99 protein-coding genes, 1 tRNA gene and 1 riboswitch (1 of these 101 cut by a window edge) are annotated in these 114894 nt (G+C 66.5%); of the genes, 61 read left to right on the top strand and 39 right to left on the bottom strand.

Annotation, left to right across the window (positions count from 1 at the left end; all coding sequences use genetic code 11):
- Together DVT68_RS06125 and DVT68_RS06120 are read right to left on the bottom strand one after the other, a co-directional pair.
- Nucleotides 1-335, bottom strand: partial view of a cytochrome b gene (locus DVT68_RS06125; protein ID WP_114824101.1) — the 5' portion only. Its footprint begins 244 nt before the window's first position; the window shows 335 of its 579 coding nt (coding positions 1-335); the start codon lies at nt 333-335; its stop codon lies beyond the left edge, outside the window.
- Nucleotides 332-901 carry a YceI family protein gene (locus DVT68_RS06120; protein WP_233523358.1) on the bottom strand — a complete coding sequence of 190 codons (570 nt, stop codon included), beginning with the start codon at nt 899-901 and terminating at the stop codon, nt 332-334. The genes DVT68_RS06125 and DVT68_RS06120 overlap by 4 nt, the downstream gene beginning before the upstream one ends.
- Nucleotides 902-1105: 204 nt before the next feature.
- Between DVT68_RS06120 and DVT68_RS06115 the strand changes: the two genes are divergently transcribed.
- Nucleotides 1106-4672: a hybrid sensor histidine kinase/response regulator gene (locus DVT68_RS06115; RefSeq protein ID WP_114824099.1), complete on the top strand. Its 3567-nt coding sequence runs from the start codon at nt 1106-1108 to the stop codon at nt 4670-4672.
- Between the two features lie 131 nt (nt 4673-4803).
- On the opposite strand, the gene DVT68_RS06110 is transcribed toward DVT68_RS06115, so the two are convergent.
- A complete protein-coding gene (locus DVT68_RS06110; protein ID WP_114824098.1) occupies nt 4804-5226 on the bottom strand; it encodes a DNA polymerase III subunit chi in 423 nt (140 codons plus the stop codon).
- An 80-nt stretch (nt 5227-5306) separates the two neighbouring features.
- Nucleotides 5307-6797, bottom strand: coding sequence for a leucyl aminopeptidase (locus DVT68_RS06105; RefSeq protein ID WP_114824097.1), 1491 nt, complete (start codon nt 6795-6797; stop codon nt 5307-5309).
- Nucleotides 6798-7012: 215 nt separating this feature from the next.
- Between DVT68_RS06105 and lptF the strand changes: the two genes are divergently transcribed.
- Together lptF and lptG are read left to right on the top strand one after the other, a co-directional pair.
- On the top strand, nt 7013-8110 hold the full coding sequence (lptF, locus tag DVT68_RS06100; RefSeq protein WP_233523389.1) for an LPS export ABC transporter permease LptF: 1098 nt from the start codon (nt 7013-7015) through the stop codon (nt 8108-8110).
- Entirely contained in the window at nt 8110-9210 is a 1101-nt protein-coding gene (lptG, locus tag DVT68_RS06095) for an LPS export ABC transporter permease LptG (protein ID WP_114824095.1), read from the top strand. The genes lptF and lptG overlap by 1 nt, the downstream gene beginning before the upstream one ends.
- A gap of 718 nt (nt 9211-9928) precedes the next feature.
- On the opposite strand, the gene DVT68_RS06090 is transcribed toward lptG, so the two are convergent.
- Entirely contained in the window at nt 9929-11677 is a 1749-nt protein-coding gene (locus DVT68_RS06090; RefSeq protein WP_114824094.1) for a glucan ABC transporter ATP-binding protein/ permease, read from the bottom strand.
- Nucleotides 11678-11761: 84 nt separating this feature from the next.
- A complete protein-coding gene (locus DVT68_RS06085) occupies nt 11762-12040 on the bottom strand; it encodes an HU family DNA-binding protein (protein WP_114824093.1) in 279 nt (92 codons plus the stop codon).
- 133 nt (nt 12041-12173) lie between these two features.
- Here DVT68_RS06085 and ltaE point away from each other — a divergent pair, with 133 nt between their 5' ends.
- Nucleotides 12174-13193: a low-specificity L-threonine aldolase gene (ltaE, locus tag DVT68_RS06080; RefSeq protein ID WP_114824092.1), complete on the top strand. Its 1020-nt coding sequence runs from the start codon at nt 12174-12176 to the stop codon at nt 13191-13193.
- 53 nt (nt 13194-13246) lie between these two features.
- On the opposite strand, the gene DVT68_RS06075 is transcribed toward ltaE, so the two are convergent.
- From DVT68_RS06075 to DVT68_RS06065, 3 genes are all read right to left on the bottom strand, one after another.
- A complete protein-coding gene (locus DVT68_RS06075) occupies nt 13247-14500 on the bottom strand; it encodes a polyhydroxyalkanoate depolymerase (RefSeq protein WP_114824091.1) in 1254 nt (417 codons plus the stop codon).
- 95 nt (nt 14501-14595) lie between these two features.
- The gene (locus DVT68_RS06070; protein ID WP_114824090.1) at nt 14596-15339 is read right to left on the bottom strand and encodes a class I SAM-dependent methyltransferase; all 744 of its coding nucleotides are present in this window, start codon (nt 15337-15339) and stop codon (nt 14596-14598) included.
- 42 nt (nt 15340-15381) lie between these two features.
- Complete coding sequence (locus DVT68_RS06065) at nt 15382-15882, bottom strand: RDD family protein (protein ID WP_114824089.1); 501 nt, start codon at nt 15880-15882, stop codon at nt 15382-15384.
- 68 nt (nt 15883-15950) lie between these two features.
- Between DVT68_RS06065 and xerD the strand changes: the two genes are divergently transcribed.
- Together xerD and DVT68_RS06055 are read left to right on the top strand one after the other, a co-directional pair.
- Nucleotides 15951-16862 (top strand): site-specific tyrosine recombinase XerD, encoded by a 912-nt coding sequence (xerD, locus tag DVT68_RS06060; protein ID WP_114824088.1) that lies wholly within the window; start codon nt 15951-15953, stop codon nt 16860-16862.
- Nucleotides 16863-16957: 95 nt separating this feature from the next.
- A complete protein-coding gene (locus DVT68_RS06055; RefSeq protein WP_114824087.1) occupies nt 16958-17761 on the top strand; it encodes a DsbC family protein in 804 nt (267 codons plus the stop codon).
- A 54-nt stretch (nt 17762-17815) separates the two neighbouring features.
- Here the strand turns inward: DVT68_RS06055 and DVT68_RS06050 are convergent, their stop codons facing one another.
- Nucleotides 17816-19222, bottom strand: a complete 1407-nt coding sequence (locus tag DVT68_RS06050) for a sigma-54-dependent transcriptional regulator (RefSeq protein ID WP_114824086.1) — start codon at nt 19220-19222, stop codon at nt 17816-17818.
- 120 nt (nt 19223-19342) lie between these two features.
- Complete coding sequence (locus DVT68_RS06045; protein WP_199535962.1) at nt 19343-20989, bottom strand: sensor histidine kinase; 1647 nt, start codon at nt 20987-20989, stop codon at nt 19343-19345.
- A gap of 297 nt (nt 20990-21286) precedes the next feature.
- Here DVT68_RS06045 and sucC point away from each other — a divergent pair, with 297 nt between their 5' ends.
- Together sucC and sucD are read left to right on the top strand one after the other, a co-directional pair.
- Nucleotides 21287-22450, top strand: coding sequence for an ADP-forming succinate--CoA ligase subunit beta (gene sucC, locus DVT68_RS06040; RefSeq protein WP_114824085.1), 1164 nt, complete (start codon nt 21287-21289; stop codon nt 22448-22450).
- 14 nt (nt 22451-22464) lie between these two features.
- On the top strand, nt 22465-23340 hold the full coding sequence (gene sucD / locus DVT68_RS06035; RefSeq protein WP_114824084.1) for a succinate--CoA ligase subunit alpha: 876 nt from the start codon (nt 22465-22467) through the stop codon (nt 23338-23340).
- A gap of 89 nt (nt 23341-23429) precedes the next feature.
- Here sucD and DVT68_RS20255 read toward each other — a convergent pair whose 3' ends face one another.
- Both DVT68_RS20255 and DVT68_RS06025 read right to left on the bottom strand, forming a co-directional pair.
- Nucleotides 23430-24164, bottom strand: coding sequence for a hypothetical protein (locus DVT68_RS20255; RefSeq protein WP_147281673.1), 735 nt, complete (start codon nt 24162-24164; stop codon nt 23430-23432).
- Nucleotides 24165-24809: 645 nt separating this feature from the next.
- Nucleotides 24810-25709, bottom strand: a complete 900-nt coding sequence (locus DVT68_RS06025) for a LysR family transcriptional regulator ArgP (protein WP_114824082.1) — start codon at nt 25707-25709, stop codon at nt 24810-24812.
- A gap of 123 nt (nt 25710-25832) precedes the next feature.
- Between DVT68_RS06025 and DVT68_RS06020 the strand changes: the two genes are divergently transcribed.
- Nucleotides 25833-26450, top strand: a complete 618-nt coding sequence (locus DVT68_RS06020; RefSeq protein ID WP_114824081.1) for a LysE/ArgO family amino acid transporter — start codon at nt 25833-25835, stop codon at nt 26448-26450.
- A gap of 63 nt (nt 26451-26513) precedes the next feature.
- Entirely contained in the window at nt 26514-28145 is a 1632-nt protein-coding gene (locus tag DVT68_RS06015; RefSeq protein ID WP_114824080.1) for an NAD+ synthase, read from the top strand.
- Nucleotides 28146-28239: 94 nt separating this feature from the next.
- Here DVT68_RS06015 and DVT68_RS06010 read toward each other — a convergent pair whose 3' ends face one another.
- On the bottom strand, nt 28240-29079 hold the full coding sequence (locus DVT68_RS06010) for an outer membrane protein assembly factor BamD (RefSeq protein ID WP_114824079.1): 840 nt from the start codon (nt 29077-29079) through the stop codon (nt 28240-28242).
- Between the two features lie 70 nt (nt 29080-29149).
- Here DVT68_RS06010 and rluD point away from each other — a divergent pair, with 70 nt between their 5' ends.
- The 4 genes from rluD (at nt 29150) to DVT68_RS05990 (ending at nt 33120) form a co-directional block, all read left to right on the top strand.
- Nucleotides 29150-30127 (top strand): 23S rRNA pseudouridine(1911/1915/1917) synthase RluD, encoded by a 978-nt coding sequence (rluD, locus tag DVT68_RS06005; protein ID WP_114824078.1) that lies wholly within the window; start codon nt 29150-29152, stop codon nt 30125-30127.
- A 202-nt stretch (nt 30128-30329) separates the two neighbouring features.
- Nucleotides 30330-31679, top strand: coding sequence for a hypothetical protein (locus DVT68_RS06000; protein ID WP_147281672.1), 1350 nt, complete (start codon nt 30330-30332; stop codon nt 31677-31679).
- Complete coding sequence (gene pgeF / locus DVT68_RS05995) at nt 31672-32418, top strand: peptidoglycan editing factor PgeF (RefSeq protein WP_114824076.1); 747 nt, start codon at nt 31672-31674, stop codon at nt 32416-32418. Before DVT68_RS06000 ends, pgeF begins: the two co-directional genes overlap by 8 nt.
- Nucleotides 32419-32553: 135 nt before the next feature.
- The gene (locus DVT68_RS05990; protein ID WP_114824075.1) at nt 32554-33120 is read left to right on the top strand and encodes a hypothetical protein; all 567 of its coding nucleotides are present in this window, start codon (nt 32554-32556) and stop codon (nt 33118-33120) included.
- 62 nt (nt 33121-33182) lie between these two features.
- On the opposite strand, the gene otsA is transcribed toward DVT68_RS05990, so the two are convergent.
- The 3 genes from otsA to otsB are packed head-to-tail and all read right to left on the bottom strand — an operon-like array spanning nt 33183 to nt 37115.
- The gene (gene otsA, locus DVT68_RS05985) at nt 33183-34571 is read right to left on the bottom strand and encodes an alpha,alpha-trehalose-phosphate synthase (UDP-forming) (RefSeq protein ID WP_114824074.1); all 1389 of its coding nucleotides are present in this window, start codon (nt 34569-34571) and stop codon (nt 33183-33185) included.
- Nucleotides 34571-36382, bottom strand: coding sequence for a glycoside hydrolase family 15 protein (locus tag DVT68_RS05980; RefSeq protein WP_114824073.1), 1812 nt, complete (start codon nt 36380-36382; stop codon nt 34571-34573). The genes otsA and DVT68_RS05980 overlap by 1 nt, the downstream gene beginning before the upstream one ends.
- The gene (otsB, locus tag DVT68_RS05975) at nt 36354-37115 is read right to left on the bottom strand and encodes a trehalose-phosphatase (RefSeq protein WP_158543457.1); all 762 of its coding nucleotides are present in this window, start codon (nt 37113-37115) and stop codon (nt 36354-36356) included. The genes DVT68_RS05980 and otsB overlap by 29 nt, the downstream gene beginning before the upstream one ends.
- Nucleotides 37116-37367: 252 nt before the next feature.
- Here otsB and clpB point away from each other — a divergent pair, with 252 nt between their 5' ends.
- The 31 genes from clpB (at nt 37368) to DVT68_RS05820 (ending at nt 68632) form a co-directional block, all read left to right on the top strand.
- Nucleotides 37368-39950, top strand: a complete 2583-nt coding sequence (gene clpB, locus DVT68_RS05970) for an ATP-dependent chaperone ClpB (RefSeq protein WP_114824071.1) — start codon at nt 37368-37370, stop codon at nt 39948-39950.
- 682 nt (nt 39951-40632) lie between these two features.
- A riboswitch (cobalamin riboswitch) is annotated at nt 40633-40870 on the top strand.
- A gap of 132 nt (nt 40871-41002) precedes the next feature.
- Entirely contained in the window at nt 41003-42871 is a 1869-nt protein-coding gene (gene btuB / locus DVT68_RS05965; protein WP_199535994.1) for a TonB-dependent vitamin B12 receptor, read from the top strand.
- 58 nt (nt 42872-42929) lie between these two features.
- Complete coding sequence (locus DVT68_RS05960; RefSeq protein WP_114824069.1) at nt 42930-43511, top strand: hypothetical protein; 582 nt, start codon at nt 42930-42932, stop codon at nt 43509-43511.
- Nucleotides 43512-43543: 32 nt separating this feature from the next.
- On the top strand, nt 43544-44143 hold the full coding sequence (gene cobO, locus DVT68_RS05955) for a cob(I)yrinic acid a,c-diamide adenosyltransferase (RefSeq protein WP_114824418.1): 600 nt from the start codon (nt 43544-43546) through the stop codon (nt 44141-44143).
- Between the two features lie 126 nt (nt 44144-44269).
- Entirely contained in the window at nt 44270-45535 is a 1266-nt protein-coding gene (locus DVT68_RS05950) for a cobyrinic acid a,c-diamide synthase CobB (RefSeq protein WP_233523357.1), read from the top strand.
- A complete protein-coding gene (cbiB, locus tag DVT68_RS05945; protein WP_114824067.1) occupies nt 45532-46458 on the top strand; it encodes an adenosylcobinamide-phosphate synthase CbiB in 927 nt (308 codons plus the stop codon). Before DVT68_RS05950 ends, cbiB begins: the two co-directional genes overlap by 4 nt.
- The gene (gene cobD / locus DVT68_RS05940; RefSeq protein WP_114824066.1) at nt 46451-47449 is read left to right on the top strand and encodes a threonine-phosphate decarboxylase CobD; all 999 of its coding nucleotides are present in this window, start codon (nt 46451-46453) and stop codon (nt 47447-47449) included. Before cbiB ends, cobD begins: the two co-directional genes overlap by 8 nt.
- A complete protein-coding gene (locus tag DVT68_RS05935; RefSeq protein ID WP_114824065.1) occupies nt 47446-48924 on the top strand; it encodes a cobyric acid synthase in 1479 nt (492 codons plus the stop codon). The genes cobD and DVT68_RS05935 overlap by 4 nt, the downstream gene beginning before the upstream one ends.
- Nucleotides 48912-49433 (top strand): bifunctional adenosylcobinamide kinase/adenosylcobinamide-phosphate guanylyltransferase, encoded by a 522-nt coding sequence (cobU, locus tag DVT68_RS05930; protein ID WP_114824064.1) that lies wholly within the window; start codon nt 48912-48914, stop codon nt 49431-49433. Before DVT68_RS05935 ends, cobU begins: the two co-directional genes overlap by 13 nt.
- Nucleotides 49430-50476 (top strand): nicotinate-nucleotide--dimethylbenzimidazole phosphoribosyltransferase, encoded by a 1047-nt coding sequence (cobT, locus tag DVT68_RS05925; RefSeq protein WP_114824063.1) that lies wholly within the window; start codon nt 49430-49432, stop codon nt 50474-50476. Before cobU ends, cobT begins: the two co-directional genes overlap by 4 nt.
- The gene (locus DVT68_RS05920) at nt 50473-51045 is read left to right on the top strand and encodes a histidine phosphatase family protein (protein ID WP_114824062.1); all 573 of its coding nucleotides are present in this window, start codon (nt 50473-50475) and stop codon (nt 51043-51045) included. Before cobT ends, DVT68_RS05920 begins: the two co-directional genes overlap by 4 nt.
- Entirely contained in the window at nt 51042-51770 is a 729-nt protein-coding gene (locus tag DVT68_RS05915) for an adenosylcobinamide-GDP ribazoletransferase (RefSeq protein WP_114824417.1), read from the top strand. The genes DVT68_RS05920 and DVT68_RS05915 overlap by 4 nt, the downstream gene beginning before the upstream one ends.
- Nucleotides 51771-51909: 139 nt before the next feature.
- Nucleotides 51910-52182 (top strand): FmdB family zinc ribbon protein, encoded by a 273-nt coding sequence (locus tag DVT68_RS05910; protein WP_114824416.1) that lies wholly within the window; start codon nt 51910-51912, stop codon nt 52180-52182.
- Between the two features lie 174 nt (nt 52183-52356).
- A complete protein-coding gene (locus DVT68_RS05905; protein WP_233523356.1) occupies nt 52357-52878 on the top strand; it encodes a DUF3011 domain-containing protein in 522 nt (173 codons plus the stop codon).
- A gap of 119 nt (nt 52879-52997) precedes the next feature.
- On the top strand, nt 52998-54770 hold the full coding sequence (gene aspS / locus DVT68_RS05900) for an aspartate--tRNA ligase (protein WP_114824060.1): 1773 nt from the start codon (nt 52998-53000) through the stop codon (nt 54768-54770).
- 232 nt (nt 54771-55002) lie between these two features.
- Nucleotides 55003-55641, top strand: a complete 639-nt coding sequence (locus DVT68_RS05895) for an esterase/lipase family protein (protein ID WP_114824059.1) — start codon at nt 55003-55005, stop codon at nt 55639-55641.
- Between the two features lie 95 nt (nt 55642-55736).
- Complete coding sequence (locus DVT68_RS05890; RefSeq protein ID WP_114824058.1) at nt 55737-56471, top strand: YebC/PmpR family DNA-binding transcriptional regulator; 735 nt, start codon at nt 55737-55739, stop codon at nt 56469-56471.
- A 29-nt stretch (nt 56472-56500) separates the two neighbouring features.
- On the top strand, nt 56501-57019 hold the full coding sequence (gene ruvC / locus DVT68_RS05885; protein WP_114824057.1) for a crossover junction endodeoxyribonuclease RuvC: 519 nt from the start codon (nt 56501-56503) through the stop codon (nt 57017-57019).
- Complete coding sequence (gene ruvA / locus DVT68_RS05880; protein ID WP_114824056.1) at nt 57019-57618, top strand: Holliday junction branch migration protein RuvA; 600 nt, start codon at nt 57019-57021, stop codon at nt 57616-57618. The genes ruvC and ruvA overlap by 1 nt, the downstream gene beginning before the upstream one ends.
- 3 nt (nt 57619-57621) lie before the next feature.
- The gene (locus tag DVT68_RS05875) at nt 57622-59523 is read left to right on the top strand and encodes a potassium transporter Kup (RefSeq protein ID WP_114824055.1); all 1902 of its coding nucleotides are present in this window, start codon (nt 57622-57624) and stop codon (nt 59521-59523) included.
- A 701-nt stretch (nt 59524-60224) separates the two neighbouring features.
- Nucleotides 60225-61271: a Holliday junction branch migration DNA helicase RuvB gene (gene ruvB, locus DVT68_RS05870; protein WP_114824054.1), complete on the top strand. Its 1047-nt coding sequence runs from the start codon at nt 60225-60227 to the stop codon at nt 61269-61271.
- A 141-nt stretch (nt 61272-61412) separates the two neighbouring features.
- Complete coding sequence (gene ybgC, locus DVT68_RS05865; RefSeq protein ID WP_114824053.1) at nt 61413-61823, top strand: tol-pal system-associated acyl-CoA thioesterase; 411 nt, start codon at nt 61413-61415, stop codon at nt 61821-61823.
- A gap of 34 nt (nt 61824-61857) precedes the next feature.
- The gene (gene tolQ / locus DVT68_RS05860) at nt 61858-62544 is read left to right on the top strand and encodes a protein TolQ (RefSeq protein ID WP_114824052.1); all 687 of its coding nucleotides are present in this window, start codon (nt 61858-61860) and stop codon (nt 62542-62544) included.
- 12 nt (nt 62545-62556) lie between these two features.
- Complete coding sequence (gene tolR, locus DVT68_RS05855) at nt 62557-62994, top strand: protein TolR (RefSeq protein ID WP_114824051.1); 438 nt, start codon at nt 62557-62559, stop codon at nt 62992-62994.
- A complete protein-coding gene (locus DVT68_RS05850) occupies nt 62991-63935 on the top strand; it encodes a cell envelope integrity TolA family protein (RefSeq protein WP_114824050.1) in 945 nt (314 codons plus the stop codon). Before tolR ends, DVT68_RS05850 begins: the two co-directional genes overlap by 4 nt.
- 11 nt (nt 63936-63946) lie before the next feature.
- The gene (tolB, locus tag DVT68_RS05845; RefSeq protein WP_114824049.1) at nt 63947-65269 is read left to right on the top strand and encodes a Tol-Pal system beta propeller repeat protein TolB; all 1323 of its coding nucleotides are present in this window, start codon (nt 63947-63949) and stop codon (nt 65267-65269) included.
- Between the two features lie 249 nt (nt 65270-65518).
- Nucleotides 65519-66025 (top strand): peptidoglycan-associated lipoprotein Pal, encoded by a 507-nt coding sequence (pal, locus tag DVT68_RS05840; protein ID WP_114824048.1) that lies wholly within the window; start codon nt 65519-65521, stop codon nt 66023-66025.
- Nucleotides 66025-66930 (top strand): tol-pal system protein YbgF, encoded by a 906-nt coding sequence (gene ybgF, locus DVT68_RS05835; protein ID WP_199535961.1) that lies wholly within the window; start codon nt 66025-66027, stop codon nt 66928-66930. Before pal ends, ybgF begins: the two co-directional genes overlap by 1 nt.
- A gap of 7 nt (nt 66931-66937) precedes the next feature.
- On the top strand, nt 66938-67630 hold the full coding sequence (gene queE / locus DVT68_RS05830; RefSeq protein WP_114824047.1) for a 7-carboxy-7-deazaguanine synthase QueE: 693 nt from the start codon (nt 66938-66940) through the stop codon (nt 67628-67630).
- A gap of 179 nt (nt 67631-67809) precedes the next feature.
- Nucleotides 67810-68496 carry a 7-cyano-7-deazaguanine synthase QueC gene (gene queC / locus DVT68_RS05825; RefSeq protein WP_114824046.1) on the top strand — a complete coding sequence of 229 codons (687 nt, stop codon included), beginning with the start codon at nt 67810-67812 and terminating at the stop codon, nt 68494-68496.
- A gap of 60 nt (nt 68497-68556) precedes the next feature.
- Nucleotides 68557-68632 (top strand) — tRNA-Lys (locus tag DVT68_RS05820).
- Nucleotides 68633-68739: 107 nt separating this feature from the next.
- Here DVT68_RS05820 and DVT68_RS05815 read toward each other — a convergent pair.
- Both DVT68_RS05815 and DVT68_RS05810 read right to left on the bottom strand, forming a co-directional pair.
- Nucleotides 68740-68919: a hypothetical protein gene (locus DVT68_RS05815; protein ID WP_114824045.1), complete on the bottom strand. Its 180-nt coding sequence runs from the start codon at nt 68917-68919 to the stop codon at nt 68740-68742.
- A 105-nt stretch (nt 68920-69024) separates the two neighbouring features.
- A complete protein-coding gene (locus DVT68_RS05810; protein WP_114824044.1) occupies nt 69025-70467 on the bottom strand; it encodes a sensor histidine kinase in 1443 nt (480 codons plus the stop codon).
- Between the two features lie 356 nt (nt 70468-70823).
- Here DVT68_RS05810 and DVT68_RS05805 point away from each other — a divergent pair, with 356 nt between their 5' ends.
- Complete coding sequence (locus DVT68_RS05805; protein WP_158543456.1) at nt 70824-71345, top strand: DUF3617 domain-containing protein; 522 nt, start codon at nt 70824-70826, stop codon at nt 71343-71345.
- Nucleotides 71346-71358: 13 nt separating this feature from the next.
- Here the strand turns inward: DVT68_RS05805 and phnD are convergent, their stop codons facing one another.
- Together phnD and DVT68_RS05795 are read right to left on the bottom strand one after the other, a co-directional pair.
- On the bottom strand, nt 71359-72360 hold the full coding sequence (gene phnD, locus DVT68_RS05800) for a phosphate/phosphite/phosphonate ABC transporter substrate-binding protein (protein WP_233523355.1): 1002 nt from the start codon (nt 72358-72360) through the stop codon (nt 71359-71361).
- A 188-nt stretch (nt 72361-72548) separates the two neighbouring features.
- Nucleotides 72549-73229: a LuxR C-terminal-related transcriptional regulator gene (locus DVT68_RS05795; protein WP_114824413.1), complete on the bottom strand. Its 681-nt coding sequence runs from the start codon at nt 73227-73229 to the stop codon at nt 72549-72551.
- A gap of 257 nt (nt 73230-73486) precedes the next feature.
- Here DVT68_RS05795 and DVT68_RS05790 point away from each other — a divergent pair, with 257 nt between their 5' ends.
- Entirely contained in the window at nt 73487-75328 is a 1842-nt protein-coding gene (locus DVT68_RS05790; RefSeq protein WP_114824042.1) for a type VI secretion protein IcmF/TssM N-terminal domain-containing protein, read from the top strand.
- A 905-nt stretch (nt 75329-76233) separates the two neighbouring features.
- Here the strand turns inward: DVT68_RS05790 and DVT68_RS05785 are convergent.
- The 4 genes from DVT68_RS05785 to DVT68_RS05770 form a co-directional block, all read right to left on the bottom strand.
- On the bottom strand, nt 76234-78102 hold the full coding sequence (locus tag DVT68_RS05785; protein WP_114824041.1) for an ATP-binding response regulator: 1869 nt from the start codon (nt 78100-78102) through the stop codon (nt 76234-76236).
- Between the two features lie 157 nt (nt 78103-78259).
- Nucleotides 78260-78997 carry a TVP38/TMEM64 family protein gene (locus DVT68_RS05780; protein ID WP_114824040.1) on the bottom strand — a complete coding sequence of 246 codons (738 nt, stop codon included), beginning with the start codon at nt 78995-78997 and terminating at the stop codon, nt 78260-78262.
- Nucleotides 78994-79551, bottom strand: coding sequence for a nucleoside deaminase (locus DVT68_RS05775; RefSeq protein WP_114824039.1), 558 nt, complete (start codon nt 79549-79551; stop codon nt 78994-78996). Before DVT68_RS05775 ends, DVT68_RS05780 begins: the two co-directional genes overlap by 4 nt.
- Nucleotides 79552-79575: 24 nt before the next feature.
- Nucleotides 79576-81345: a glutamine--tRNA ligase/YqeY domain fusion protein gene (locus DVT68_RS05770; RefSeq protein ID WP_114824038.1), complete on the bottom strand. Its 1770-nt coding sequence runs from the start codon at nt 81343-81345 to the stop codon at nt 79576-79578.
- A 185-nt stretch (nt 81346-81530) separates the two neighbouring features.
- On the opposite strand from DVT68_RS05770, the gene DVT68_RS05765 reads away from it, so the two are divergent.
- The 3 genes from DVT68_RS05765 (at nt 81531) to msrA (ending at nt 83165) form a co-directional block, all read left to right on the top strand.
- Nucleotides 81531-81809, top strand: a complete 279-nt coding sequence (locus tag DVT68_RS05765) for a putative signal transducing protein (protein ID WP_114824037.1) — start codon at nt 81531-81533, stop codon at nt 81807-81809.
- 90 nt (nt 81810-81899) lie between these two features.
- Nucleotides 81900-82430, top strand: a complete 531-nt coding sequence (locus DVT68_RS05760; RefSeq protein WP_425477435.1) for an adenine phosphoribosyltransferase — start codon at nt 81900-81902, stop codon at nt 82428-82430.
- Between the two features lie 78 nt (nt 82431-82508).
- Nucleotides 82509-83165, top strand: coding sequence for a peptide-methionine (S)-S-oxide reductase MsrA (msrA, locus tag DVT68_RS05755; RefSeq protein WP_114824036.1), 657 nt, complete (start codon nt 82509-82511; stop codon nt 83163-83165).
- A 10-nt stretch (nt 83166-83175) separates the two neighbouring features.
- Here msrA and DVT68_RS05750 read toward each other — a convergent pair whose 3' ends face one another.
- Nucleotides 83176-83778 carry a hypothetical protein gene (locus DVT68_RS05750; RefSeq protein ID WP_114824035.1) on the bottom strand — a complete coding sequence of 201 codons (603 nt, stop codon included), beginning with the start codon at nt 83776-83778 and terminating at the stop codon, nt 83176-83178.
- A 7-nt stretch (nt 83779-83785) separates the two neighbouring features.
- Nucleotides 83786-84730, bottom strand: a complete 945-nt coding sequence (gene oxyR / locus DVT68_RS05745) for a DNA-binding transcriptional regulator OxyR (RefSeq protein WP_114824034.1) — start codon at nt 84728-84730, stop codon at nt 83786-83788.
- Nucleotides 84731-84965: 235 nt separating this feature from the next.
- On the opposite strand from oxyR, the gene DVT68_RS05740 reads away from it, so the two are divergent.
- Complete coding sequence (locus tag DVT68_RS05740; protein WP_114824033.1) at nt 84966-87650, top strand: M1 family metallopeptidase; 2685 nt, start codon at nt 84966-84968, stop codon at nt 87648-87650.
- A gap of 104 nt (nt 87651-87754) precedes the next feature.
- Here DVT68_RS05740 and DVT68_RS05735 read toward each other — a convergent pair whose 3' ends face one another.
- From DVT68_RS05735 to DVT68_RS05710, 6 genes are all read right to left on the bottom strand, one after another.
- Complete coding sequence (locus DVT68_RS05735) at nt 87755-88771, bottom strand: NADP-dependent oxidoreductase (RefSeq protein ID WP_114824032.1); 1017 nt, start codon at nt 88769-88771, stop codon at nt 87755-87757.
- 14 nt (nt 88772-88785) lie between these two features.
- Complete coding sequence (locus tag DVT68_RS05730; RefSeq protein WP_114824031.1) at nt 88786-89574, bottom strand: SDR family oxidoreductase; 789 nt, start codon at nt 89572-89574, stop codon at nt 88786-88788.
- A gap of 16 nt (nt 89575-89590) precedes the next feature.
- Nucleotides 89591-90361 carry an SDR family oxidoreductase gene (locus tag DVT68_RS05725; RefSeq protein ID WP_114824030.1) on the bottom strand — a complete coding sequence of 257 codons (771 nt, stop codon included), beginning with the start codon at nt 90359-90361 and terminating at the stop codon, nt 89591-89593.
- Between the two features lie 212 nt (nt 90362-90573).
- Nucleotides 90574-91263 carry a histidine phosphatase family protein gene (locus tag DVT68_RS05720; protein WP_114824029.1) on the bottom strand — a complete coding sequence of 230 codons (690 nt, stop codon included), beginning with the start codon at nt 91261-91263 and terminating at the stop codon, nt 90574-90576.
- 3 nt (nt 91264-91266) lie between these two features.
- The gene (locus DVT68_RS05715) at nt 91267-92334 is read right to left on the bottom strand and encodes a phosphotransferase family protein (RefSeq protein WP_114824028.1); all 1068 of its coding nucleotides are present in this window, start codon (nt 92332-92334) and stop codon (nt 91267-91269) included.
- Nucleotides 92331-93560, bottom strand: coding sequence for an acyl-CoA dehydrogenase family protein (locus DVT68_RS05710; RefSeq protein WP_114824027.1), 1230 nt, complete (start codon nt 93558-93560; stop codon nt 92331-92333). Before DVT68_RS05710 ends, DVT68_RS05715 begins: the two co-directional genes overlap by 4 nt.
- A 242-nt stretch (nt 93561-93802) precedes the next feature.
- Here DVT68_RS05710 and DVT68_RS05705 point away from each other — a divergent pair, with 242 nt between their 5' ends.
- From DVT68_RS05705 to DVT68_RS05690, 4 genes are all read left to right on the top strand, one after another.
- The gene (locus tag DVT68_RS05705; protein WP_114824026.1) at nt 93803-94723 is read left to right on the top strand and encodes a LysR family transcriptional regulator; all 921 of its coding nucleotides are present in this window, start codon (nt 93803-93805) and stop codon (nt 94721-94723) included.
- 128 nt (nt 94724-94851) lie between these two features.
- Nucleotides 94852-96525: an FAD-dependent oxidoreductase gene (locus DVT68_RS05700; RefSeq protein ID WP_114824025.1), complete on the top strand. Its 1674-nt coding sequence runs from the start codon at nt 94852-94854 to the stop codon at nt 96523-96525.
- Between the two features lie 108 nt (nt 96526-96633).
- Nucleotides 96634-97458, top strand: coding sequence for a peptide chain release factor N(5)-glutamine methyltransferase (prmC, locus tag DVT68_RS05695; protein ID WP_114824024.1), 825 nt, complete (start codon nt 96634-96636; stop codon nt 97456-97458).
- Nucleotides 97459-97619: 161 nt separating this feature from the next.
- The gene (locus DVT68_RS05690) at nt 97620-99959 is read left to right on the top strand and encodes a TonB-dependent receptor (protein ID WP_114824023.1); all 2340 of its coding nucleotides are present in this window, start codon (nt 97620-97622) and stop codon (nt 99957-99959) included.
- A 39-nt stretch (nt 99960-99998) separates the two neighbouring features.
- Here DVT68_RS05690 and dxs read toward each other — a convergent pair whose 3' ends face one another.
- Both dxs and DVT68_RS05680 read right to left on the bottom strand, forming a co-directional pair.
- A complete protein-coding gene (gene dxs, locus DVT68_RS05685) occupies nt 99999-101888 on the bottom strand; it encodes a 1-deoxy-D-xylulose-5-phosphate synthase (RefSeq protein ID WP_114824022.1) in 1890 nt (629 codons plus the stop codon).
- Nucleotides 101889-102023: 135 nt separating this feature from the next.
- Nucleotides 102024-102629 carry an HNH endonuclease gene (locus DVT68_RS05680; protein ID WP_114824021.1) on the bottom strand — a complete coding sequence of 202 codons (606 nt, stop codon included), beginning with the start codon at nt 102627-102629 and terminating at the stop codon, nt 102024-102026.
- Nucleotides 102630-102884: 255 nt separating this feature from the next.
- Between DVT68_RS05680 and DVT68_RS05675 the strand changes: the two genes are divergently transcribed.
- Both DVT68_RS05675 and DVT68_RS05670 read left to right on the top strand, forming a co-directional pair.
- Nucleotides 102885-103652, top strand: a complete 768-nt coding sequence (locus tag DVT68_RS05675) for a SapC family protein (protein WP_114824020.1) — start codon at nt 102885-102887, stop codon at nt 103650-103652.
- Nucleotides 103653-103854: 202 nt separating this feature from the next.
- On the top strand, nt 103855-104280 hold the full coding sequence (locus DVT68_RS05670; protein WP_199535959.1) for an ester cyclase: 426 nt from the start codon (nt 103855-103857) through the stop codon (nt 104278-104280).
- Here the strand turns inward: DVT68_RS05670 and DVT68_RS05665 are convergent.
- Nucleotides 104253-104975: a DUF899 family protein gene (locus DVT68_RS05665; protein ID WP_114824018.1), complete on the bottom strand. Its 723-nt coding sequence runs from the start codon at nt 104973-104975 to the stop codon at nt 104253-104255. The two genes, DVT68_RS05670 and DVT68_RS05665, sit on opposite strands and share 28 nt — an antisense overlap.
- A gap of 67 nt (nt 104976-105042) precedes the next feature.
- Entirely contained in the window at nt 105043-105516 is a 474-nt protein-coding gene (locus tag DVT68_RS05660) for a GNAT family N-acetyltransferase (RefSeq protein WP_114824017.1), read from the bottom strand.
- A 338-nt stretch (nt 105517-105854) separates the two neighbouring features.
- Here DVT68_RS05660 and DVT68_RS05655 point away from each other — a divergent pair, with 338 nt between their 5' ends.
- From DVT68_RS05655 to DVT68_RS05640, 4 genes are all read left to right on the top strand, one after another.
- A complete protein-coding gene (locus DVT68_RS05655) occupies nt 105855-107852 on the top strand; it encodes an OPT family oligopeptide transporter (RefSeq protein ID WP_114824016.1) in 1998 nt (665 codons plus the stop codon).
- A 210-nt stretch (nt 107853-108062) separates the two neighbouring features.
- Nucleotides 108063-110606 (top strand): bifunctional lysylphosphatidylglycerol flippase/synthetase MprF, encoded by a 2544-nt coding sequence (gene mprF / locus DVT68_RS05650; RefSeq protein ID WP_114824015.1) that lies wholly within the window; start codon nt 108063-108065, stop codon nt 110604-110606.
- Nucleotides 110607-110623: 17 nt separating this feature from the next.
- The gene (locus DVT68_RS05645; protein ID WP_233523388.1) at nt 110624-111400 is read left to right on the top strand and encodes an AcvB/VirJ family lysyl-phosphatidylglycerol hydrolase; all 777 of its coding nucleotides are present in this window, start codon (nt 110624-110626) and stop codon (nt 111398-111400) included.
- Nucleotides 111401-111427: 27 nt separating this feature from the next.
- The gene (locus DVT68_RS05640) at nt 111428-112618 is read left to right on the top strand and encodes an acyltransferase family protein (protein ID WP_233523354.1); all 1191 of its coding nucleotides are present in this window, start codon (nt 111428-111430) and stop codon (nt 112616-112618) included.
- Here the strand turns inward: DVT68_RS05640 and DVT68_RS05635 are convergent.
- Complete coding sequence (locus DVT68_RS05635; RefSeq protein ID WP_425477433.1) at nt 112600-113925, bottom strand: NCS2 family permease; 1326 nt, start codon at nt 113923-113925, stop codon at nt 112600-112602. The genes DVT68_RS05640 and DVT68_RS05635 overlap by 19 nt on opposite strands.
- A 99-nt stretch (nt 113926-114024) precedes the next feature.
- Nucleotides 114025-114837 (bottom strand): orotidine-5'-phosphate decarboxylase, encoded by an 813-nt coding sequence (pyrF, locus tag DVT68_RS05630; RefSeq protein ID WP_114824012.1) that lies wholly within the window; start codon nt 114835-114837, stop codon nt 114025-114027.
- Nucleotides 114838-114894 lie beyond the last annotated feature (57 nt).

The following is a 114894-nucleotide window of genomic DNA, read 5'->3' as shown; positions in this document are numbered from 1 at the left end:
ACCGAGTTGAACCACCAGCCGCTGAGCGGAATGGCGGCGATCAGCACATACAGGATCCCGTGCACGGCGTGCGCGGCGAGCTGCTGCCAGCGCGGCGCCGGTTCTTCGGCGGGACGGCGGTCAGCCATGCGCCAGAGCACGCGCAGCAGCAGCAGGGCGAGCACGGTGAGTCCGAGCGACTTGTGCAGCGCCAGCCAGTTGATCTTCTGCATCGGCGAACTGGCCAGATCCATCATCAGGCCGAAGATGCCGTTGCCGATGATCAGCAGGGCCGTGGTCCAGTGAATGAACTTCGCGACCGAGCCCCATTGGCGGTCGTTGCTGCGCAGGCTCATGGCGTCTCCTTATGGGTTTGAACCTTGTTGTCCTGGATGGCTTCCAGCTCCAGCCATACGCTGACGCCGTGGCCGATCGAGTTGGCATTGGCGGTGATGCCGAAGTCGTCGCGATTGAGCGTGGTGGTGGCCGAGAAGCCCACGGCGTTGTGCATTCCGAAGATAGTGCCGCCCATTCGATTGAAGGTGAATGACAGGGCCACGGGGCGCGTGACGCCGCGCAAGGTCAGGTTGCCGTGCAGCACGCCGTGGCTGGCATCCTTGCGCTCCACTGACGTGCTGGTGAAGTGCGCGTAGCGCGATGCGCCTGCGTCGAGGAAGGCCGGCTTGAGCACCGCGGCGTTCCAGTCCGCGTCGCCCATGTCCAGGCTCTGCAGGTCGATGTCCAGCTCAGTGGCCGAGTGGCTCCAATCGTCCGGGTCGAACCGCAGCCAGCCCTGGGCGATATGCAGCCGGCCGAACGGGCGCGAAAAGCCGTTGTGGTCGATGCTGAAAAGAATCTGGCTGTGCTGGGTGTCGTAACGGAAGGTGGACGGCGCGGCGAACGCGGCCAGCGGCAGCGCCATGCTCGCGAGGGTGAACAGAAGCCTGCATGTGACGCGTGGGCTGGGCATGCCGGAAAGTCTGGACGATCCCTCTCGTGTGCGCCAGCCGCCGATGCGGAACGGATTGTTTCCCGGGCAGGGTGCGTGCACGCGGCGTGACGGAGGCCACACCCCGCTCGTTCTGGTCACGTGGCTCTGGCATGATTGATTGTCTTGGGGGAGACCATGCTGCCGTCATTGCTGCTCAGCGCCTTCCTGTTTACCGGCATGCCCGTGGCCTCGGGTGCTGCCGCGCCGGCCGCGCAGACGGCGGCCGCGGCGTTGCCGACGCCCCAGTTCCGGCGCTATGGCACGGCGGAAGGCCTGCCCAGCAGCAGCGTGTATACGGTGGTGCAATCGCCCGACGGCACCATGTGGTTCGGCACCAAGGGTGGCATCGCCCGCTACGACGGCGTGGGCTTCACGGTGTTCCGCCACGTGGTGGGCGATCCGCAATCGCTGTTCAACAACGGCATCTCCGCGCTGATGTTCGATCGCGGCGGCCGGTTGTGGGCGGCCGGGCTGGAAGCGGGCCTCAATCGTTATGACGAGCGGTCCAACACCTTCCTTCATTGGGCACACGATCCCAACGACCCGGCGAGCCTGAGCAGTGACAAGGCCTGGTCGATCGCGCAGACCAGCGACGGCTCGATCTGGGTGGGTACTGCCGCGGGCCTGGACCGCCTGCGCATGGATGGACGTGGTTTCGACCACATGGACGTGACCGGGGGCGATCCCTCGGCCCTGGGCACCGTCGGCGCACTGTTCGTCGATGCGCGCGGGCAGCTGTGGGTCGGCAGCGACAATGGCATCTTCCGCCGTGACGACGCCGGCGAGTTCCACCCGATCAAGGCCGAGATCCCCGGGTTGACCCTGGATGCCTGGCGCATCGAAGGGAATGGTGACCAGGTTCGACTTGCCTCCTCGCACGGCCTGTTCACCATCGGGGCCGACGATGTGGCGCGGCAGCTGGGCCGCGGAGAGATACCCGAAGCCAACGTGCTGAGCAGCGCGAGGGATGGGGCGGGGCGGCTTTGGGTGGGCACCCAGCGCGGCCTGTTCCTGCAAAGTGGCCCCGGCAAGCCGATCCTGGCCGTGACCGATCAGCCGGTGCTGCATGGCAACCTGCCGGGCACGTGGGTGTGGCAGATCCAGCCGGACAACGAGGGCGGCCTGTGGATCGCGCTCTTCGACGGCGGCGTCGCCTATCTGGCGCCGGGATGGAGCAGCGTCAGCCGCTTCACCCACATCCCCGACGATGACGACAGCCTGCGCGACTCGGTGGCCTATGCCGTGGCGCGCGGCAGCGACGGCGCGATCTGGGTCGGCGAGCGCAAGGGTCGCGTGGACCGCCTGTGGCCCTCCAGCGGACAGGTAGAGCACGTCTTGTCGGGGCTGCGCGGCGACGTGCTGGGCATGACGGAAGACGCGCAGGGTCGCCTGTGGATCACCGTGCAGGGTGGCCTGTACCGATATGACCACGGCCAGCTCGACCTGGTGCAGGGCAACGCGCAGGGCATGAAGCATCCGCTGGAGGTGGAGCCGGGACCCGACGGCAAGCTGTACGCGCGCACCTTCGGCGAGGGCCTGTTCCGCGTGGACCAGGAGAGTCTGGCGGTGACCCCGGTGCCGTTCGTGCCGGCGCAGGAAAAGGTGCGCTGGGGCAGCCAGATCACGCTGAAGCACGGCACGTTCTGGTACGCGAGCGACGGCGGCCTGATGCGGCTGGCGCGCAACTACGAGCATTTCGAACCGGCACCCGGGGTGAACCAGGACGAGGCGGTTGACGCCTTCGACTTCAGCGCCGATGGCCTCTGGTTGGCGCGGCCCGACGGCCTGGAGCACTACCACTACGCGGGCGACGCCTTGGCGCTGGACCGCAAGGTCGACGCGGCGCGCGGCTGGCCGTCGATCAACGTGGTGGACATTGCGGTGGACCAGCATGGCCGGGTCTGGATCCTGGGGCGCGACGGCCTGTGGCGCTTCGATCCGGCAAGCGGACAATTCCGCCAGCTGGGACTGCAGGATGGCCTGAGCAACGGTGAATTCCTGCGCGGCTTCGCACGCATGCCCGACGGCACGATCTACGCGCCGACCTTGGGTGGCGTGATGGGCTTCAATCCCGACCGCGTCGACGAACACGCCACGCCGCCGCCGGTGTCGGTCACGCGCATCACCGTGTCGCGCGACGGCGTGCTGCAGCACCTGCCGGTGCCGGCTTCCGGCCAACTGTTCCTCGGATGGAAGGACCGCGGTCTCAACGTCGAGGCCCGCGTGTTCTCCTACATCGACCCGGCCGCCAATCACTACCGCTTCCGACTGGAAGGCGTGGACAGCGCCTGGGTCGACACCGCCAGCCGTGGCGAGCGCGATTTCGCCGGCCTGGGCGCCGGCGACTACACGCTTGCCGTGACGGCCGCGGGCGCGGGCGGCGTGTGGGGCAGCCTGACCCAACCGCTGCACATCCATGTGCAGTCGCCGCCGTGGTCCCGCTGGTGGGCGTGGTGCGGCTACGTGCTGATCGTCGTGCTGCTGATGTGGCTGGCGCTGCAGGCATGGCGACGCCGCCTGGCGCAGCGCCATCAGATCCAGCTGGTTGAACAGCGCAGTCGACTGGCCGAGCAGGCCAGCGCGGCCAAGACGCAATTCCTCGCCACCCTCAGCCATGAGATCCGCACGCCGATGACCGGCGTGATGGGCATGGCCGAACTGCTGCTCAGCACCTCGCTGAGTGACACCCAGCGCGGCTATGCCGAGGCCATGCAGCGTTCGGGCGGCATGCTGCTGAAGCTGCTCAACGATGCGCTCGACCTGGCGCGCATTGAAGCGGGCAAGCTGGAGCTGGAAAGCGCGCCGTTCGATCCGCTCGCGCTGGTCAACGACGTGGCGCAGCTCGAGCTGGGCCAGGCGCGCGCCAAGGGCCTGCGCTTCAACGTCGAGGTCATCGGCGAGCTGCCGCACCGCATGGTGGGCGATGCGGTGCGCATCAAGCAGGTGCTGCTCAATCTTGCGAACAACGCGCTGAAGTTCACCGAGCGCGGCAGCGTCACCCTGCGCGCGCAGCGTACCGACGACGGCCTGCGTTTCAGCATCATCGACACCGGTCCCGGTATTCCGGAGGCGAGCCAGGCTCGCCTGTTCCAGCGTTTCGAGCAGGTCACCGGCCCGCAGCGCCGCGCCGGCAGCGGACTGGGCCTGGCCATCTGCCGCGAGCTGGTGGCGATGATGGGCGGCAGCATCGAGCTGGAATCGAAGGTCGCCTTCGGCAGCACGTTCCACGTGCGCCTGCCGCTGGCGGTGGCGCAGGAACCGGCCACCGCCGTGGTCGCGCGCCAGGCCAGCCAGTCGTCACGCCGCCTGCGTGTGCTGCTGGTGGAAGACGATGTGATCGTGGCGGCGGTGATACGCGGCCTGCTCGAACGCGCCGGACAGGAAGTGCGGTACGTCGGCAACGGCCTCGCCGCGCTGGCTGAATTGGCGCAGGCGCGGTGCGACGTGATCCTGCTCGACCTCGACCTGCCTGGCATCGACGGGTTCCAGATCGCGCGGCTGATCCGTCAGCGTGAAGAGCCGGGCCAGCGCATGCCGATCATCGCCATCACGGCGCGCTCCGGTGGTGATGAGGAGACGCGTGCGCGCGAGGCGGGGATGGACGGCTTCCTGCGCAAGCCGCTCACCGGTGAGCAGCTGATGGATGCGATCAACGAACAGCTCGCCGCATCTCCCTCGTTCGCCCACGTAGCGGATATGTAAGAGGGCGTCCCGTGCGCGGCCGGCGTTCACGACGCCGATGCGGGACCGTGAATGCCGGGAAGAAGCGAGGCTGGCGATGCAACGTGGCGCTGCAGGCGCGCGCAGTGCGCCCTTCTGCAGCAATGCCGGCCCTACATGTCGAACTTGTTGACCTCGAAGCCGCGCCGCTTGTACTCGGTCCAGCGCGTGCGCGAACCGTCGCGTTCGGCCGGATCGGCGGCCACCACTTCCAGCACGCGGTCGTAGCGGCCGGGAGCGCAATCTTCACGCAGGTTGATCAGCATCGGACGATCGGCCGTGTCGATGCCGGGCGGCACGATCAACACCGCGGTGAACTGGTCGTCGTCATCGCCCGCCAGCTGGTGCGAGATGAAGCCGTCCGGATCGAACTCCCACAACAGCTCGTCGATCGCCTCGGCCTGCGCGAAGTCGCGAGCCAGCACCATCGTGGGCTGCTGCGCGGCATGAGCACGCTTGGCCAGCTCGCACACCAGTAGCAGTGGCTGTTCGCGGAAGCGCGGCTTGTCGATCAGGTAGAAATCGGCGCGGGGCATAAGGGCGAGGAGTGAGTGGAGAGGAGTGAGAAGCGAGAGAGAGGCGAGTACTGCTTTCTCTCACTTCTCACTGCTGGATCTTATTTGCTGGCCTGATCGATCAGCCACTGCACGAGCAGCGGCACCGGGCGGCCCGTGGCCAGGCCCTTGCGGCCCTCGTCCCACGCGGTGCCGGCGATGTCCAGATGCGCCCAGCGCTGGCCCTCGGTGAAGCGCGCCAGGAAGCAGCCCGCGGTGATCGCGCCGGCGTTCTTGCCGCCGATGTTGGCGACGTCGGCGAAGCCCGATTCCAGCTGCACCTGGTAGTCGTCCCACAACGGCAGGCGCCATGCGCGGTCGAGCGTGTTCTCGCCGGCGGCGATCAGCTCGGCGGCGAGATCGTCGTGCTTGCTCATCAGGCCGCTGGCGTGCTTGCCCAGCGCGATCACGCAGGCGCCGGTGAGCGTGGCCGCATCGATCAGCACCTTCGGCTGGAAGGTCTGCACGGTGTAGGTGAGCGCGTCACACAGGATCAGGCGACCTTCGGCGTCTGTGTTGAGCACTTCGATGGTGAGGCCGGAGAGGCTGGTGAGTACGTCGCTCGGGCGATAGGCATCGCCGTCGGGCATGTTTTCCACGGCCGGCACCACGCACACGAGGTTCACCGGCAGGCCCAGCTTCACCGTGGCGACGAAGCTGCCGAGCATGCCGGCGGCGCCGCCCATGTCGTACTTCATTTCTTCCATGCCCGGGCCGGGCTTGAGGCTGATGCCTCCGGTGTCAAAGGTGATGCCCTTGCCGACGAAGGCGTACGGCTTGTCGCCTTCCGCGCCACCCTTGTATTCAAGGATCACCAGCTTGGGCTTGTTGGCCGAACCACGGCCCACGGCGAGCAGCGAGCCGAAGCCCAGCTCGCCCATCTTCTCGTGGTCGAGCACGTTGCAGCTCACCTTGTCGTGCGCGGCGGCAAACTGTTCGGCCTGGGACGCGATGTAGGCGGGGTTGCAGATGTTGGGCGGCAGGTTGGCGAGTTCGCGGGCAAAGCGCACGCCCCCGGCGATCGCGACGGCCTGGGCCAGCGCAGCCTTCGCCTCGTCGGCGCCGGCAAACGTGATGGCGACCAGCTCCGGCTGCGCGGCCTTTTCGCGCGGCTTGAAGGTGGCGGTGTAGCGGTAGGCCGCGTAGTCCGCGGCGAGCGCCGCGGTGCGCACGCGCCATGCCTGGTCGTGGCCGGGCACGTCGACTTCGGTGAGGAAACACACGGCGCTGTCGATCGGCAGGCGGCCCAGTGTGCGCGCGGCTTCGGTCAGCACCTTCTGGTAGCGTGCACCATCGAAGGTCTTCTGCGTTCCCAGTCCCACCACCAGCACACGCCTGGCCGTCACGCCCTCGGGCGCGAACAGCACGGTCGTGGAGCCGGCCTTGCCAGTGATGTCACCGCTCTCGACCTGGCGCTTGATGGCGCCATGGGCGGCGGTGTCCACACGGGCAGCGGCGCTGGTGAGTACGCCGTTCTCATAGACGCCGACCACCACGCAGGGGGTTTCGACGGTTTCGGGAGCGGCGGAGCCAAGGCTGAACTGGAGAGTCATGTCATGTCCTGCAGAAAGGTCCGGAAAGGCCCGGACAGGCTAGACTTGGGGATTGCCGACCCCCGGACGGGGCGGCGCCAAGCCCTTCATCTTATCGCATGTCGAGAAACAGTCCCCATGAGCGGGGTAAGAGCACGTACACTTGACCGTTGTTTCTCGCCCCGCACGGCCCAGCGCCGGGTGGGTCACTGCGTGCGTGAGGACTGGTTCTGAGCATCCTCGATCGTTATTTCCTGCGTGAGCTGGCCCAGACCGTAGCCGCCACCGCCATCGTGTTGCTGGCCATCATGTCCGGCATCTCGTTTGCGCACGTGCTGCAGCAGGTGGCCAATGGCAGCTTCCCTGCCAGCGTGATGTTCCAGGTGCTGGGCCTGAACATGCTCGACGGCCTCACCACGCTGCTGCCGCTGTCGGCCTTCCTCGGCGTGCTGCTGGCCCTGGGGCGCATGTGGCGCGAAAGCGAGATGCACGTGTTGGCCTCCTCCGGGATGGGGGCATCGGGCCTGCTGCGTCCGATGGGGCTACTCGCGGCGGGCGTGGCCATCATGGTGGGCGCCGTATCGCTGTGGCTGGGCCCGTGGGCGTCGCGCACCTCCGACCAGCTGGTGGCGGCGGCCAATCGTTCGGTGATCGCGGCGGGCCTGGACGCCGGGCGCTTCACCGAGCTGCCGGGCCGCGGCGGCATCATCTTCGTGGATGAACTCAGCCGCGACGGCAGCACGCTGGGCAATACCTTCATCGCCACCGAGCGCACCGGCCACGACAATGTGCCGCACCTCAAGATCGTGACCGGCAAGCATGGGCAGCTGTACCAGGAGACCGACGGCAACGGCCGCTTCCTGGCGCTGTGGAACGGCTGGCAGTACGACATCCCGCTGGGCGCGGACAACTGGCGCAAGATGAAGTACGAGCGCAACGACGCCTCGCTGGACAACGTGCAGTCGGACAACGACGACGAAGATCCCGCGCACTCGCTCGGCACCTTGCAGCTGCTGCGCACCGACACCCCCGACGCGCGCGCGGAATTCGCCTGGCGCACCATCGCCCCGGCGATGACGCTGGTGCTGCTTGCGCTGGCCCTGCCGCTGTCACGCCAGAGTCCACGCGAGCCTCGCTTCGGACGACTGCTGCTGGCCGTGCTCGCGTTCTACCTGTATTACCTGCTGCTGGCGCTGTGCCGCGGCCAGATCATCAAGGGCCACTGGCACCATTCGGGCCCCATGTGGATGGTGACCTTCATCGTGTTCGGCATCGCCGCCCATATGTTCCGCAGCCAGTACGTCGAGCGTAAGCCGCGAAAGGCAGGCGCCTGATGGCCGCCCTGCGCATTCGCCGCGTCGACTGGCTGGTCGGCACCACCGTGCTCGGCTCGATGCTGATGGTGTGGCTGGTGATCACCGGGCTCGACGCCGTGGTCCAGCTCATGCGCCAGCTCGGCAACGTGGGCAAGAACGGCTACACGGTGACCAACGCGATCGTGTACGTGCTGGTGACCTTCCCGCGCCGCCTTTACGAGATGTTCGGCAACGCGGCGCTGATTGGCGGCCTGCTTGGCCTCGGCGGCCTTGCCGCCACCAACGAGCTCACCGCCTTGCGCGCCTGCGGCCTTTCCAAGTTGCGCATCGCCGTCTCGGCGGTGGGCGTGGTGGCCATCCTCATCCTTGGCGTGGTGATCCTGGGCGAAACGGCGGCGCCATGGGGCGACCAGCAGGCCCAGGCCATGCAGCTGCGCTTGCGCTCCAACAACGTTGGCGTCGGCAGTGCTTCCGGCCTGTGGGCGCGCGACGGCGAACGCGTGGTCAACGCCAGGGGCGTTACGGTTCAACGCACCCAGACGCACAATGTCGTCCAGCTGCACGACGTGCGTGTCTTCACGCTGACCCCGGATGGCCAGGTGGCCCGCTTCGACTGGGCGCAGACGGCCGAACACGATGGCCACCAGTGGGTGATGAACAAGGTGCGCAGCACCACGCTTGACGACACCGGCGCCCACAGCAGCACCGTCGCCAGTGAACGCTGGGATTCCAGGCTCAACCCGCAGGTGCTGGAGTTGTCGGTGATCCAGCCGCAGTACCAGCCGATGCGCGACCTGCGGCGCAACATCAGCTACCTGGAGCAGAACGGGCAGAATCCGGGCGCGTACGCCAACGCCTTCTGGGGCCGCGCGCTGTATCCGCTCAATGTGCTGGTGCTGGTGCTGTGCGCGATGCCGTTCTCGTTCGGCACGTTGCGTTCTGGCGGCCTGGGCAAGCGCATGTTCATCGGCATGCTGCTGGCGATTGGCTGGTACTTCCTGCAGAAGGCGATGGTGAGTTTCGGCACCGTGTACGGTGTGCCGCCGCTGCTGGCGAATCTTTTGCCGGCGGTGATCCTCGCATTGGCGGCCTGGTTGTATTTCCGCAAGCACGGGTGATTTTGCTTTTTCTGCCGGTTCGCACGAGTAGAAAAGATTGGGTGGAGGGCGTGATGGAGCCGCCACCCTCAATCCCGGATTGGCGCACTTTGTGCGCGCAATCCTTTCGCCTCAGTCTTTCATCTCGCCATCCCCGCGAGGCGTTTTTCAACAGCCGCGGGTGGGTTAAGTGGGACGGTGTGCGAAGCGAGGAGAACTCCCGCAGGGTCATCCTCACGCTCCCAGACTCGTCATCCCAGCGAAGGCTGGGATCCAGTGACTTGGCTCTTGGCTTCCCCTGAGGCGCCCCGCCAGCTTGCCGCCTACGCGGCGGGCGTTTCGATCGTCTGCCGACGCTCGAGTCACTTTTCTTTTGCTGGCCCAAAAGAAAAGTAACCCAAAGAAAATGGCCTTAAGGGCTCGTAGCAATATGCGGAATACAAGCCCGGGCGACTGTAGCTAGTCGGATCGGTGACGTGGTACCTCGCGGACTGCGGCTACCCCGCAACGCGCCATCGCCCTGAGGGTGCGCAGCACTGCATGTAATACAAGACCGGACGACTGCGGCAAGCCGAATTCGTCGCGTGGTACCTCACGGACAGCGGCTACACCGCGGGGCGGCGTTGTACTGAGGGCTTAAAACAATATGCCTCGCCGATTCGCTTTTCGCTCCCTCTCCCCTCCGGGGAGAGGGTTGGGTGAGGGGCGGGTGCTCGCGATGACATCTCCTATCTCTTAGCTACTCCTCTGTCACTTCCGCATCCGGCGCAAACTTTCCATCTTCCGCGAGACGCGCAAACAATCCGCCTTCGGCTATCAGTTCGTCGAACTTCCCCTGTTCCACCAATCGCCCCTGGTCCAGCACCAGGATCAGGTCGGCGTGGCGCACGGTGGAGAGACGGTGGGCGATCACGAAGGTGGTGCGTCCCTCAGTGAGTCGATCCAGCGCGCGCTGAATGCGTGCTTCGGTGGCGTTGTCGAGTGCGCTGGTGGCTTCGTCGAGGATCAGGATCGGCGCGTCCTTGAGCATCGCGCGGGCGATGGCCAGGCGCTGGCGTTCGCCGCCGGATAGGGAGCGGCCACGCTCGGCCACCATGGTCTCCAGACCTTCCGGCTTGCGCGCGATGAAGGCCGCGGCCTCGGCGGAGGCGACCGCCTTCTCGATCTCGGTAAGGTCGGCATCGGGCTTGCCTATGCGCAGGTTGTCCAGGATCGACCGGTAGAACATGCCCGGATCCTGGAACACCACGCCGATGTTCTGTCGCAGCGATTCCAGCGTCACTTCGCGCACGTCGTGGTCGTCGACAGTGACGCGGCCGGCGCTGGGGTCGTAGGCGCGATAGAGCAGGCTGAGCGCGGTGCTCTTGCCGGCGCCGGTGGGCCCCACCAGCGCGATGGTGCTGCCAGGCTCCGCGCGAAAGCTCAGGTCGTGCAGCGCTGGCTGTACCGGGTCGTAGCCGAAGCTGACCTGCTCGAACACCACCTCGCCACGCAGACGCGGCAACACGATGGCGCCAGGGCGGTCCTCAATCTCGGGCTTGCGATCCAGCACGGTGAAGAAATCGCGCAGCGACTGCGACTGGAAGAACAGGTTGGAGAGAAAGGTGGCGAACTGCTCAAGCCTGCCGATCAGCAGCATCGAGAAACCCACGAAGCTGACAATGCCGCCCACGCTGATCTCGCCCCGCGCGTGCAACGTCGCGCCCACGGCGAAGATCGCCACAATGGTGAGCGTGCTGGCCGCGCGGTTGAGCACCGAGAGGATCGCCCAGCCGCGCAGCACCGGATATTGCGCATCGAGCGTGCGCGTCATCATCTCCCGCAGGGCGCGCGACTCGGCCGCAAGCCGGGTGAAGCTCTGCACCACGGTCACGTTGCCGAACACGTCGCCGGCGCGGGTAGCGATCTCGTGATGGAGTTCTTCCACCTCGCCTTGCGCCTTGTGCGTGCGTTGCACGGCCACCGCGTTGAATACGGAGAAGCACAGCAGCAGGGCGATCATCAGCAGCGCCAGCTTCCAGTTGAGCCACAGCGCCACCGGTACCATCACCAGGATCGACAGCAGCGTCGCCAGGTGCTCGCGAAAAAAGCTCAACCACAGGTTGAACAGGTTGCCCACGCCGACGTTCATGATGCGCGACAGGCGGCCCGTGTGATATTCGCCGTGGAAGGACAGCGGCATCGATGCAGCGTGTTCGAAGAACACCGCGATGGCGGCAAGTCGGCGTCGATGCGCCAGGCGATCGGCATGCAGCGACACCCACACGTTGGCCAGCACGCCGGCGAAGCCGACGCCGGCCCACAGCGCGATCAGTCGCGGCGCCTTGCCGGGGCTGCCGGCGAGCGCGTCCACGACCTTGCCGAACAACAGCGGCTCCAGGAAGAACACGCCGGCGAGCGCAAGGTTGGCCAGCGCCAGGGTGGTCGCAAGCCTCTGCTCCGGGGCGAGCAGGGCAATGACGCGCAGGTACAGACGCAGGAACGACATGGCGACGACATCCTTGCGTTGGGTTCACCGTGAAGCGCGGACCGGCGCCTGGCAGCCTAGCGGAATCGCCGCGGCGACGGCGTGTTAGCGAGGCCGCTTGCCCTTGAAACCCAACTTGTCACGCAACGCTTCATCAAGCACCTGTTCAAAGGCCTTGAGGAGCTGGGCGCAATCTTCGGCGCTCGCGCCAGTGCGATGAACCATTTCCGCGACGACATGGGAATGATTGTGTCGCTGGCCCGTGAAGGCGCCGGTGAGCGCGTCACCGCAGGTGGCTTCGAAAGCCTTCAGGGCGGCCTCGCACAGGGCCGGCGGAAGCCCCGTCCTGGTGGCGACTTGCCTGATGACGTCGGTCTTGTTCACGTGCAGGTCCCTCCGATGGACGTTGTGCGGCGAGCCTGGTCACCTGTGGTCCGCGTGGCCTTGACGTGCCCATGCTTGCCTCGTCGATGGCAAATGCTCAAGCTGGTTGCCTTTACTGGAACGAGTAACCGCCGTGGAACCGATCGACCTGCGCAGTGACACCGTGACCCGCCCGACCGCCGCCATGCGCGCGGCGATGATCGATGCCCCCGTGGGCGACGACGTGTACGGCGAGGATCCCACCGTTAACGCGCTGCAGCGCCGCCTGGCCGACGACCTCGGCTTCGAGGCCGCGCTGTTCGTACCCACCGGAACGCAGTCGAACCTGCTGGCGCTGATGGCGCATTGCGAACGTGGCGACGAGTATCTGGTGGGCGCCGACGCGCACACGTACAAGTTCGAGGGCGGCGGCGCCGCGGTGCTCGGCTCGATCCAGCCGCAGCCGATCCCGCACGACGTCGACGGCACGCTGCCGCTGGACAAGGTGGCCGCCGCGATCAAGCCGGTCGACCCGCACTTCGCGCGAACCCGCCTGCTGGCGCTGGAGAACACCTGGCATGGGCGCGTGCTGCCGCTGGACTACCTGAAAGCCGCACATGACTTCGCCCGCGAGCGCGGCCTGGGCCTGCATCTGGACGGCGCGCGCCTGTTCAATGCGGCGGTGGCGGGCGGCGTGCCGGCGCGCACGATCACGCAGCACTTCGACAGCGTGTCGGTGTGCCTTTCCAAGGGTCTGGGAGCGCCGGTCGGATCCGTGCTGGTCGGCTCCGCCGGGCTGATCGACAAGGCGCGCCGCTGGCGCAAGGTGGCCGGTGGCGGCTGGCGCCAGGCGGGCCTGCTGGCGGCGGCGGCTCAGTACGCGCTGGATCACCACGTCGCCCGCCTGGCCGACGATCACGCGCGCGCGGTGACGCTGGCGGCGGGCCTGGGCGAGATTCCGGGCGTCAAGCTGCTGGGTCAGTTCACCAACATGGTGTTCATCGACGTGCCGGCGGAGCGGCTGCGTGAACTGGACGTCCATTTGCGGGAAGCCGGCGTGCGCATCAGCATCGGTTATCTGCCGACCCTGCGCCTGGTCACCCACCTGGATGTGGACGATGAGGGTGTCGCGCGCACCATCGCGGCGTTCCGCAGCTTCTTCGCAGGCGCCTGAACATTCGCGACAGCTGCAGGAGCGCGCTGCGCGCTCCTGCAGGGCGGCGAGGCTTATTTCGCGACCTGGCCGAACTGGCGGATGAAGTCGCGCACCTGCGGGTAGACCGATTCGCGCCAGCGGCGGCCGCTGAAGGTGCCGTAGTGCCCGGCGCCTTCGACCACGCGATGGGCGCGGCGGTCGGCGGGGATGCCGCTGCACAGGTCGTGCGCCGCCTCGGTCTGGCCAATGCCGGCGATGTCGTCCAGCTCGCCCTCGATGGTGAACAGCGCGGTGGAGGTGATGGCCTCCGGTCGCACGCGCTCGCCCTTCACATCCCACAGGCCGCGTGGCAGCAGGAACTGCTGGAACACGGTGGAGATGGTGTCCAGGTAGTACTCGGCGGGCATGTCGAGCACGGCGTTGTACTCGTCGTAGAACTTGCGGTGCGCCTCGGCGTCGTCCTGGTCGCCGCGCAGCAGGTTCTCGTAGAAATCCCAGTGCGAGTTCAGGTGGCGGCCGGGGTTCATCGCAATGAAGCCCGCGTGCTGCAGGAAGCCCGGATAGACCTCGCGCCCGCTGCCCGGATAGTTCGCCGGCACCGTGTGGATCACGTTGCCCTTGAACCAGCTCAACGGGCGGGTGGTGGCCAGGTTGTTGACGCCGGTGGGGTTGCTGCGCGGCTCGATCGGGCCGCCCATCATGGTCATGGTGAGCGGGGTCTGCTCGCCGCGGGCGGCCATCAGCGACACCGCGGCCAGTACCGGCACGGTCGGCTGGCACACCGAGATCACATGCAGGCGTTCGGCGCCGATGTGGCGGATGAATTCCTCGATATAGGCGACGTAGTCGTCGAGATGGAACGGGCCTTCGCTGGTCGGCACCATGCGCGCGTCGACCCAGTCGGTGATGAACACTTTGTGGTCATGCAGCAGGGTGCGCACCGTATCGCGCAGCAACGTGGCGTGGTGGCCGGACAGCGGGGCCACCACCAGCACCACCGGGTCGTTCTTCAGCTTCTCGATGACCACCGGATCGTCGCTGAAGCGCTTGAACCGGCGCAGCTGGCAAAACGGCTTCTCCAGCACCACTCGCTCGATCACCGCGATCTCCTGCCCATGGGCATTGACCTGGGACAGGTTGAAGGAGGGCTTCTCGTACTCCTTGCCGAGCCGGTGCAGCAGCTCGTAGCCGGCCGCCAGTCGCGGCGCCCCCGGCAGGTGCGAGAGCGGGCTGGTGAGGTCGCTGAACATCTTGGCGCTGGCTTCGGCGTAATGGCTGAGCGGGCCTAGGATGGCGCGCTGCCACTCATGGATCTGATAAAGCATGGGGCTGAACCCGGCGTCGGAAAGGCGACATCTTACCCGGTTTGGCGTCGCCGTGTTGCGCCGCCGCATCGTCTCAAGCCTGTTGAATCAGTCGCTTAGGTGCGCCGGCAGAGCAGCAGTAGCGCACTTGCACGCGGGGCCGACACCAGGCCGGGACGCCAGCGCAGGGGACGCTGCAAGCGCAGTTCCCATGGCGTCAGCACCCGGTTGTACCACCACAGGGCGCGCTCCCCACGATGCTGGAGGCACTCCCTGCCGAGGGTCGCCAGGCTGCGCGACACGGACGGCTGGTCGTACACCGTGCTTTGTTCGACGACCCAGCCATGGGCGGCCAGGCGAGCCGTGATCTGGCCGGGTTCGACCCGGCGGTCGTGGCCGTCGGACTCGCCGAGGCCGGTCGAGGACCCCGCGCGTACCGGTACGGACAACAACAGGCGTGCATCCGGCGCCGCGACGCGGGAAAGCTCGTGCAGGGCCTGCTCGCGGTCCGCCATGTGCTCAAGGATGTCGAGCGCGCAGATCAGGTCGAAACTGGCGTCGGGGCAGGGCAGCGCGCTGAGCGTGCCGCAGGCGGCGCTGGCGCCCCAGGAGCGCAGGCTGGCGAGGGCCACGCGGCTCACATCGATGAAATACGTGCCGTCGAGCGGCAGGCGTGGTCGCAGGCCCGGGGCCACCTCCAGCCGGCGCGGCAGCGCCATGGCGAGTTCGCGCACCATCGGCCAGGTGTTGAAGCGGCTCGGATCGACCAGTTTGCCACCGGCCCACTCCCATGCGCGCTCCCCGCCGTTCGAGCGGGTCACGTTGGCGGCGGTGGGGCGGGAAAGGGCAATCGTGGGCATCGCCACAATCTTGCCCAGACATACTTACATGAACGTGAAGGCCTAGCCGATCCTGCGCAATTCAGTGCGCGCGATCACATCCTGCAGCGCCCGCCGGCGTGGATCGAACGCCGCCAGGCCGAAATAGAGGGCCCAGGCGATGGCGACCGCCCACAGTGCGGCAGCGACCCCGAACCAGGGGGCCAGGCCAAGCAGCAGCAGCGGCGCGGCAGCCACCAGGACGCGCAACACGGCCTGCCCCAGTGTGAGTCGACGACCATCGGAACCGGTCACCCGGATGCGCCACGGTCGCATGCCCAGCGTTTGCCCGCCGCGCAGCCAGGACAGCACGAAGTAGGTCGACACGGCCAGTCCCTGCAACGGCTGGTACCACCATGCGATGTGCGCATGGTCGCCGCCGCTGACCACGTTGCCGCCGGTGATTCGCTGGCAGATGTAACCCACCACCATCACGATGGCGAGCACGGCGAGCAGGTCGTAGAGCAGGGCGAGCAGCCGGCGCCACAGTGGGCAGGCGACGGTGGAGACGGAGCTGTCGTTCATCACGGTACGAGCATTCGGTGTAAGAGGGTGCTTGCGCCCCATGGGCGCGCGCGGCGAGCATCGCATGCATGCAGCAAGCCACTCCAAGTATCACCGAAGCAGACCGTCGCAGCATTGACGCCTTTATCGAGCGGGTGTGGTCCGAGGACGGGCTATCCGACAAGACGCTCGACGCCTATCGCCGTGACCTCGAAGGCCTGGCGCGCTGGCTTGGCGCGCAAGGCTTGAGCCTGCGCAGCGCGCAGCGCCAGCACCTGTCCGCCTATCACGGCAGCCAGCCGGTGGCGGTGCGCTCGCTGGCGCGGCGACAGTCGTCGTTCCGGCGCTATTACGCCCACCTGGCGCACACCGAGCCTGGTTTCGACGATCCGACCCTGCTGATCGAGCGCCCCAAGACGCCGCGCAGCCTGCCCAAGGCGCTCGCGGAAAAGGAGATCGAGGGTCTGCTGGATGCGCCCGATAGCGGCACCATGCTGGGCTTGCGCGATCGCGCCATGCTGGAGCTGATGTATGCCTCGGGCCTGCGCGTCTCGGAGCTGGTGGAACTCCCGCTGGCCTCGCTGAACCTTCGTCAGGGCGTGGTGCGCGTGACTGGCAAGGGTGGCAAGGACCGGCTGGTTCCGATCGGCGAGGTCGCCGCCGAGCGCATCGAGGCCTACCTGGCCGCGGCGCGGCCGGCGCTGGCCAAGGGACGCCAGCCCATCGCGCTGTTCCTCAGCAACCGCGGGGAGGGCATGACGCGCCAGATGTTCTGGACGCTGGTGAAGCGCTACGCGCTCAACGTGGGTATCGTGCCCAAGCGCATCTCGCCGCACGTCCTGCGGCATTCCTTTGCCACCCACCTGCTCAACCATGGCGCCGACCTGCGCGCCCTGCAGATGCTGTTGGGCCACAGCGCACTGAGCACGACGCAGATTTATACGCTGGTGGCGAAGGAGGGCCTCAAGCGCCTTCATGCGCAGCACCATCCGCGCGGTTAAGTCGCTGCAAAGTCTCAGAAACCCTTAACCCGCCTGTGCGAGAATGCGCTATCCCCAGCCTTCCGCTTGCGGAAGTGACTACCCCGAGGTTCGTGATGTTCAAGAAATGGTTGCTGGCCCTGTGCGTCAGCGGGTTCGCCCTCAACGTCTGCGCGGCGCCGGACGGGTCGGGCAGCGCCACCGCGAATGCCCCCGCCAACGCCAACGCCACCGCAGTTGCTAGCGCCACCGGGTCGGAGGCCTCCGTGCGCAAGGCCATCCTGTCGCTGGCCCCGGACGCGACCATCGCCTCCATCCAGGCCTCGCCGATTCCGGGCTTCTACCAGGTGATCACGGACGGCCAGCTGGTCTACGTGAGCGCCGATGGCAAGTTCCTGCTCAACGGCGACCTGATCGACGTGGCCAGGAAAAAGAACATCAGCAACGATGGCTGGGCAAGTTTCCGCAAGGCGGAGCTGGCCAAGGTGCCCGCGTCCGACCGCATCGTGTTCGCGCCGGCCAACCCGCGCTATCGCGTCACCGTGTTCACCGATGTCAACTGCGCCTACTGTCGTGCGCTGCACGAGCACGTTGCCGAGTTCAACAAGGCCGGCATCGCGCTGGAATACGTGGCCTGGCCGCGCGACGGCGTCACCAATCCAGCCGGGCGCAATACCGAGACCTACAACGAGATGGTGTCGGTCTGGTGCGCATCCAATCGCAACGCGGCGTTCACCGCGGCCAAGGAGGGGCATATGCCCAAGTCGGCCACCTGCGCCAACCCGGTCAAGCAGCAGTTCGATCTCGGCGTGAAGCTGGGCATCACCGGCACGCCGACCATCATTGCGTCGGACGGCACGATGCTGGGCGGGTACATCACGCCGGAGGAGATGCTGCGCTTGCTGAGCAAGGGCAGCTGAGGCCCGTCGCCGCACCCCATAAAAAAAGGCCGGATCTGATCCGGCCTTTTTTTGTCAGTCGATGCCGAGCTTCTTGAGCTTGTAGCGCAGCGCGCGGAAGGTGATGCCCAGCTTCTTGGCGGCTGCGGTCTTGTTGTAGCGCGACTCTTCCAGCGCCTTGATGATGGCGGTGCGCTCGAGGTTGCTGATGTAGTCGTCCAGGCCGCCATTGGCGTTGGGAGCCTGCATGGGCGCCGGCGCCGCCGCGGCTGCTGGCGCCACGCCGGCGGCGACCGCCATCGCCGGCTCGGCGACGCGTGGCGTGCGTTGCGGCAGCATCAGGTCGCTCACGTCGATCTGGTCGCCATCGCACATGGCCATGGCGCGCTCGAGGATGTTCTCCAGCTCGCGCACATTGCCCGGGAAATCGTAGGCCTCCAGCGCCTGCTGGGCGACCGGCAACAAGCGGCCAGGCGCGCCGCCACTCTTGGCGGCCAGCTGGCGCAGCACGAAGGTGGCCAGCAGCGGCACGTCGCCACGGCGCTCGCGCAGCGGCGGCACGCGCAGCTCGATGACGTTGATGCGGTAGAACAGGTCCTGGCGGAACTGGCCCTGCTCGACCAGCGCGGCGAGATTCTTGTGCGTGGCCGACAGGATGCGCACGTCCACCGGCACTTCCTCGCGGGCGCCGATCGGGCGCACGGCCTTCTCCTGGATCGCGCGCAGCAGCTTCACCTGCATGTGCAGCGGAAGCTCAGCCACTTCGTCGAGGAACAACGTGCCGCCGTGGGCCGCCTGGAACAGGCCTTCCTTGTCACCCACGGCGCCGGTGAAGCTGCCCTTGCGATGGCCGAAGAACTCGCTCTCCATCAGCTCCGACGGAATGGCGCCGCAGTTGACCGGCACGAACGGGCCGGTGGCGCGGGGGCCCTGCTCGTGGATCAGTCGCGCCACCAGCTCCTTGCCCACGCCCGACTCGCCGGCGATGTACACCGGAGCCTGGTTGCGGGCGAGCTTGCCGATGGTGGAACGCACCTGCTGCATGGCGGCGGATTCGCCAATCAGGCGCTCGTTGCCATCGGGCTTGGCGGCGGCCTGGCCAGTGCGCTTCTCTTCGGCCAGGCGCAACGCAGTGCGCACCAGGCGGCGCAGCATCTGGATGTCGACCGGCTTGGAGACGAAATCGAAGGCGCCCGCCTTGAGCGCGTTCACCGCGGCGTCGACGTTGCCGTAGGCGGTGATCATCGCCACCGGCGTGTCCGGGTGCTCCGCCGCGATCAGCTCGACCAGTTCATGGCCGGTGCCGTCGGGCAGGCGCATGTCGGTGAAGCAAAGATCGTAGTGACGTTCGGCCAGTGCACGTCGCGCTTCAGTCACCGTACCCACTGCATCGACCAGCAAGTCCATGCGCCCGAGGGTGATGGTGAGGAGTTCGCGGATGTCGCGTTCGTCGTCGATGACCAGGACGGTCTGTTGGCTCATGTCGTCACGGGGGGCTGGTGGCGTCGCTAGGATAACCGTCCGCTCCGCTACCGGCAAAGTCCGCCGGGCAAAGTCCGTCGCAGGACATTGCGGGCGTGGGCCGGAGAATTCCGCGCAGATTCAACCTGCGGCAGCCGCATCGCCGGTGGTCCGGCCCGCCCGCGCCGGGGTGAGCACCAGCCGGAAACAACTGCCGCCGCCCGCCACTCGCACGTATTCGAGCGAGGCCTGGTTCGCCTCGCTCATCTGGCGGGCGAGGTAGAGGCCAAGGCCGGTGCCGTACTCGTGGGTGGTGTAGAACGGTTCGAAAATCTGCGCAGCCACCTTGGGCGCGATGCCGGGGCCGCGGTCGATCACCTCGAGGATCGGCGCGCCATGCTCGCCGTGTCGCGCCACCACCATCACGCGGGCCGATTCGCCGGGCATGCGGCCGTAGCGCAGCGCGTTCTGCACAAGGTTCCACACCACCTGCTGCAACTGCTGCGGGTCGGCCAGGGCGGCCACCGGCGTGCTGGCCTGGATCACCCGCAGCGAGTCCTCGCCCAGGTCGTTGCCCTGGCGGTACTCCTCCACGAACTGGTTGGCCCACATGCCGAGGTCCAGCGTCTCCGGGCGCGAGCGCTCGCGCCGCGACAGCTGAAGAATGTTCTCGATGATCTCGTTCAGCCGCACGCAGTGGTTGTTGATGATCTCCACCATGCGCTGATCGGTCGGCGGCAGGTCCTCCGACTCGGCCAGCAGCTGAGCGGAGTAGCGGATCGCCGCCAGCGGGTTGCGGATTTCGTGGGCGATCGAGGCGGACAGGCGCCCCAGCGAACTGAGCGTGAGCTCCTCGGCGCGGCGCGACACCAGCGAGGTGTCGTCCAGGAAGATCAGCACGTGGGAGTCGTCGTTCGGCGCGAGTCGGCTGAAGCGCGGCACCACCTCGGGCACGCCGTCGGCCAACTGGGTGGCCGACTCGTCGAGCTTGCCCGACGTCATCCAGTGGTACAGGCGCCGCGACAGCTCCGGCGCCAGCCGCCCCAGGTCGCGCTGGTCGGCGGCCGGGTTGCCCAGCAGCATCCAGGCCGACTCGTTCATCTGGTGGATGCGGTTGGCGTCGTCCACCAGCATCACGCCGGTCTTCATGCGGCGAATGATCAGCTCGTTGACCTGGGCCAGATTGGCCAGGTCAACGCCGCGCTGTTCGGCCAGCGCCTCGCTCGCGCGGATCTGCCGGCTGAGCACGTAGCACAGCACGGTGATGGAGAAATAGGCCAGGCCGAACAGGCTCGATTCCAGCAGCTCGCGATCCATGCCGATGTCGCCGTGCTGGATCTCGAACACCGAATGGCCGAGCACGCCCAGGGTGGCCAGCGCGGCGAAGAAGCAGGACAGCCGCAGCGGCAGGATCAGCGCGCCGGCGGCCAGGTTCACCGCCAGCATCATGGCGATGCCGATGCGCGCATCGTGCATGGTGGCGATCGCCAGCACCGCCGCCACGATGTCCACCGTCAGCGCGCCGGACACCGTCCAGCGGATGTGGCCGCTCGAGCGCCGGGTCAGCGACAGCAGGCCCAGGGCGAACAGCAGGAACATCACCGCCATGCCACGGGCGAGGCCGACATCCGCCAGCTTGGGCCAGCCCAGGGTGCTCGGGCTCAGCGACAGGCCGACGTAAACCAGCGCCTGGGCCAGCCGGAAGCAGTTGAGGAACAGAAGCTCGTGGCGCGCCGCTTCAGGTGCGGGGCGGGCGCTGGGGTACGCGGGCTGCACGGTGCTGGACACCTGGCTGGGCACTCTTGAGTGGGCTGACCGGCTGGTCCCGGCCAGTATAGACGCGCCCTTCACACGCCGTGGCGGGGTCCCTCGAAAGGCCTGGGCGGGGCCCCCGTCAGGGCCGCCCCTTTCCATCAGGGGCCGCTTCCGCGAAAATAGTTGGCCGTATTGCGCGGTTTTCGTCATGTCGACAGGCAGGCGGCGGCGCACTGCATCCGGCAGCGCAACCCGCCGTCGTTCCCCTGACCGCCCCGGGCCCCACAACCCGTCGCGGCCGCCATGTTTCCCCGTACTCTCGAGGTATCCATGAATTTCCACGAGTACCAGGCCAAAGAACTGTTCGCGAAGTACGGCATTGCCGTGCCCCCGGGCAAGGTCGCCAACTCTCCCGATGCCGCTGTCGATGCCGCCAAGCACCTTGGTGGTTCGCAGTGGATGGTCAAGGCTCAGATCCACGCAGGCGGCCGCGGCAAGGCCGGCGGCGTCAAGTTCTGCAAGAGCCTCGACGACGTGCGCGCAGCTGCCAAGGGCATGCTGGGCACCAACATGGAGACTTACCAGTCCGCCGGCCGCGCGCTGCCGGTGAACCTGGTGCTGGTCACCGACGCGACCAACATCGCCAAGGAACTCTATCTGTCGATCCTGACGGACCGTGATTCCAAGTCGATCTCGTTCATCGCCTCCAAGCACGGCGGCGTGGACATCGAGCAGGTCGCCAAGGACACCCCGGAAGACATCCACACCATCGTGGTGGACTTCGTGGAAGGCCTGCAGCCGTACCAGTGCCGCCAGCTCGGCTTCGCCATGGACCTCAATGCGAAGCAGGTCGGCCAGCTGACCAAGATCATGCTGGGCCTGTACAAGCTGTTCAACGAGAAGGACCTGTCCCTGGTCGAGCTGAATCCGCTCGCCATCCTCGAGGACGGCAACCTCGCCGCGCTCGACGGCAAGGTCAACTCCGACGACAACGCCGAGTTCCGTCATCCGGACCTGGCCGCCATGCGCGACCTGACCCAGGAAGACCAGGCTGAAGCGGCTGCCGTGCAGCACAACCTGAACTACGTGACCATGGACGGCTCCATCGGCTGCATGGTCAACGGCGCAGGCCTGGCCATGGCCACCATGGACGTGATCCAGCTGGCAGGCGGCGAGCCGGCCAACTTCCTCGACGTCGGCGGCGGCGCCACCAAGGAACGCGTCACCGAGGCGTTCAAGCTCATCCTTTCCTCCGACAAGGTGAAGGCCATCCTGGTCAACATCTTCGGCGGCATCGTGCGTTGCGACCTGATCGCCGAAGGCATCATCGCGGCCGTGAAGGAAGTGGGTCTGAAGATCCCCGTCGTGGTGCGCCTGCAGGGCACCAATGTGGAGCTGGGTCGCGAACTGCTGGCCAACTCCGGCCTGGCTATCACGCCGGCCAACGATCTCAACGATGCGGCGCAGAAAGCCGTGGCTGCGGCCAAGGCCTGAGGAGCAACTGAACCATGAGCGTTCTCGTCAACAAGAACACCAAGGTCCTCGTGCAGGGCTTCACCGGCCAGCAGGGCACCTTCCACGCGCAGCAGGCGCTGGATTACGGCACCAAGGTCGTCGGCGGCGTGACCCCGGGCAAGGGCGGCACCGAGCACATCGGCCTGCCGGTCTTCAACTCGGTCTCCGAGGCCGTCGATGAGACCGGCGCTGATGCGTCCGTCATCTTCGTGCCGCCGCCGTTCGCGGCCGACTCGATCCTCGAAGCCATCGACGCCGGCATCAAGGTCATCGTGGCGATCACCGAGGGCATCCCGGTGCTGGACATGCTGCGCGTGAAGAACGTGCTGGCCCAGCATCCGGAAATCGTGCTGATCGGGCCGAACTGCCCCGGCATCATCACCCCGGGCGAGTGCAAGATCGGCATCATGCCGGGTCACATCCACACGCCGGGCAAGGTCGGCATCGTGTCGCGCTCCGGCACCCTGACGTACGAGTCGGTGTTCCAGACCACCAACGAAGGCCTGGGCCAGTCCACCGTGATCGGCATCGGCGGCGATCCGATCAACGGCCTGAGCTTCATCGACTGCCTGAAGATGTTCCAGGACGATCCGCAGACCGAAGGCATCATCATGGTGGGCGAAATCGGCGGCAGCGCTGAAGAAGACGCCGCCGAGTTCATCGGCGAGTACGTCACCAAGCCGGTGGTGTCCTTCATCGCAGGCGCCTCGGCTCCTCCGGGCAAGCGCATGGGCCATGCCGGCGCCATCATCTCGGGCGGCAAGGGCACGGCGGCGGCGAAGTTCGCTGCGCTGGAGAAGGCGGGCGTCACCACGGTGAAGTCCCCGGCCGACCTCGGCAAGACCCTCGCCGGTCTGATGAAGAAGTAAGTCTTTCGGGTCTCTTCGACCGAAACGAAAAGGGCCGCAGCGATGCGGCCCTTTTTTTGATTAAACATCTGGATTCTCTTGCAGCTGCCTTAACGAGCCTGCTCGCGGTCCGTGCGCGGCGGCGAACAGTTGTAGGATTTTTCGATGGCCTCAATGTCACTCGTGGACACATGGCGTTCAATGCGCTCTTCCGGTGTCATTCCGCGCCAGACATCAAGGTCGACACAGTGCGGGTCAACCGCGCCGGTGAAGCTGCCGATCGACCGAACCACGCCCGCAATACCTTGGGCTCGGGGATCCACCATACGAAATCGTGCCGCCCCTAGCACGGAAGGACCCGGAAGGCGGGGCTTGATGTCGCCAAGTGGCTTGGGGGTGAGCAATCCGCCGCCCTGCACATAGGCTGGTTTGTCAGATTGGAGGGCATAGCGCCTCCCATCGCCGCCAATGGATAGGCTGGGCTGGCCTTGGCCTGCGAGAGAGTTGGCGCTTGTCGAGGGGGCTGCGTTAGGACGACGGGGCGCTGGAGCGGCCTCCAGCCTCGCTGGCTTGGTGAATGCGAGACCAACTGCTTCTGCGGACTTGATCCTGGCGGCTTCGATGAATCGAACTTGAAGCGCGCCTGATGATGTACCTGTCATTTCTGCGCGACCCGAGGATTGAGGGACAGTAAGCAGGATCAGCAAAAAGCAATGAAACATCAGCGCCAATGACAGGGCCGCAATCCTTGACTGGCAGACGCCAGATGCGGGATCACTGTCGAGTGCCTGATATCGCCGGCGTTGAGCAAAGAAAGGATGAAATGTGGCTGCAGCGCCAGTCATGGTCGCGAAATGCCATGTATTAATTGATGTGGCGGGCTCTGCACTTCAGAGCGTATCAAGCAAAACCCGGAGAGCTGGCGCGGTGCGAATGAGCTGCGGCATCGATCGAAGCCGGCGCTAGCATCGTCTCCCTCTTCTAGTGGCCGCAGACATAGGGTTCACAATTCCACTTGGCCGTAGCCAGCGGATATCGGCGGAAACTGGCAGCGAATGTAGGCGCACATCATGCCGACGGAGGAAATTGACTCTGCCGAAAAGCGGCCGGATTTTTTGCGTGTCTCGCAGATGCAATTACTGGCGTCGAATGCGCGCTATTGACGAACCGAGTATTAGTTGCCGACGCCATAAGCACTGGCGAGGAAATCGTCGCATGTAGCTCCTTATGCATCGAAGTACTCAGTTCGCCACGGTCATCGCCCCAAGCGGGTGGCCTGGACGTTGAGCGGCTCGTCTATGGTGCTCAGGAAAATGTCTGCGCGATCGTGGCGGACCCTTTGGCAGGAACTCAGCTCTGCCAGTGCGCCCGCTCGCTTCCGGAATGGACCTGAATGCGAGGCGGAAGGATCGATTGGGCAGGAGCATGCTTGGCCAGTACAAGCTGCCAACGGAATGGGGGCGCAGTCATGCTGCCCTTGCTCTTTAACCTCAGCGCGACTGGCGCAACGCTTGCCGCGCCGCCTGCTGCAGCGTGTCGGTGAGCCGGGCCAAAGTCGCCGAGCGGATCGCCCAGTGCTGCCAGTAGAGCGGCACGTCCAGCCGGCGTCCGGGGGCGATGGGTTTGAGGCGGCCCTCGGCGAAGGGGCGCTCCAGCATGGACTCCGGCGCCATTGCCCAGCCCAGTCCCAGCGCGGCGCCTTCCACGAAGGCGGTGGAGGAGGGCAGGTAGTGCATCGGTGGCGTCAGTCGCGCACGGGTGACGCTATGGACGAAACGCCACTGCAGGGCGTCCTTGCGATTGAACACCAGCATGGGCGCCTGGCCCAGCGAGCTGGCGTTGACCCCGTCGGCAAAGTGGCGATCCACGAACGCCGGCGAAGCCACGGGCACGTATCGCATGACGCCGAGCTTCTTCACGTTGCAGCCGGGCAGGGGTTGCGCGATGGCGGTCACGGCGCCGAGCACGGAGCCGTCGCGCAACAGGTCGGTGGAGTGGTCCTGGTCCTCCACACGCACGTCGAACAGCAGCCCGTCGCCTGCGTGCAGGGTCGCCAGCGCCGACAGAAACCAGGTTGTCAACGAATCGGCGTTGACGGCGATGGCGATCGTCGCCGATGTGGAGCCGTCAGGGACGACATGGAAATCGTGCAGGGTCTCCGCCTCCAGCAGGCGCAACTGCTGCACGCTGCGCAACAGGCGTTGGCCGGCGGGCGTGGCGGTGCAGGGCGAGCGACGCAGGATCAGCACCTGGCCCAGCCGGTCCTCCAGCGACTTGATGCGCTGGGAGATCGCCGAGGGCGTCACCGCCAGGCGCCGCGCGGCTGCCTCGAAGCTGCCCTCGTCGAGGACCGCGGCAAAGGCGCTGAGCTGGGGATTGAGCAGGCTCATGGTGGCCACCGTGGGAGTCGAAGCCGGATTCGCATTAGCGAATCTAAAGCTGGCTAAGGATATTTAGTTTTACTGCACGACGGGGTCAAGGCAAAGTAGACGTCCAAATCGAGGTGCTCCCCCATGTTTTCCACGGCTTACCTGGCCGGCCTCGCCGCCGGCGCGGGCCTCATCATCGCCATCGGCGCGCAGAATGCCTTCGTGTTGCGGCAGGGCCTGCAGCGTCACTACATCGGTTCGGTGGTGACGGTGTGCATCCTGGCCGACATCAGCCTGATCCTGCTCGGCGTCGCCGGCATGGGGCTGGCGGTGCAACAGCATCCCGGTCTGTTGCAGTGGCTGCGTTATGCGGGTGCGGCGTTCCTTGCCGCGTACGGAATGCTGGCGCTGCACCGGGCCTGGCGCGGCGAGAGCGGCCTGCAGCCGGCTGGTGACAGCAACGGCAGCCGGGCGCGCGTGGTGCTGGCGTGCGTGGGCTTCACCCTGCTCAATCCCCATGTGTACCTGGACACCGTAGTGCTGCTGGGCAGCCTGTCCACCCACTACGATGGCGGCGGGCGCTGGGCCTTCGCCGCCGGCGCCTCCACGGCCAGCGTGGTGTGGTTCCTCTCGCTGGGCTATGGCGCGCGGGTGCTGCTGCCGGTGTTCCGCAGTCCGCTCGCGTGGCGGCTGTTTGACGTGGCGGTGGCGTTGTTCATGCTGACCCTCGCCGCCCTGCTGCTGACCCAGCCGACAGGGTGAAGGCACGGCCAAAATGGACGCCTCGGGTATCATAGGCAGCTCCCCGAACACGGATTGACCGGCATGCCCTCCCTGCGCCTCGCCCTTGCCCAGTTCGATTTCCCGGTTGGCGCCGTTGCCGCGAACGCGGCCCGGGTAGGCGACCTGATGGCGCAGGCGCGCGAGGGTGGAGCGTCGCTGGTGGTGTTCCCCGAGCTGACCCTGAGCGGCTATCCGCCGGAAGACCTGCTGCTGCGTCCAAGCTTCCTGGCGGCGTGCCAGTGCGAGCTCAACGCGCTGGCCGGCGCCACCAACGGCGTAGCGGCCCTCGTGGGCCATCCGCACAGCGAGGGCGAGGTGTACAACGCCGCCAGCCTGCTGCGCGGCGGGCGCATCGAGCTGACCACGCACAAGCAGGCGCTGCCCAACTACGGCGTGTTCGACGACAAGCGCTATTTCCGCAAGGGGCATGACAGCGCGGTGGCGCTGATCGACGGTGTGCGCGTGGGCATCCTGATCTGCGAGGACATCTGGCAGCCCGAGCCCGCCGCCAGGGCGGCCGCAGCCGGCGCCGAGCTGATCGTGGTGATCAACGCCTCGCCGTGGGATGACGCCAAGCAGGTCGAGCGCGAACAGGTGCTGACGGCGCGCGCCACGGAAACCGGCTGCGCGGTCATCTACCTCAACCTGATCGGTGGGCAGGACGAAGTCGTTTATGACGGCGGCTCACTGCTGGTCAACGGCGATGGCAGCGTGGTGGCCCGTGCGCCGAATTTCGTCGATGCCATGCTGTGGGCGGAATTCGACAGCGAAACACGCACCCTGCGGGCCGAAAACTGGCCCAGCGTACCCGACGCCACGCACGAAGCGACGCTGTACGCGGCGCTGGTGCGCGGCATCCGCGACTACATCGAAAAGAATGGTTTTGCCGGCGTGCTGCTGGGCTTGTCCGGCGGCATCGACTCGGCGCTGACGCTGGCGCTCGCGGTGGATGCGCTCGGCCCCGAGCGCGTCACCGCAGTGATGATGCCCACCCGCTATACCTCGCAGCTGTCGCTCGATGGCGCGCGCGTTCAGGCGGAGCAGCTGGGCGTGGATTACCACATCATCAACATCGAGCCGATGGTCGACGCCTTCCTCGGCGCGCTGGCGCCGGCCTTCGCCGGCAAACCGGCTGACACCACCGAAGAGAACCTGCAGTCGCGCACGCGCGGCGTGACGTTGATGGCGCTATCCAACAAGCATGGCCGCCTGTTGCTGGCCACCGGCAACAAGAGCGAGATGGCGGTGGGCTACGCCACGCTCTACGGTGACATGTGCGGCGCCTATGCGCCGCTGAAGGACGTCTACAAGACCGAGGTGTATCGCCTGTCGCGCTGGCGCAACGCGCTGGCCGCCCGGCTCGGAGAGCCTGAATCGATTCCGTCGGCGGTGATCGACCGTCCGCCCTCGGCCGAGCTGCGCGACAACCAGACCGACCAGGATTCGCTGCCGCCGTACGACGAGCTGGACGCCATCCTGGCGCGCTTCATCGAAGGCGAGCAGTCGCAGGCCGAGATCGCCGCCCAGGGCTTCCACGCCGATACCGTGCGCCGCGTGGTGCGGCTGGTGCTGCTCAACGAGTTCAAGCGTCGCCAGGCGGCGCCGGGTCCACGCGTGACCACGCGCGCCTTCGGTCGCGAGCGCCGTTATCCGATCACCTCCGGCTGGCGCTGAGCGCCGCTCCCAAGGGGTAGGGGAGGGCAAAGAAAAAGCCGGCAGGCTCGCGCCTGCCGGCTTTTTCATGCCATCCGGAAAAACGGTGGCTCGATCAGTGGTGACCCGAGAACGGGATCATCTTGCGCACCAGCGACGGCGAGTGCGGCCAGTTCGCGTCGGTCAGGTACGGATGGTTCGGGTAGTTCATGGCCAGCACCTGGCGAGTCTGGTCGGCGAGGGTCTTCTGGTCCATGCCCAGGTAGCTGCGGGTCAGGATGGCCAGCGCATCGCCCGTCTGCGGCGCCTGCTGGTAGTGCTCGATCACGTACTGGGCGCGGTTCGCCGAGGCCACGTAGGCTTTGTTGCGCAGGTAGTACTCGGCCACGTTGATTTCGAACTGGGCCAGCAGGTTGCGCAGGTAGATCATGCGCTGGCGGGCATCGGCCGTGTAGGCGCTGTCCGGGAAGCGGCGCGACAGCTCGGAAAAGTCGTCGAACGACTTCAGGTTGAAGCCCTGGTCGCGGCGCGTCTCCGGCTCGCCGGACTGCAGCAGGCGCTCCATGGCGCCGCCGGTGCGGTCGAAGTTGATCAGGCCGCGCAGGTAATAGGCGTAGTCGACGTGCTTGTGGGTCGGATACGTCTTGATGAAGCGGTTGATGGTGGAATACGCATCATCCGGCTGGTTGTCCTTGTACTGCGAGTAGGCCAGATCCAGCTGGGCCTGTTCGTTGAAGTCACCGGACGGGAAGCGTGCGATCAGTCGCTGGTAAGCTTTGCTGGCTGCCGAATAGTCCGCGTGCTCCATGGAGTCGTGGGCCTTGGCGTAAAGCTTGTCCACCGGCAGGGTATCGTTGGTGTCCTTCTTGTGGCCGAACATCGAGCAGGCACTCATCGAAACGGCGATGGCGAGCACGACAAAGACTTTGAAAGCCGGCAGCTTGGTTACACGCATGGATAAGGGTTCAGATGTTTGATCGAAAAGGGATGATAGCCGAAACCACCGGGCGCCCGGGGAGCCGGCCATGACGACGATCCGTCATGAGGCCACGGCGCCCCTGTCCGCCGCAGGTCGGAGGTTCGACCAGGCTTTGGCCGAGATGTTCCCCGACTACTCCCGATCCCGCCTCACGGCGTGGATCAAGGCCGGCGCCGTCACCCTGGACGGGGCCCAGGCGGCCCCGCGCCAGCTGTTGCGCGGCGGGGAGCGCGTCCGACTGGAGGCCGAGCTGGAAACCGAGGTGGAGCTGGCCCCGGAGGCCATCGCCCTGGATATCGTCCATGAAGACCGGGACGTGCTCGTGCTGAACAAGCCCGCCGGGCTGGTGGTGCACCCTGGCGCAGGAAATAGCGCCGGCACGGTGCTTAACGCCCTGCTGCACCACGACCCCGCGCTGGCCCAGCTGCCCCGCGGCGGCATCGTGCACCGGCTGGACAAGGAGACCTCGGGCCTGATGGTGGTGGCCAAGACCCTGCCGGCGCATACCGCCCTGGTCGACATGCTCTCGCGTCACGACGTCGAGCGGCAGTACGAGGCCGTGGTGCTGGGCACCCTGGTGGCCGGCGGCACGGTGGACGCGCCGATCGGCCGCCACATGGGCGACCGCCTGCGCCAGGCCGTGCGCGACGAGGAGGACGGCAAGCGCGCCGTCACCCACTACCGCCTGCGTGAGCGTTTTCGCGCCCACAGCCTGATCCAGTGCAGCCTGGAGACCGGCCGCACCCACCAGATCCGCGTGCACATGGCGCACATCGGCCACCCCCTGGTGGGCGATCCGCTGTACGGCGGCGGCCTGAAGCTGCCCAAGGGAGCCACGCCCGAGCTGGTGGCGGCGCTGCGTGGTTTCCGGCGCCAGGCCCTGCATGCCGAGCGGCTGGCCTTCGAGCATCCCGTCACGCACGAACCGATGTCCTTCAGCGCCGAGCGCCCGGCCGACCAGCAGGCGCTGATAGACGCCCTGCGCACGGACGCGGCCCAGGCGGACCCGGATGATTGGCAGTGAGCCGGCGTCGTGAGCCCGGTGGGGATGGCTGCGCAGCGGGCATCGGAAAGGCTGGCGACAGGCAGCGGCGCATGGCGGCCACTTCCTCCTGGCGGCTGTTCTGTCGGGCGGCGGTTACGGGGTGGCCGAGGGGCGCAGTGCGGAATCGGCCATCGACGATGATGTGCGGGAGGGCTGTGTGCGCGAATTGACGGGGGGAGTCATGCGGTACGTGCAGGGGTTATGCCTCTTGCTGGTGCTCGGTGTGGGCATGTGGTTGCGTCTCGGTACGGCTGCCGGCACTGAAGTAGATCACCCCATCCGCAACGATGCTAAGGAATACGTCGCTTACGCTTGGAATTGGAAGTTCCAGGGGGTCTATTCGCCTGACATCACGACGTTGCTGGGAACGTCGAAAGCTCCGCCGGTGCCCGATGCGGTCAGGCCACCGGGATATCCCTTACTACTGCGTACCTTCATGCCGCAGTATCTGAACGAACATTTTGCGGTCCGCATGGCCTATGTGCAGGCTTGGATCGCTGGTCTGACGCTGCTGCTCACCACCCTACTGGCGATGGCATTGCTTGGGGCCTGGCCGGGCTTGGCTCTGGGCGCGCTGGTGGCGCTGAGTCCACACCAGAGCGTTTATGTGCCGTATTTGCTCAGCGAGACGACGTTTGGCGCCGTGCTGATGCTGGCGCTTGCCGCGGGCGTCGCCGCGCTGAGGACCGCCAGTCGGCGCGCCCGCTATGTTTTGGGCTTTCTATCCGGCGTCCTGTTCGGCATGGCCTGTTTGGTTCGCCCGACCCTCAACCAGTGGATTCCGGTCCTTCTGATACTTTTGCTGGTGCCTGCCGTCCGTCGCTTCTGGCGCGAGGTCGCCGTGCTGGCGCTCGGCTTCGTGCTGATGATGTCACCGTGGTGGGTGCGCAATGAGATCACTCTGCATCACATGACGGACTCGGAGAAAATGCTGGTCACTGTGCAGCAGGGCAGCTATGTCGACCTGATGTACCAAGGTCGTCCTGACACTTACGGGGCGGCCTACCGCTTTGATCCCAAGGCCGCCCAGGCAGCATCGAGCTGGCCCGACCTGATGACCGACCTGCGCGACAAGTTCGCGAGCCAGCCCGCGGCCATGGTCCGCTGGTATGTGTTTGGCAAGGTCGAGTCATTCCTGTCCTGGAGTTCAGCCGAAGGATGGGGCGACATCTTTACCTATCCGGTCTTTCGCACCCCTTGGCTAAGCGCGCCGGCTTTCATCGCCGCTGCGTCGCTGATGCGCGGAATGCATGCACCGCTGATGATCTTGAGCGTGCTGGGGGCCTTGATGGCCTTCCTGCCAGTGACCCGGCGACAGTTCGATGAGCGAAGCGCGGATGCGTGGCGGTTCCTTGCGCTGATGTACCTGTTTGCTATCGGTGTACATGTAGTCGGCTTGCCGATTGCCCGGTACAGCGTGCCGTTCCAGCCGCTTGGTTACCTGTTCGCAGGGTTCCAGCTGGTCTTGCTGTATCGCTTTTACCGCGAACGTCAACGGCAAGAGCTCTCCGGCGAGGCCCAGCATGCCTGAGGGCTGGATCAAGCCCGAGTGGCCAGTCCCACCCGGTGTGCGTTGCGCTGTAAGCACACGGCAGGCGCCAGGTGTGTCGGAGCGGCCACATGACCGATTCAACCTGGGCTTGCGTTGCGGCGATGCGCCGGCCGCGGTGGAGGCCAATCGCGCTGCTGTAAGTGGCGCCTTGGGGTTGCAGCGGTCGCCGCACTGGCTCCAGCAGGTCCATGGCGTCGACGTGGCCGATATCGATCGGCTGGAGGACGACGGTGAGCCGAGGGCGGATGCGGCGGTGACCACGCGTGTCGGGGAGCCGCTGGCGATCCTTACCGCCGATTGCCTGCCGGTGCTGTTCTGCACCCGGGACGGCACGGCTGTCGCCGCCGCGCATGCCGGCTGGCGTGGACTGGCGGCCGGCGTGCTGGAAGCAACGCTGGCGGCGCTGCCGGCGCCGCCTTCGCAGGTCATGGCCTGGCTGGGGCCGTGCATCGGCGCGCCCAGCTACGAAGTGGGCAAGGAAGCGCATGAGGCATTCCTCGCCACCGACGCCGGAGCGGCTGCGTGCTTCACGCCGACGCGACCGGGCCACTGGCTGTGCGACCTGGCCGGCCTGGCGCGCCGACGCCTGCAGGCGGCTGGCGTGACTACCGTGCATGGGGGCGGCTTCGACACGCGTACCGACGCGCGTTTCTATTCCTACCGGCGCGACGGCGCCCATAGCGGACGCTTCGCCAGCCTGATCTGGCTGGTTCCCTAGACGGTCGGATGGGCTCTCCGGGCGGAAAGTTGACGCGAAGCTGACGAAAGAGGCAGATTGCGGCGGTGGCATCGCAAGGGTGGGGCCGTCGGACGATGCCCGGAACCCCAGTCAATCGCATTACAGGGAGGTCGCATGAAACGCAGTCATGTCGTCATGCTCGTCGGCGCCTTGTCGGTCATGGGGAGCGCCGCGACGGCGTCCACCACTTCCGGGGCGCTGAACCCGTTTCCGCAGCGTGTGTTGCCGGTGCTCGTGCAGGTCAACTCCAGTGGCAAGGTCACTTCGGCATCGCCTGCGCTCGCGCTTGAGCCGAAGATGAGTCGGCTGCTTTCCCAGAACCTGAGCGAGATGATCACCAAGCCGGCCGAGTCGCAGGGTCGGCCGGTCGCCAGCCAGTTCATCCTCAACCTTCAGCTCGAAGCGACGAAGCGACCCGATGGCAGGTACGACGCTCATTTCGTTTCGGTCTCGACCCAGCCCGTGCCGGCAGGCAACTGGCATTGGGTCGATATCGAAGGGCGCAAGTTGGCATTGGCCGGGCCGGATGGTCTCACGCCGCTCCAGCGTGATCGGCTGCAGGAGCCACCGACGCCGCGCGACAACAGCAACCGGTACAGTCCGGCGACCAACGCCGCGCCGTCGTCCACGCCCAGCTTGGCTTCGTCGACCGTTCCGCGTGGCGCTGGCCACGGCCCTTGAGCGGCAGGATGGTCGGATCGTCGAAAAGCCCGCCGGACCGGCGGGCTTTTTTGTGCGCGAAGTCATCCGTCCAGCCGGTGCAGGAAGGCGTTTCGCCACGCTGTGACATCCTGCTTTTCCAGCACGTCCATCATGCGGCGCCAGCGCGTGCGACGCTCGTGCAGCGGCATCGTCAGCGCGACGCCAAGCGCTTCGGCGACTTCTTCGGTGTCGGCCGGATTGACCAGCAGCGCATCGACAAGCTCCTGCGCGGCTCCGGCAAAGCGCGACAACACCAGAACCCCGGGATTCTCCGGATCCTGGCTGGCCACGTACTCCTTGGCCACCAGGTTCATGCCATCGCGCAGGGGCGTGACCAGGCCCACGCGCGCCGTGCGGTAGTAGCCGCTGAGCAGGCTGTGCGGGAAGGAGTTGTTGACGTAACGGATCGGCGCCCAGTCGGGTGCGGCATACAGGCCGTTGATATGGCCGGCGCTGCGTTCCAGTTCGCGGCGGATCTGCTGGTATTCGGGGACGCCGCCACGCGAGGGTGGGGCGATCTGCAGGAAGGTGACGTGCCGATGCAGCTGCGGCGAGCGTTCGAGCAGGCGCGCATAGGCCTGGAAGCGCTCGGGCAAGCCCTTGGAATAATCGAGGCGATCCACGCCGATGATCAGCGCACGCCCCTCCAGACTTTGCTTGAGCTGGTCAATCTCCTCGTGTTCATGCGCATGGCTGGCGGAGTCGGCGACGTGGCGAGTATCGATGCCGATAGGAAACGCTTCGGCCTGGAAGCGGCGTCCGCCGGGTGTGCGAAGGCGGCCGTCCCGCCGCATCACGGCGCCGACCTCGTGCAGGAAATATTCTTCCAGCGCGCGCCGGTCGCGCGCGGTTTGCACGCCAACCAGGTCGTAGCTGGACAGCGTCTCCAGTAGTTCTCGATGGTGTGGCAGTGCGATGAGCAGGCCCGCCGCCGGCAGCGGCGTATGCAGGAAGAAACCGATGCGGTTGTGCAGGCCTCGGTCGCGCAGCATCGCCGCGAGGGGGATCAGGTGATAATCGTTGATCCACACCGTGTCGTCCGGGGCGATCAGCGGCATCAGGTGCTCGGCGAACAGGTTGTTGACGCGCAGGTAGCCGGCGAGATGCCGACGGTCGTAATCGACCAGATCCGGACGGTAATGCAGCAATGGCCACAGCGTGCGATTAGCGAAGCCGTCGTAGAAATCGTCGTGGTCGGCGCGCGAGAGATCGATGGTGGCGTAGTCGACGGCGTCGTCGGAAACCCGATGTACTTCCCCGCCGCTCTGCCGCGCAACCTTGCCGCTCCAGCCGAACCACAGTCCGCCGCGCTCCTGCAGCGCCACGCGCATGGCTGAGGCCAGCCCCCCTGTTGCGGTCTGCTCGGGTAGCGCCACCCGGTTGGATACGACGATCAATCGACCCTTGCCGCCTTCGCGGCCGGCAAACATCACAATGCGTCCTCCCAGCGTCGCGACAGGCGCATCGCGGCCTGGATCAATCCCACCATCGAATAGGTCTGGGGGAAATTGCCCCAGTGCTCGCCATTGGACGGCGCGATGTCTTCGGACAGCAGGCCCAACGGATTGCGCTGCGCCAGCATGTGCTCGAACATCTCGCGGGCCCGCTCGTGGCGGCCGGTAGCGGCGAGGGCGTCGATGTACCAGAACGTGCAAATGTTGAAGCTGGTTTCCGGCGCGCCGAAGTCATCGGGCGCGATGTAGCGGAACAGATAGTCACCGCGACCCAGTGCTTCGCCGATGGCATCGACCGTGGCGATGAAGCGCGGGTCCATCGCGTCGATGAATCCGATGTCGGCAAGCAGCAGCAGGCTGGCGTCCAGGTGCTCGCCGTCGTAGGCGTCGACGAACGTGCCAAGTCTTTCGTTCCAGGTGCGCTCCTCGATACGCGCGTGCAGCGCGATCGCCTCGTCGTGCCATCGCCGGGCGCGATCGTCCAGACCCAGCTCGGTGGCGATGTGGGCCAGGCGCTCGCAGGCGGCCCAGCACATCGCCGCCGAATAAGTGTGCACGGCGGCGCGCCCGCGAAATTCCCACAGGCCGGCGTCGGGCTGTTCGGCCATGCGGATGGCCATTTGGCCCATGCGCTCGAGCCGGCGGAAGCTGGTCTCGTCCCCCGGGTGTTCCAGACGACGGTCGAAATAGGTTTGCGCCGAAGCCAGCACGACCGAGCCGTACACGTCGTTCTGCCGCTGCCGCCACGCGTCGTTGCCCACCCGCACCGGGGCCATGTCGCGGTAGCCGCCCAGGCTGTCCACCGTGGATTCGGCAAGCTCGTGCTCGAACGTGATGCCGAACACCGGGCCAATCTCGCTCTCGCCATCGCCGGCTACGAGGTTGAACACGTAGCGGATGTACTCCTCCATGCTGCGCGTGGCGCCGAGCCGGTTGAGCGCACGCACGGTGAAGGCGGCGTCGCGCAGCCAGCAGTAGCGATAGTCCCAGTTGCGCGCGGAATTTGGCGATTCGGGAATGGAGGTGGTGAGCGCGGCGACGATGGCGCCGGTCGCTTCGTACTGGCACAGCTTGAGCGTGATGGCGGCGCGGATCACCGGCTCCTGCCATTCGTAGGGCACCGACAGATTGCGCACCCACTCGCGCCAATAGGCCAGCGTGCGTTCCAGCGTGTGGTGAATGAAGTCCGCGGGGCTGTGGTTGAGCGTCTCGTCCGGTCCGAATACGAAATGCGCCGGCCGCTCGAGGATGAAGGGCAGGCCGCGCTCGATCATCGGCGTGGCGACATCGGAGGTCAGTCGCTGCACCACGCCGGTGAGCAGGTAGCGGATGTGGTTGCTGCCGGAGGTGGTCTGCGGAGCATTGCTGCCGTAGTCGCACAGGGGGCGCAACAGCACGCGGATGCGCGGGGCGCCGCCGATCGGCCGCACGCGACGGGCGATCAGCACGGGGTGGTAGAAGCGCCCATTCGCGCGGAACCGGGGAACATAGTCCACGATCTCCACGCCGGCGCCCTGCTGGTCGTACAGGTGGGTCACCAGCACGGCCGTATTGGGCAGGTAGTGCTGTTCGGCGTGGGAGAAATCTTCCAGGTGGATGGCCCAGTCGCCGCCTTCCCGTCGCGGTGAAAGCAGCGCACAGAAGCTTGCATCGCCGTCGAAGCGGGGCAGGCAGCCCCACACGATGCGTGCGCGTGCATCAATCAGCACCGCGACACTGCCATTGCCAATGACACCCAGGGACAGGCTGGCCTGGGCCTCAGGCGCTTCCTCCGGAAGAGTGGGCATGCGAGAGGGCTCCATGCTTGAGCGCGTGCAGGACGCGGAAAAGCCAGGCCCGCGCGGCCGCGGGTTCCGGCAGCGAGAAATGGGCGAGGCTGGGTTCGCGTACCCCTACGCGCACGCTCAACCCGCATTCCAGGTTCGCCGTGGCGAAGCCGTGCTCGTCGGTCAGATCGTCGCCGACGTAGACCGGCAACCGTCCGCTGAAGGGCCAACCCGCCAGCAGGCTGGCCACGACCTTGCCCTTGTCCATGCCCTCCGGCTTCAGTTCGACCACCAGGTTGCCCGCTTGCATCTCGTAGCCGGCCAGCTCCGGCAACATCGCCTCGACCCGCTCGCGCAGCGCAACGAATTGTCGCGGCGCGGTGCGGCAATGCAGCGCCATCGCCATGCCCTTGTCCTCCAGCGAAACGCCCGGCAGGCTGGCCGCGATGTTGCCGGCGATATCGCGCACCAGCGAGCGGCGCGCCGCGCCGATGTGCACGCCGCGATAGCGACCGTCGGCGCAACGCAGCTCCAGGCCATGCAATCCCGCCATCGCCCACGGTGGATGGCTGAAAAGATCGTCGAGGTCGTCCAGGCTGCGTCCACTGACCAGCGCGAGCGCGCCGTCGAGGGTGGCGTACAGGTCATCCAGCAATTCGCGCAGGCGCGCATCCACGCATACCTGCTCCGGACGGTCGGCGAAATCGATCAGCGTGCCATCCACGTCCAGGAACATGGCCCAGCGATCATCCACGCCTGGCAACGGCGGTGCCGGAAGGGGCTGGCGGGCGGACATGGCGGTGTGGGGCAGGGGGACTGACACGGCTTCGAGCCTAGCAAGGCGAATGTGAAGGCGATCTATGGGTGGCGTCCAGCGGGCGTCCAGCGACTGAAAAGACAGCCAACGGAAGGCCATGCGCCTGCTTGAATCGAACGGTGGCGTCCGCATCTTCCGTCGCAGTGGCGGCGCGGCCGCCAGATTCCATTGAAGAGGGGGGAGAATCCCATGCGGATGGACAAACTGACGTCGCGTTTTCAGCAGGCGCTGGCCGACGCGCAATCGATCGCCGTCGGACGCGACAACAACATGCTCGAACCGGTGCACGTGATGTCGGCCCTGCTTGAACAGCAGGGTGGTTCGACGGCGCCGCTGCTGACCCAGGCCCAGGTCAACGTGCCGGCGCTGCGCCAGCGAGTCAACGAACTGATCGAACGCCTGCCGCGCGTCAGCGGGCAGGAGGGCAACGTGCACGCCGGCAACGAGCTGACGCGCCTGCTCAATCTCACCGACAAGCTCGCCCAGCAGCGAGGCGACCAGTTCATCGCCAGCGAGCTGTTCGTGCTCGCGGCGCTGGAGGACAAGGGCGAATTGGGCGCCGCGCTGAAGGCGGCTGGCGCCAACAAGGCCAACGTGGAGGCCGCCATCGACAAGCTGCGGGGCGGCGAAAAGGTGCAGAGTGAGAACGCCGAGGAGCAGCGCCAGGCGCTGGAGAAGTACTGCATCGACCTCACCGCGCGCGCGGAAAGCGGCAAGCTCGATCCGGTGATTGGCCGCGACGAAGAGATCCGCCGCACCATCCAGGTGCTGCAGCGTCGCACCAAGAACAATCCCGTGCTGATCGGCGAGCCGGGCGTCGGCAAGACAGCCATCGTCGAAGGCCTCGCCCAGCGCATCGTGAAGGGTGAGGTGCCGGAGGGTCTGCGCGACCGGCGCGTGCTGTCGCTCGACATGGGCGCGCTGATCGCCGGCGCCAAGTTTCGCGGCGAGTTCGAAGAGCGCCTGAAAGCCGTGCTGAATGATCTGGCCAAGAACGAAGGCCAGATCATCCTGTTCATCGATGAGCTGCATACCATGGTCGGCGCCGGCAAGGCCGATGGCGCCATGGATGCCGGCAACATGCTCAAGCCTGCGCTGGCCCGCGGCGAGCTGCACTGCATCGGCGCCACCACGCTCGACGAATACCGCAAGTACATCGAAAAGGATGCGGCGCTTGAGCGCCGTTTCCAAAAGGTGTTCGTCGGCGAACCCAGCGTGGAGGACACCATCGCGATCCTCCGCGGCCTCAAGGAGCGCTACGCCGTTCACCACGGCGTGGAGATCACTGACCCGGCTATTGTTGCCGCGGCGACGCTATCCAATCGCTACATTCCCGATCGCCAGTTGCCTGACAAGGCCATCGACCTGATGGACGAAGCGGCCTCGCGCATCCGCATGGAAATCGATTCCAAGCCGGAGGAGCTCGACCGGCTCGAGCGTCGCCTGATCCAGCTGAAGATCCAGCGCGAGATGCTGAAGAAGGAAACCGACGAGGCGTCCAAGAAGCGCCTCGCCGACCTTGATACGGATATCCAGAAGCTGGAGCGCGAGTTCTCTGACCTCAACGAGATCTGGAAGTCCGAAAAGGCCGCCCTGCAGGGCGCGACCAAGGTGAAGGAGCAGATCGAGGCCGCGCGCGTGGAGCTGGAGGCGGCGCAGCGCCAGCAGGACTACGCCAGGATGAGCGAGATCCAGTACGGCAAGTTGCCGGAACTGGAAAAGCAGCTCGCCGCCGCGCAGGCCGCCGAGAAGCAGGATTTCAAGCTGGTGCAGGACCGCGTCACCGAGGAAGAGATCGCCGAGGTGGTGTCTCGCTGGACGGGTATTCCGGTCACCAAGATGCTCGAGGGCGAGCGCGACAAGCTGTTGCACATGGAAGAGGCGCTGCATCATCGCGTGGTCGGCCAGGACGAAGCGGTCCGCGCCGTATCCGATGCGATCCGCCGCGCCCGTGCGGGCCTGTCCGATCCCAATCGACCGTATGGCTCGTTCCTGTTCCTCGGCCCCACCGGCGTGGGCAAGACCGAGCTGTGCAAGGCGCTGGCCGAGTTCCTGTTCGATACGCAGGACGCGATGGTGCGCATCGACATGAGCGAGTTCATGGAGAAGCACTCGGTGAGCCGCCTGATCGGCGCGCCCCCGGGCTACGTCGGCTACGAGGAAGGTGGCTACCTCACCGAAGCGGTGCGTCGCCGTCCGTACAGCGTGATCCTGCTGGACGAAGTGGAGAAGGCGCATCCGGATGTATTCAACATCCTGCTGCAAGTGCTGGACGACGGCCGTCTCACTGATGGTCAGGGCCGCACGGTCGACTTCCGCAACACCGTCATCGTGATGACCTCCAACCTCGGCTCGCAGATGATCCAGGAGCATTCCGGGGACAGCGAGGCCGATTACATGCAGATGAAGGCCGCGGTGCTGGGCGTGGTGCAGGCGCACTTCCGCCCGGAGTTCATCAACCGCCTCGACGAACTGGTGGTGTTCCGTCCGCTGGGCAAGAACCAGATCCGGGCGATCGCGAAGATCCAGCTGGCCTATCTGGAGAAGCGTCTGGCGGAGCGTCAGCTCAAGCTAGAGGTCGGCGACAAGGCGTTGGACCTGTTGGGCAACGTGGGCTTCGATCCGGTGTATGGCGCGCGACCGCTGAAGCGCGCGATCCAGCAGCAGTTGGAGAATCCGCTGGCGAAGGAGATCCTCGAGGGGCGCTTTGCCGCTGGCAACACGGTGGTCGTCGACGCGGCGCAGGGGCACCTGGTTTTCAGCAAGCAGTAATGCCTGTTCACAAGTAGGGCAATAAGGCGCCCGCGCTGTCATGGCAGCGCGGGCGTTTTTGGATTGAGTTGTTGAGGCGGGGCTACAAAGCGAGCAGCGTTTTAAGTCCTCAGTACCTCGACGCCCCGCGGTGTAGCGGCTGGCCGTGAGGTAGCACGCAACGAATTCGGCTTGCTGTAGTCGCCCGGGCTTGTATGCCATGCAGTGCTGCGCACTCTCAGGGCGATGGCGCGTTACGGAGTAGCCTCTGTCCCTGAGGTAGCACGAAGCCGATCCGGCTGGCTTCGGTCGTCCGGGCTGGTATCCCCCATATCGCTACGAGAGCTTCTAAGGCCATTTCTTTGGGCATTGCCACCATCTCGGTGGTTACTTTTCTTTGGGCCAGCAAAGAAAAGTGACTCGAGCGCCGGCAGGCGACATTGCCACCTTCACGGTGGTCGAAACGCCCGCCGCGTAGGCGGCACGCTGGCGGCAATGCCACGCACAGAACCAAGAGCCAAAGTCACTGGATCCCAGCCTTCGCTGGGATGACGAGTAGGAAGGCACGAGGCGGCGATTCCGTCTGCAGCGGCGCCCTCAAGGCGTAAAGCGCGCCTCTGCAGCGCCCTCCTCAGAAACGGGCAAAGCTCGCAAACCCACCCCTACCTTGTCGCAAGTCATGCCCACCATCGGCTCGTCTGCTACCATGCGTCCCGCCTGAGGTGACTACCGGCCGCAATGCCGGTGGTTGAAACGGGAATCCGGTGCGGCGCGTTTGCGCCTATTCCGGAGCTGCCCCCGCAACGGTAGGCGAACCGCGATCTCCTGATCGCAAGAGCGACTTGAAGCCACTGTGCCCTGTGCACGGGAAGGCGTCGTTCTCCAAGGACATGACGTCCTGGTTCGTGAGCCCGGAGACCGGCCTCGAGGTACGACCAGACAGGCGGTGGGCCATGTCAAGGATGCCATGCGCCGCGTGGCCGCCAAGTCTCCTTCCGCCTGTCTTCATCCCATGCAAGCCGCGCGGGCAGGCGCGGTTGAGGAGTAAGACCTTGGCTATTGAAGTTTCCCTGATGCGTCGCGCCGCTCTGGCGACGGCGCTGTCGTTCGCACTCACCCCGGCGTTTACCGCCAACGCTGCGGACCTCGACAGCACGACGAACCTAGACAGCGTCGTGGTTACCGCCACGCGCACCGCACAGACCCAGGACCAGACCCTTTCCGCGGTCACCGTGATCGACCGCGCGGACATCGAGCGGCTCCAGCCCGCTTCGCTGGTTGACCTGTTGCGCGGCACGCCCGGCATGGCCTTGTCCAACACCGGCGGCCCCGGCAAGCAGACCAGCGTGTTCCTGCGCGGCACCGAGTCTGATCACGTGCTGGTGCTGGTGGACGGCATCAAGATCGGCGCGGCCACCAATGGTCAGGCGGCGCTGCAGGACATTCCGCTCGAGCAGATCGAGCGCATCGAGATCGTGCGCGGACCGTTCTCCAGCCTGTACGGTTCGGAAGCGATCGGCGGCGTGATCCAGATCTTCACCCGTCGCCCTGAAGGCGCTTTCGTGCCCAGCTTCATGCTTGGCGTGGGCAGCTACAGCCATCTGTCCGGTTCGGCCGGGCTGGCCGGCAAGTCCGGTGACGGCTGGTATTCGCTGGAGGCCTCGCACGACCAGACGCACGGCATCAACGCCTGCCGCGTCGGCGCCGCGGAAGTGGGCGCGGCGTGCTACGCCGACCAGCCGGACAAGGACGGCTACCGCAACACCGCCGTCACGCTGCAGGGCGGCTACCGTTTCAGCGATGAGTGGGATGGCGACGCTCGCCTGTTCCGCGCCGAGGGCCACAACTGGTTCGACGGCAATTATTCCGACTCGGACGAGAGCGCTACCCAGGTGGTGGGCGGACGCGTGCACTATCGCCCCAGCAAGGACCTCACCTTCACCCTGAGCCTGGGCACGAGCGGCGATTTCAGCAAGGACTACCTGCACGGCGTATACGTCGACCGCTTTGACACGCATCGCGACGTCGGCTCACTGCAGGCGGACATTGGCCTCTGGGGCGGACTGTTCAGCACGGGCTTTGACTGGCAGCGCGATCAGGTCGACAGCACCGCCGGCTACATCAATGCGTTCACCGGCGTCCCGGTCGACAGCCGCATCAACCGCGGCCTGTTCGGCCAGTGGCAGCAGACCTTCGGCAGCCAGTCGGTGCAGGCCAGCGTGCGCCACGACGACAACAGCCAGTTTGGCGGCAAGACCACCGGCAGCGTGCTTTGGGGCTGGGACTTCACCAGGACTCTTCGCCTGACCGCCAGTTACGGTACGGCGTTCAAGGCGCCGACCTTCAACGACCTGTACTACCCCTACTACGGCAACCCGGACCTCAAGCCGGAGCAGTCGCAGAACATCGAGCTGGGCCTGCGCGGCACCTACGGCTGGGGTTACTGGACGTTCAATGCGTTCCGCAACAAGGTCACCGACCTGATCACGTACGACGCCACCACCCAGGCCGCGGCCAACGTGGAAGACGCGCGTATCCGCGGCGCGGAAGCGGTGGTCAGTGGCCACGTGTCCGGCTGGCAGGTGACGGGCGCCGCCACCTGGCTGGATCCGCGCGACGAGTCCAACGACAGCTACCAGGGCAATCAGCTTCCGCGCCGTCCGCGCCAGATGGCGCGGGTGGATCTGGACCGCAGTTTCGGCGACTTCAGCGTGGGCGGCAGCTGGTATGTCGCTGGCCGCGCTTACGACGATCTCGCCAACCAGCACCCGCTGGGTGGCTATGCGCTGACTGACCTGCGCGCGGCCTACGCGATCTCGCGTGACTTCAAGCTGCAGTTCGCGCTCAACAACGCGTTCGACAAGAGCTATCAGACGGCGTGGTTCTACAACCAGCCGGGTCGCAACTACATGCTGACGCTGCGCTACCAGCCGGCACAGTAAACCGTTGGCGGGGTCGGCTTGCCGGCCCCGCTGTTTTCATCGACCAGGAGTTGAAGACATGAAGATGCCCGTCGGTTCCCGTTTCGCCGTGCTCGCGCCTTTGCTCGTGCTCGTGATGGTGGCCACCCGCTTCAAGCATTTCGGCGACATGCTGCATTGCCCGGATGCCTCGATGGCCGTGTTCTTTCTGGGCGGCGCCTATCTGCGCCGGCACTGGATGTTCGCGCTGATGGTGGGGCTCGCCGTGCTGCTCGACTGGGTGTCGGTCAGTTACGCCGGCGTGGGCGATTTCTGCATCACCGCGGCTTACGCCTTCCTGCCGCTTGCGTATGCGGTGCTGTGGTATGCCGGCCGCTGGTACTCGCCTCGCCTGCAGGGCAACGTACGTTCCCTCGCTGGCGCCTTCGTTGTGGCGCTGGTGGCCGCAAGCGTGTCGTTCGCCATTTCCAATGGCTCGTTCTACTGGCTCGGCGGTCGTTATCCCGACCCGAACGTGGCGCAGTACGTGGCGCGCCTGTGGCAGTGGGGCCCGCTTTTCGTGCGCACCACGATGAGTTACGTGACCGTCGCGCTCGTTGTGCACGCGGCGTGTGCACGCCTGGCGGCAAACTCCGAGCAGGTCAGTCATCAGGAAGCCTGAGCATGAGCGACACCGTGGAACCTGGCGAAGGCATGACGGCTGACGAGCGCCACCGCGAACGCATGCAGCGCAAGAAGGCGCTGGTGGATCGGAAGATCGCCCGCGCCACCATCGAGCGTGGTGTGCTGGTGGTCAATACCGGCAACGGCAAGGGCAAGAGTTCGTCGGGCTTCGGCATGCTGGCCCGGTCGCTCGGGCACGGCTTCCACTGCGGCGTGGTGCAGTTCATCAAGGGCAGCTTCTCCACCGGCGAGGAGGCGTTCTTCCGACGCTTCCCCGACGAGTTGGACTACCACGTGATGGGCGAGGGCTATACCTGGGAAACCCAGGACAAGGCCCGCGACATCCGCACGGCCGAGGCGGCCTGGGACGTGGCCGCGGCGATGCTGTCTGACGCGCGCTACGACTTCGTGCTGCTGGATGAGCTCAACATCGCGCTGGTGAAGGGCTATCTGGATGTGGCCAAGGTTTGCCAGGTGCTGGCGGCGCGGCCACCGCAGCAGCATGTGGTGGTGACCGGCCGAGGCGCGCCGGATGCGCTGGTGGAGATCGCCGATACGGTCACCGAAATGCGCGTGGTGAAGCATGCGTTCCAGGCGGGCATCAAGGCGCAGAAAGGGATCGAGCTTTAGCGCGTTACTTCGCCCCTGATGCCGAGCAGCTTAACGGCCAGGCTTTCACTGGCCGCAGGCGTAGACGACGAACCGCAACAGACAGGGCGACGAATGACCGACACATCACGCCATTGCAGCGCCCTCATGGTTTCCGCGCCGGCCTCCGGGCAGGGCAAGACGTCGGTAACCGCGGCTCTGGCGCGCTGGCACTCGCGCAGCGGCAAGCGTGTGCGGGTATTCAAGACCGGGCCTGATTTCCTTGATCCGATGGTGCTGGAGCGCGCCAGCGGCGCGCCGGTGCAGCAGCTCGACCTGCGGATGGGCGGCGAGGACGACGTGCGGGCGCGGCTGTACCGCGCGGCGGGCGAGGCCGACCTGATTCTCGTCGAGGGCGTCATGGGCCTGTTCGATGGCGGGCTGTCCAGCGCGGATCTCGCGCAACGATTCGGCCTGCCGGTGCTGACGGTGATCGACGGTTCCGCCATGGCGCAGACCTTCGGCGCGATCGCCTTGGGGCTGGCGCGCTATCGCGAAGGGCTGCAGGTCTTTGGCGTGGCGGCCAATCGCATCGGCAGCGCGTATCACGCCAAACTGCTAGCCGAGAGCCTGTCCGGTGGTTTGCATTGGCTGGGCGCGTTGCCGCGCGATGCGTCACTGGCCTTGCCTGAGCGACACCTCGGCCTGGTGGCCGCCGGCGAATTGGCGGACATCAATGCGCGGCTCGATGCCCTTGCCGACGCGTGGGCCGTGCATGCCTCGACAGCGCTGCCGCCGCCGGTGGCTTTCCCGGAAGCGCACACACCCGCCGTGCCGCCGCGCCTGCATGGCGTGCGCATCGCGGTCGCACGTGACGCGGCGTTCTGCTTCCTGTATCCGGCCAACCTGGATGTACTGCGCGAGGCCGGCGCGGAGTTGTGCTTTTTCTCACCGCTCGCCGGCGAAGACTTGCCCGACTGCGATGCCATTTGGCTACCTGGCGGTTATCCGGAACTGCACCTGCCGGCGCTGGCGCAACACGAGCGGCTGCGCGAGGCGCTGCATGCGCATGTCGACGCAGGGCGACCGCTGCTCGCTGAGTGCGGCGGCCTGCTGTATGCGCTGGGCACACTGGCCGATCGGGACGGCAACGCCTACCCGATGGCTGGACTGCTGGAGGGTTCGGCGCGCATGCAGGAACGTCTGGGTGGTCTTGGCATGCAATCGGTGACCTTGCCCGAGGGCACGCTGCGCGGCCACACGTTCCATTACGCAAAGGCCGACATCCCGGTGGAACCGCTGGCGCACGCGACCAATCCCGATGGCGGTCCCAGCCGCGAGGCGGTCTACCGCCGTCGGCGCATGACGGCGAGCTTCGTGCACTTTTATTTCCCGTCCGATCCAGAGGCTGCGCTGCAGCTGTTCCTGCCATGACGACCGCGCTCATCGTGCTGTTGGCGCTGGGTCTGGATGCAGCCCTGGGCGAACCGCGGCGCGCGCATCCCCTGGTGGGTTTTGGTCGCCTTGTGCGGGCCGTGGAAACGCGTCTGTACGCGCCGCGTCGAATGGTTGGTGTGCTGGCCTGGTGCGTGGTGGTGCTGCCGTTGGTAGGGCTGACCTGGCTGCTGTCCAGTCGACTGCAGGCGTCAACGCCGTGGCTGGCCGACGGCTTCGCCATGTCGGTGCTGTATCTCGCTGTCGGTCATCGCAGCCTGGCCGATCACGCCATGCCTGTGGCGCGCGCGCTGCGCGGCGGCGACCTCATGGCCGCACGTAGCGCAGTCGGGCGCATGGTGAGCCGCGACACGCCATCGCTCGATGCGGCCCAGGTCGCTGCCGCCGCGACGGAATCGGTGCTGGAGAACGGCAACGATGCCGTATTCGGCGCGCTGTTCTGGTTCATCGTGCTGGGCGCTCCCGGCGCCGTGCTGTATCGGCTCGGCAACACGCTGGATGCGATGTGGGGCTATCGCACGCCTCGCTACGAGCGGTTCGGCTGGGCGGCGGCGCGCATTGACGACGTGCTCAACTATGTGCCGGCGCGTCTTACCGCCTTGAGCTACGTGTTGCTCGGCCATGCGTCGTGCGCGTGGCGTTGTTGGCGCAGGCAGGCGCCTGCTTGGGACAGCCCCAATGCCGGGCCGGTGATGGCCGCTGGCGCCGGCGCGCTTCAGGTGCAACTGGGTGGAGCTGCGCCCTATGACGGCGTGTGGGAGCCGCGACCCAGCCTGGGCGAAGGTCGGGCGGCGGACGCGCAAGCGATCGAACAGGCGCTGCGACTGGTGCGTCGATCCGTGATGCTCTGGCTGGCGGTGCTGTGGTTGGTCGTCCTGGCCGGGAGGGCGACCCATGCTTGAACACGGTGGACGCTTGCTGCGGGCTGCGAGGGAATACGGCATTGCACCTGAGCAATGGCTCGATCTCTCCACGGGCATCAGTCCGTTCGCGTGGCCACTTCCGACGATTTCCGCGCGCGCATGGCAACGCTTGCCGGAAGACGACGACGGCCTCTTGGAGGTGGCTTGCCGCTACTACGGCGCGCCCGATGTCTTGCCGGTGGCCGGCTCGCAGGCGGCGATCCAGGGTCTGCCGCGCCTGCGTGCGCCCTCCCGTGTGGGTGTGATCGCCCCGGGTTATGCCGAACACGCGCACGCATGGCGCAACGCCGGCCATCAGGTCCGTGTGTTACCAGCCGCGACCTTGCTCGCTGCGGTGGACGAGTTCGACGTGTTGGTGCTGATCCATCCCAACAATCCGGGCGGCGAGCGCTTCGACCCGGACGTCCTGCTGGCCTGCCATGCCCGTCTGGCCGCACGCGGTGGCTGGCTGATCGTGGATGAGGCCTTCATGGATGCAACGCCCGCGGACAGCCTTTGCCCTTGGAGTGGGCGCGAAGGGCTGATCGTGCTGCGCTCGGTCGGCAAGTTCTTCGCGCTGGCGGGCGCGCGCGCCGGGTTTGTCTGCGGCAGCGCCGGCGTGCTGCTGGCGCTGCGCGAGCTGCTGGGGCCGTGGACCGTGAGTGGACCGACGAGATACGTGGTGCAACAGGCGCTAGGCGATGCAGCCTGGCAGCAAGCAGCACGCGACTGGCTGCACGCGGCCAGCGCGCGCCTGGGTGCGCTGTTGACCGCTCATGGACTGGCGCCCACGGCGGGCAGCGCCTTCTTCCAGTGGCGTTGTGACGAGCGCGCTCGCCAGCTGCATCACGCGCTGGCGGCGCGGGGCATCCTCACGCGGCTGTTTGACGAGCCATCGAGCCTGCGTTTCGGACTTCCGGGCGACGATGCGGCCTTTGATCGACTGGCTGTGGCACTTGGCGAACTCGATCTGCAGGAGTCCATCGCATGAGTGCGCGCGTGCTGATGGTGCAGGGCTGTACGTCCGACGCAGGCAAGAGCACGCTAGTTACCGCGTTGTGCCGCTGGCTGCATCGGCAGGGCGTGGCGGTAGCCCCGTTCAAGCCGCAGAACATGGCGCTCAATTCGGCGGTGACGGTGGACGGCGGCGAGATCGGTCGCGCGCAGGCGGTGCAGGCGCAGGCGGCGGGCCTGCCGCCGCATACCGACTTCAACCCGGTGCTGCTCAAGCCCAACAGCGACATCGGCGCCCAGGTGATCGTGCATGGCCATGCCGTCGCCAACATGGATGCGCGTGACTATCACCACTACAAGCGTGTGGCGATGGAGGCGGTGCTGGCTTCGCACGCACGGCTGGCGGCGCGTTACGAGGCGGTGATCGTCGAGGGCGCCGGCAGTCCTGCGGAAATCAATCTGCGCGAGCGCGACATCGCCAATATGGGTTACGCGGAGGCGGTGGACTGCCCGGTGCTGCTGATCGCCGACATCGATCGCGGCGGCGTGTTCGCCCATCTTGTCGGCACGCTGGCGCTGCTGTCGGAAAGCGAGCGGGCGCGTGTGGGCGGCTTCGTCATCAATCGCTTTCGCGGCGACATTGGCTTGCTGCAGCCGGGGCTGGACTGGCTGGAGGGTGAAACCGGCAAGCCGGTGCTCGGCGTGTTGCCGTACCTGCACGGCCTGACGCTGGAGGCCGAGGATGCCTTGCCGCGCGATCGACTGAGCAAGACCGGCGCCCGCCTCACCGTGGCCGTGCCTGCCTTGCCGCGCATCAGCAACCACACCGATTTCGATGCCTTGCGCATGCATCAGGAGGTAGACCTCCATCTGGTAGGGCCCGGCGAAGCGCCGCCCGCTTGCGACCTGATCATCCTGCCCGGCTCGAAATCCACGCGCGCGGATTTGTCGTGGTTGCGTGAACAGGGTTGGGTCAGCGCCATCGCGCGGCACCTGCGTTATGGCGGCAAGTTGATCGGCATCTGCGGCGGCTTCCAGATGCTGGGGCGCTTCGTGCATGATCCGCAGGGCATCGAAGGTGAGCCGGGCTCGAGCGAGGGATTGGGCTGGCTGGCGATGGAAACCACGCTGGAGGCGCGCAAGCAGCTGCGCCGCGTGGACGGAAAGCTGGTCCTGGGAGATGCGCGGGTGAGCGGCTACGAAATCCATTGTGGCGTCAGCCACGGCGCGGCGCTTGCGAGTCCATCGAGCGTGCTCGGCGGCGGGGTGGCGGATGGAGCGCTCTCCTCCGATGGACAGATCCTCGGCACCTATCTGCACGGCCTGTTCGATCAGCCCTCCGCGCTGGCCGCGTTGCTGGCGTGGGCTGGGTTGAGCGATGCGCAACCCCTCGACCTCCCTGGCTTGCGCGAAGCTGGCATCGATCGCCTTGCCGATGCCGTCGAACAGCATCTGGACACGGTGGCGTTGCGTCGGTTGCTGCATCTGGAGGTGACGTCATGCGCACCCTGATTCTTGGCGGCGCCCGTTCCGGCAAGAGCGCGCTGGCCGAGCGGCTGGCGCACGAGTCGGGCCACGAGGTGGTCTATATCGCCACCGGCCAGGCTCATGACGAGGAGATGGCCGCGCGCATCGCGCACCATCGCGCCAGTCGTCCCGACCACTGGCACAGTGTGGAGGAGCCGTTGGCGTTGGCGGCCGCCCTTCGCGCACATGCGCGACCGGGACGTTGCGTGCTGGTCGACTGCCTCACGCTCTGGCTGAGCAACCTGCTGGGCGCCGAGGATGAGGGACGTCTGGTGGAAGAACGGGCCGCGTTGCTCGATGTATTGCCGTCGCTGACCGGCCAGGTGTTGCTGGTCAGCAACGAAGTAGGGCTGGGCGTGGTGCCGCTCGGTGAGCTGACGCGCCGCTTCGTCGACGAAGCGGGGCGGCTGCACCAGGCGCTTGCGGCCCAGTGTGATCGCGTGCTGTTCGTTGCAGCGGGATTGCCGCTTGCTCTTAAAGGAAAGCTTGCATGAACCATAAGTGGTTGCGTGACCCTTGTTTCGCCATCGACGAGGAAAGCTGCCAGCGTGCGCGGGAGCATCAGGCGCAGCTGACCAAGCCGCCGGGTTCGCTTGGCGCGCTGGAGACGCTGGCGATTCGCCTGGCGGGCTTGCAGCACAAGCCGCTGCCTTCGGCGCAACAGGTGTGGATCAGCATCTTCGCCGGCGACCACGGCGTGGCGGCGGAGGGCGTATCGGCGTTTCCCCAGGTGGTCACTGGCGAGATGGTGCGCAACTTCGCCAGCGGCGGCGCGGCCATCAGCGTGCTTGCGCGCTCGCTGGGCGCGATGCTCGAGGTAGTGAACCTGGGTACGGTGAATGATCCGGGTGAACTGCCTGGCGTGCGTCGCGCCATCATCGCGCTGCAGACGCACAACTTCTGCGAGCGCGAAGCGATGGACGGAGCGCAACTGGAGGCCGCCTTGCGCGCCGGCGCCGACAGCGCTGCGGCCGCCCACGCCGCGGGCGCGCAGATCTTCATCGGCGGCGAGATGGGCATTGCCAACACCACCTCGGCCGCGGCGCTGGCGTGCGGGCTGCTGGGTGAGTCGCCGGTGGCGCTGGCGGGCGCGGGCACTGGCCTGGATGCGGCGGGCATCCAGCACAAGGCCGCCGTGATCGAGCGCGCGCTGGCGCGTTACCCGAACGACGACGATGCACTGGCCTGGCTTGGCCGCGTGGGCGGCTTTGAGATCGCCGCGCTGACGGGCGCGTACATCGCCGCGGCGCAGATGGGCATGGCGGTGCTGGTCGACGGTTTCATCACCACCGCCGCGGCCTTGGCTGCGGTGCGCATCAACCCCGCTTCCCGGGCCTGGATGTTCTTCGCGCATCGCTCGCGTGAGCGCGGCCATGCGCGTTTGCTCTCCGTGCTCGACGCCGACCCGTTGCTCGACCTGGGCTTGCGCCTGGGCGAAGGCAGCGGCGCGGCCACCGCGATCCCGCTGTTGCGTCTGGCCTGCGAACTGCACGGCCGCATGGCGACCTTCGCGCAGGCCGGGGTGTCGGAGGCATGACGAGCGGGCACGCCGGCATCGACCTGCTGCGCCATGGCGACACCGGTCAGCGCAGCTATCGCGGTCAACTCGACGACAGCCTCAGTGACCTGGGATGGACCCAACTGCGCGCGTCGATCTTCGGGCGCCACTGGGATCGCGTGGTGAGCTCGTCGCTGCGACGCTGCGCCGAGTTCGCGCACGAGTTGGCGACCGCGCGGGGGCTGCCGTTGCGAGTGGATCCGCGCCTGGCCGAATACCACTTCGGCGACTGGCAGGGCGTGCCCATCGAAACGCTTGCGCAGGAGCAGGGCGAGGCGCTCGCCGGCTTCTGGGCCGATCCGGTGAACCGCCCGCCGCCGGGCGGTGAAACCTTCGTCCAGTTCCGCACCCGGCTGTGCGCCGCGATGGACGAGGTGGCGGCGGAGGCGCAAGCGCATCGCGTGCTGGTGATTACCCACGGCGGCGTGATCCGCCTGTTGCGTTGTGAGGCCGAAGGGCGCGACTTCGGCGAGATGGCCAATATCGACGTACCGCATGCCTCGCTGCACCCGTTGGCTTGGGGCGGTGTGATTCCGGTTGGCAGCTGATGCGCAGCCTGCTCGCCGCCATCGGTTTCCTGACCCGTGTGCCCGTGCCGGCCCGCGTGTTCGAGCACGACGGCGAGCCGGTCTCGCCGCTGCCCTGGTACCCGCTGGTGGGCCTGCTGATCGGCCTGCTGCTGGCCGCCAGTTCGTGGATCCTGACAGCAGCGCCACCGCTGATGACGGCCGCGCTGCTGTTGCTGGCCTGGGTGCTGCTGACCGGCGGCCTGCATCTGGACGGCCTGGCCGACAGCGCGGACGCCTGGGTCGGCGGGCTGGCGGATCGTGAGCGCACGCTGGCCATCATGAAAGACCCCCGCAGCGGTCCGGTGGGCGTCACGGCGGTGGTGCTGGTGCTGCTGCTGAAGTTCGCCGCGCTGGCCAGCCTGCCGCTGCACGGCTCGGCCTTGTGGCTGGCGCCGCTGCTGGCGCGTGCGGCGCTGACCGGCGCCTTTCTGGTCACGCCCTATGTGCGCAGCGGTGGGCTCGGCAGCGCCCTGGTCGGGTCGGCGCGGGCGCCGTGTCTGGTCGCGCTGGTGCTTACCGCGCTGGCGACTCTGGTGGCCGGCTGGCGCGGGTTGCTGGCCTTGCTGGTCGCGCTGGCGGTCTTTGCGTTCTGGCGCCGGGCCTGCCTGAAACGGCTGGGCGGGATGACCGGCGACACCTGCGGGGCGCTCACGGAGATGATCGAGGCGGCGGTACTCGTGGCGTTGGCCCTGGCGCACGGTTGAGTGGCCGGCAAAGCGGTGAAGCGAGGCCCGGAGTCTGCCCCGTGTTTCCCGCAGCACACGCGCCGCCGTTGAATTTGGCCGGCCTGCCTCGATAATGGTGGGCTGCTGGCGCCCGCGCTGGCTGGATCACGGAGTTGCCATGCCCATCTACGAATTCGAATGCAGCAGTTGCGGCCATCGTTTTGACCGCTTGCAGAAGATGTCCGACCCGGACCCGACGGTTTGTCCTGCCTGCGACGTGGCCGAAGTGAAGCGCCGCCTGAGCGCCCCGGGCTTCCGGCTGGCCGGCAGCGGTTGGTACGAGACCGACTTCAAGAAAGACGGCGACAAGAAGCGCAATCTGGCCGGCGACAGCGCCGCTTCGGCCCCTGCGCCGGCGCCCGCGCCCGCACCAGCTTCGAGCGATAGCTGACGGAAGCGCCGCCTGAACGGCGGCTCGCTTCCCGGCAAAGTTTTGCGATCACGTCGCAAGATATTCAATTCCGGTTGAGCATGCGCCCATTAGCGTGACGCCCCGTCACAAGCGTTGGAGTGGGCGATCGTGGTACGGATGCGCGCAAGTTCGTTAGGTTTGCTTGCCGGCCTCATGGCCGGCTTTTTGTGGGTGGAGCCAGCCCCCGTCCTGGCCCAGGGCCGCGACATGATCCGCTGCGGCAGCGCGGATGGCCGCTTCACCCGCTGCCAGGTTCCCTGGCGCGACGCCGAGATCATCCGCCAGGAGTCGAACAGCCCCTGCACCCGCGGCCAGACCTGGGGCGTGGATCGTGGTGGCCTGTGGGTCGATCGTGGCTGCCGTGGCCAGTTCGTGGAGATGGGGCGCGGCGGCTGGGGCGGTGGCCGGCGTGACGATGACGACGACGGCCGCTGGCAGGGCGGCGGCTGGCGGCCCGGGCCGGACTGGGACCGCGAGATCCGCTTCCAGTGCGAGAGCAACGACGAGCGCTACCAGTTCTGCCAGGTCGATGTGGGCGGCCGCGGCCGCGTGCGCCTGCTCCGGCAGCTGTCGGGTCGGGCCTGCGAGGAGGACTACAGCTGGGGCTGGAACCGGGCCGGCGTCTGGGTGGCCAAGGGGTGCCGGGGCCTGTTCTCGGTGGATCGCCGCTGGTAAGGGGCCCCAGGGTGATACTTAGTTAGTGTTGCCCTAGGCCCGCGGTTTGCCGGGCCGGTGTTAACATTCGCGGTCTTTTCCACGCATCTCGCCGCCCCGCGGCCCGGAGTTCCAAGCGCATGCGCACGCATTACTGCGGCCTCATCGATGAGGCACTGGTCGGCCAGACCGTCACCCTTTGTGGCTGGGTGAACACCCTGCGTCTGCAGAGCCACGTGGCTTTCGTCGACCTGCGCGACCACGAGGGCCTCGCCCAGGTGGTGATCGAGCGCGAGAACGCCGCCGCCTTCGCGGTGGCCGGCGAGATCGGCAACGAATACTGCCTGCGCGTCACCGGCACCATCCGCAAGCGCCTGTCGGTGAACGACAAGCTGCGTACCGGTACGGTGGAGCTGCTGGCCGACAAGGTCGAGATCCTCAATGCCGCGAAGGACCTGCCGTTCGCGCTGCACGAGAATCCCAACGAGGACATGCGGATGACCTACCGCTACCTCGACCTGCGCCGTCCCGAGATGCAGAAGATGATGCGCACGCGCATCAAGCTGGTGCAGTCGCTGCGCCGCTATCTCGACGCGCGCGGTTTCCAGGACATCGAAACGCCCATCCTCACCAAGGCGACGCCGGAAGGCGCGCGCGATTATCTGGTGCCCAGCCGCGTGCATCCGGGCCAGTTCTACGCGCTGCCGCAGTCGCCGCAGCTGTTCAAGCAGATCCTGATGATGGCCGGTTTCGACCGCTACTATCAGATCGCCCGCTGCTTCCGCGACGAGGATCTGCGCGCCGATCGCCAGCCGGAATTCACCCAGCTCGACCTCGAGTTCGCCTTCGTGGAAGAGAAGGACGTGCAGGATTTCGTGGAGGAACTGATCCGCCACGTGTTCAAGGAAGTGCAGAACGTCGAACTCGACGACGTGTTCCCGCGCATGACCTGGGCAGAGGCCATGCGCCGCTTCGGTTCGGACAAGCCGGACCTGCGCATCGCGCTCGAGCTGGTGGACATCGCTGACGCTGTGAAGCACGTGGAGTTCAAGGTGTTCGCCGAGCCGGCCAACGACCCGAATGGTCGCGTGGCTGCGCTGCGCGTGCCGGGCGGCGCCACCTTCACCCGCAAGGAAATCGACCAGCTCACCGAGTACGTCGCCAAGTACGGGGCCAAGGGCCTGGCCTGGCTGCGCGTGGACGACCTGTCGAAGGGCCGCGAGGGCATCAACTCGCCGGTGGCCAAGTTCCTCGACGACAAGGCGCTGGAAGGCGTGCTCAAGCGCACCGGCGCCGAGAGTGGCGACATGGTGTTCTTCGGCGCCGGCAGCTGGAAGGCGGTCACCGACTTCATGGGCGCTCTGCGCCTGAAGGTCGGCAAGGATCGCGGCATGGTGGAAAACAGCTGGAAGCCGCTGTGGGTCACCGACTTCCCGATGTTCGAATACGACGAGGAAGAAAAGCGCTTCGTCGCCCTGCATCATCCGTTCACCGCGCCGAAGGTCGACGACGTCGCCGACCTGCGCGCCAATGCCGCCATCGCGGTCAGCCGCGGCTACGACATGGTGCTCAACGGCAACGAGATCGGCGGCGGTTCCATCCGTATCCATCGCCCCGAGATGCAGAGCACGGTGTTCGACCTGCTCGGCATTGGTCCGGAGGAGGCCGAGCTGAAGTTCGGCTTCCTGCTCAAGGCGCTGAAGTTCGGCGCCCCGCCGCACGGCGGCCTGGCATTCGGCATCGACCGCATTGCGGCGCTGATGGCGGGCACCGAGTCGATCCGCGACGTGATCGCCTTCCCGAAGACCACCAGCGCGCAGGACCTGATGACCGACGCGCCGTCGATGGTCTCCGAGCCGCAGCTCAAGGAATTGCACGTGCGCATCGCCGCGGCGGACAAGCAGCATTACTGAGGCTTCAGCCGAAGGATCGGCGGGTCTTGTGACGGGTGGGTTTGCTCCGCTGGCGCGAACCCGCCTATCGTTCCACGGCAAGGGATGGCCTGAGTTTTGAGCCGTCATTCCTGCGTAAGCGGGAATCCAGAGACTTTTGTACTTGCTTTGAGTTTCAAAGACGCTGGATTCCGGCCTTCGCCGGAATGACGAGCAAAAGAGATCGCCCCCGCTTTCTGTTCCCGGCTTGCCCATGACCGACCACGTAATCCTGCTGCACGGCCTATGGATGCGCGGATTCGCGCTGCTGATGCTGCATCGACGCCTGATGGAATCGGGTTTTCGTGTTCACCGCTTCGACTACATGAGCGTCGCCGCCACCGAGCAGCGCATCCTTGGCAGCCTGCAGGAGCGCGTCTACGAGCTTTCGCAGGAAGCCGGCGACGTGCATCTGGTCGGCCACAGCCTCGGCGGGTTGCTGGCCTTGCGGGCCTGCGCCGACGATGCTCACCTGCCGACCGGGCGCGTCGTTTGCCTGGGGTCACCGCTCAAGGGCAGCGAGGCGGCTCGGCGCTTCTCCAGCATGGGGCGCGGCGGCGAAGTGCTGCTGGGCCACAACCGCGAGCTGATCGAGCGGGGTTTCGAACGGTGGACGGGCGAGCGCGAGGTCGGGGTGGTTGCCGGCCGCCTGTCGCTGGGCCTGGGCACGGTGCTTGGGCAGTTCGAAGGCGACAACGACGGTTGCGTGACCGTGGATGAAACCTGCCTGCCCGGCATCACCGACCACTGCATTGTCGAGACCAACCATACCGGCCTGCTGTTCTCCGTCGAGGCCTCGCGGCAGGTCACCCAGTTCCTGCACCATGGGCGCTTCAGCCACTCCGCCGCCTGATCCGGCAGCGTTTTTTGACCTGACCGCTTGCGTGCCCTTAGCCTCGAGGCGATAGAATTTGTCTCTTGTCCGTTCACACAGTTGCAGGAAGTGCCATGGGTAGAGGCCCGTCCATCGAAGGTCGCAAGAATGCCGAAGACGCCAAGCGCGCCAAGGTGTTCACCAAGCTGATCCGCGAAATCACCGTCGCCACGCGCGGCGGCGTGCCCGACCCGGGGCTCAACCCGCGCCTGCGCTCGGCCGTGGACAAGGCGCTGTCGGCCAACATGCCCAAGGACACCATCGAGCGCGCGATCAAGCGCGGCTCGGGCGCCGACGGCGGCGCGGCGATGGAAGAACTGCGCTACGAGGGCTACGGCCCGGGTGGCGTCGCCCTGATCATCGACTGCTTCACCGACAACGCCACCCGCACGGTGGCCGATGTGCGCCATGCGCTGACCAAGCACGGCGGCAATCTGGGCACGTCCGGTTCGGTGGCATTCCAGTTCGCGCGCGTGGGTGAGCTGGTGTTCGCCACCGGTGGCGATGAGTCGGCCGAGGAGAAGGTGCTCGAGGCGGCGCTGGAGGCTGGCGCCGATGACGTGGTGAACGAAAACGGCGAAAGCACCGTGCTGTGCGCGCCGGAAAATTTCGAGGCCGTGCAGCAAGCGCTCGCCGCGGCGGGCCTCAACGCGCAGCATGCCGGCGTGGGCATGCGTCCCGCCAACCGCGTGCCGGTGCCGGAAGAGGCGCTGGAACCGTTGCTGGACCTCCTGGAGAAGCTTGACGGTCTGGATGACGTCAGCGAGGTCTCGCACAACGCGCTGCTGCCCGCCGACGCCGGCGGCTGAGCCTTGCGCGGCTCGCCCTGCCTGTATCCATGACTCGCATCATCGGCATTGATCCGGGCAGTCAACGCACCGGTGTCGGCATCATCGATGTCGACGCCGGCGGCAAGCTGTCCCATGTCTACCATGGCGCGCTGGCGGTGGCTGGCGAGGCCAGCTTTCCGCTGCGCCTGAAACGCATATTTGACGAGCTGTGTGAGATCATCGCCGCCCATCGGCCGGACGAGTGCGGCGTGGAGCGCGTGTTCATGGCGCGCAACGCGGACTCGGCACTGAAGCTGGGGCAGGCGAGGGGAGCCGCGATCTGCGCGGTCGTCAGTCAGGGGATCGCGGTGCACGAGTACGCAGCGACGGAAGTCAAACAGGCGGTGGTCGGCAGCGGCCGTGGCGACAAGACCCAGGTGCAGCACATGATTGGCGTCCTGCTCGGACTGAAAGGGCCTTTGCAGGCCGACGCGGCGGACGCGCTCGCCATCGCGGTGACGCACGCGCATACGCGCGCCAGCCTGCAGCGCGTGGGTATTCCGCGCTCGGCCTGGAGGCGTCGCTGATGATCGGCCGCCTGCGCGGCATCCTGGTGTCCAAGCAGCCACCCTGGCTTCTGGTGGAAGTCGGCGGCGTCGGCTACGAGCTGGAAGCGCCGATGTCCACCATCTATGACCTGCCCGCCACCGGCAAGGAAGTCACCCTGCTCACGCACTACGCCGTGAAGGAAGACAGCGTGGCGCTGTACGGTTTCCTTCACGAGGCCGAGCGCACCTTGTTCCGCAACCTGCAGAAGGTCAGCGGCATCGGCGCCAAGATCTCGCTGGCCGTGTTGTCGGGCGTGTCCACGAGCGACTTCGCGCGGCTGGTGCAGACGGGCGACGTGGTGGCGCTGACCAAGATCCCCGGCATCGGCAAGAAGACCGCCGAGCGCATGGTGGTCGAACTGCGCGATCGCGTGGATGGCCTGGCGGTCGCCTTGCCTGGCGCCAGCGCCCAGGGCGCAGGCGTCGCGCTCGATCCTGCCGGCGAGGCCACCGTGGCCCTGCAGCAACTGGGCTACAAGCCGGCCGAAGTGACTCGCCTGGTGCAAAAGGTGGCCGCCGAAGGCGATACCGCCGAATCGATCATCCGCAAGGCGCTGCGCGCCGCACTAGGAAACTGACACGTGACCCCGGATTCCAGCCACGGCCTTTCCGAAGCCGACGCCAAGAAACGCCTGGCAGCCCTGGCGCTGGGCGCCATCGGCGTGGTTTACGGCGACATCGGCACCAGCCCGCTGTACACGCTGCAGACCACGCTCAGCCACGAGGGCATGAAGCCGACCCCGGAAAGCATCTACGGCGTGCTGTCGTTGATTTTCTGGGCGCAGATCATCGTGGTCTCGCTGAAGTACGTGGTGTTCATCATGCGCGCCGACAACAAGGGCGAGGGCGGCATCATGGCGCTGCTTGCCCTGGCTTTGCGCAGCGTGAAGGGCGACGCCCGCCAGCGCTGGCTGCTGGCCATCATCGGCATCTTCGGCGCCTCGCTGTTCTATGGCGACGGCGTGATCACGCCGGCCATCTCGGTGCTGTCGGCGGTTGAAGGCGTGAAGGTGGCGGCGCCGCACCTGGATCGCTGGGTGGTGCCGATCACCGCGGTGATCCTGTTCTTCCTGTTCGCGCTGCAACGGCATGGCACCGAGCGGGTGGGCAAGCTGTTCGGGCCGGTGATGGTGGTGTGGTTCATCGTCATCGCACTGCTCGGCGCCCACATGGTGGCGCAGAACCCTCACGTGCTGCTGGCGCTCAACCCGTACTACGGGGTGAAGTTCTTCTTCACCCATGGCTTTCAGGCCTTCATCGCGCTCGGTGGCGTGGTGCTGGCGCTCACCGGCGCCGAGGCGCTGTACGCGGACATGGGTCATTTCGGCAAGCAGCCGATCCGCCTGGCCTGGTTCAGCTTCGTGCTGCCGGCGCTGGTGCTCAACTACTTCGGCCAGGGCGCGCTGCTGCTTCAGCATCCGGACGCCATCGACAGCCCCTTCTTCAAGCTCACCCCCGAGCCGCTGCTGTATCCGATGATCGCCCTGGCCACGGTGGCCACGGTGATCGCCTCGCAGGCCGTGATCTCCGGCGCGTTCTCCATGACGCGCGAGGCGATGTCGCTCGGCTATTCCATGCGCATGCCGGTGGTGCACACCTCGCGTGAGATGTCCGGCCAGATCTTCGTGCCGTGGGTGAACAACTTCCTGCTGGTGATGGTGCTGGCGGCGGTGCTCGGCTTCCGCAGTTCGGACAACCTGAGCGCGGCCTACGGCATCGCGGTGACCGGCACCATGACCATCACCACCATCCTGGCGCTGATCGTGGCGCGCCGGCAGTGGAACTGGAGCCGCCTCGCCGTGATGGTGGCCGGCATGTGCCTGTTGGCCATCGACTTCTCGTTCCTCGGCGCCAACCTGATCAAGATCGAATACGGCGGCTGGTTCCCGCTCGTGCTGGGCGTGGGCGTGTTCATCGTGATGACCACCTGGCGCCGCGGTCGCGAGCTGGTGGTGCGCGAGATCAAGCAGTCCGGCCTGGCGCTGGAGCCGTTCATCGAGAACATTGCCGAGCATCCGCCGCTGCGCGTGCCGGGCACGGCGGTGTTCCTCACCGCCAACCAGCACGGCGTGCCGCACGCGCTGCTGCACAATCTCAAGCACAACAAGGTGCTGCACGAGCGCAACGTGCTGCTGACGGTTGAAATGCTGGAAACCCCCACCGCCGATCCGGGCGAGCGCATCGAGATCAGCGAGCTGGGCGGTGACTTCTACGGCCTGGAGCTGCGCTTTGGCTTCGCGGAGGACCCGAACATCCCGCAGGCGCTGACCAAGTGTTCGAAGGTCGGCCTGCCGTTCGACATGATGGACACCACCTTCTTCCTGTCGCGCGAGACCATCATCGCCGACGCGAAGCGCCCGGGCATGGCGCTCTGGCGAGACAAGCTGTTCGCCTTCATGGCGCGCAACGCGCTGCCGGCTACGGCGTTTTTCCAGATTCCGGGCAATCGCCTGATCGAGTTGGGCGCGCAGGTTGAGATTTGAGGTGGCCTGACGCGCTCTTGCCCTTCATCACGGTGCGGGCAGGGTGGCCGTGACGCGCGCAGAACGCCCATAGGGCGGCCCCCAAAAGCATTCTTGCCTCACGCCCCCAAGCCCGTCATCCCAGCGAAAGCTGGGATCCAGTGACTTTGGCTTTCCGCTCTCTGTTCGGCGTTATTGCCAGCTTGCCGCCTACGCGGCGGGCGTTTCGACCGCCTGCCGGCGCTCGAGTCACTTTTCTTTGCTGGCCCAAAGAAAAGTAACCCAAAGAAATGGCCTGACAGGCTCGCAGCGATATGCGGAATACAAGCCTGGACGACTGTGGCCAGCCGGATCGGTGACGTGGTACCTCAGGCACAGCGGCTACCCCGCAACGCGCCCTAGCGAAGAGGGGGCGCAGCGCTGCCCGGCATACAAGCGCCGATGACAGCGGCAAGCCGAATTCGTCGCGTGCTACCTCACGGACAGCGTCTACACCGCGGGGCGGCGCGGTGCTGAGGACTTAAAGCCGCGACCCGCACGATGTCGAGCCGCTCCGCTCTTCGCTCCCTCTCCCCTTGTGGGAGAGGGCTGGGGAGAGGGGGCGCGCTTGCCTCACACTTCCCGTCCGGCCAATCGCATTTCCTCCGAGAGCTCGCATCCGGCCCCGAAATCCCGCCCCGTGCCGCGCCGCTGCAACCCAAGCGCTGCCATAATGCGCACCTATGACCGACCACCGCATCGTGACTGCCGCCGCCCACATGGATGACGAGGCACTGGAGGCCTCCATTCGACCCAAGCGGCTGGCCGAATACCTGGGCCAGGAGGCGGTGCGCGAGCAGCTGTCGATCTACATCGAGGCGGCCAAGAAGCGTGGCGGGGCGCTGGACCATGTGCTGATCTTTGGTCCCCCGGGCCTGGGCAAGACCACGCTGAGTCATGTGATCGCCAACGAACTGGGGGTCAACGTGCGCTCCACCTCCGGCCCGGTGCTGGAGCGGGCAGGGGATCTGGCGGCGCTGCTGACCAACCTCGAGCCGCATGACGTGCTGTTCGTGGACGAGATCCATCGCCTCTCGCCGGTGGTGGAGGAAGTGCTCTATCCCGCGATGGAGGACTTCCAGATCGACATCATGATCGGTGAGGGACCGGCGGCCCGCTCGATCAAGCTGGACCTGCCGCCCTTCACTTTGATCGGCGCCACGACGCGCGCCGGCCTGCTGACGGCGCCGTTGCGCGACCGATTCGGCATCGTGCAGCGTTTGGAGTTCTATACGCCCGACGAGCTCACGGCGATCGTGCGCCGTTCGGCGCGCATCCTCGGCATCGCGTGCGAGCCGGAAGGGGCGCAGGAAATCGCGCGCCGTTCGCGCGGCACGCCGCGTATCGCCAACCGCCTGCTGCGACGTGTACGCGACTACGCTGAAGTGCGCGCCGGCGGGCACATCACCCGGGATGTGGCGCGCGCCGCGACCGACATGCTCAAAGTCGATGCCGAGGGTTTCGACGATCTGGATCGCCGCCTGCTCTCCACCATCATCGAAAGTTTCGATGGCGGCCCGGTGGGCGTGGAATCACTGGCCGCGGCCCTCAGCGAGGACCGAGGCACGCTGGAAGACGTGGTCGAGCCTTATCTGATCCAGCAGGGTTTCCTGGTGCGTACCGCGCGCGGCCGCATGGCCAGCGCCAAGGCATGGCGCCACCTGGGGCTGACCCCGCCGCCTCGGCAGCCGATGGCGGCGGACCTGTTCACCGGCAACAACGATGTTTGAGCGGGGGCCATGGGGCGGAGGCACGGGCGTCAAAGCCGGGCCTGCCCCTTCGCGTCTGGTGGCCAGAGGCCACATGCATTCCGGTCGCTGCCCCGAGGGCGTCCAACGTCCCGTCACCCCGATTTCGAATAGACACGCCCCATGACCGAGCAGCAGCCCTTCACCTGGCCCGTCCGCGTCTATTGGGAGGACACGGACGCCGGCGGCGTCGTCTACCACGCCAGCTACCTCCGTTTCATGGAGCGCGCCCGCAGCGAGTGGCTGCGCGCCATGGGCATCAGCCAGTTGGCCTACAAGGAGGCCACCGGGCTGGCCTTCATGGTCCGCGAGATGCAGATCGATTTCCTGCGCGCGGCCCTGCTGGATGATGAACTGACGGTGAGCGTCGAAGTCAAAGAAAGGCGCGCAGCCAGTATCCTTTTCGCCCAGACGATCCGCCGGGCGGACGGCGCGGAACTGATCCGCGCGAAAGTGCGCGTGGCGTGTGTCGACGTCAACCGCATGCGACCGGTGCAGATTCCGGCCGATTTCATTCCCGGCCTTTCCCCATAATTTTTAAGTACGTGCGCTGGAGAACCTTCGAGCAATGAACGGTGGATTGAACATTTTCAAGCTGATCGCTGACGCGAGCATCCTCGTCCAGCTCGTCATGCTGGTGCTGCTCGTGCTCTCCTTCCTCTCGTGGGTCATCATCATCCGCAAGGTTTCGCAGCTGAAGGCGGCGATGGAAGAGGCCGAGAGCTTCGAGGAGCGCTTCTGGTCCGGCGCCGACCTGGCCCAGCTGTTCCGCGAGGTCAGCAACCGCGGCGAGAACGGCGGCATGGAGAACGTGTTCGAGTCGGGCTTCCGCGAGTTCGTGCGCCAGCGCCAGCGCCGCGTGCACGACATGCGCGTGGTCATCGAAGGTTCCGAGCGCGCCATGCGCGTGGCTGGCACCCGAGAGATCGGCCGCCTGGAGCGCAACCTGGAGTTCCTCGCCAACGTCGGCTCGATAAGCCCCTACGTCGGCCTGTTCGGCACGGTGATCGGCATCATGGGCGCCTTCCAGGGCCTGGGCGAAATGAAGGACGTGACCATCGCCGTGGTCGCCCCGCACATTTCCGAAGCGCTGATCGCCACCGCCATGGGCCTGTTCGCCGCGATCCCGGCGGTGTGGGCGTACAACCGCTTCGCCAACAAGGTCGAGCGTGTCGCTTCCCGCTACGAGGTCTTCCAGGAAGAGTTCTCCTCGGTGCTGCAGCGGCAGATCCAGACCGACGACGCGGCCGCCTGAGGGCCTTCAGTCATGCGTAGCTCCGCGCGCCACAAGCGCTTAAAGCTCAAGTCCGAGATCAACGTCGTTCCCTATATCGACGTGATGCTGGTGCTGCTGATCATCTTCATGGTCACGGCGCCGATGATCAACAAGAACGTGGACATCAACCTGCCGCAGGCGAATGCCAAATCGCTGCAGGACAAGAAGGATCCGGTGATCGTCGCGATCGACGCGAGCGGTCAGCTGTACCTCACCCTGGGCACCGAGAAGCGCCAGCCGATCGACGTGGAAACCATGAAGACCAAGGTGGGCGCCTTCGTCAAGGCGAATCCCGAGGTCAGCGTGCTGGTCGCGGGCGATCGCGACGGCAAGTACGACGGCGTGTACCAGGTGCTGGCCGACCTGCAGCAGGCCGGCGTCGCCAAGGTCGGCCTGATGAGCGCGCCGGAGTCGAGCGGCAAGAAATGAGGTCCGACTCCCCTAAGGGCACGTCCAAGGCGGTCATCCTCTCCGCCATCCTTCATCTAGGCATCGTGGGCTTTCTGGCCCTCGCGGTGGTGCCGTGCTCGTTCTACGAGACGCTGTTCACGACACTGCATTTGCCGGAGAGCTGGAACCCGATCACCTGCGCCAAGCCGGTGCAGCTGGCGGGTGAGATCATCGAGGCGACGCTGGTCGGCCCCACCGCGGCGCCGCCGCCGAAGTCGACGCCGGCCAAGCCGATCCCCAATACCGTACCGCCGCCGCCCAGCATCCCGCCGCCGCCTTCGGAAGAGACGCCCAAGGTGAAGACCCTGCCGCCGCCGCCCGAGCATCCTGATGTCATCGACCAGGAGAAGGTGGTGGCCGACGCTGCGCAGAAGGCCGAGGACGCCAAGCGGGAGCAGGAAGAGAAGCAGAAGCAGCGCGCAGCCGAATTGGACGCCCAGGCGGCCAAGCAGAAGCTCGAGCGCCAGAAGCAGCTCGACGAGCTGTTCGCCAAGATGGACGCGGCTGACCAGCAGACCAAGCAGGCGCAGAACAAGGCCAAGCAGGCCAAGCAGCAGATGGAAGACCTGAAGAACGCACAGGACAATGGCCTGCCGGATTTGCCCAATGCGGCCCAGCGGCAGACCGGCCAGAACGGCCCGGACAACAGCCTTCGTGCGCAGTATCAGGCGGCTATTCAGAATGTGCTCAAACAGAATTGGGTCGGGCCGGATAACATTCCCGCCAATCAGCAGTGCCTGCTCCATATCGTCCAGCTGCCCGGTGGGCAGGTGGTGAGCGCCAAGGTCGATTCAAGCTGCCCCTTCGACGACGCGGGGAAAAAGTCTGTCGAAGATGCTGCGATGCGGGCCAACACATTGCCTTACAAGGGATTTGAGAGTGTGTTCAGTCGCAACGTTGACATGTATTTCAAGCCATAGGTGAGCACGTTATGAAGAAGCCGTCCCGGTATCTAATCCTATTGCTTGGTCTCCTTGGCCTGCTGTTTGCAGGCATGGCCTCCGCTCAGTCGCAGGCCCTGACCGGCACTGTCGAAGGTGTCACCAAGTCGGCCACGCCGATTGTGGTCGTGCCGTTCGCCCAGGCTGGCGGCGCGCCATTGGCGACCGACATAGCCGACGTCATGCGGAACGATTTCAATCGATCCGGCAAGTTCCGCTCGTTGGCCAAGAGCGAAATCGTGGAAAACCCGTCCAAGGGCGCGGACATCAATTTCGCCACCTGGCGCCTGCTCAAGCAGGACTACATCACCGTGGGCCGCATCAGTGATGCGGGCGGCGGCATGCTCAAGGTCGAGTACGAACTGTGGGACGTCAACCGCCAGCAGAGCCTCCTGGCGCAGGCGTATACCGCCCCGGCCGGCGACCTGCGCAGCGTCGCCCACCAGATCGCCGATGCCATCTACGAGAAGATCACCGGCGTGCGCGGCGCGTTCTGGACCCGCATTTCCTACATCACCGCAGTGGGTACGGGTAACAACACGACCTATTCGCTGATCGTGGCCGATTCTGACGGCTACAACCCGCAAGTGGTGGCCCGTTCGCGTGAGGCGCTGCTGTCGCCGGCATGGTCGCCGGACGGTAGCAAGATCGCCTACGTGTCGTTCGAAAGCGGCAATTCGGCGATCTACGTGCAGGACATCACCACCGGTTCGCGTCAGCTGGTCTCGGCTCGCGCCAAGGGCATCAACGGCGCTCCGTCCTTTTCGCCTGACGGCAGCAAGCTGGCGCTCGCCCTGTCCTATGAAGGCAACCCCGAGATCTACGTGATGGACCTGGGTTCGCGCCAGCAGACCCGCCTGACCAACAACCTGGGCATCGACACTGAGCCGCGCTGGACCCCGGACGGCCAAAGCATCATCTGGACCTCGGACCGTTCGGGTCGCCCGCAGCTCTATCAGATGCCGGCTACCGGCGGCGCGGCTGACCGCATCACGTTCCAGGGCCAGTTCAACGCCAACGCCTCGATCAGCTACGACGGCAAGCAGATCGCCATGGTGCAGGGCAACGGGAACGTGTATCGTATTGCCATTATGGATCGCAGTCTGGGTGGGCAGGTGCGCTTCATCTCGCCGGGTCCGATCGATGAAACTCCGAGTTTCGCGCCCAATGCCAGCATGCTGCTGTACGCCGCCTCCGAAGGCAGGCGCGGTGTCCTTTACGCCGTGTCCGCCGATGGTCTGGTGCGGCAGCGCCTTGTGCTGGCCGACGGTGACGTTCGCGAGCCGGCCTGGGGTCCTTATCGGCAGCGTTGACCAGTTCATGCCGTGACGCGCGAGCGTCACGGTCATGTGATCCGGGCGTGAAGCCACAAACGACACTCCGGATCTAAAAGCTTACCGGCCGCGACACTCCGTCGCGGCTGGTGGGTCAGGCGGTTGCGAGACAGCGCGCCGTCGGCAGCAAAATGTCAAAATAACAGCCGGTTCACCGGCGAAAACTGTCCCGAAACCGCAATCAATATTGACTGTCGGAACTCAAACCTGTTTGAAGGAACGTCCACCATGAATAAGACCGTTCGCGTCGCCCTGGTCGCCCTGCTCTGCGTTGGCGCGGCCGCATGCTCGAAGAAGCAGGAAGTCAAGCCGCAGCCGGCTCCGGAGCAGGCTCCGGTGACCACCCCGGCCCCGGTGAGCAACAAGTTCACTCCGGCTGATCTCGATACCGACGCCTGCCTGCGTCAGCGCGTCGTGTACTTCGATTTCGACAAGTACGAAATCCGTCCTGAGTTCCAGCAGATCATGGCTTGCCACGCCAAGTACCTGCAGGATCGCCCGATGGCGCAGATCCGCCTGGAAGGCCACACCGACGAGCGCGGTACCCGCGAGTACAACCTCGGCCTGGGTGAGCGCCGCGGCAACGCCGTGTCCAGCGCCCTGCAGTCGAACGGTGGTTCGGCCAGCCAGATCAGCGTGATCTCGTTCGGCAAGGAAAAGCCGGTGTGCCGTGAGCACAACGAAGACTGCTGGAGCAAGAACCGTCGCGTCGAGATCGTCTACACGGCGAAGTAATGAAGAAGCGACTGGCTAACAGCTTCACGGCCAGGATGGGCATGGCGGGCGCAATCGCGTCCGCCATGCTTTTTGGTGTCCCGGCATTTGCGCAGGATTCGCGCCTCAGCCTCGCCGACCGCGTGTCGCGACTGGAGCAGCAGGCGCAAAACCAGAATCAGGGCGGCACCACGCTGGTCAATCAGGTGCAGGCGCTGCAATCGCAGTTGCAGCAGATGCAGGGCCAGATCGAAGAACTGCAGCATCAGCTGCAGGAAGCAAACGACAAGAACAAGGCGCAGGCCACGGATTTCGATTCGCGCATCGGCCGCCTCGAAGGTGGCGCCAGTGCAGCGGCGGGCAATCCCGGCAATGCCGCCAACAACGCGAACCCGGCGGCGGCTCCGGGCGCGGCGGCCACTCCGCCTGCGTCCCCTGATGCCGGCGCCGCGGGCAAGGCCGCGGCAGCCACGGGGGCGGCCGCGACCGCCACAGCCGCGACCGCAGGCAAGAAGGGCGCGGCGCCGGCCAATCCGGCTGGCGCGCAGGCCGCCTATGACGAAGCTTTCAAGGCGCTTCGCGCTGGCGATTACGCGACCGCTTCGCGTGGTTTCCGCAGCTTCATCCAGCAGTACCCCGACAGTCCGCTGCTGCCCAATGCGTATTACTGGCTTGGCGAGTCGTACTACGTCACGACGAACTACCAGGTGGCGCTGGAAGCTTTCCAGACCTTGCTGAGCCAGTTCCCGCAGAGCGAGAAGGCTCCGGATGCCATGCTCAAGGCCGGCTATAGCCAGATCGAGCTCAAGCAGGTCGATGCCGGCAAGGCCACGTTGAAGTCCGTCACCACCAAGTACCCGGGCTCCAACGCCGCCAAGCTGGCCCAGGAACGTTTGCGCCGCCTGCAATCGCAGACGGCCAACTGAGGGTGTCGTGAGCGGCAGTAACGCGAGCGTGGCGTCCACCACGTCTGCGCAGGCATCCGCCGAGCGCCTGCGCATCACCGAGATTTTCCACTCGATCCAGGGCGAGGCCGATGCGCTCGGCTGGCGCACGGTGTTCGTGCGGCTTACCGGTTGTCCGCTGCGTTGCGTGTGGTGCGATACCGAGTATTCGTTCTACGGTGGCAACTGGCGCGATATCGACGACATCGTGGCCGAGGTCGCCTCGCACGGCGCAAGGCATGTGTGCGTCACCGGTGGCGAGCCGCTCGCGCAAAAGCGCTGCCTGATCCTGTTGAAGAAACTTTGTGACGCCGGTTACGACGTGTCGCTGGAGACGTCAGGCGCCCTCGATGTGTCTTTGGTGGATCCACGCGTGCGCAAGGTGATGGACCTGAAGGCGCCGGATTCGGGCGAATCCAAGCGCAACCTGTGGTCCAACATCGAGCAGCTGTTGCCGCATGACCAGGTGAAGATCGTGATCGCCAGTCGCGCCGACTACGAATGGGCGCGCGAGGTGATTGCCGAGCACGGGCTGGTCGACAAGTGCATGGTGCTGTTCTCGCCGGTGCATGGGGCGATCCAGCCGCGCGAGCTCGCCGAATGGATCATTGCCGACAAGCTCGACGTGCGTTTCCAACTGCAGCTGCACAAGCTGCTGTGGAATGACGAACCAGGACATTGAAGCAGGACTGAGTGGAGAGAAGTGAGAAAAGTAGAGCAAGGGCTTGCCAGCCGTACTCTCGCTTCTCACTCCTCTTCACTCACTCCTCGTTTCTGCTTTTTCCGCGTGCCAGCCTGTCTTGCTGGTTGCGCACATCGGCCGGATCACCGGCTTGAACCCCAGAGTGGATGCAACGACCCATGTCCCCATCATCTCCCCGCAAGGCCGTCGTGCTCGTTTCCGGCGGCATGGATTCCGCGGTCACTATCGCCATCGCCCGCGAACAGGGCTACCAGGTGCATGCACTGAGCGTGGCCTATGGCCAGCGCCACAGCGCCGAACTTGAGGCCTCCGAACGCGTGTCGCGCCTGCTCGGCGCCATCGAGCACAAGACCGTGCAGGTGGATCTGCGCACGATCGGCGGTTCGGCGCTCACCGCCGACATCGACGTGCCGCTCGATCGCGCCGACGAGCAGGGCATCCCGGTCACTTATGTGCCCGCCCGCAACACCATCATGCTGTCCATCGCGCTGGGCTGGGCCGAAGTGCTCGGCTCCACCGACATCTGGTGTGGCGTGAACGCGGTGGATTACTCGGGCTATCCCGATTGCCGCCCGGCCTTCATCGAGGCCTTCGAGCAGCTCGCCAACGTGGCGACCAAGGCGGGCGTGGAAGGCGCGGGCATCCGCGTGCATGCGCCGTTGATGCGCATGAGCAAGGCTGACATTGCGCGCGAGGGCCAGCGCCTGGGCGTGGACTTCGCCGAGACGGTGAGTTGCTACCAGGCGGATGCGCAGGGGCGTGCCTGCGGGCATTGCGATGCCTGCCGCCTGCGCGCCCAGGGCTTCGCCGCGGCCGGCCTGCCGGATCCGACGCGCTACGCCTGAACGCCTTTGCTTGTGCCGGGGGCCCGCAGACAATAAAATTGCGGGCTTGCCTTTGCATATGGGTCGTTAGCTCAGTTGGTAGAGCAGTAGACTTTTAATCTATTGGTCCCGGGTTCGAGTCCCGGACGACCCACCAAGGCACTGAAGGACTCGCGTACGCGCGGGTCTTTTTTTTTGCGCCGACCTGCTTCCCATAGCGGCGCTGGCGCCAGCCACCAAGGCGGGTGCGGCATGGCTGTTGTGTCAGCACGGTGTGGACTTCAAGACGCCGGGCGCCGGCTCACGGTGAGCTCCGGCGTCGGGCGTAGCGTCCCGCTCCCGGCGGCGTGGCAATCGCAGCAGGCTGCAGTCGATGGTGGTCAGGTTGGCCAGGCCCAGCACGGCCGCAACGGCGGCGCCGTTGGCGAGTAGATGAAACAGCATGACTCCCCCCGGAGCAATATCGAAAGATATTGCTATTTCACGGGGTGAATCGCAAGCGCACATGAGACGCATGAAGGCCGACCTCGCGGGCGCCGGCGCGGACGATCAGCCAGCCTGCCGCCATGCCGGAGACGGGTGCTTGCGCGGGCCGGTCGAGCGTTCCATCGCTGGCATGCGTGGCATCTCGAACCAGAACGTGCTGCCGCGTCCCGGTTCCGAGCGCAGGCCGATGCGGGTGCCCAGCAAACGGGCCAGCCGTTCGGCGATCGCCAGCCCCAGTCCATATCCGTCCCGGCGTTCGCTCTCGGTGGCCTGCAATTGCACGAATTCCTCGAAGATCCGCTGCTGGTGGATCACCGCGATCCCGGGGCCGTTGTCGCGCACCTCGATACGGATCGCCTGGCCGCACCGTCTTGCGGCGATCAGCACGCGGCCTGCGGGTGCGTTGACGATGGCGTTGCTCGCCAATTGATAGAGCAGGCTGGCGGCCACGTCGGCGTCGCCATGCAACTGGTGGTGGCTGCCGCGCCAGACTAGGGTCACGTTGTGGCGCGCGGCCTCGTGGTTGAGCGAGGTGCGATCGCGCATGAACAGTTCGGCGGCGGTGAAACCCGTGGACTTGACGGCAATCACGCCGGCATCCAGTCGGGAGATCTCCAGCAACGCGTCGAGCAGGCGCGTCATCGCCGCAATGCTCGCGCGCATCTGCTGGAACAGGGATTGACGCTCCTCGTCGTTGCCCTGGTCGATGCTGCCGGCAAACAGCTCCAGCGCCTGCAGCGGCTGCCGGAAATGGTGGCTGACCAGGGCAATGAACTGGGATTTGCTGCGCGTCGCGGCCTGGCTCTGGCGCAGACGGTCCAGCGCTTCGACGGCGTTGTCATGCTGCAGGGCGGACCACTCGCGCCGCTGCTCTTCCTGCAATTCGGCCAGCCGCTGCAGACCCTGACGGATGTCCGTGAATTCCGCACTGACGGGCGTCGGGTCGAACGCTGGATGACGGGCATTGATCAATTCGTGCAGGGCTTCCTGCGCGCGAACGAGCGGCTCCACCACGCGGTGGCGCAGGGTCAGCCGCGCGAGCCAGGCGAGTACAAGAATGCCGGCGGCGCACAGGCCGCCAAGCAGCCACACCATGCCCTGCGCGCGGTGCAGAGAGCGACTGTCCACCTGCACGCTCAACCACGACGAGCCGGCGCCGCCCACCGGCAGTTCGCTACGATAGGTGGCGCCGGCGATGGAGCGTGGGGGCGTGCTGCCACTGCTCCAGAAGCCGCCATCGCGGCGATGCAGCTCGATGCGTACAAGCTGATCGGCTTGGCCCTCGCGCAGGGCCCGGTCCAGGGTCGCCTGGGGTGACGCGGAGTTGTCGCCCCCGAGCTCGCCGGCAAGGCGTTCCATGCGGAGGTTCACGGCGGCGATGCTGCTTTCGCCAAGGTGGTGGGTCTGCTGCACGCACAACGCCAGCACCAACGCCAGCGCCGCGATCGTGCTGGGCAGCACTACGTCGATGAAGAGGCGAGGCAACAGGTGCGGACGCGCGTCCATGCGTCAATCCTCCCTCCCGCGACACCCGGGCAGGCGTGACGAACCACCTGGTTTGGACATCCAAGGGCAGGGCAGGACGAGAGTCGGCGGCATGTTGATGGACCCGCGGCTGGAGGCGATGGAAACAGCCCTGACGGACACACCCGTTCCTTCGGGAGGATCCTGAGATGCACTCTAATGAATCACGTTAGTGGCGACGATACGCAGTTCGTCTAGCGCCAGCAGCCATAGTGCGAACGGCCTAGGACCGGTTCATTCCCGCCACGTGATCCCTGTTGTCTACGCGACATGACGCCGACGCGTTTTGGCGCTACCTTCCACACCCGCAGGGCCCGTCGGGCCTCATGGAGACGATCATGTCCGCACGTTGCCGTCTGTTGCTTGCCGTGTCCTTGCTGGGCGTGGCCAGCGTTGCTCTCGCGCAGGATCTTCCGGAGAACATGCCCAAGCGCAAACCCGGACTGTGGGAGATGCAGAGCACCGGCATGGGTGGCCAGCCGCAGGTGATGAAGCTCTGCCTCGACGAGAGCACCGATCGGGACATGTACAAGATGGGCGCTCAGATGAGCGGCCACGTGTGCAGCAAGTTCAATGTCAGCGTGCAGGGCTCCACCGTGGTGTCCGAGGCGGTGTGCCGGGTCGACGGTCCGAGCGGCCCGATCAACCTGACCACCCACAGCGAGACGCGCTTTGACGGCAATACCTCGTACCAGACCCAGGGCCACATGACGTACGACCCGCCGGTGATGGGACGTAGCGAGATGGCGATGAACAGCTCGGGTCGCTGGGTGGGCGAGTGCCCCGCCGGCCAGAAGCCCGGCGACATGGTGATGCCCAATGGCACGACCATGAACATCAAGGATATGCAGCGCCACTGATCCCGAGCCGGGGTCAGGGCAAGGTCGGCGCCATCAGGCGGCGCACCAGCGCTTCGTGTTCGGCGTCGATCTTGTGCAAGCGGGCCTGCATCGCCGCATCGCTGACCCACTGGGCGCTGTAGGCGCGGCGCCGCTCCAGGTTGAACTCGATGTCGGCGAACGGCACCAGGGTTTCGTTGCCCGCTGGCGTGAAGCCGTCGATGTCGTAGATGCGTTGCAGCTTGGCCTGCTCGGCGGCGGCGTTCCTGCCCTTGCCGTAGGAGGTGAGTGCGGCGGTCACCCGCTGGCGCAGTTCCGCCGACAGGTCCGAACGCATCACCACCACCGGGTGGGGAATCAGGCTGGACGTCCACAGCACGCGCAGGCGTGCGTACTGGTCGGGGAAGCGCCGGGCGAAGCGTTCCATGTCGGCGGTGTCGTTGGTGGCGACATCCACCTCGTTATTGGCCACAGCCAGTGCATTGTTCTGGTGGTTGTCGACGGTGACGCTGGCGAAGAACGTGTCCGAGTCGAGCTTGCGGTTGGCGAACAACTGGGTCTCGGGCACCAGGTAGCCCGAGACCGACAGCACTTCGCCGCGCGCGTAGCGGAGGCGGCCTGGGTGCCGGAACAGGTCATCGATGGTGCGCAGGGGCGAGTCCTTCGGCACCAGAAGCACGGAGTAGTAGCCGCGCGCGCCGCTGCTGCTGGATAGCTGGGCGACCACCTGCATGCGATCGCTGATGACCGCATCCAGCGCAAGGCGGCCTGAGACGAAGGCGAAGTCGACGCGCTCCTCGGACATCGCCTGGGCCAGCCCCTCGTAGGTGCTCACCGAGAGACTGCGGATGGGCAGGTGCAGGCTGTGGCTGAGGTCGTCCAGCATCGGGCGCCAGGCTTCCAGCGACTCGGATGGGCCACCGATCGGCAGGATGCCGAAGGTCAGCGCCCGGACATGGGTGGCGCCTTCCGGCGGCCGGGCTGCCCATGCCGTCGGGCCGCACAGGCAGCACCACAGCAGGCCTGCTGCGGCCACGCGAATGCCCCGCCACCAAGCCGGCGGGCGCCAAAGCCTGAATATCCATCCCCGCGCCAGCACGGTGCTGTCCCCCGGCCCCTGGATGTTCTTGTTCGGAACCTGCCACGCGTGGCAGACGACCCTGTCGCGGCAGCATACGCTGCCTTCGTCAGGACCGGGTGAAAGCGGGTTGCGCCGAGGCGAGCCTAAAGCCCGCTGATGCGCCGCGAGGCGACCACCGCCTCGACCCGGTTACGCACGTTGAGCGCGCGGAAGATGGCGGCAAGGTGGATCTTCACCGTGCCCTCGCTGATGCCCAGGTCGCGGGCGATCAGCTTGTTCGGCTTGCCCTGCGAAAGCAGGCGCAGCACATCGATCTGTCGCTCGGTGAGCAGCTTGCGCAGTCGCTCTTCCAGCGAATCGGTGGACACGGCGGACGGTACGGGCGTCGCGACCGGAGACGCCGTGGCGGCGCCATCAGCGCGTTCCTGCAGCAGCAATGGCGGCACGTAGACGCCGCCGGAGAGCACCAGCCGCACCGCCGACAGCATCACGTCAGGTGAATAGGCCTTGGGGATGAAGCCTTGCACGCCCATCGCGAGCAGGCCCTTCATCATGACCGGATCTTCGGAACCGGACAGCACCATCACCGGCACGTGCGGCAGGGTTTCGATCACCTCGGCCAGATGTTCGTTGCCGCGCACGCCTGGCATGGCCAGGTCGATCAACGCGAGCGCGAGCGTATCCGCGCCCGGAGCGTGAATGGCTTCGCGCAGCTCCGCCATGTCCATGGCGATGGCAAAATCGGTGTCAGGCCCAAGCTCGCCCAGCTTGAGCTTGACTCCTTCGACGATCAGCCGATGGTCGTCTGCGATCAGTATGCGCATGTCGTTCCCCATGGCGTCATGCGGCGCTCCCATCGCTGCATACCCGCTCGTGCAACATAGCCCCAGCCCGCGCGCGCGGCAACCGTAGGGCGCCCACAAATGGCCTAGCCATAACGTGATATGGCCGCTCCACGGAGCGCTCCAGACAATCGCGCTACTGCGATGGGGGAGTCGCTCATGCGTACGAAGCTGCACACCAGGCGGTGGCCGTGTCGGCACTGCAAGCGCGGTGTGCCAGCGAATGCACGGGTGTTTCCTTGAACTGGACCGACCCCGCCGAATCCGTGATAGCCGCCGCCGATTGGCTGGCTGGCAACTTGCAGCATCACCACGCTGGCGTGACCCTAGGGACCATGCGGCTGCTGGAGTGCTTCGCGCCCCTGTTCTCCTATGGTCTGCTCATCGACGAGCGGGGCGGTCCTTTGTCGGTGGCCGATGGCCAAGGTTTGGCGCACGACCATGCGCGGGCGCTGGTGGATCAGGCGCGCAAGATGGCCCTGGCGGCAGGCAAGCCGTTGCCTCACGTCGAGAAGGCGGCCTTTGCCGCTGTCGCATGGTTTGACGAAGTGCTGGCGCGGCAGCCCGGCGTGAGAGAGCAGGGCGCGCCGCTGCAACTGAGCCTGTTCCACACCGGCAATGCGGCCAGCGAATTCTTCGACCACCTGGCCAGCCTCGACAGCGAGGCCGAAGAAGTGCGCGAGGTCTACAGCATGGCGCTGCTGCTCGGCTTCGTGGGCCAGTACTACTACGAGCGGGGCGACAGCGGCGAACTGGGGCGGATCAAGGCGCTGCATTGCCGCCCCGGCATCAGCGCGAGCGTGGTGCTGCAGGCGCTGCAGCGCGAGTCCATCACGCCACAACCGTACTTATGGCCGGGCTCGCCCGTGCACCACCTGTCGATGTCATGGGCGCGTCGCCGCGCGGCGCCAGTGGTGACGACCCTGCTGGTGCTGCTGGTGCTGGTGGCCTTTGTGGTTCCCGCCTTCAGGCAGGGGGCATCGGCCCAGGCGTGGTACCTCGCCGGCCTGGCCGTGACAGTGGGTGGCGCGTTGTGCTGGGGCGCGGCGCTGGCCTGGGACCGGCTCGTGTTGCGGCGCGCGCACACCAGGGTCGTGGCGCATCCGGATGCCGGCTACGGCATTGTCGACGTGTGGGCGGCGCTGGCCGATGCCGCGAGACATGCGCGCGGGGCCTTACTGCATCCGTTCCGTCGCCGCGGCGCATGGCGGCGCATGGCGCGCAATCCCTGGCTGCTTTTCCTGGGCGACAGCGCCGGGCAGGTGCGCAACCTGCTGCAGGCGGCGGCGCACGCGCCACACGCTCGCGCCTTGCAGGGGGACGACGCGTCGCGACCGTGGCACTGGTGGATGTATCGCGCTCTGGTGGCGGTCGAGCCCGCGTCCCATCTGGTGCGTTCGTCCCGGGAGTCGCAAGCCGAAGATTCGCCCTGGTCGGCTGCGCTCGCGCTGCTGGCGCGCGAGCGGCGCAAGTTGCCGTTGGACGGGATGGTGCTCTGCGTGGAAGCCAACCGCCTGCTTGAGCACATGCCTCCGGGGGACTCTCCGGGTCGGCGCCTGCACGATTTGGCGGATGAGGTTGCCCGTCGCCTGCAACTGCAGTTGCCGCTTTACGTGGTGGTGACGGGCATGGACTCGCTCCCCGGCTATGCCTCGTTCCGGGCGATGCTGCCGGCGGGATCACTGCGCAAGGCGGTGGGATGGCGGGAGCCGACCTCCCAGCAGGGCAGGCCGGTCGCCGGACGTATGGACGTCCAGTTGGGGGCGACGCTGGAGCGGCTTCGCGCCATCGCGACGGCGGCGCTGGGAGCCCAGCACGATGCCCATGGCCGCCGCGAGGCCTTCGAATTCCTGTGGTCCTTGCATGGGTTGCAGCAGGGTCTGCAGTTGTTCCTGGCGCAGTTGTTCGCTGGGGAGTCGGTGGTGGGGCGACGGCTGCACTGGTGCGGTGTGTACTTCACGGCCGGTTCGCGTATGGATGCGCCGGGCGGAGACTTTGTCGATGACCTGTTCAATCGGTTCCTGCCGGGTGACTGGCAGTTGGCGCGACGGGTGGCGGCGCCGGTGGAGGGTGGGGGCTGAGGTGGCTTGGCTTGTTGTGGGACCTCGCATCCAACGCTCGTCGACACCTCGAATGCGAAACGCTGGGTGAGGATTGGGCGAGCGCCTCCAAAGGAGCTTGAAGGACTGGTGCGCGCGATAAGTTTGCCTGGCTCAGAAGGAGCACATCTAGCCCCCAACCTGTTCTTGGCGATGCGTTAGCTTCCGCCATCGCAAGGTGGGCCGACGAGCGCATAGCGCGCAGAACTCTCTGAGTTCGGTCCTGAAAGGGCATTCTTGCCCTCGCCCATATCCGTCATCCCTGCGAAGGAAGCGCGGAGAACACCCATAGGACGGCCCCCAAGAGCATGCTTGCCTCACGCTCCCACGCCCGTCATCCCAGCGAAGGCTGGGATCCAGTGACTTTGGCTCTTTGCCTCGTCTGAAGCGCTCCCGCGAGCGTGCCGCCTACGCGGCGGGCGTTTCGATCGCCTGCCGGCGCTCGAGTCACTTTTCTTTGCTGGCCCAAAGAAAAGTAACCCAAAGAAATGGCCTGACAGGCTCGCAGCGATATGCGGAATACAAGCCTGGACGACTGTGGCCAGCCGGATCGGTGACGTGGTACCTCAGGCACAGCGGCTACCCCGCAACGCGCCCTAGCGAAGAGGGGGCGCAGCGCTGCCTGGCATACAAGCCTTGGCGACCGCGGCCAGCCGAATTCGTCGCGTGCTACCTCACGGAGTGCGGCTACCCCGCGGGGCGGCGTCGTACTGAGGACTTAAAGCGTGGCGTCGGGCGCCACGCATCGAGCAGCTTTGCTCTTTGCTTCCTCCCCTACGGGCGAACCGAAGGTAGTCCCTGTGGGAGAGAGGGTTGGGGCATGGCTACCTTTAGGGCGGCATCGCCACTTCACGGTGGTGAGTGGTGGTTGCTCTCGAGAAGCCCACTTAAGCCGACGCGACCTGACTAGTCGCCGTGGCGCGGCTGGCGTTCCATGCCGCCATCATCGCTTCGCGCAGTTGCTCGGGGGATACCGGCTTGTAGAGCACGGGTATCTTGGCGGCCATGATTTCGCGGAGTCGGTCGCTGCGCGTTTCGCCGGTGATGAGCAGGCGCGGGAACGGCGCGACGTCGTCGCGCAGGTAGTGGGCATCGAGCGCCGCCAGCACGTCGAGGCCGCTTTCGCCATCGCGCAGGCGCAGGTCGGAGATCACGATGTCCGGCGGCACAGGCCATTCCTCGGCGGCCAGCAACGCCTGCGTGCGGTCTTCCGCGACGGCGACGTCGCAGCCCCAGCTGCGCAACAGGTAGCGGATGCCGGAAAGGATGGCTGGCTCGTCGTCGATGACCAGCACGCGCATGCCGGAGACATCCAGCGGTACGTCGTCGCTTGGCGGCGCGGCGAGTTGCTGTGGCGACACTTCCGGCAGGTGGAAGCTGAAGACGCTGCCGCGCCCCGGCGTCGACTTCAGCAAGACCTGGGTGTCCAGCAACTCGGCCAGGCGCTGCACTGTGGCCAGGCCGAGGCCGAGGCCGCGGCGGTGGCCGGAGTCGTGTTCACCGCCGTTGTGGCACTCGACGCGGTAGAACTCGTCGAAGACGCGCGACTGGTGTTCCGGCGCAATGCCGCTGCCGGTATCCCATACGTCCACGCGCACGGTGCCGTCGGCGCGCCGGCGCGCCACCACCAGCACGCCACCCTGGCTGGTGTAGCGCAACGCGTTGCTGACCAGGTTGTTGAGGATGCGCGCCAGCATCGTGCGATCGCTGCGCACCCACAGGTGGGTGGCGCGCATGATCAGGCGAAGGCCATGTTGCTCGGCGATCATGCGGAAGTTGCGGCTCACTTCTTCCAACACATGGTCGAGCGGAAATTCGGTGATCTCGATCTGCATGGCGCCGGTTTCCAGCCGCGACAGGTCGAGCAGCTCGCTGAACAGGTGGTCGAGCGCCTCCACGCATTCCTGGATATGCGCAATGCGGTCGAGCCTGATGGGATCCTTCTCGTCGACCGCCAGCGCAGAGGAGAACAGCGTCAGGGCATACAGCGGTTGGCGCAGGTCGTGCGAGGCGGCGGCCAGGAAGCGCGCCTTGGCCACGCTGGCGGCCTCCAGCGCGGCGTTCTTGCGCGCCAGTTCCACGGTGGCCTGTTCGATCTCCTTCTCCATGCTGCGCTGGACGTCGAACAGCGCCAGCGCCGCGCTGTTGAAGCCGCGCTGCAGTTCGCCGATCTCGGTCTGGTCGGTGACCTCCACTTCGACATGGCGGTCTCCGCGCCCGAGCTGGTGCACCGCCGCGACCAGGCGGCGCAGCGGCGCGCTGATCCAGCGTGCCGCCTGCCAGCCGACCACCGTGGCCACCAGCAGGCTGATGCCGAGCGCGACCAACGCGTGCTGCAGACTGGCCCGCTGCGCCGCGATGGCGTCGTTGAGGCTCACGTCCACCATCACCGAGCCGAGCACCGGATGGCCGGGCTGGTCGGGATCGACCACGTCGCGCATCACGGTCAAGGTCTCGGCATGGCCGGCGCCGCTGCGGCCGAGGTCATCGGCGAGGATCTCGCCATCGGCGGCGCGGATCTGCACACGCGCCACATGGGGCAGTTCGCCGATGGATTCGGCAATGCGCACCAGCTCGCGTCGTTGCATGTCGCGCAGTGGCGCAGCCGAAACCGAAGCTGCCTGGGTGGCGATGGCTTCGGCATTGTTCTGCGCCATGCCGCGCAGGCTGCCCAGTTGGCGCTGGGTGAGCATGGTGACCAGCAGCGTGGCGGTGACCAGCGTGGGCACGAGCGCCACCAGGGCCAATCGCTGCATCAGCGATGTGCGCCGCCACCACCGCACCGCCCGCGAGTTCGCCCCTGCGCCCATTGGCCGTCGTCGCCCCATGAGGCGCTACCGCGCGCCTGGCCGGTCAGAGACTAGCGCGATTTATGGGGTAGGGCAGCTATCCCATTGGCCGAGGGCATATCCCTCAACGGTTGTGAGAGTCGGCTGAAATGGTAGTGGCGCCCTGGTGCCGACGACGGTTCAGGCGCTCCACCAGCAGGGGCAGAAGGGAGAGCGCGCCAATCGCGCTCAGCGGCATCCAGACTTCGCGCTGGAAGAGCAGGCCGAGGCCGAAATGTCCATGGCTGCGGGCGAGCGCCGTGCCCAGGCCGGCGCCGATCGAGGTCTCGAAAATCAACGAGACGGTGCCGCCCAGCCAGCTCGCGCCCAGGAACAGCCAAAGCGGGCATCGCAGCCACGCCAGCGCCACGGTGATCAGGCCGAACGGGGCGACTGGCACGAAGCGCAGGAACATGGTGTAGGGCACCGGGTGGCGTTCGAAGCCGTGGTGCAGCTTGTCCACGATGGCGGGCGGGTGTTTGCTTCCCGCGCCGAAGGCGTAACGGCTGGCCAGGAACAGGATCAGCGTGCCCAGGGTGAGTCCGATCGAGGAGTAGATGCTGCCTTCGACCACGCCGAAGGCGAAGCCGCCGGCCATGATGATGACCACCGTGCCCGGCAGGCCGGTGGACATGGCCAGGGTAAGCATGCCGATGTAGGCCACGCGGCTGAGCCAGGGGGCGGACGCAATCTGTTCGCGCAGTTGGGCCTGGTGCTGCACCAGTTGCTCGGGGCGCAGCCAGTCGAGCACACCGGAGCAGAACAGCACGATGCCGGCGGTCACCAGCACGAGCAGGGGCAGGGCGGCGCGCAGGCGGCTCAATAGTGCCGTCCGCTCTGGCCGTAGGTCGCCAGCACGCTGCGGGCCTGCTCGCGCAGGATGTCGCGGCGCACGGCGATGCCGCGCCGTTCCAGTTCTCCCACCCAGTCGGCGGGCAGCGGGCCTTCGTCGAATTCGGTCAGCTCTTCCACGTCCTCGGCCCTTGCTCCGATCAGCAGTTCATCCACGCCGGCCCACACGGTGGCGCCATAGCACTGGCAGCACGGCTGCGCGCTGGTGGCCAGCGTGTAGCGGTTGCCGTCGCCGTTGAGGCGAAAGGCGGCGAGGCGCTGCTGTGCGCTCATGTACGCCATCATCTCTGCATGGGCTATGGAACAGGTCTGCGGGATCACGCGGTTCACTCCCACCGAGACCACGCGTCCGTCGCCATTGAACACGGCGGCGCCGAAGGGGCCACCCTGATTATGTTCGATGTTCCGGCGCGAAAGCTCGATGGCCAGACCCACGCGCTCCTCGTCGGTGAGGTAGCGCTTTCCGTCGTCGACCACGTCGCCGATCCACGGCGGCAGGGTCAGGTGAATCTGAAGACGCAGCATGCAGCGTTCCTTGTGATGCCGACGTCAGCCAGCCTGCTTGGCCCAGGCGTCACGCAGCGTGACGGTGCGGTTAAACACCGGCGCTTGCGGCGTGTGGTCGAGGCGGTCTGCCACGAAATAGCCCAGGCGCTCGAACTGGAAGCGCTGCTCGGGCTCGGCGCTCGCCGCCGCGGGTTCCAGCCATGCGCGCACCACGCGCTTGGCGTCCGGGTTGATATGCTCGATCCAGCTCTTGCCGTCGCTCTCGTCGTCAGGCGCGGCCACGTTGAACAGGCGGTCGTACACGCGCACTTCGGTGGACACGCCGTGTTTGGCGCTGACCCAGTGGATGGTGCCCTTCACCTTGCGGTCCGCGCCCGGCATGCCCTGGCGCGACTCGAGGTCCAGCGTGCAGCGCAGTTCGACGACATTGCCGTCGGCGTCCTTGACCAGCTCGTCGCACTTGACGATGCCAACGCCGCGCAGGCGCACCTCGCCCTCGGGCTTCAGACGATGGAAGCCCTTCGGCGGCACTTCGGCGAAGTCCTCTCGCTCGATCCAAAGTTCGCGTGAGAACGGCACTTCGCGCGTGCCGAAACTCTCGTCCTTCGGGTGGTTGGAGAAGGTGAGCTGTTCCTCGTGGCCTTCCGGCAGGTTGGTGATCACCAGCTTGAGCGGATCGAGCACCGCCATGCGCCGCGCCGCGGTCGCGTCGAGATCCTCGCGGATGCAGTTCTCGAGGATCGAATAGTCGATGATGCTGTTCTGCTTGCTCACGCCCAGGCGCTCGATCAGCAGGCGCAGGCCGGCTGGCGTGAAGCCGCGACGGCGCAGGCCGCGCAGCGTGTTCATGCGTGGATCGTCCCAGCCGTCCACCAGGTTCTCGGTCACCAGCTGCGCGAGCTTGCGCTTGCTGGTGATGGAGTAGGAGAGGTTCAGGCGCGAGAACTCGATCTGTCGCGGCTTGGCCGGCTCGGTGCGGAAGCCGCCCTCGCGCAGGTGCTGCCACAGCTCCGGATGGTTGACCAGGTCGACCTTGTCGACGAACCAGTCGTACAGCGGGCGGTGGTCTTCGAACTCCAGCGTGCACAGCGAATGGGTGATGCCTTCCAGCGCGTCCGACAGGCAGTGCGCATAGTCGTACATCGGGTAGATCGGCCACGCATCGCCAGTGTTCTGGTGGGCGATCTTGCGGATACGGTAGATCGCCGGGTCGCGCATGTTCATGTTGCCCGAGGCCATGTCGATCTTCGCGCGCAATGTCTTGGCGCCGTCCGGGAATTCGCCTGCGCGCATGCGGGCGAACAGGTCGAGGTTCTCCTCCACGCTGCGCTCGCGGAACGGCGAGTTGCGGCCCGGCTCGGTGAGCGTGCCGCGATAGGCGCGCATCTCCTCCGGATTGAGATCATCGACGTAGGCCAGGCCGTCCTTGATCAGCTTGACCGCCGCGTCGTGGAACACTTCGAAATAGTCCGAGGCGTGGCGCAGGTCGTGCCACTCGTAACCGAGCCAGCGCACGTCGTCCTTGATGCCCTCGACGAACTCGGGGTCTTCCTTGCCGGGGTTGGTGTCGTCCAGGCGCAGGTTGCACCAGCCGGTGAACTCGCGGGCGATGCCGAAGTTCAGGCAGATCGCCTTGGCGTGGCCAATGTGCAGGTAGCCGTTGGGCTCGGGCGGAAAGCGCGTACGGATGGCGTGGTGCTTCCCGCTGGCCAGGTCGTCCCGAATGATCTGGCGAATGAAGTCACGCTGGCCCTCGGCCTGCGGCGCGGCGGGCGGGGTGGCGGGGGCAACGGCGGCTTTTTCGTTGGACATCGGGACTCGAAGCTCGTACGCGGAGACGGAAACGACCAAGTTTACCCTGTCCAGGGTGGGGCTGTTTCACCCGGTTTCAGCTGAGGCGAAGTGTCCCTGGCGGGCCCCCTATCGGTCCGTTCACCCCGCCAACACATCGCGGGCAAGAACTTGCCCCATGTCTCCCACAGCGCTAGCGTGACCCCATGCGCATCATCTACCGAGCCGAAAGCCTGATCGACGCCCACCTGGTGAAGGACGCGCTGGAGCGCGCCGAGATCCCTGCGTTCGTCTCCGGCGAATACCTGACCGGCGCGGTAGGCCAGCTGCCGGCGCTGGATTACGTGGCGGTGTTGGTGCCCGAGGCCAGCCTCCCGGCGGCCGAGCAGGTGGTGCGGGGCGTCGAGCGCGACCTGCAGGAGGCGCGCCTAGCGCTTGGCGACACCGACGAGGACCCGGACGCGCCGCTGCCAGCGTTCTGCTGAGGGCGATAGGGCCGCCGGCCGGCGCCTCTGGTACGGAGCGTTATGCTGGGCGAGTTGTCCGCGCCGCGCGGGCCAAAGCCGGAGTCGCCCTTGGAAACCTCGCTGCAACAGATCCAGTCGCTGATCCGGGCGGTGCCGGATTTTCCCAAGCCTGGCGTCGTGTTTCGCGACATCACTCCACTGCTCGCCGACGCGGGCGGCTTCGCCCGCTGCATCGATGCCCTGGCCGAGCCATGGCAAGGCAGCGGCGTGCAGGCCGTATGCGGGATCGAATCGCGCGGCTTCATCTTCGGGGCCGCACTCGCGCAGAAGCTGCACGCGGGTTTCGTGCCGCTGCGCAAACCCAACAAGCTGCCGCCGCCGGTGGTCTCGGTGGACTACCAGCTCGAATATGGCGTGGATCAACTGCAGGCGCGTAACGATGCGCTGCGTCCCGGCGAAAGAACCCTCATCGTGGACGACGTGCTGGCGACCGGCGGCACGTTGGCCGCCGCGCGGGCGCTGGTGGAGCAACTTGGCGCCCGGCTGGTCGGCGCCAGCGTGGTGATCGAGCTGGCGGCGCTGCAGGGTCGCAGCCGCTGGCCGGACGGTACGCCGTTGCACGGACTGCTGCGCTACTGACTGGCGCGCGGCCCCGTGTGTTGATTTGGTCGTTGCCGGGCGCCATATCCGGCACAGCCCGCATTTTGGAGGTATCCCATGCTTGGTATTGGCGCTTTCAAACAACGCATGCCGCATCGCGAAGATGCCCTGCCCGGACGCGATCGGCCCATCGTGCCGTCTGCGCCGCATCACGTGCTGGGCGCGCCGCTGCAGGTCGAGGCATTTCCCGGCGCCGCCGTTTTGGTCGTGGGCATGGGCTGCTTCTGGGGCGCGGAGCGGAAGTTCTGGAGCGTCCCCGGTGTGCTGACCACCGCCGTGGGCTATGCCGGCGGCTACACGCCCAATCCGACCTATCGCGAAGTGTGTTCGGGACAAACCGGTCACGCCGAAGTGGTGCGCGTGGTGTACGACCCGGCCAAGGTCGACCTCGAAACCCTGTTGCGTGTGTTCTGGGAGAACCACGATCCGACGCAGGGCATGCGCCAGGGCAACGACACGGGCACGCAATACCGCTCAGCCCTGTATCTGGGCGACGCGCAGCAACTGGTCGCGGCGGAAGCTTCCGCCAGGCGCTTCCAGGCCGAGCTGGCGCGCGCGGGCTATGGCGCGATCACCACCGAGATCGCGCTGGCTGGCCCGTTCTACTTCGCCGAGGACGAACACCAGCAGTACCTGTCCAAGCATCCGGACGGCTATTGCGGTCTGGGCGGCACCGGCGTGAGTTGCCCGATCGGGGTAGCCAGCGCCGGTTGAGATTGCGCTCTTAAGGAGGCGTCGCGGGAGCGACGCTTTCCACGAAGACCAGTTCGCAGGCTCCATCGCCGGTGTCGTCGCGCGTCATGGATGTGCGCCAACGCCAGCCGTCCGGACGGCTGGCGTCCACCAGGAAACCTTCAAGGTGGATGAGCTCGCCGGGCCGTACCTCGTCGAGTTCGTGGCGCACGCTGTCGTCGGCGGGAATCATGTGCATGTTGGCGCTGGAGCGCTCGATTTCCCTGCGCGGGATGGGAAAGCTGGCGACGTGCCAGTAGTAGAAACGGTTGCCCTGGGTGATCTGGATGTGCGACAGCACGGTGCTGTCGGACATGCGGCCCCAGCCGAGTGCGAGGTCCACCGGCGCCAGCACCGCGCCGGCGTCGAAGCGGTAGTCCTCGCGTGACAGCACGCGAGCGGTCAACTCAAAGCGCGCGCGTGTCACCAGGGTGATGTTGCCCCGGTGCAGCGTGGCGCCATCGTCCAGGTCGATCTGGGTCGGCACATCCGGCGCAAGGACGCCGACCGGCGGCGTCAGGGTGCGATGGCGCCACCAGTGCGCGCCGCCGAGGACGCAGATCAGCAGGATGCCGGCCAGCAGGAAGCGCTGCATCGACGCGTCAGCGACCGGCCTGTTTCGCGGGCTTGTCCTCGGCCACGCCGGGCTGCAGCAACCCGGCTGGCAGGTCGCCGATCACTTCAGCAAAGCGCTTGAGGAACGTCCCCATCGATGAACTCTTGCGCCATACCAGCGCGATGCGCCGACTCGGCGGGTGGCCCGCGAATTCCAGCAGGTGCACGTTGTCGGTACGCGCCACCGGTGGCTTGATCGCCAGCGTGGGCAACAGGGTGATGCCCACGTTCGCCGCCACCATCTGGCGCAGCGTTTCAAGGCTGGTGGCGCGGAAGCCGGAGCGTTCGCCGGCGCCGGCAAGCTGGCACACCTCCAGCGCCTGGTCGCGCATGCAGTGGCCATCTTCCAGCAGCAGCAGGCTCTCGTCCTCCAGGTCGTCCAGCTTGAGGCGCTTTTGCTTGTGGGCGAGCGGGTGTTCCTCCGGCACCGCCAGCACGAACGGCTCCTCGAACAGGAACTCCGTGTGCAAGCTGTCCTCGTGCAGGGGCAGCGCGAGGATGCCCACGTCCAGCGAACCCTCGCGCAGCATGCGGATCACCTGCTCGGTCTTCTCCTCCACCAGCAGCAGTTCCAGCCGCGGGAGGTGCTTGCGCACCAGCGGCACCAGGTGCGGCAACAGATAGGGACCCAGGGTGGGGAAGATGCCCAGCCGCAGCGTGCCGGACTCGGGGTCGCGCGTGCGCTGCGCGATCGCCTTGATCTCCTCGATCTCCGAGAGCACGCCGCGGGCGCGCCGCGCGATTTCGCGACCGGTCTCGGTGAGCAGCACCTTGCGCGGCGTGCGTTCCACCAGCGGCACGCCCAGCTCGTCCTCCAGCTTCTTGATCTGGGTCGACAGTGTCGGCTGGCTCACGAAGCTCGCCTCGGCGGCGCGGCCGAAATGCCGGTGTTCGGCCAGCGCCACGAGGTAGTGCAGGTCGCGCAGATTCATGGAGAGGCCCGTTAATAGATCGTGTCTATCATAGTGCGGCTAGTCATCGCCGTGAACAATGGGCACCCGGACCGAGCAGGCGAACGGGGCCGGGCCTGGTCGCGTGGCGTCCTGCGTCCCTTGGTGCGCTCCGAACGCTTACGCCAGGCTGACGGCACCATGTCTTCTGGCACTGGGTCATGAGTCATGACTGCACCTAGCGTGGGGGTTTGTTTGTCCAGGGGATTTACCTCGCATGCATCGTCTTGTTCGTCCGTTCGTACTCACCGCCCTTGCCGCGTGCTGCGGCGCCGCCTTGGCCGCGCCGGCCGCCGATGACCAGCCGCACGGCAAGCTGCCGGGCTGGGCGCAGCCGGAGTCCTACCAGCTGGCCTTCAAGGTCGATCCGCGCCAGCAGGACTTCTCGGGTACGACGGTCATCAAGCTCAAGCTCACCCAGGCGTCCGATCATCTGTGGCTGCATGGTCGTGAGCTGAAGGTTGGCAAGGTCACGGTGACCGATGCTTCGGGCAAGGCCCACGCCGGCAAGTACGTGGAAGTCGCGCCGCAGGAAGGCGTGGTGCGCATCGACTTCGGCGGTACGCTCAAGCCGCAGGAGCTGACGCTCGCCATCGACTACAGCGCGCCGCTCAATCTGCAGCTGCAGGGCCTGTACAAGGTCAGCCACAAGGGCCAGCCGTATGCGATGACGCAGATGGAGCCGATCAGCGCGCGCTACGCCTTCCCGGGTTTCGACGAGCCCGGCTTCAAGACGCCGTTCGACATCCGCCTGACCATTCCCAACGATGAAGTGGGCGTGGCCAACACCAAGCAGGTAAAGGAAGAGAAGGCCGGTGACGGCTGGAAGACGCTGACCTTCTCCACCACCAAGCCGCTGCCGACTTATCTCGTTGCGTTCGGCGTCGGTCCGTGGGACGTGGTGAAGGGTCCGGACATTTCGGGTACCGCCTATCGCGAGGGCGACCTGGAACTGCGCGGCATCGCCGCGCAGGGCGAAGGTCACCGCATGCAGCATGTGCTGGGCGAAACGCCGAGCATCATCCACACGCTCGAGGACTACTACGGCTTCGGCTATCCGTGGGACAAGCTCGACCTGCTCGCCGCGCCGGACTTCTCCGCGGGCGCGATGGAGAACCCGGGCCTGGTGACCTTCCGCGACTGGCTGCTGCTGCTCGATCCGGATTCCCCGGCCAACTACGTGCGTGGTTCGTTCAACGTCACCGCGCATGAGCTCGCGCACCAGTGGACCGGCGACACCGTGACGCTGGCCTGGTGGGACGACCTGTGGCTCAACGAAGCCTTCGCCACCTGGATGCAGCAGAAGGTGACGCAGAAGGTGCATCCGGAATACCGCGCCGACCTCGACCGCGTGCGCGGCGCGCAGGGCGCCATGAACGGCGACAGCCTGGTCACCACGCGCAAGATCCGCCAGCCGATCACCGGTAATGGCGACATCGAGACCGCGTTCGATGGCATCACCTACCAGAAGGGCGCCGCAGTGCTGGGCATGTTCGAAGGCTACGTGAGCGAGCCCACCTTCCAGAAGGGCATGCGCGCGTACATCCAGGATCACAAGTACGGCAACGCCACCGCCGACGACCTGATCGACTCCATCGCCAAGGCCGCCGACAAGGGCAACGACTTCAAGCAGGCGTTCAAGAGCTTCCTCAACCAGCCGGGCGTGCCGTACGTGCAGACCAGGCTGACGGAAGAGAACGGCAAGACCGTGCTGCATCTGAGCCAGAGCCGTTATCTGCCGGTGGGCAGCAAGGGCGACGACAAGCAGGTCTGGGGCGTGCCGATGTGCGTGCGCTTCGCCACCGCCAGCGGCACCAAGGTGAGCTGCGAACTGTTCGACAAGGCCGAGGGCAGCATGGTGCTCGAAGGCGCCAGCAAGGGCACGTGGGTGCTGCCGAACGCCAACGGCAGCGGCTACTACCGCTTCGCGATGGCCAAGAACGACCTCGCCAACCTGGGCAAGCAGATCAACAAGCTCGACGACGCCGAGCAGCTCGCTTACGCCGACGCAGTGTACGCCAGCTTCAAGCATGGTGATCTCGATGCCGGCGACGTGCTCGCCGCGATCAAGCCGCTGACCTCGTCCAAGACGCGCGAAGTGGCCACAGCGCCGCTGACCAGCTTCAACTGGATCTACCGCAACCTGGCGCAGACCGATGCCCAGCGCGCCAAGCTGGCCGCGTGGGCGAAGGCCGCCTACCTGCCGCGCCTGCAGCAGCTGGGCTATCACCGCAAGGCGAATGAAGCGGACACCGACTCGCTGCTGCGCAGCACCCTCGCCGACGAACTCGCGTTGACGGTGAAGCTGCCGGAAGTGCGCGCTGAACTGCTCAAGCAGGGCGACGCCGCGCTGAAGCGCAAGGCCGATGGCCGCCTCGACCTTGGTTCGGCTGACTCGGACCTGCTCGGCGCCGCACTCGGTGTGGCCGTGCAGGAACGTGGCAAGCCCGCGGTGGATGCGTTGATCGCCGAGCTGCCGCAGACCAGCGATCCAGCGCTGCGCAATGCCATGCTCGATGGCCTGAGCGAAGTGAGGGATCCGGCGCTGGCCAATCAGGTGCGTGATTTCGCCCTCGACAAGAAGGTGAAGGTGGGCGAGATGGGCATGCTGCTGCGTGGCGGCCGCGATACCCGCAACGCGCGCGATGCGTCATGGCACTGGGCGACCACCAACTACGACAAGATCGTGGAGCGTACCGGCAGCTTCTCCGGCGGACACCTGCCGGAGCTCGTGGGCGGTGGCGGTTGCTCGCAGGATGAAGCTGACCGCCTGCAGGCGTTCTTCAAGGACCGCGCCAAGCAGGTGAGCGGCGCCGAGCGTGGCCTCGCGCAGGCTACCGAGTCCACCGTGCTGTGCCACTCGCTGGTGCAGAAGCAGGACGCGGCGGCGATCCTGCGCTGATCAGGCCATGAAAGGAAACGCCGGGCGGAGCGATCCGCCCGGCGTTCTTTTTTTTGAGGGATGGCGGCTGACAACAGGTCGCGCACAGGCGCGACCCCTTCGCCTCAGACATCGTTGGCCACGCGCAACACCAGCTTGCCGGTGTGGCTGCCGTCGAACAGCCGGTTGAGCACCTGCGGCGCGTTCTCCAGGCCATCGGCGACGGTTTCGCCAGCCTTGATCTGGCCACTGAGCACCCAGCCAACCAGGTCCTGCACGGCGCGCTGCTGGTCGCGGCAGTCGAAGGCGAGGAAGCCGCGCACGGTCAGGCGCTTGACGATGATCACGCTGTAGTCGTCGGAGGGTTTGGCGCCGCCCGCGTAGTTGGCGATGAGGCCGCACAGGGCGACGCGACCGCCATTGACCATGCGCGACAGCACCGCGCGCATCACTGGGCCGCCGACGTTTTCGAAGTTCACGTGGACGCCATCCGGCGTGGCGGCGGCGAGCTGCTGCTTGAAGTCGTCGGCCTTGTAGTCCACCGCGGCGTCGAAGCCGAGGTCATTGACGAGGTGCCGACACTTGTCGGCTCCACCGGCGATGCCGACCACGCGTGCGCCGCGCAGCTTGCCGATCTGCCCTGCGATCGAGCCCACGGAACCCGCGGCCGCCGAGACGACCAGCGTCTCGCCCGCTTGCACTGGTGCGATCTCGGTGAGTCCGTAGTAGGCGGTGATGCCGCTGAAGCCGCAGGCGCCGAGCAGGGTAGGCAGTCCTACGGGCGGGTGGGCCGGCAGTTTCACCCAGTAGCCCATCGCGCCTTCGTCGAGCAGCGCGTAGTCCTGCCAACCCACCAGGCCCTGCACCAGGTCGCCCACCGCGTAGTGCTTCGCCCTGGATGCGACCACACGACCGATGCCGATGCCGCGCATCACCTCCCCGATGGCGACAGGCGGCATGTACTGCGGCACGTCGCTCATCCACACGCGGTTGGTCGGGTCCATCGAGAGATAGAGCACGCGCACCAACGCCTGACCATCCTTGAGTTCAGGCGTGGCCTGCTCGCGCAGCTCGAAGTTGTCCGACTGCACCAGGCCTTCCGGACGGCTCTTCAGCAGCAGTTGGCGGTTCGTGAAAGTCATGAGGGATTCTCCAGTCAGACGGCGCAGGCGCCGCCATCGATCACCAGTTCGGCTGCGGTCACGTAACGACTTTCGTCCGACGCGAGATAGAGCGCCGCATAGGCGACATCGTCCGGCTCGCCAAGTCGATGCATGGGGATGCCGCGCACCAACTTGCGCGTCGCTTCCGCTTCGCCCAGTTGCTCGAAGAACGGCGCCACGATGCCGGTGCGGATGAAGGCGGGATGGATCGAGTTGCAGCGCACGTCGATCCGCTGCTTGGCGCACTCCACCGCCACCGATTTGGTGAGCATCGCCACCGCGGCCTTGGACGTGTTGTAGGCGGTGTAGTCGGGATCGACCTTGAAGGCGGCCAGCGAGGAGATGTTGATGATCGACGCCGGCTGGGCATCGCGCAGGTAAGCCATGGCGTGCTTGCAGCCGAGCATCACGCTCTCCACATTCACGCTCATCACGCGCCGCCATTCCTTCAGCTCGATGTTGTCGATGGCGCCCAGCGAACCGATGCCGGCGTTGTTGACCAGCACCGAGATGCCGCCCATCGCCAGTGCGGCCTCGGCCAGCGTGCGCTCCCAGTTCGCCTCGTCGCGCACATCCTGTGCGGCGGACCAGGCGACCTGGACACCGGCATCGCGATTGATCTCCTCCGCCACGGCGGTCACCGCGTCGGCATGCAGGTCAGTCAGGAACACCTTGGCGCCATGCCGGGCCAGCATGCGCGCGATGGCGGAGCCAAGGCCACCCGCCGCGCCGGTGATAAAGGCCCGCTTGCCGGCGGTGCGTTGGGACAGGGTTTCGCTCATGCGGCGGTCCTCAGGGTCAGATGCACAGGTAACCGCCATCCACGTTCAACACCGCGCCGGTCGTGTACGAGGCGGCGTCGGAAGCGAGATAGAGTGCGGCGCCGGCCATCTCGGACGGCTGCGCCACTCGGCGCATCGGCACGTGGGCCAGCGCCATCTTGAGGATCGCCGGCGTATTGACCAGCACCGAGGCGAACTTGGTATCGGTGAGACCGGGCAGCAGCGCGTTGCAGCGCACGCCCTGCTCGGCGCACTCGACCGCGAACGCCTTGGTCATCGAGATCACTGCCGCCTTGGTGATGGAGTAGATGCCTTGCTGCGGGCCGGGCACGACGCCATTGACCGAGGCCACGTTGACGATGGAGCCGCCGCCGCTCTTCACCATCAGCCGCGCCGCATGGGTGGACATGTAGAAATAGCCGCGGATGTTCACGTCGACGGTCTTCTGGAACACCGACAGGTCGGTGTCGAGGATGTGGCCGAAGAACGGGTTGGTGGCCGCGTTGTTGACCAGGATGTCCAGTCGGCCGTGCTTGAGCTCGACTTCCGCGTAGAGCGACTCGATCTGCTCCATCTCGCCGATATGGCAGGCCATGGCCTCGGCGGAGCCGCCATCGGCGACGATGGCGTCCACCACCAGCTGGCAGTCGGCCTGCTTGCGGCTGGACACGATTACGTGCGCGCCGTGCAGCGCGAACAGCTTGGCGATCTCTGCCCCGATGCCGCGGCTGGCGCCGGTCACGATGGCGAGCTTGCCGGTGAGGTCGAAGGTGGTGGGTGTGGTCATGGGAACGTTCCTGTGGAGAAGGACATGCAGGTCATCGTCACTTGACCGTCATTCCGGCGCAGGCCGGAATCCAGTGGCCTCACCGTACGGCGCCGCAATACACGCGACATGAGGCCTGCCCTGAATGTCCTTGCATGGCCGAACACACGGCGACTGGATTCCGGCCTGCGCCGGAATGACGGCAAAAGCGCGCGGCTGAGACATAGCCTTCCTCATCGCAGCGTCACCAGGGCTGACTCTCCCGCGCGTTCCAGGTGCGGCCATGCGTTGTAAGTCACCAGCACAGGTCCCCGTGACCCTAGCCGCAGGCGCGTCACGCCGGTGTTCACGAGCGGCCAGCTGAGCTGGAACGCCTGCGCTTCAGGCGTGCCGAGCAGCGCGCCGACGATGACCGAGATCGGGCCGCCGGATGTAAAGGCCCAAAGCGTGTCGCCCGGGGAGTCGGCAAGAAGGTGCAAGGTCGCCAGCACTTCCGCACGAAACTCACTCCAGCTGCGCGTGTAGTCGGCGTCGTATTCGCCGCTGACCCAGCGGGCGAGCGCGGCTGTGAAGAGTCGCTGGAATGCGCGGTGCGGATCGTCCGTCTGGCTCATCGCCGCACGCAGCGCGCCCGGTGCGCTGAGTTCAGGGCGAAGTCGCGCCAGCAATTCGTGGTGGTCAACCTCATCCAGCCCGGGCAACACCATCGGTTTCAGTGCGAGGCCGGCGGCGTCGAGGCACAGTGTGGCGGTGTCACGGTGGCGCACGCGCGGCCCCATCGCCACCTCATCGGGTCTCGCGCCAGTGGTGGCGAACCACTCGCCGAGCAGCCGCGATTGCTGTTCGCCCGAAGGCGAGAGCTGGTCATAGTCCTCGGCGCCGAAGCTTGCCTGGCCGTGGCGTATCAGCAGCAGTTCGCGCACGGCTCAGCCCTCCGCTGCGATCAGGCGGCGACAGCGCATGCCGAGATAGCGGGCGGCGTCACCAAAGCCGGCGAATTGGGGGTTGGTGGTCTGTCCCAATGCATAGCGCCGATAGATCTGCTGCACGATCACCATCAGGCGGAACAGTCCAAACACCTCGTAGAAACCGAAGCGTGAAACATCCAATCCGGTGCGCTCGCCGTAATAGGCGACGACTTCGGCGCGGGTGAGCATGCCGGGCTCGTGCGTGGGCTGGCGTCGGAACGACTGGAACACCTTGTCGTCGTCCGCCTGGACCCAATAGGCCAGCGAGCCGCCAAGGTCCATCAGCGGATCGCCGACGGTGGCCATTTCCCAGTCGAGCACGCCGATGATCCGTAGCGGATCGTCCGGTGCGAGCACCACGTTGTCGAAGCGGTAGTCGTTGTGGATTACGCAGTGGGCGTTGTCGCGTGTGGGCTGGCTGGCGGCGAGCCACGCCATGATGTCCTCGCAAGGATCCGACCCCTCAGTGGCGGCCTGGCGCCAGCGCTCGCTCCAGCCGGCGACCTGGCGCGCGATATAGCCCTCGCCCTTGTTGAGCTCGCGCAGGCCCGGTTGCGCCACGTCCACCTGGTGCAGCTCGACGAGCCGGTCGAGGAAGCCAAGGCACAGCTGGCGCACGCCATCGCGGTCCAGCCCGAGCTCGGGCGGCAGGTCACGGCGCAGGATGGCGCCTCGCAGGCGCTCCATCACGTAGAAGTCCTGGCCGAGCACGCTGGCGTCGTCGCAACAGGCCAGGATGGCCGGGACGTAGGGATAGCTGGCCTTGAGCGCGGCCACCACGCGCGCCTCGCGCAGCATGTCGTGTGCCGATTTGGCCTTGGCGCCTTTCGGCGGCCGGCGCAGCACCAGCTCCCGGTCGGGGTAGCTGAGCAGGTAGGTGAGGTTGGAGGCGCCGCCGGGAAACTGGCTCAGGGTGGGCGTGCCCGCCAGTCCCTCGACGTGTTGCTTGAGAAAGGCGTCGACGCGAGACAGATCGAACGCATCCTCCTCGCGTACCGCGCGTGCCTGGTCGGACATGGCGGTCATGCGTGCGTCTCCCGGGCCAGCTGGGCCTTGGCTTCCAGTTTGGCGACGACGGCGCGGTGCACCTCATCGGGGCCGTCGGCGAGGCGCAGGATGCGCGCATAGGCATAGAGCTGCGCCAGCGGGAAATCGTCGGTGAGGCCGGCGCCGCCGTGGATCTGGATCGCGGCGTCGGCGGCCTGCTGCGCCACGGCGGGAACCACCACCTTGATCTGCGAGATCAGGCTGAGCGCGGCCTTACTGCCCTGCGTGTCCAAGGTCCAGGCGGTCTTGAGCGTCAGCAGGCGCGCCTGTTCGATGGCCATGCGCAGGTTGGCCACGATGTCGGCATTGCCGCCGAGCTTCAGCAAGGGCTGGCCGAAGGCGACGCGCGTCTGCGCGCGGCGGCACAACAGGGCCAGCGCGCGCTCGGCGGCGCCCAGTGCGCGCATGCAGTGGTGCACTCGGCCCGGCCCGAGGCGACCCTGGGCGATTTCGAAGCCGCGACCGGGGCCGAGGATCACGTGGTCCAGCGGCAGTCGCACGTGGGAAAAGGTGAGCTGCCCATGGCCGAAGGGTTCGTCGTAGTCGTGGAACACCGGCAGCATGCGCTCGATGTGCACGCCGGGCGCGTCGAGCGGACAGATCACCATGCTGTGTCGGCGATGCGGCTCGGCGGCCCCGTCGCTCAGACCCATGAAGATCACGAAGCGGCAGTGCGGATGACCCAGTCCGGTGGTCCACCACTTGCGGCCGTCCAGCACCACCTCGTTGCCTTCGACGCGTGCAGTGGCGCGCATGTTGGTGGCGTCCGAGGAGGCCACGTCCGGCTCGGTCATCGCAAAGCCGGAGCGGATCTCGCCAGCGAGCAACGGCGCCAGCCAGCGCTCACGCTGCGCCGGCGAGCCGTAGCGATGCAGCACCTCCATGTTGCCGGTGTCGGGCGCGTTGCAATTGAACACCTCCGGCGCGATGAACGAGTGGCCCATGATCTCGGCCAGCGGCGCGTACTCCAGATTGCTCAGGCCCGGGCCATCCTCGAGATCGGGCAGAAACAGGTTCCAAAGTCCGGCTTCGCGCGCGCGCTGCTTCAGCGCCTCCATCACCGTCGGCTGTCGCCACTGGCGATGATCGGCGCCGCCGCTCAGCTGGGAGTGATAGACCGGCTCGGCCGGCAGAACATGCTCGCGCATGAAGCGTTCGAGGCGACCGGTGAGCGCCTGGGTGCGCTCGGAGGGTTGGAAGTCCATGGGGGCATCTCCTGGCTCCGGGGCAGCGTACGCTGGTGACAGATGATTATTGAAATGAATATGCTTTATGGCGTGCCATTAATCGAATGAATGACGCAGCCCTCACCGTCATCCCTGCGGAAGCAGGGATCCAGTGACTTTGACTTCCCGTAAAGACAATACGCTGGATCCCAGCTTTCGCTGGGATGACGGCGGGAAGGAATTGGGCGCCGCGTGAGCACCCATCCGCACCGAGAGTCCCCATGGAACGCGACAGCCGCATCGACCTCAACCTGTTCCGCGTGCTCGATGCGATCTACACCCACGGCGGCGTAAGCGCGGCAGCGCGCGTACTGCATTTGACCCAGCCGGCGGTGACGCACGCCCTGCGCCGCCTGCGCGACCAGTTGGGCGATCCCTTGTTCGTGCGCCAGGGCAACCGTCTCCTGCCGACCGACAAGGTGCGCGCGATGATGCCCTCGGTGCAGTCGCACCTGAAGGGCCTGCTCGCCAGCACGCGCGCTCAGCCGGCCTTTCATGCCGCGCAGCTGCAGCTGGAGCTGGTGATCGGTTTCCGCGACATCCTGGAGTCGATCGTGCTGCCGGGGCTGATGGCCGACATCGGCAAGGAAGCGCCGGGCGTGCGCCTCGTGAGCCGGCGTGTGGCGGCGGACGAGGTCGAACGTGAACTCGGCGCGGGCACGCTCGATCTCGCGGTGGACCGCCCCCTGCGCGCCGGTTCGCAGATTTCCCGCCGCCGGATGCTCGACGAGACGCTGGTGGTGGTGATGCGCCGCAACCATCCCTTGTCGGGCCAGCTTCGCCGCAGCGACTACCTCGGTGCGCAACACGTGACCGTCTCGCCGCTCGGCGAGTCCAGTGCGCTGGATGTGTTGTTGGGGCAGAACGGCATGTTCCGCGAGGTGCGCATGGTATGCCAGCACTACTTCTCGGCCTGCCAGATCGCCGCAGCGAGCGAGTTGCTGCTGACCGTGCCCAAGGCTTACGCCGATCACCTCGCGGGCCTGCTGCCCATCACCGTGCATCCGCTGCCGCTACGGCTCAAGGCGATTCCGATTCTTGCCTACTGGCATCAGTCCAAGGATGGCGACGCCGCGCATCGCTGGTTCCGTGAACGACTCGTCAAGTCGATCACCCGCGCGATGACGGCGTCCTCTCGTTGACTTGCCCCTGCCACGCTTGCGGGCGCACGATGGGCTGAGCGGTTCGCGTGGCGCCCTTGTCGCGCAAAGCCGTGGCAGGAAGACCCCGCCATGCAACGGGCGGGCGCCACCATGACGAGGTGTCTTGCATGTCGGATCAGTCTGCGCCGCCCGAGGTCGTCTACGACCCCACCGATCCCATGAACCGTCGCGAGCAGATGTTTCCGCGGCTGAGTCTTGAGATGGTGCAGCGTATTGCGGCCTACGGAGAGGAAGAGTCCGTGCCCGGGGGAACCGTGCTGTTCCAGCACGGCCAGCGTGGCGTCGATTTTTTCCTGGTGCTGGAAGGGCTGATCGAAATCTTCAGCCTCGACCTCCACGGCAAGGACAACGTGTTCACCATGCACGGGCCGCGCCAGTTCAGCGGCGAAATGAATCTGTTGAGCGACCGCGGCGTCCTCGCCTCGGGGCGAGTCGCGGTGGATAGCCGCCTGGTGCGGGTGCACGCGGACGCGTTCCGGCGCATGGTTGCGTCCGAGGCTGACATCAGCGAGATCATCATGCGCGCCTTCATCCTGCGCCGCGTGGGCCTGATCCGCATGGGTCACGGCGTGGTGCTGGTGGGGCCAGGGCATGGCGCCGACACGTTGCGCATAGAGCGCTTTCTGGTGCGCAATGGTTACCCGCATCGGCTCATCGACACCGAAGTGGATCCCGCCGCCGGTGGCTTCATCGAAACTTTCCGGCTACGTGATGACCAGTTGCCCGTGGTGATCTGCGCGGAACACTGCTTCCTGCAGAATCCGGGCACGGCCGAACTGGCCGACGCGCTCGGCCTCACTGAGGTGATCGATCCGCAACGCGTTTACGACGTTGCGGTGGTGGGCGCCGGGCCGGCCGGGCTCGCCGCGGCGGTGTACGCGGCATCCGAAGGCCTCTGCACCATCGTGGTCGAGGGGCTGGCGCCGGGAGGACAGGCGGGCACGTCGTCCAAGATAGAAAACTATCTTGGCTTTCCCACCGGCATCTCCGGGCAGGCGCTGTCGGGGCGCGCGCAGGCGCAGGCGCTGAAGTTCGGCGCCCGCATGGCGGTGTCGCGCCATGCCGATGGGCTCGACTGTTCAGGACAACCTTATCGCCTGCACCTGGACGACGGGCAGACCCTTGCGGCGCGCGCGGTGATCGTGGCGTGCGGTGCGCGCTACCGCAAACTCGACGTGCCCGGCTATGCACGCTTCGAAGGCGCGGGCATCCACTATGCCGCCACTGCCATGGAGGGTCAGCTGTGCGCCAACGAGGAGGTGGTGGTCGTAGGCGGTGGCAACTCGGCGGGGCAGGCGGCGGTATTCCTTTCGCGCATCGCCTCGCACGTGCACGTGCTCGTGCGTTCCAGCGGCCTGGCCGCCACCATGTCCGATTATCTCGTGCAGCGCATCGCGCAATCCTCCACGATCACCTTGCACTCCCGCTCGGAGGTGGTGGCGCTGGATGGCGACACGCGACTGCGTCGCGTCAGCTGGCGCCATCGTGACACCGGCGAGGTCATCACCCGCGCTGTCGGCAACATGTTCGTGATGATCGGCGCCGAACCCAATACCGACTGGCTGCAAGGTTGCCTCGCGCTGGATGATCACGGTTTCGTGCTGACCGGACGCTGCGCACAGGGCAACCTGCTGGAGTCGCCTTATGCGACGACGCTGCCGGGCATTTACGCGGTCGGTGACGTGCGGGCCGGTTCGGTCAAGCGCGTCGCCTCCGGTGTCGGCGAGGGTTCGGTGGTGATCCAGGCCGTGCATCACTTCCTGCATCCGGAGGGTGGCTGAGGCGCTGCGTGCAGGCTCTACACTGTCGCTCTCCCATATTGCTGGACGCTGCCATGTCACCTCGATCGCGCCACACCGCTCGCTGCCCAAGGCTCAAGGCGCGTACGCGTGGCTGAGGTGCGACAGGCATTGGTGGCGGCCGCCACCAGTCTCGGCGACCGGCTGGAGGCGGAGGTGCTGCTGGCGCATGCGCTGGGCAAGCCGCGCAGCTGGCTGATCGCCCATGCCACCGATGCGCTGGAGCCCACGCTGGCGGAGGCGTTCGAAGCGCTCGTGCAACGACGCCGAGCAGGCGAGCCGGTGGCCTATATCACCGGGCGCCGTGGATTCTGGTCGCTCGAGCTGGAAGTGACGCCGGCCACGCTGATTCCGCGTCCCGAGACGGAGCTGCTGGTCGAGCTGGCGTTGCAGCGCATGCCGCCCAACGGCCGCGTGGCCGATCTCGGCACGGGCAGCGGCGCCATCGCGTTGGCGATCGCGCGTGAGTGCCCGCGGGCGCAGGTGGTGGCCACTGATGCCAGCGCGGACGCGCTGATGGTCGCCGCGCGCAATGCCGAGCGCCTGGGCATCGCGAATGTCGAGTTCGTCCATGGCGACTGGTTGGCGCCGTTGGATGGCCGATGCTTTGACCTGATCGTTTCCAACCCGCCTTACATCGAGGCCGGCGATCCGCACTTGGGAGAGGGTGACCTTCGCCATGAACCTGCCAGTGCGTTGTCCTCAGGCCCCGACGGGCTCGACGACATTCGCCGCATCGTCGCGGATGCGCGAGGGCGACTGGCGCTTGGTGGCTGGCTGATGATGGAGCACGGCTGGAACCAGGGCGACGCGGTTCGCGCCATCCTGGCGGCGGCCGGCTATCGCGAGGTCTTCACCGCGCAGGACCTGGAGCAGCGCGACCGCGTGAGTGGCGGTGCATCGTCGGGTGCTTGAAAGTCGCTGGCCGTCGCGTCGGGCTTCCGACTGACGGCCAAGCGCCGTTCTTGCGGGTTGGGCCTGTGGTAGGCGTACACTGCAGTCACTCGTGAGAAGTCGATGCCCGGCGGCAGGGCGCTCCACCGGGTATACGTGCCACCCGTGAGGGGAGAGGCTTCATGCCTGTTCGTGTGCGTGGATCCAGCCGTCCTGTCCGCCGTGCATGTCGCCATCGCCTGGCGGGCGTGCTGCTCGCCTTGTGGCCGTGGTCGCTGTTTGCGCAACAGGTTGCCGACAACCCGGCGCCGCAGACGCCTCCATCGTCACCGTCCAAAGCGGCCGCCAAAGCGACCCAGCCGCCCAAGCGGGTGGTGACCCTGGGCGAGGTGGTGGTCTCGGCGAATCGCCGTCGCGAGCCCTCGCGCGAAGTCCCCATGCATGTCGACGTGGTGCCGGCCGAGCAGTTGCAGCAGATCGGCGCCAAGACCATGAACGACTACGTGTCGTACCAGCCCGGCGTGTTCCTCGCCAGCCAGGGCGGCACCGGACAGGGCATGCTGGTGATGCGCGGCGTGTCCACCGGCAACCAGACCAGCCCGACCGTCTCGGTCTACATCGACGACGTTCCGGTGGGGGGCAGCACCGTGTATGCCGCCGCCGCCACCTTCCTGATCGACCCGGTGCTGCTGGATCTCGACCATATCGAGTTCCTGTATGGACCGCAGGGCACCTTGTACGGCGCCGGCTCGATGGGCGGCCTGCTCAAGTACGTCACGCGGCAGCCGGACGCCAGTGGCGTGTCAGGCAACGTGGGTACCGATCTATCCAGCACCGAGCATGGCGGTTTCAATTACTCCGTGCGCGGCACGCTCAATGTGCCGCTGGTGAAGGACGTGGCGGCGCTTCGCCTGAGCGTCATCGACGACCACACGGCAGGTGTGTACAACGCCGTGGGCAAGGTGACTGCTGACGGCATCGATCGCACGCACACCCAGGGCGTGCGTGCGCAGATCCAGGTCGACCCCACCGACAAGCTCAGCTTCAACCTCAGCGCCCTCGCGCAGAGGATCGCCGCCGACGGTCTTTCCATGGCCGACTACAACCTGCAAGGCCAGCCGATCTCCGGTGGGCCGTACAACCGTAGCCTCAACCATCGCGAGCCGTTCACGCAGGAACTTCAGCTGTATTCCTTCCGCGCCGCGTACGACTTCGGCTGGTCCACGCTGGACTGGATCAGCGCCTACCAGGTCTTCACCAATTACAGCGTGCAGGACTATCCGGATGGATTCCTGAACCTGCTGAACGAGCTGGGCTCATCCTTCGGCGTCGACCAGACGCTGCAAAACCTCTACGTGGATTCCGTGATCAACGTGCACAAGTCCACGCAGGAGATCCGCCTCACCTCGCCCAAGGGCGAAACCTTCGACTGGCTCGGCGGCTTGTGGCTGAACCGGGAGGATGCGTGGGAGGATTACGCACTGGTCGGTGACAACCTCAACGTGCCCGGACGCACCTACCTCATCCAGCAGCACACCAGTTCTCGCTTCGAGGAGTACGCCGGGTACGGCGATATCACCTGGCACATCACGCCCGAGTGGGATCTTGCCGCGGGCGCCCGCATCAGTGGCGACAGCCAGCGGCTGGCCAGCCAGGAAGAGGGCGCGGCGGCGGGGCGGCCGGGTGGCTTCAGCATCAGCACGAGCAGTTCGGACACCACCGGCATGATCACCGGCACGTGGAAGCCGAATACCACCAACAGCTTTTATGCGCGCGTATCGACGGGCTACCGTCCCGGCGGCCTGCAGGCGCCGCTGCTGAGCAGCGTGGTCGGACCGGTGCCGGCTGGCGCCACCGACACCTTCGGCTCGGACAAGCTGCAGAGCTACGAGATCGGCTACAAGGGCAGTCATCTGGACGGCCATTTGAATGTTGGCGTGAGCGCCTACGACATCGAGTGGCACAACATGCAGCTGATCACCTTCGCGCTGGGCAACCAGGTCATCGAGAACGCTGGTGATGCGCGCGTGGGTGGCGTGGAGGCGCAGCTTGGCTATGACACCGGGCCGTGGAACTTCCACCTGGCCGGCGCCTACACTGATGCGCGGACCCTGCAGAGCAATCCCGAGATAGGCATCCGCGAGGGCGCGCCGCTGCCGTACTCGGCCAAGATCACCGGCACGCTGAGCACGCGCTATCAGTTCCAGTTGGGCGGCTACGGCGCCTACGTCGCGGCGACCGAGCGCGCATCCACCGTGCGCCATGCCGGCTTTGAAGGCAATGACAGCGACCCGGACTTCCGCCTGCCGGGATTCGGCCTGCTCGACCTCAACGGCGGTGTCGCGCTGGACCACGGCATCACCGTGGATCTGTATGTGCGCAACGCGCTGAACCGTCGCGTCGCGATGGGCACGCTCAATGCGCAGGCGATCAATTTCCTGGCCACGCTGGGTGGACCGATGCTGGTGCAGCAGTCCACGCCACGCACCATTGGCGTGTCGTTCAACATGCCATTCCGTTGACGCTGCCGGGGCGGCGTGCGCGGCCCCGGCGGAGCGCGATCAGGCGCTGACCTGGCTCAGGTTGCCGACGTGAGGGAAGCGCGCACGGATGGCGCGGCGAATCCCGGGCAGGTCCAGGCCGGCCATGGTCAGGACTTCCTCGCGGCTGCCGTGCTCGAGGTACGCGTCGGGCAGGCCCAGGTGCAGGATCGGCTTGACGATGCCGTGTGAGGCCAGGCATTCGGCCACGCCGCTGCCGGCGCCGCCGGCGATGGCGTTGTCTTCCAGTGTCACGAAGGCGTCGTGGGTCTTGGCCAGCTCGAGGATCATCGCCTCGTCCAGCGGCTTCACGAAGCGCATGTTGACCAGCGTGGCGTCCAGTTCCCCGGCAATCGTGGTCGCCGGCGCCAGCATGGCGCCGAAGCTGAGCAGCGCCAGGCCGCGTCCGCGGCGGCGCAGTTCGGCCTTGCCGATCGGCAGCGCCTCCAGTTCCTTGCTCAGTGGCACGCCGGGGCCGGTGCCACGCGGGTAGCGGATGGCGGCCGGGCCGTGATGCTGGAAACCGGTGGTGAGCATCATGCGGCACTCGTTCTCGTCGGCCGGCGCCATGATCACCATGTTGGGCAGGCAGCGCAGGAACGAGAGGTCGAAGCTGCCCGAATGCGTGGCGCCGTCAGGGCCGACCACGCCCGCGCGATCGATCGCGAAGGTGACGTCCAGGTTCTGCAACGCCACGTCGTGGATGGCCTGGTCATAGGCGCGCTGCAGGAAGGTGGAGTAGATCGCCACCACCGGCTTGGCGCCTTCGCAGGCCATGCCGGCGGCCAGCGTCACCGCGTGCTGCTCTGCGATCGCCACGTCGAAATAGCGTTCCGGAAATTCCCTGGAGAAGCGCACCAGGCCCGAGCCTTCGCGCATGGCGGGCGTGATGCCCAGCAAGCGCTCGTCCTCGGCCGCCTGGTCGCACAACCAGTCGCCGAAGATGTCGGTGTAGGTCGGCTTGGACGGGCCGGACTTCTTGACCAGACCCGCCTGCGGGTCGAACGGGCCGACCGCGTGGTATTCGATCTGCGCCTGTTCGGCGGGCGCGTAGCCCTTGCCCTTGGTGGTGATCACGTGCAGCAACTGCGGGCCGGGCAGGTCCTTCACCGTGCGCAGCGCATGCAGCAGCTGCGGCAAGTTGTGGCCGTCGATCGGGCCGGTGTAGTGGAAGCCCAGTTCCTCGAACAGCGTGCTCGGAACGAACATGCCCTTGGCGTGCTCTTCCCAGCGCTTGAAGAAGCGGCCGAACAGCGACTGCTTCGGGATCGCGCGCTTGGCCCGTTCGCGCCACTGGTTGAGCGTGCGGCTGGACATGGCGCGTCCGGCCATCTTGGTCAGCGCGCCCACGTTTTCGCTGATCGACATGCCGTTGTCGTTGAACACGACCAGCATGTTCGGCTCCACGTCGCCGCCGTGATTGAGCGCCTCGAACGCCATGCCGGCGGTCATCGCGCCGTCGCCGATCACCGCCACGAACTTGCGCGGATCGCCCTTGCGCTGGGCGGCGATGGCCATGCCCAGGGCGGCCGAGATCGAGGTGGAGGAATGACCGACGCCGAAGGTGTCGTATTCGCTCTCCTCGCGGCGAGGGAACGGGGCCAGGCCGTCCTTTTTCTTGATCGTGGTGATGCGATCGCGGCGGCCGGTGAGAATCTTGTGCGGGTAGCACTGGTGGCCGACGTCCCAGACGAGGCGGTCCGTGGGCGTGTCGAACACATGGTGCAGCGCCACGGTCAGTTCCACCACGCCCAGGCCCGCGCCGAAATGGCCGCCGGAGCTGGCCACGGCCTCGATCAGGTACTGGCGCAGCTCGTCGGCGACGGCAGGCAGCTCCTCGTCGGAGATGCGGCGCAGGTCGGCCGGCGTATCAATGGTCGCCAGATGGGGGAAGCGGGACAGATCGTTCATCTGCGTATTGTTGAACCTGCCGGGAGGCTGAGCAAGGGCGGTTCTGTGAAAACTTGCGGACGAACGGAGACTTGCAGTCACTCGCGCACGCCGTGGATGGCGTCAGACGGCCATCTCACGGGGGAGGACAGGCGCTCAGGACGCCATGTGTTCGCGGCGATCGCGGGGCAGGTGGTTGACCAGGAATTCCATCTGGTCGGCCAGGATGTTGCGGTTGGACAGGATCAGGTGCTCGACCCAGCTCGGCCGGTAGGGCACCGCCAGCAGCGGCATGTTGGCCTGCTGCGGCGTGCGGTTGGCCTTCCTCAAGTTGCAGGCCAGGCAGGCGCTGACCACGTTCTCCCAGGTGTCCTTGCCGCGCTTGGATATCGGCAGCACATGGTCGCGGGTGAGCTCGCCGCGGCTGAAGCGTTCGCCGCAGTACAGGCACAGGAAACGGTCGCGGGCGAACAGGGCCGTGTTGGTGAGCGCGGGCGCCGGGTCGATCGCGTGGTCGCGGCAGTGGCCGGTGCTGGCGATGATGGGGTGCAGCGACAGCTTGCTCTGCTCGCCGCTGATCCGGTTGTGGCCGCCGTGCACGGTGAGGCAAGGGTCGCCGAGGGTCCAGGCGACGGCATCGCGGACGTAAAGGCAAACCGCCTCCTGCCAGCTGATCCAATCGAGAATGCGGCCAGCGGCGTCCAGCGAAAGCACGCGGGTCGAATGAAGATCGACGACGCGGCCGGGAACTTCCATCAGCATGCAAAACCGTCCTTCAACCCAGGGGAATGAACGTTCGGGCGATGCAACGATGCTCGTGTGCCGCCGAGCATAGACCATATCCATGACAGAACACACGCAAATGGTTGTCCCCGTTGGGAGAACCGGACGTGAGCGGGGGGCTTCGCGGGGCTCGCCGGGCGCTGATATAGTGTCCATTCATCTGTAGACCCGGGGCCGGGTTTGGGAGGGGGAGCCTGGGTGGCGACCCCGGCACGGCAGGGGAGAGGTAGTAACGTGGCTGAAGTTCTTTTCTACGAGCGTCCTGTACCGCTCAACCGCACCGAACACAAAGACCTGCGCATCAAGCCCATGCCGAACCTGAAGTTCGCCGGCACGGTGCACTCGGTGCCCCTCACTGGCGTCGAATTCGCGGCTGCGGCGCGCGACCTGCCGGTGCTGTTCGGTGGCAACTCGGTGGAAGACGCCGGCCCGATGGCGCTGCTTGGCATGCGCCAGAACGAGAATCTGTTCATCGACGCCGATGGCCGCTGGGAACCGAACACCTACATCCCGGCCTTCATCCGCCGCTATCCGTTCGTGCTGGCCGAGAAGCCGGCAGGCGCCGAAGGCGATGACTTCACCGTTTTCCTGGACGAGGCCTACGAAGGCTTCGGCACCGTGGAAGGCGACCGCCTGTTCAAGGAAGACGGCACCGACACCGAGATGCTGGTGAACGCGGTGAAGTTCCTAGGCGAATTCCAGCAGCACGTGGGCCGCACCCAGTGGTTCATGGACCAGCTGCGCAAGCACAACCTGCTTGAGCCGCGCAATATCCGCATGTCCAAGCAGGACGGCCAGTCGATCGCCCTCAATGGCCTGTTCGTGGTCAACGAGGAAAAGCTGCGCCAGCTGGACAAGGAAACCGCGTACGAATTCGCCCGCGAGGGCGTGTACGGCTGGATCTATGCGCACCTGCTGTCGCTGCCGAACATCGAACGCGTGGCCCAGCGCCTGAGCCAGCGCGAGCAGGCCGAAGAGGCCGCTGCCGCACTCAAGAACTGAGGCGCCGGCGTCGCGGCATCGAGCGATGCCGCGACGCCATTCACGCGACGCGCAAGGCGTCGCGCGGACCGCGCCCCCTGGCGCTGTCCTCACGTCTTCCACGCACGGGCGGGCGATATGCTTGCCGCCGCGAATGCCCGGCGTATCCCTCCCGTCCCTGCTGGGGCGGGCGTCAGGGCGTCCGTGCAACGGGGGCAGTGGCGTGTCCGAGCAGAACAAGCGCGTGGTAATGGCCTACGTGGACGCCTTCAATCGAGGCGACCTCGACGGGGTGTGCGCCCTGTTCGCCGGCGATGCACTCATCCACGGCGTCTTGGGCTGGGGCGGACTCGAGGCCGCGCGCCCGATCTGGGGCGACCTGATGCGCTGCTTCCAGGTGAGTCTGGAAGTGGATGGGGTGGTGTCCGAAGGTGATGCGGTAGCCGTCCGCTACACCGAGCGCGGCCGCTCGGTGGCTGCCTTCCGCGGCGGTCCGGTCACCGGACGGGACTATGAGTTGATCGCGATCGAGTGGTTCGTGGTCAAGGAAGGACACATCGAGCGCCGCTGGGGTGTGCGCGACGCCTCCTCGATGTTTCGCCAGATGGGCTTGCCGACGCCCTATGACGAGGCGTGGCCCGCGTCGTAGCGCAGGCTCGGGCGCCAGTCCGCGCCGCGCCCGCCCGGCGTGCAGTCCAGCAGGTTCCACAGCGGCCAGATGGCGTCGACATGGCGCGGATCCTGGCCCGCTTCGGTGGCGACGAACATCAGCTCGCTGCACCAGGTGTGGTGGATCTGGCCGTTGCGTCGCACGAACACATTCAGCGCTGGAATCTGGCGGCCGTCGGCGCTCTCTCCGTGATAGTCGGCGTTGTAGGTGTTGTGCGCGGACGACAGCAGGTGCAACTGGCGCCAGCCGCGCTCGCGGGCGAAATGCCGAATTCGCTGGATCGGCGATTTGGCCACCACCGCGACGTTGATGCGCTGGCGCAGGTGCGGCATCTCGCCGTCGAGCGCATCCAGGATGGACGAGCACGACGGGCAGGGCTGCGCCATCGCAGGGCCGTACATGAAGCTGTAGATGGCCAGGGTGTCCTTGCCTTCCTCGAACAGGTCCGACAGGCGCAGCTGGCGTTCGATGTCGGTATCGAACGGCGTATCGCCTTCGTCGTCGAAGTGGTAATCCACCGGCGCCTCGCCACCGAGCGGAAGCGCCCGGCGCAGCGCGGCGGTGGCCTCGACCTGGCGGCGCAGTTCGATTTCGGCCCGAAGCAGACGGTCGCGCGCAGTGCGATAGGCGGGGCTTTCGCCGGGGAAGCGTACGGCATGCAGCGGCTCGTTCATGATCGCCTCCGGACATGCAGTGGCCGTGTGCGCCACGGCCAGGCGTCTCTCCCCGGCAAGCCGGGTTTTAGCGAACGGGCTTGGCCAGCCGCAGCAGGTCGGCGGCGTAGCCCGCGTTCTCGTAAATCGCCCGCGCTCGCTCGTTGCCGGGGAACACCGCCAGCGTCACCAGCTGGCAGCGGTGTTCGCGCGCCCAGGCCTCGGCGTGCTCGAGCAGGGCGCGACCCACGCCCCGGCCCTCTTGCGGCTCGGCCACGGCGAGGTCGGAGATGTGGCAATTGTTGCGCCCGGTGAAATAGTCCTGCGTCTTCTGCAGGTGGATGAAGCCGACCGGCTCACCGTCGTCGTCCTCGGCCACGAACAGGTAACTGTTGGCCGGCTGCTCGTCGAGATGGCGCCGCAGGTCGTTGCGTATGCCTTCGATGCACTCGTGCCGTCGCCGCCAGGGCGGCAGGCTGAAATCCACGAAGCGGGGCACCAGGCCGAGGATGAAGTCATCGTCGTCTTCGGCCAGACGGATCAAGTACGTGGCATCGCTCATGCGGGCTGAACCGGACTTGCGAAAAGAGGTTTGCCGTTTCTACACCTTGGGTGGCCAGGATGGTAGTCCTCATCGGAGCGATGCCTGCGCCGCGGCGGCCTGCCGCCACAGGGAAGGCGCGAATGCGGCCCCTCGCCCGGTCCGGGTTTGCCACTTCGCCACGTCGCGTCACCGCAGGGCCGGAAGAGCCAAACCAACCGCTGATTCGTCCCCAGGCGAGCGCAAAAACCATTGCGTATCCCCCCAAATGCGGCAACCCTACGCGCTGGCCCACCCGCGGGAGGGGCCGTCGTATCCATGGACCACCAGGGGACCACCAACATGACGGGTATCAACTCGTGAGCGGCAACCATCCCGGCGCCGAGGTGCGCAAAGAGCTGACCTTCCGCGGTCTGATCCTGGGCGTGGTGATCACGGTGGTGTTCACCGCGGCCAACGTCTTCTTCGGTCTCAAGGCCGGCCTCACCTTCGCCACCTCGATCCCGGCGGCGGTGATCTCGATGGCCCTGCTGCGCGGGTTCAAGGACTCGACCATCCAGGAAAACAACGTCGTGCAGACCATCGCTTCGGCGGCGGGCACGCTGTCGTCGATCATCTTCGTGCTGCCCGGCATGATCATGATCGGCTGGTGGGCCGACTTCCCGTTCTGGACCTCGTTCGCGGTGTGCGCGCTGGGCGGCATCCTGGGCGTGATGTACTCCATCCCCCTGCGCCGTGCGCTGGTGACCACCTCCGACCTGCCGTATCCGGAAGGCCTGGCCTGCGCCGAGGTGCTCAAGGTTGGCAGCGGTGACGAAGCCGATGCGAGCAGTGTGGAAGAGGGCCGCGCAGGCTTGCTGGCCGTGCTGTGGGGCAGCATCGTCTCGGCCGTGTTCGCCGTGGTGGTGGCCACCCAGGTCTTTGCCAGCGATGTCGTGCAGTACTTCCGCGTGGGCAACAAGGGCTCGGTCAGCGGCTTCGACTTCAACCTGTCCTTTGCGCTGTTCGCCATTGGCCACCTGGTCGGCCTGTCGGTGGGCGTGGCGATGCTGATCGGCGCGCTGATCGGCTGGGGCTGGGGCGTGCCGCACTACTCGCTGCTGGGTGACATGAGCGCCTCGGTCGCTGATCTCGCGCAGGGCACCTGGAGCCACAAGGTGCGCTTCGTCGGCGCCGGCGCCATCGGCGTCTCGGCGATCTGGACCCTGGCCAAACTGGTCAAGCCCGTGATCAGCGGCCTGGCCAGCGCCATGGCCGCCTCGCGCGTGCGCAAGGCCGGCAAGGCCGACACCCTGCCGCGCACCGAGCGCGATATCCCGATCGGCATCGTTGGCCTCGTCACCCTGGCCTGCTTCGTCCCGATCGCCTGGCTGCTCGGCTATTTCGGTTCGATCAGCGGACTGGGCGACCACGTGGCGGTGCTGGCCATTGGCGGTGTGGCTTTCGTGGTGCTGATGGGCTTCTTCGTGTCGACCGTGTGCGGCTACATGGCCGGCCTGATCGGTTCGTCCAACAGCCCGCTGTCCGGCGTGGGCATCCTGGTGGTGATCGCCGCGGCGCTGCTGCTGGTGGCGTTCGTGAAGCCGCATGTCGGTCCCGAAGAAGGCAAGGCGCTGGTGGCGTTCGCGTTGTTCATCACCTCGGTGGTGTTCACCGTGGCGGCCATCGCCAACAACAACCTGCAGGATCTCAAGACCGGTCAGCTGGTGGACGCGACGCCGTGGCGCCAGCAGGTGGCGCTGGTGATCGGCGTGGTGGCCGGCGCCGCGGTGATCCCGCCGGTGCTGGACCTGCTGAACAAGGCTTACGGCTTCGTGGGCGTGGCGGGCGCGGGCGCGCATGCGCTGCCGGCGCCGCAGGCTGGCCTGATCTCGGCGCTGGCGCAGGGCGTGATCACCAACAACATCGACTGGAGCCTGATCATCACCGGCATCTGGATCGGCGTGGCGATCATCATCATCGACGAAGTGCTGCGCCGTACCACCAGGCGCCTCAGCATGCCGCCGCTGGCGGTGGGCCTGGGCATCTACCTGCCCACGGTCAGCACGCTGATGGTGGTGGTGGGCTCGATCGTCGGCTGGTACTACGACCGCCGCGCCGACCGCTCGGCCAGGCCGGAGAGCACCAAGCAGCTGGGTGTGCTGCTGGCCTCGGGCCTGATCGTGGGTGAGAGCGTGATCGGAGTGGTGATCGCATTCATCGTTGGCCTGTCCGGCAAGGGCGCGCCGCTGGCGCTGGTTGGCGACAGCTTCGCCGGCGCCGCCCAGTGGATCGGCGGCATCGCCTTCGCGGCGATCGTCTTCGTCATGTATCGCTGGGTGGCCGGCATGGCCCGCAAACTGCCCGGCAAGCCGTGATCGACCCGGTCGCGGCCGCGCCTGAGCCGGCCGCGACCAAATGTCATTCCCGCATGCCACGATCGAACAGGAGAATGCCCTGAGCGGCTATCCTAGGCGGTCGCAGCTAGAGTCCTGCGCGCTGTTCGATGTGGAGGCGGTAATCGCGTGGTGGAGCAGTCAGGGGTAGAGGCCCCGCAAACCGGAGAGACGCTGGCTCGCCCAGGCCTGATGGCCCGGATGCGCCGGCTGGCCGGCCCCCTGCTTTCCGTCGCCATGCTGTGCCTGGCCCTGTGGGCGCTGCGCCACCTGGCCAGCGAGGTCAGCTACCGCGAGGTGGCGCGCTACGTCCACGGCCTGGAGAACTACCGCCTCGCGCTGGCCGTGCTGCTCACCGCGGGCAGCTACGGCGTGATGATCCTGTACGACTGGTTCGGCCTGGCCTATATCGGCAAGCGCCTGCCGGGGCCGCAGGTCAGCTTGATCTCGTTCATCAGCTACGCGTTCAGCAACGCGCTGGGCATGGCGCTGCTGATTTCCGGCTCCATCCGGTACCGCTTCTACATCCAGGCGGGCCTGTCCACCGCGGAAGTGGCGCGGGTGGTGGTCTATTGCACGTTGAGCTTCTGGCTCGGCCTGGCCGCGCTCACCGGCGTGACCCTGCTGCTGGTGCCGGTGCCGTCCACGCTGCCGCTCGCCTCGCTGCGCCTGCCGGTGGCCAGCGTGCTCACCCTGATTCCGCTGATGTGGCTGGTGGGCAACCGGTTGCTGCGGCGTCCGCTGCGCATCTGGCGCTGGCGCATGAGCCTGCCTTCCACACTCACCGCCACCCGGCAGATACTGGTCGGCGCGGTGGACTGGGGCCTGGCCGCCTACGTGCTGTACCTGCTGATGCCCAACCAGGTCGACACCGGGTTCGGCCACTTCCTGGCGATCTTCGTGCTGGCCCAGATCGCCGGCCTGATCAGCCACGTGCCTGGCGGCTTGGGCGTGTTCGAGGCGGTGATGCTGGCGGGCTTCGGCGCGGCCGGCAACCAGGGTCTGGAGGCGCCGATCCTCGGCGCGCTGGCGGCCTACCGCCTGATCTACTACTTCCTGCCGCTGTTCGCCGCCACCGTGGTGGTGCTGTGGCGCGAGGCGCGAGGTTTGCGCCAGAAGGCGCTGCTGGCGCCGTGGTTCACCGGCCTGCTGCCGCCGTTCTTTGCTGGCCTGACCATGGTGTCGGGCGCGGTGCTGCTGTTCTCCGGCGCCACCTCGGCGCTGCCCTCGCGCATGGCGATCCTGCGCGATGTGCTGCCGCTGGCCGTGCTGGAAGTTTCCCACTTCCTGTCCAGCGTGGTCGGCATGATGTTGCTGATCCTGGCGCGCGGCCTGCAGCGCCGGCTGGACGCGGCCTATGTGCTGACCCTGGTGCTGCTGGTGCTGGGCGCGGTGCTGTCGCTGCTCAAGGGCATCGACTACGAAGAAGCCACCCTGCTGTCGCTGCTGGCGCTGGCGCTGGCGCCGGCCCACAAGCTGTTCTATCGCCGTGCGTCGCTGTTCAGCGCGAGCTTTTCCTGGGGCTGGATCATCGCCATCGTCGCGGTGTTCGTCTGTGCGGGCTGGCTGGTGGGCTTCAGCTACAAGCACGTGGAATACAGCAACAACCTGTGGTGGGAATTCAGCTTCTACCATGGCGGCGCGCCGCGAGCGCTGCGCGCGCTGGTCGGCGCGGCCGCGGCCGGCCTGTTGTTCGCGCTGGCCAACCTGATCCGGCCGGCGCCGCCGCACCTGCAGTTGCCAGGCGAACCCGAGCTGCAGAAGGCCTTGCCGCTGATCAAGCAGTACAGTTCGGCACAGGCGCACCTTGCGCTGATGGCCGACAAGACGCTGCTGTTCGACAGCGAAGACAAGGCCTTCATCATGTACGACGTGGAAGGCCGCAGCTGGGTGGCGATGGGTGACCCGGTGGGTGAGGACGAAGTCTCCCGACGCGAGCTGGTGTGGGCGTTCCGGGACCTGTGCGAGCGCGCCGGCGGCTGGCCGCTGTTCTACCAGGTGCGCCCCGAGGACCTGGACCTCTATCTCGAGGTGGGCATGAACCTGCTCAAGATCGGTGAGGAAGCGCGCGTGGAACTGGCCGGCTTCAACCTCGACGGCAAGTCCAAGAAGGTGCTGCGCAACACCGTCAACAAACTGACCCGTGAAGGCGTGCGCCTGGAGATCGTCCCATCCGAGGCGGTGCCGGCGCTGCTGCCGCGCCTGAAGCGCATCTCCGATGCATGGATGCGCGACAAGGGCGTGCGCGAGAAGGGCTTCTCGCTCGGCACCTTCGACCCGCGTTACCTCGCGCGCACGCCGATGGCGCTGGTGTGGCAGGGCGAGGAGCTGGTGGCGTTCGCCAACCTGTTTCTCACCGACACCAAGGAAGAGGCCTCGCTGGACCTCATGCGCCACCTTCCTGATGGCCCTACGGGCATCATGGATTACCTGTTCGTGGAGCTGATGCAGTGGGCCAAGGCGGAGGGTTTCCGCTGGTTCAACCTCGGCATGGCGCCGTTCTCCGGTTTGCAGAGCCGTCGCAACGCGCCGCTGTGGAGCCGCCTGGGCGCGCTGCTGTTCGGCCGTGGCGAGCGCTTTTACAACTTCCGCGGCCTGCAAAAGTACAAAGACAAGTTCGACCCCGTGTGGGAACCCCGCTACCTGGCCGTGCCCAATGGCATAGCCTTGCCGCTGGTGTTCGCCAACGTGGCGAGCCTCATTTCGGGTGGCCTCTCGGGCATGGTGCGCCGTTGAAACGAATCGTGAAATGGATGGGTCTGGTGCTGCTGATCGCAGCCGCGGTGGGTCTGTGGGCCTGGCAGCCGTGGCATCGCGCCACGCTGGACGAGTCGATCGTGATGGTGCCGGCCGCGCCGGGCGCCACACCGCTGGCTGGCCGCGACGACGTGGTGGCGATCTTCTATTCCGGCGACGGCGGCTGGCGTGACCTCGACCAGTCGCTGGGCAAGATCATTGCCTCGCATGGCATTCCGGTGATGGGCGTGAGCCTGTTGCAGTACTACTGGCGTGAGAAGGACGCGGCCCAGTCGGCGGCGGACCTGGACGCGCTGATCGCGCGCACGGTGGCGCAAACCGGCAAGCAACGCATCTGGCTGATCGGTTTCTCGTTCGGCGCCGACGTGCTGCCAACCATCGTGGGCAAGCTCAGTCCAGAAGGGCGCGCGCGCGTCGCACAGATCGTGCTGCTGTCGCCCAGCAAGGACGTGAACTTCGAAATCGAGATGGAAGGCTATATCGCGGCGCGGGAGGGCTGGTGGAAGACGCAGATGCAGGACTTCTTCCAGTGGCTCAACCCGGTCAGGCACTACGATGCGATGCCGCCGATGGTCGCGCTCGACGGTCATCCGCCGGTGGTGTGCTACTACGGCGTCAAGGACAAGGATGACACCATCTGCGCCGACCCCAAGCTGCCAATCTGGGTGAAGGTCTACCAGAAGACCGGCGACCACCACTTCGACTACAACTACGAAGGCCTGGCGCAGCAGATGATCCAGGACCTGCCGGCGGCGGCCTCCGAATCGCACTGACGATCGATGCCTTGCCAGGGAGCGGCGATGGAAAACGGCTCGGGTAACGCCAGCGGGCGCAACACGGGAATCGACCTGTTGCGCGGGCTTTCCATCCTGCTCGTCGTCCTGCATCACCTCGGCTTGCGCATTCCGCTCCGGAAAACGGCGTTGGCCGACGTGTTGCCCAAAGGGCTGCTGAGCGCGCTGAACTACAACGGCTACGAAGCCGTGTTCATCTTCTTCGTGATCTCGGGTTTCCTGATCACCAGCAACGTTTTGCGGCGTGATCGTTCGCTGGCAGGCATCGACCTGCGAGGGTTCTATGCCCGGCGCTTCTCTCGTATCGCACCCTGCCTGTTGCTGTTGGTGGGTGTGTTGAGCGTGCTGCACCTGTCCGGCGTGCAGGATTACGTCATCAAGCGGGAAGGGCAATCGCTGCCGGGCGCCGTGTTCGCCGCGCTGGGCTTTTACTTGAACCGGTACGAGGGCATCACCGGCTATCTGCCCGGCAACTGGGACGTGCTGTGGTCGCTGTCGATCGAGGAAGTGTTCTACCTCGGCTTTCCGGTCGTGTGCTTGCTGACGCGCAGGGCCGCCGTGCTCGCGCCGGTGCTCATCGTGCTTGCCTTGTCCTTGCCAGTCACGCGGTCTGCGCTGGAAGGTAACGAGATCTGGCAGGAGAAAGCCTATTTGCCCGGCATGGCGGCCATCGCCACCGGTGTGCTTGGAGCGCTGCTTGCGGCACGCTGGCCGGTCGTTGCGCGTCGCACGACGCTGCTGCTGGCCTGCCTGGGCGCCGTTGGCATGTGTTGGGTCATGTTCGACGGTGCCGGCGTGTGGGGGCTGTTGCGCAACGGCTACATGCTGGTGTTGACCGGCGCCGCGTTGTGCCTGGTGTTGGCCAGCCAGTGGAGTCGGGGTAGCCGTCCGTTGCCCGGCTTCGGTTGGCTGCGCTCGTGGGGGCGACTGAGCTACGAGATCTATCTCACCCACATGTTCGTGGTGTTTGCGGTAGTGCGGCTCTATAAGGCGGCGGGGGGCGATGCAGCGCTCGGCTTCCTTTGGTATCTGCCGGCGTTGCCGTTGTGCTGGCTGCTGGGTCGGGTGGTCGAGCGCAGCATCTCCGTGCCTGCGGAGCGCTGGCTGCGCGGGCAAATGCTGTCTTCGGCGGCTGTTTCGGCAGCGCTGTCCGAACAGGCGCTTCCTTGCGGACGCGTCTACGAGAAAAACACGTAACGCACCAGAAACAACAGTGCTACCACCCAGGTGGCCGCATGGACGTCGCGCATGCGTCCGGTGAAGAGCTTCAGCACGGCGTGGCTGATGAAGCCGAAGGCCAGGCCGTTGGCGATGGAATAGGTGAACGGCATCACCAGCGCAGCCAGTGCGGCAGGCACGGCTTCGGTGTGGTCGTCCCAGTGCACGTGGACCAGTTCGCGCAGCATCAGGCCCGCCACATAGAGAAGCGCGGGCGCCGTGGCATAGGTGGGCACGGCCGAGGCAAGCGGCGCCAGCACCAGCGAAGCCAGAAACAGCAGGGCGATGACGAGCGCGGTAAGCCCGGTGCGCCCTCCCGCCTGTACGCCAGATGCGCTTTCGACATATGCGGTCGTGCTGCTGGTGCCGAGCAGCGACCCGGCCAGGATGGCGATGCTGTCGGCAAACAATGCGCGGCCTAGTCGCTGCTTGTGCGAACCCTGTGAAAGATGAGCGTGTTGGGTGATGCCCATCAGCGTCCCGGTGGCGTCGAACATCTCGACCAGCACGAAGACGAGCACCACCTGAAAGAAGCCGTGGTGTATCGCGCCACGTATATCCAGCGCGAGGAAGGTGGGGGCAAGACTGGGTGGCCTGGAGAACACGCCGACGAACTGCGCGTGACCGGTGGCGAAGCTGCCAAAGGTCACGACCAGAATGCCGATGAGGATGGCGCCGCGCACCTTGAGCGCATCGAGCACGGCAATGACGAAGAAGCCGCCAATGGCAAGCAATACCTGCGGCTCATGCAGGTCGCCCAGCCTGACTTTGGTGACAGGGTCGGCGGCGATGATGCCGGCGTTGCCCAGGGCGATGATGGCGAGGAAGAGTCCAATGCCGGCGGCGATCGAGCAACGCAGTGAGTGAGGTATGCCAGCGATCAGCCAGCGTCGTATGCCGGTGGCGCTGAATAGCACGAACACGCACCCGGAAATGAAGACGGCGCCTAGAGCCTGCTGCCAGGTGTAGCCCATGGCGGTGACCACGGTGTAGGCAAAGAAGGCATTCAGGCCCATGCCCGGCGCCATCCCCACCGGATAGTTGGCCACCAGCGCCATGATCAGCGAACCGATCGCGGCGGCAAGACACGTGGCGGTGAATACGGCATGGCGATCCATGCCCGTGGTGCTCAGGATGTCCGGGTTGACGAAGACGATGTAGGACATCGTCAGGAAGGTGGTCAACCCGGCGATGACCTCCGTGCGCACGGTCGTTTCGTGCTCTTTCAACTTGAAGAGGCGCTGCAGCATGGCGTAGGTCGCCTGTGCGGGGAGGCTGCCGCGCATGGTATCGAAGCCAGCGCGTTGCGTGCTGACGAGCGACAGGGGATGCCAGTTGATCGACTGTCCGACCCCGCCGCGTCCGGGCGGGGTGGATGTCGGGGATCAGCGGTAGCGGTTGATCGTGTCGCGCAGCTCGATCGCTGCGGCGCGCGCCGCCTGGGCGAAGTCCTCGCCGTTGCCGGCGTAAAGGATGGCGCGCGAGGAGGAGATCATCAGCCCAGTGCCGTTCGCGCTGCGGCCATGCTTCAGCACAGCCTCCACGTCGCCGCCCTGGGCGCCGATACCCGGCACCAGTAGCGGCATGTCGCCAACGATGGCGCGCACCTTGCCCAGTTCCTCCGGCCAGGTGGCGCCGGTCACCAGCGCGCAATTGCCGTGGCCGTTCCAGTCGCGGGCGATGGTCTCGGCCACGCGCAGGTACAGCGGCAGGCCGCCGCAGTCCAGCGCCTGGAAATCCGCGCCGCCCGGGTTGGAAGTGCGGCACAGCAGGATCACGCCCTTGTCGGCGCGATCAAGAAAAGGCTGGATGGAGTCGCGGCCCAGGTACGGGTTGAGCGTCACCGCATCGGCGCCGAAGCGCTCGAACGCTTCGGTGACGTAGTGCTGGGCGGTGCTGCCGATGTCGCCGCGCTTGGCGTCGAGGATCACCGGCACGCCCGGGTGCTTCGCGTGGATGTGCGCGATCAGGCGCTCCAGCGCGTCTTCCGCACGCAGCGCGGCGAAGTGCGCGATCTGCGGCTTGTAGCTGGACACCACGTCGGCGGTGGCGTCGACGATGTCGCGGCAGAACTCGAACACCGCGTCAGCGCGGCCCTTGAGGTGCGCGGGAAACTTGGCCGGCTCCGGATCGAGTCCGACGCAGACGAGGGAGTTGTGGCGGGCCCATGCCTGTTGCAGGGATTGCATGAAGTGCATGGTCTGTCTCCTTGCCTCGGTCCAATCCCTCGCCCCTCCGGGGAGAGGGTAGGGTGA

This window comes from Dyella solisilvae (assembly GCF_003351225.1).
GTDB classification, from domain to species: Bacteria; Pseudomonadota; Gammaproteobacteria; order Xanthomonadales; family Rhodanobacteraceae; genus Dyella; species Dyella solisilvae.
The sequence above is the reverse complement of the archived record's forward strand: the minus strand, read 5'-3'. Positions and strand labels throughout refer to the sequence as shown.

Bases quoted from the DNA above. Each gene is read 5' to 3' on its own strand.
- DVT68_RS06120 (WP_233523358.1), bottom strand. From the start codon at position 901: ATGGCGCTGCCGCTGGCCGCGTTCGCCGCGCCGTCCACCTTCCGTTAC.
- DVT68_RS06115 (WP_114824099.1), top strand. From the start codon at position 1,106: ATGCTGCCGTCATTGCTGCTCAGCGCCTTCCTGTTTACCGGCATGCCC.
- DVT68_RS06110 (WP_114824098.1), bottom strand. From the start codon at position 5,226: ATGCCCCGCGCCGATTTCTACCTGATCGACAAGCCGCGCTTCCGCGAA.
- DVT68_RS06105 (WP_114824097.1), bottom strand. From the start codon at position 6,797: ATGACTCTCCAGTTCAGCCTTGGCTCCGCCGCTCCCGAAACCGTCGAA.
- lptG (WP_114824095.1), top strand. From the start codon at position 8,110: ATGGCCGCCCTGCGCATTCGCCGCGTCGACTGGCTGGTCGGCACCACC.
- DVT68_RS06090 (WP_114824094.1), bottom strand. From the start codon at position 11,677: ATGTCGTTCCTGCGTCTGTACCTGCGCGTCATTGCCCTGCTCGCCCCG.
- DVT68_RS06075 (WP_114824091.1), bottom strand. From the start codon at position 14,500: ATGCTTTATCAGATCCATGAGTGGCAGCGCGCCATCCTAGGCCCGCTC.
- DVT68_RS06070 (WP_114824090.1), bottom strand. From the start codon at position 15,339: ATGCCCACGATTGCCCTTTCCCGCCCCACCGCCGCCAACGTGACCCGC.
- DVT68_RS06065 (WP_114824089.1), bottom strand. From the start codon at position 15,882: ATGAACGACAGCTCCGTCTCCACCGTCGCCTGCCCACTGTGGCGCCGG.
- xerD (WP_114824088.1), top strand. From the start codon at position 15,951: ATGCAGCAAGCCACTCCAAGTATCACCGAAGCAGACCGTCGCAGCATT.
- DVT68_RS06055 (WP_114824087.1), top strand. From the start codon at position 16,958: ATGTTCAAGAAATGGTTGCTGGCCCTGTGCGTCAGCGGGTTCGCCCTC.
- DVT68_RS06050 (WP_114824086.1), bottom strand. From the start codon at position 19,222: ATGAGCCAACAGACCGTCCTGGTCATCGACGACGAACGCGACATCCGC.
- sucC (WP_114824085.1), top strand. From the start codon at position 21,287: ATGAATTTCCACGAGTACCAGGCCAAAGAACTGTTCGCGAAGTACGGC.
- sucD (WP_114824084.1), top strand. From the start codon at position 22,465: ATGAGCGTTCTCGTCAACAAGAACACCAAGGTCCTCGTGCAGGGCTTC.
- DVT68_RS20255 (WP_147281673.1), bottom strand. From the start codon at position 24,164: ATGACTGGCGCTGCAGCCACATTTCATCCTTTCTTTGCTCAACGCCGG.
- DVT68_RS06025 (WP_114824082.1), bottom strand. From the start codon at position 25,709: ATGAGCCTGCTCAATCCCCAGCTCAGCGCCTTTGCCGCGGTCCTCGAC.
- DVT68_RS06020 (WP_114824081.1), top strand. From the start codon at position 25,833: ATGTTTTCCACGGCTTACCTGGCCGGCCTCGCCGCCGGCGCGGGCCTC.
- DVT68_RS06015 (WP_114824080.1), top strand. From the start codon at position 26,514: ATGCCCTCCCTGCGCCTCGCCCTTGCCCAGTTCGATTTCCCGGTTGGC.
- DVT68_RS06010 (WP_114824079.1), bottom strand. From the start codon at position 29,079: ATGCGTGTAACCAAGCTGCCGGCTTTCAAAGTCTTTGTCGTGCTCGCC.
- rluD (WP_114824078.1), top strand. From the start codon at position 29,150: ATGACGACGATCCGTCATGAGGCCACGGCGCCCCTGTCCGCCGCAGGT.
- DVT68_RS06000 (WP_147281672.1), top strand. From the start codon at position 30,330: ATGCGGTACGTGCAGGGGTTATGCCTCTTGCTGGTGCTCGGTGTGGGC.
- pgeF (WP_114824076.1), top strand. From the start codon at position 31,672: ATGCCTGAGGGCTGGATCAAGCCCGAGTGGCCAGTCCCACCCGGTGTG.
- DVT68_RS05990 (WP_114824075.1), top strand. From the start codon at position 32,554: ATGAAACGCAGTCATGTCGTCATGCTCGTCGGCGCCTTGTCGGTCATG.
- otsA (WP_114824074.1), bottom strand. From the start codon at position 34,571: ATGTTTGCCGGCCGCGAAGGCGGCAAGGGTCGATTGATCGTCGTATCC.
- DVT68_RS05980 (WP_114824073.1), bottom strand. From the start codon at position 36,382: ATGCCCACTCTTCCGGAGGAAGCGCCTGAGGCCCAGGCCAGCCTGTCC.
- clpB (WP_114824071.1), top strand. From the start codon at position 37,368: ATGCGGATGGACAAACTGACGTCGCGTTTTCAGCAGGCGCTGGCCGAC.
- btuB (WP_199535994.1), top strand. From the start codon at position 41,003: ATGCGTCGCGCCGCTCTGGCGACGGCGCTGTCGTTCGCACTCACCCCG.
- DVT68_RS05960 (WP_114824069.1), top strand. From the start codon at position 42,930: ATGAAGATGCCCGTCGGTTCCCGTTTCGCCGTGCTCGCGCCTTTGCTC.
- cobO (WP_114824418.1), top strand. From the start codon at position 43,544: ATGACGGCTGACGAGCGCCACCGCGAACGCATGCAGCGCAAGAAGGCG.
- DVT68_RS05950 (WP_233523357.1), top strand. From the start codon at position 44,270: ATGGTTTCCGCGCCGGCCTCCGGGCAGGGCAAGACGTCGGTAACCGCG.
- cbiB (WP_114824067.1), top strand. From the start codon at position 45,532: ATGACGACCGCGCTCATCGTGCTGTTGGCGCTGGGTCTGGATGCAGCC.
- cobD (WP_114824066.1), top strand. From the start codon at position 46,451: ATGCTTGAACACGGTGGACGCTTGCTGCGGGCTGCGAGGGAATACGGC.
- DVT68_RS05935 (WP_114824065.1), top strand. From the start codon at position 47,446: ATGAGTGCGCGCGTGCTGATGGTGCAGGGCTGTACGTCCGACGCAGGC.
- cobU (WP_114824064.1), top strand. From the start codon at position 48,912: ATGCGCACCCTGATTCTTGGCGGCGCCCGTTCCGGCAAGAGCGCGCTG.
- cobT (WP_114824063.1), top strand. From the start codon at position 49,430: ATGAACCATAAGTGGTTGCGTGACCCTTGTTTCGCCATCGACGAGGAA.
- DVT68_RS05920 (WP_114824062.1), top strand. From the start codon at position 50,473: ATGACGAGCGGGCACGCCGGCATCGACCTGCTGCGCCATGGCGACACC.
- DVT68_RS05910 (WP_114824416.1), top strand. From the start codon at position 51,910: ATGCCCATCTACGAATTCGAATGCAGCAGTTGCGGCCATCGTTTTGAC.
- DVT68_RS05905 (WP_233523356.1), top strand. From the start codon at position 52,357: ATGGCCGGCTTTTTGTGGGTGGAGCCAGCCCCCGTCCTGGCCCAGGGC.
- aspS (WP_114824060.1), top strand. From the start codon at position 52,998: ATGCGCACGCATTACTGCGGCCTCATCGATGAGGCACTGGTCGGCCAG.
- DVT68_RS05895 (WP_114824059.1), top strand. From the start codon at position 55,003: ATGACCGACCACGTAATCCTGCTGCACGGCCTATGGATGCGCGGATTC.
- DVT68_RS05890 (WP_114824058.1), top strand. From the start codon at position 55,737: ATGGGTAGAGGCCCGTCCATCGAAGGTCGCAAGAATGCCGAAGACGCC.
- ruvC (WP_114824057.1), top strand. From the start codon at position 56,501: ATGACTCGCATCATCGGCATTGATCCGGGCAGTCAACGCACCGGTGTC.
- ruvA (WP_114824056.1), top strand. From the start codon at position 57,019: ATGATCGGCCGCCTGCGCGGCATCCTGGTGTCCAAGCAGCCACCCTGG.
- ruvB (WP_114824054.1), top strand. From the start codon at position 60,225: ATGACCGACCACCGCATCGTGACTGCCGCCGCCCACATGGATGACGAG.
- ybgC (WP_114824053.1), top strand. From the start codon at position 61,413: ATGACCGAGCAGCAGCCCTTCACCTGGCCCGTCCGCGTCTATTGGGAG.
- tolQ (WP_114824052.1), top strand. From the start codon at position 61,858: ATGAACGGTGGATTGAACATTTTCAAGCTGATCGCTGACGCGAGCATC.
- tolR (WP_114824051.1), top strand. From the start codon at position 62,557: ATGCGTAGCTCCGCGCGCCACAAGCGCTTAAAGCTCAAGTCCGAGATC.
- DVT68_RS05850 (WP_114824050.1), top strand. From the start codon at position 62,991: ATGAGGTCCGACTCCCCTAAGGGCACGTCCAAGGCGGTCATCCTCTCC.
- tolB (WP_114824049.1), top strand. From the start codon at position 63,947: ATGAAGAAGCCGTCCCGGTATCTAATCCTATTGCTTGGTCTCCTTGGC.
- pal (WP_114824048.1), top strand. From the start codon at position 65,519: ATGAATAAGACCGTTCGCGTCGCCCTGGTCGCCCTGCTCTGCGTTGGC.
- ybgF (WP_199535961.1), top strand. From the start codon at position 66,025: ATGAAGAAGCGACTGGCTAACAGCTTCACGGCCAGGATGGGCATGGCG.
- queC (WP_114824046.1), top strand. From the start codon at position 67,810: ATGTCCCCATCATCTCCCCGCAAGGCCGTCGTGCTCGTTTCCGGCGGC.
- DVT68_RS05815 (WP_114824045.1), bottom strand. From the start codon at position 68,919: ATGCTGTTTCATCTACTCGCCAACGGCGCCGCCGTTGCGGCCGTGCTG.
- DVT68_RS05810 (WP_114824044.1), bottom strand. From the start codon at position 70,467: ATGGACGCGCGTCCGCACCTGTTGCCTCGCCTCTTCATCGACGTAGTG.
- DVT68_RS05805 (WP_158543456.1), top strand. From the start codon at position 70,824: ATGTCCGCACGTTGCCGTCTGTTGCTTGCCGTGTCCTTGCTGGGCGTG.
- DVT68_RS05795 (WP_114824413.1), bottom strand. From the start codon at position 73,229: ATGCGCATACTGATCGCAGACGACCATCGGCTGATCGTCGAAGGAGTC.
- DVT68_RS05785 (WP_114824041.1), bottom strand. From the start codon at position 78,102: ATGCAGCGATTGGCCCTGGTGGCGCTCGTGCCCACGCTGGTCACCGCC.
- DVT68_RS05775 (WP_114824039.1), bottom strand. From the start codon at position 79,551: ATGCTGCGTCTTCAGATTCACCTGACCCTGCCGCCGTGGATCGGCGAC.
- DVT68_RS05770 (WP_114824038.1), bottom strand. From the start codon at position 81,345: ATGTCCAACGAAAAAGCCGCCGTTGCCCCCGCCACCCCGCCCGCCGCG.
- DVT68_RS05765 (WP_114824037.1), top strand. From the start codon at position 81,531: ATGCGCATCATCTACCGAGCCGAAAGCCTGATCGACGCCCACCTGGTG.
- msrA (WP_114824036.1), top strand. From the start codon at position 82,509: ATGCTTGGTATTGGCGCTTTCAAACAACGCATGCCGCATCGCGAAGAT.
- DVT68_RS05750 (WP_114824035.1), bottom strand. From the start codon at position 83,778: ATGCAGCGCTTCCTGCTGGCCGGCATCCTGCTGATCTGCGTCCTCGGC.
- oxyR (WP_114824034.1), bottom strand. From the start codon at position 84,730: ATGAATCTGCGCGACCTGCACTACCTCGTGGCGCTGGCCGAACACCGG.
- DVT68_RS05740 (WP_114824033.1), top strand. From the start codon at position 84,966: ATGCATCGTCTTGTTCGTCCGTTCGTACTCACCGCCCTTGCCGCGTGC.
- DVT68_RS05735 (WP_114824032.1), bottom strand. From the start codon at position 88,771: ATGACTTTCACGAACCGCCAACTGCTGCTGAAGAGCCGTCCGGAAGGC.
- DVT68_RS05730 (WP_114824031.1), bottom strand. From the start codon at position 89,574: ATGAGCGAAACCCTGTCCCAACGCACCGCCGGCAAGCGGGCCTTTATC.
- DVT68_RS05725 (WP_114824030.1), bottom strand. From the start codon at position 90,361: ATGACCACACCCACCACCTTCGACCTCACCGGCAAGCTCGCCATCGTG.
- DVT68_RS05715 (WP_114824028.1), bottom strand. From the start codon at position 92,334: ATGACCGCCATGTCCGACCAGGCACGCGCGGTACGCGAGGAGGATGCG.
- DVT68_RS05710 (WP_114824027.1), bottom strand. From the start codon at position 93,560: ATGGACTTCCAACCCTCCGAGCGCACCCAGGCGCTCACCGGTCGCCTC.
- DVT68_RS05705 (WP_114824026.1), top strand. From the start codon at position 93,803: ATGGAACGCGACAGCCGCATCGACCTCAACCTGTTCCGCGTGCTCGAT.
- DVT68_RS05700 (WP_114824025.1), top strand. From the start codon at position 94,852: ATGTCGGATCAGTCTGCGCCGCCCGAGGTCGTCTACGACCCCACCGAT.
- DVT68_RS05690 (WP_114824023.1), top strand. From the start codon at position 97,620: ATGCCTGTTCGTGTGCGTGGATCCAGCCGTCCTGTCCGCCGTGCATGT.
- dxs (WP_114824022.1), bottom strand. From the start codon at position 101,888: ATGAACGATCTGTCCCGCTTCCCCCATCTGGCGACCATTGATACGCCG.
- DVT68_RS05680 (WP_114824021.1), bottom strand. From the start codon at position 102,629: ATGCTGATGGAAGTTCCCGGCCGCGTCGTCGATCTTCATTCGACCCGC.
- DVT68_RS05665 (WP_114824018.1), bottom strand. From the start codon at position 104,975: ATGAACGAGCCGCTGCATGCCGTACGCTTCCCCGGCGAAAGCCCCGCC.
- DVT68_RS05660 (WP_114824017.1), bottom strand. From the start codon at position 105,516: ATGAGCGATGCCACGTACTTGATCCGTCTGGCCGAAGACGACGATGAC.
- mprF (WP_114824015.1), top strand. From the start codon at position 108,063: ATGGCCCGGATGCGCCGGCTGGCCGGCCCCCTGCTTTCCGTCGCCATG.
- DVT68_RS05645 (WP_233523388.1), top strand. From the start codon at position 110,624: ATGGGTCTGGTGCTGCTGATCGCAGCCGCGGTGGGTCTGTGGGCCTGG.
- DVT68_RS05640 (WP_233523354.1), top strand. From the start codon at position 111,428: ATGGAAAACGGCTCGGGTAACGCCAGCGGGCGCAACACGGGAATCGAC.
- DVT68_RS05635 (WP_425477433.1), bottom strand. From the start codon at position 113,925: ATGCGCGGCAGCCTCCCCGCACAGGCGACCTACGCCATGCTGCAGCGC.
- pyrF (WP_114824012.1), bottom strand. From the start codon at position 114,837: ATGCACTTCATGCAATCCCTGCAACAGGCATGGGCCCGCCACAACTCC.